Source organism: Bradyrhizobium sp. UNPF46 (genome assembly GCF_006658625.1).
Classification (GTDB): Bacteria; Pseudomonadota; Alphaproteobacteria; order Rhizobiales; family Xanthobacteraceae; genus Bradyrhizobium; species Bradyrhizobium nitroreducens.
The window spans coordinates 1-110,866 of the sequence record NZ_LFJB01000040.1 but is presented as its reverse complement, the minus strand read 5'-3'; the positions used below and the strand labels follow the sequence as shown (position 1 = coordinate 110,866).

109 protein-coding genes, 1 tRNA gene and 1 pseudogene (1 of these 111 cut by a window edge) are annotated in these 110,866 nt (G+C 65.0%); 60 read left to right on the top strand and 51 right to left on the bottom strand.

Features of this window, described 5'->3' with window-relative positions; genetic code table 11:
• The 4 genes from UNPF46_RS16810 to xth form a co-directional block, all read left to right on the top strand.
• On the top strand, positions 1 to 96 hold the 3' portion of the coding sequence (locus UNPF46_RS16810) for an aminotransferase class I/II-fold pyridoxal phosphate-dependent enzyme (protein WP_181769968.1). The gene continues 1,119 nt to the left of window position 1, outside the view; only the last 96 of its 1,215 coding nucleotides appear in the window; the start codon falls outside the window, past its left edge; its stop codon occupies positions 94 to 96.
• 9 nt (positions 97 to 105) lie between these two features.
• Positions 106 to 2,583, top strand: a complete 2,478-nt coding sequence (locus tag UNPF46_RS16805) for a DNA translocase FtsK (RefSeq protein ID WP_142250735.1) — start codon at positions 106 to 108, stop codon at positions 2,581 to 2,583.
• A gap of 151 nt (positions 2,584 to 2,734) precedes the next feature.
• Positions 2,735 to 3,493, top strand: coding sequence for an outer membrane lipoprotein carrier protein LolA (locus UNPF46_RS16800; protein ID WP_100175284.1), 759 nt, complete (start codon positions 2,735 to 2,737; stop codon positions 3,491 to 3,493).
• A gap of 253 nt (positions 3,494 to 3,746) precedes the next feature.
• Entirely contained in the window at positions 3,747 to 4,562 is an 816-nt protein-coding gene (gene xth, locus UNPF46_RS16795) for an exodeoxyribonuclease III (RefSeq protein WP_142250734.1), read from the top strand.
• A 54-nt stretch (positions 4,563 to 4,616) separates the two neighbouring features.
• Here the strand turns inward: xth and UNPF46_RS16790 are convergent, their stop codons facing one another.
• Complete coding sequence (locus UNPF46_RS16790; RefSeq protein ID WP_100175282.1) at positions 4,617 to 5,060, bottom strand: cyclic nucleotide-binding domain-containing protein; 444 nt, start codon at positions 5,058 to 5,060, stop codon at positions 4,617 to 4,619.
• Positions 5,061 to 5,118: 58 nt separating this feature from the next.
• Entirely contained in the window at positions 5,119 to 5,805 is a 687-nt protein-coding gene (locus tag UNPF46_RS16785; RefSeq protein WP_007598630.1) for a response regulator transcription factor, read from the bottom strand.
• A gap of 202 nt (positions 5,806 to 6,007) precedes the next feature.
• Here UNPF46_RS16785 and UNPF46_RS16780 point away from each other — a divergent pair, with 202 nt between their 5' ends.
• Positions 6,008 to 6,577, top strand: a complete 570-nt coding sequence (locus UNPF46_RS16780) for a L,D-transpeptidase family protein (protein WP_181769977.1) — start codon at positions 6,008 to 6,010, stop codon at positions 6,575 to 6,577.
• A 6-nt stretch (positions 6,578 to 6,583) separates the two neighbouring features.
• A complete protein-coding gene (locus UNPF46_RS16775) occupies positions 6,584 to 7,369 on the top strand; it encodes a 2-keto-4-pentenoate hydratase (RefSeq protein WP_142250732.1) in 786 nt (261 codons plus the stop codon).
• 221 nt (positions 7,370 to 7,590) lie between these two features.
• Here UNPF46_RS16775 and UNPF46_RS16770 read toward each other — a convergent pair whose 3' ends face one another.
• The gene (locus tag UNPF46_RS16770; protein WP_100175279.1) at positions 7,591 to 8,280 is read right to left on the bottom strand and encodes a YggS family pyridoxal phosphate-dependent enzyme; all 690 of its coding nucleotides are present in this window, start codon (positions 8,278 to 8,280) and stop codon (positions 7,591 to 7,593) included.
• Positions 8,281 to 8,388: 108 nt separating this feature from the next.
• Here UNPF46_RS16770 and UNPF46_RS16765 point away from each other — a divergent pair, with 108 nt between their 5' ends.
• Complete coding sequence (locus UNPF46_RS16765) at positions 8,389 to 10,092, top strand: diguanylate cyclase domain-containing protein (RefSeq protein WP_100175278.1); 1,704 nt, start codon at positions 8,389 to 8,391, stop codon at positions 10,090 to 10,092.
• Positions 10,093 to 10,121: 29 nt separating this feature from the next.
• On the opposite strand, the gene UNPF46_RS16760 is transcribed toward UNPF46_RS16765, so the two are convergent.
• Complete coding sequence (locus UNPF46_RS16760; RefSeq protein WP_181769976.1) at positions 10,122 to 11,171, bottom strand: GGDEF domain-containing protein; 1,050 nt, start codon at positions 11,169 to 11,171, stop codon at positions 10,122 to 10,124.
• 192 nt (positions 11,172 to 11,363) lie between these two features.
• Here UNPF46_RS16760 and leuS point away from each other — a divergent pair, with 192 nt between their 5' ends.
• The 3 genes from leuS to holA all read left to right on the top strand — a co-directional run bounded on the left by leuS (position 11,364) and on the right by holA (position 15,698).
• Positions 11,364 to 14,000, top strand: a complete 2,637-nt coding sequence (leuS, locus tag UNPF46_RS16755) for a leucine--tRNA ligase (RefSeq protein WP_142250731.1) — start codon at positions 11,364 to 11,366, stop codon at positions 13,998 to 14,000.
• The gene (gene lptE / locus UNPF46_RS16750) at positions 13,987 to 14,538 is read left to right on the top strand and encodes an LPS assembly lipoprotein LptE (protein ID WP_142250730.1); all 552 of its coding nucleotides are present in this window, start codon (positions 13,987 to 13,989) and stop codon (positions 14,536 to 14,538) included. The genes leuS and lptE overlap by 14 nt, the downstream gene beginning before the upstream one ends.
• 131 nt (positions 14,539 to 14,669) lie before the next feature.
• On the top strand, positions 14,670 to 15,698 hold the full coding sequence (gene holA, locus UNPF46_RS16745; protein ID WP_142250805.1) for a DNA polymerase III subunit delta: 1,029 nt from the start codon (positions 14,670 to 14,672) through the stop codon (positions 15,696 to 15,698).
• Between the two features lie 218 nt (positions 15,699 to 15,916).
• Here the strand turns inward: holA and UNPF46_RS16740 are convergent, their stop codons facing one another.
• The 7 genes from UNPF46_RS16740 to hemJ all read right to left on the bottom strand — a co-directional run bounded on the left by UNPF46_RS16740 (position 15,917) and on the right by hemJ (position 24,558).
• The gene (locus tag UNPF46_RS16740) at positions 15,917 to 16,804 is read right to left on the bottom strand and encodes a ParB/RepB/Spo0J family partition protein (protein ID WP_181769967.1); all 888 of its coding nucleotides are present in this window, start codon (positions 16,802 to 16,804) and stop codon (positions 15,917 to 15,919) included.
• A gap of 153 nt (positions 16,805 to 16,957) precedes the next feature.
• Positions 16,958 to 17,812 (bottom strand): ParA family protein, encoded by an 855-nt coding sequence (locus UNPF46_RS16735; RefSeq protein ID WP_100175273.1) that lies wholly within the window; start codon positions 17,810 to 17,812, stop codon positions 16,958 to 16,960.
• A 29-nt stretch (positions 17,813 to 17,841) separates the two neighbouring features.
• On the bottom strand, positions 17,842 to 18,528 hold the full coding sequence (rsmG, locus tag UNPF46_RS16730; RefSeq protein WP_502705491.1) for a 16S rRNA (guanine(527)-N(7))-methyltransferase RsmG: 687 nt from the start codon (positions 18,526 to 18,528) through the stop codon (positions 17,842 to 17,844).
• A 109-nt stretch (positions 18,529 to 18,637) separates the two neighbouring features.
• Positions 18,638 to 20,518 carry a tRNA uridine-5-carboxymethylaminomethyl(34) synthesis enzyme MnmG gene (gene mnmG / locus UNPF46_RS16725; RefSeq protein ID WP_142250727.1) on the bottom strand — a complete coding sequence of 627 codons (1,881 nt, stop codon included), beginning with the start codon at positions 20,516 to 20,518 and terminating at the stop codon, positions 18,638 to 18,640.
• 437 nt (positions 20,519 to 20,955) lie between these two features.
• Positions 20,956 to 22,293, bottom strand: a complete 1,338-nt coding sequence (gene mnmE / locus UNPF46_RS16720; protein ID WP_142250726.1) for a tRNA uridine-5-carboxymethylaminomethyl(34) synthesis GTPase MnmE — start codon at positions 22,291 to 22,293, stop codon at positions 20,956 to 20,958.
• 314 nt (positions 22,294 to 22,607) lie between these two features.
• Entirely contained in the window at positions 22,608 to 23,873 is a 1,266-nt protein-coding gene (gene rho, locus UNPF46_RS16715; RefSeq protein WP_008133567.1) for a transcription termination factor Rho, read from the bottom strand.
• 250 nt (positions 23,874 to 24,123) lie between these two features.
• Positions 24,124 to 24,558, bottom strand: coding sequence for a protoporphyrinogen oxidase HemJ (gene hemJ, locus UNPF46_RS16710; protein WP_100175269.1), 435 nt, complete (start codon positions 24,556 to 24,558; stop codon positions 24,124 to 24,126).
• A gap of 457 nt (positions 24,559 to 25,015) precedes the next feature.
• On the opposite strand from hemJ, the gene UNPF46_RS16700 reads away from it, so the two are divergent.
• The 4 genes from UNPF46_RS16700 to dnaQ are packed head-to-tail and all read left to right on the top strand — an operon-like array spanning position 25,016 to position 27,842.
• Positions 25,016 to 25,855: a pyruvate, water dikinase regulatory protein gene (locus UNPF46_RS16700; protein WP_100175267.1), complete on the top strand. Its 840-nt coding sequence runs from the start codon at positions 25,016 to 25,018 to the stop codon at positions 25,853 to 25,855.
• A gap of 8 nt (positions 25,856 to 25,863) precedes the next feature.
• Positions 25,864 to 26,472, top strand: a complete 609-nt coding sequence (locus UNPF46_RS16695) for a Maf family nucleotide pyrophosphatase (RefSeq protein ID WP_100175266.1) — start codon at positions 25,864 to 25,866, stop codon at positions 26,470 to 26,472.
• A gap of 23 nt (positions 26,473 to 26,495) precedes the next feature.
• Entirely contained in the window at positions 26,496 to 27,095 is a 600-nt protein-coding gene (gene coaE, locus UNPF46_RS16690; protein WP_142250725.1) for a dephospho-CoA kinase, read from the top strand.
• Positions 27,096 to 27,125: 30 nt separating this feature from the next.
• Positions 27,126 to 27,842: a DNA polymerase III subunit epsilon gene (gene dnaQ, locus UNPF46_RS16685; RefSeq protein WP_142250724.1), complete on the top strand. Its 717-nt coding sequence runs from the start codon at positions 27,126 to 27,128 to the stop codon at positions 27,840 to 27,842.
• On the opposite strand, the gene secB is transcribed toward dnaQ, so the two are convergent.
• On the bottom strand, positions 27,839 to 28,327 hold the full coding sequence (gene secB, locus UNPF46_RS16680) for a protein-export chaperone SecB (protein WP_097660485.1): 489 nt from the start codon (positions 28,325 to 28,327) through the stop codon (positions 27,839 to 27,841). The two genes, dnaQ and secB, sit on opposite strands and share 4 nt — an antisense overlap.
• A gap of 416 nt (positions 28,328 to 28,743) precedes the next feature.
• Between secB and UNPF46_RS16675 the strand changes: the two genes are divergently transcribed.
• The 3 genes from UNPF46_RS16675 to UNPF46_RS16665 are packed head-to-tail and all read left to right on the top strand — an operon-like array spanning position 28,744 to position 31,545.
• Positions 28,744 to 29,451 carry a Tim44/TimA family putative adaptor protein gene (locus tag UNPF46_RS16675; RefSeq protein ID WP_142250723.1) on the top strand — a complete coding sequence of 236 codons (708 nt, stop codon included), beginning with the start codon at positions 28,744 to 28,746 and terminating at the stop codon, positions 29,449 to 29,451.
• Positions 29,429 to 30,958, top strand: coding sequence for a murein transglycosylase A (mltA, locus tag UNPF46_RS16670; RefSeq protein ID WP_181769966.1), 1,530 nt, complete (start codon positions 29,429 to 29,431; stop codon positions 30,956 to 30,958). Before UNPF46_RS16675 ends, mltA begins: the two co-directional genes overlap by 23 nt.
• The gene (locus UNPF46_RS16665; RefSeq protein WP_142250721.1) at positions 30,955 to 31,545 is read left to right on the top strand and encodes a Smr/MutS family protein; all 591 of its coding nucleotides are present in this window, start codon (positions 30,955 to 30,957) and stop codon (positions 31,543 to 31,545) included. Before mltA ends, UNPF46_RS16665 begins: the two co-directional genes overlap by 4 nt.
• On the opposite strand, the gene UNPF46_RS16660 is transcribed toward UNPF46_RS16665, so the two are convergent.
• From UNPF46_RS16660 to hslV, 4 genes are all read right to left on the bottom strand, one after another.
• Positions 31,542 to 32,666 carry a hypothetical protein gene (locus UNPF46_RS16660; protein WP_142250720.1) on the bottom strand — a complete coding sequence of 375 codons (1,125 nt, stop codon included), beginning with the start codon at positions 32,664 to 32,666 and terminating at the stop codon, positions 31,542 to 31,544. The genes UNPF46_RS16665 and UNPF46_RS16660 overlap by 4 nt on opposite strands.
• A 28-nt stretch (positions 32,667 to 32,694) precedes the next feature.
• Positions 32,695 to 33,999, bottom strand: a complete 1,305-nt coding sequence (hslU, locus tag UNPF46_RS16655) for an ATP-dependent protease ATPase subunit HslU (RefSeq protein ID WP_142250719.1) — start codon at positions 33,997 to 33,999, stop codon at positions 32,695 to 32,697.
• Between the two features lie 49 nt (positions 34,000 to 34,048).
• Positions 34,049 to 34,636, bottom strand: coding sequence for a DUF2585 domain-containing protein (locus tag UNPF46_RS16650; protein WP_142250804.1), 588 nt, complete (start codon positions 34,634 to 34,636; stop codon positions 34,049 to 34,051).
• A 255-nt stretch (positions 34,637 to 34,891) separates the two neighbouring features.
• Positions 34,892 to 35,452 (bottom strand): ATP-dependent protease subunit HslV, encoded by a 561-nt coding sequence (gene hslV, locus UNPF46_RS16640; RefSeq protein WP_100175257.1) that lies wholly within the window; start codon positions 35,450 to 35,452, stop codon positions 34,892 to 34,894.
• Positions 35,453 to 35,641: 189 nt separating this feature from the next.
• On the opposite strand from hslV, the gene hisB reads away from it, so the two are divergent.
• From hisB to UNPF46_RS16600, 8 genes are all read left to right on the top strand, one after another.
• Complete coding sequence (hisB, locus tag UNPF46_RS16635) at positions 35,642 to 36,235, top strand: imidazoleglycerol-phosphate dehydratase HisB (RefSeq protein WP_100175256.1); 594 nt, start codon at positions 35,642 to 35,644, stop codon at positions 36,233 to 36,235.
• Positions 36,236 to 36,302: 67 nt separating this feature from the next.
• Positions 36,303 to 36,833, top strand: a complete 531-nt coding sequence (locus UNPF46_RS16630) for a DUF2628 domain-containing protein (protein ID WP_100175255.1) — start codon at positions 36,303 to 36,305, stop codon at positions 36,831 to 36,833.
• On the top strand, positions 36,830 to 37,480 hold the full coding sequence (gene hisH, locus UNPF46_RS16625) for an imidazole glycerol phosphate synthase subunit HisH (RefSeq protein WP_142250718.1): 651 nt from the start codon (positions 36,830 to 36,832) through the stop codon (positions 37,478 to 37,480). The genes UNPF46_RS16630 and hisH overlap by 4 nt, the downstream gene beginning before the upstream one ends.
• On the top strand, positions 37,477 to 38,214 hold the full coding sequence (gene hisA, locus UNPF46_RS16620; protein ID WP_100180961.1) for a 1-(5-phosphoribosyl)-5-[(5-phosphoribosylamino)methylideneamino]imidazole-4-carboxamide isomerase: 738 nt from the start codon (positions 37,477 to 37,479) through the stop codon (positions 38,212 to 38,214). The genes hisH and hisA overlap by 4 nt, the downstream gene beginning before the upstream one ends.
• 10 nt (positions 38,215 to 38,224) lie before the next feature.
• Entirely contained in the window at positions 38,225 to 38,998 is a 774-nt protein-coding gene (gene hisF / locus UNPF46_RS16615; protein ID WP_100175253.1) for an imidazole glycerol phosphate synthase subunit HisF, read from the top strand.
• Positions 38,999 to 39,076: 78 nt separating this feature from the next.
• Positions 39,077 to 39,403 carry a phosphoribosyl-ATP diphosphatase gene (locus UNPF46_RS16610; RefSeq protein WP_100175252.1) on the top strand — a complete coding sequence of 109 codons (327 nt, stop codon included), beginning with the start codon at positions 39,077 to 39,079 and terminating at the stop codon, positions 39,401 to 39,403.
• Positions 39,404 to 39,430: 27 nt separating this feature from the next.
• Positions 39,431 to 40,387 (top strand): type I pantothenate kinase, encoded by a 957-nt coding sequence (gene coaA / locus UNPF46_RS16605; RefSeq protein ID WP_100175251.1) that lies wholly within the window; start codon positions 39,431 to 39,433, stop codon positions 40,385 to 40,387.
• 211 nt (positions 40,388 to 40,598) lie between these two features.
• Positions 40,599 to 40,838 carry a hypothetical protein gene (locus UNPF46_RS16600; RefSeq protein WP_142250717.1) on the top strand — a complete coding sequence of 80 codons (240 nt, stop codon included), beginning with the start codon at positions 40,599 to 40,601 and terminating at the stop codon, positions 40,836 to 40,838.
• Positions 40,839 to 40,842: 4 nt separating this feature from the next.
• Here UNPF46_RS16600 and UNPF46_RS16595 read toward each other — a convergent pair whose 3' ends face one another.
• The 5 genes from UNPF46_RS16595 to UNPF46_RS16575 form a co-directional block, all read right to left on the bottom strand.
• Positions 40,843 to 41,901: an AI-2E family transporter gene (locus UNPF46_RS16595; protein WP_210248339.1), complete on the bottom strand. Its 1,059-nt coding sequence runs from the start codon at positions 41,899 to 41,901 to the stop codon at positions 40,843 to 40,845.
• Positions 41,902 to 42,015: 114 nt separating this feature from the next.
• On the bottom strand, positions 42,016 to 42,645 hold the full coding sequence (locus UNPF46_RS16590) for a histidine phosphatase family protein (RefSeq protein ID WP_181769965.1): 630 nt from the start codon (positions 42,643 to 42,645) through the stop codon (positions 42,016 to 42,018).
• A gap of 104 nt (positions 42,646 to 42,749) precedes the next feature.
• Positions 42,750 to 44,975, bottom strand: a complete 2,226-nt coding sequence (locus UNPF46_RS16585) for a PAS domain-containing hybrid sensor histidine kinase/response regulator (RefSeq protein ID WP_181769964.1) — start codon at positions 44,973 to 44,975, stop codon at positions 42,750 to 42,752.
• Positions 44,976 to 45,096: 121 nt separating this feature from the next.
• Positions 45,097 to 45,564 carry a hypothetical protein gene (locus UNPF46_RS16580; protein ID WP_142250713.1) on the bottom strand — a complete coding sequence of 156 codons (468 nt, stop codon included), beginning with the start codon at positions 45,562 to 45,564 and terminating at the stop codon, positions 45,097 to 45,099.
• A 108-nt stretch (positions 45,565 to 45,672) separates the two neighbouring features.
• On the bottom strand, positions 45,673 to 47,211 hold the full coding sequence (locus UNPF46_RS16575) for a YifB family Mg chelatase-like AAA ATPase (RefSeq protein ID WP_100175246.1): 1,539 nt from the start codon (positions 47,209 to 47,211) through the stop codon (positions 45,673 to 45,675).
• Between the two features lie 228 nt (positions 47,212 to 47,439).
• On the opposite strand from UNPF46_RS16575, the gene UNPF46_RS16570 reads away from it, so the two are divergent.
• Together UNPF46_RS16570 and UNPF46_RS16565 are read left to right on the top strand one after the other, a co-directional pair.
• On the top strand, positions 47,440 to 47,685 hold the full coding sequence (locus UNPF46_RS16570) for a PilZ domain-containing protein (protein WP_018644993.1): 246 nt from the start codon (positions 47,440 to 47,442) through the stop codon (positions 47,683 to 47,685).
• 79 nt (positions 47,686 to 47,764) lie between these two features.
• Entirely contained in the window at positions 47,765 to 48,562 is a 798-nt protein-coding gene (locus UNPF46_RS16565; protein ID WP_142250712.1) for a tetratricopeptide repeat protein, read from the top strand.
• Positions 48,563 to 48,583: 21 nt separating this feature from the next.
• Here the strand turns inward: UNPF46_RS16565 and UNPF46_RS16560 are convergent, their stop codons facing one another.
• The 7 genes from UNPF46_RS16560 to rsmI all read right to left on the bottom strand — a co-directional run bounded on the left by UNPF46_RS16560 (position 48,584) and on the right by rsmI (position 55,770).
• Complete coding sequence (locus UNPF46_RS16560) at positions 48,584 to 49,873, bottom strand: CpaE/TadZ family protein (RefSeq protein ID WP_100175244.1); 1,290 nt, start codon at positions 49,871 to 49,873, stop codon at positions 48,584 to 48,586.
• A complete protein-coding gene (locus UNPF46_RS16555) occupies positions 49,870 to 50,604 on the bottom strand; it encodes a CpaD family pilus assembly protein (protein ID WP_142250711.1) in 735 nt (244 codons plus the stop codon). Before UNPF46_RS16555 ends, UNPF46_RS16560 begins: the two co-directional genes overlap by 4 nt.
• A 52-nt stretch (positions 50,605 to 50,656) precedes the next feature.
• The gene (locus UNPF46_RS16550; RefSeq protein ID WP_100175242.1) at positions 50,657 to 52,174 is read right to left on the bottom strand and encodes a type II and III secretion system protein family protein; all 1,518 of its coding nucleotides are present in this window, start codon (positions 52,172 to 52,174) and stop codon (positions 50,657 to 50,659) included.
• Between the two features lie 10 nt (positions 52,175 to 52,184).
• Complete coding sequence (cpaB, locus tag UNPF46_RS16545; RefSeq protein ID WP_100175241.1) at positions 52,185 to 52,997, bottom strand: Flp pilus assembly protein CpaB; 813 nt, start codon at positions 52,995 to 52,997, stop codon at positions 52,185 to 52,187.
• Positions 52,998 to 53,476: 479 nt separating this feature from the next.
• Positions 53,477 to 54,421, bottom strand: coding sequence for a glutathione synthase (gshB, locus tag UNPF46_RS16535; RefSeq protein WP_142250710.1), 945 nt, complete (start codon positions 54,419 to 54,421; stop codon positions 53,477 to 53,479).
• Between the two features lie 10 nt (positions 54,422 to 54,431).
• Positions 54,432 to 54,833 (bottom strand): YraN family protein, encoded by a 402-nt coding sequence (locus UNPF46_RS16530; protein WP_100175239.1) that lies wholly within the window; start codon positions 54,831 to 54,833, stop codon positions 54,432 to 54,434.
• The gene (gene rsmI, locus UNPF46_RS16525; RefSeq protein ID WP_142250709.1) at positions 54,820 to 55,770 is read right to left on the bottom strand and encodes a 16S rRNA (cytidine(1402)-2'-O)-methyltransferase; all 951 of its coding nucleotides are present in this window, start codon (positions 55,768 to 55,770) and stop codon (positions 54,820 to 54,822) included. Before rsmI ends, UNPF46_RS16530 begins: the two co-directional genes overlap by 14 nt.
• Positions 55,771 to 56,110: 340 nt before the next feature.
• Here rsmI and UNPF46_RS16520 point away from each other — a divergent pair, with 340 nt between their 5' ends.
• Positions 56,111 to 57,343 carry a penicillin-binding protein activator gene (locus tag UNPF46_RS16520; RefSeq protein WP_174718746.1) on the top strand — a complete coding sequence of 411 codons (1,233 nt, stop codon included), beginning with the start codon at positions 56,111 to 56,113 and terminating at the stop codon, positions 57,341 to 57,343.
• A gap of 25 nt (positions 57,344 to 57,368) precedes the next feature.
• Here UNPF46_RS16520 and hemW read toward each other — a convergent pair whose 3' ends face one another.
• From hemW to rph, 3 genes are read right to left on the bottom strand one after another with little or no spacing between them, the layout of a single operon-like run.
• Positions 57,369 to 58,523: a radical SAM family heme chaperone HemW gene (gene hemW, locus UNPF46_RS16515; RefSeq protein WP_142250708.1), complete on the bottom strand. Its 1,155-nt coding sequence runs from the start codon at positions 58,521 to 58,523 to the stop codon at positions 57,369 to 57,371.
• Complete coding sequence (gene rdgB, locus UNPF46_RS16510; RefSeq protein ID WP_100175235.1) at positions 58,510 to 59,145, bottom strand: RdgB/HAM1 family non-canonical purine NTP pyrophosphatase; 636 nt, start codon at positions 59,143 to 59,145, stop codon at positions 58,510 to 58,512. The genes hemW and rdgB overlap by 14 nt, the downstream gene beginning before the upstream one ends.
• A gap of 10 nt (positions 59,146 to 59,155) precedes the next feature.
• Positions 59,156 to 59,869, bottom strand: coding sequence for a ribonuclease PH (gene rph / locus UNPF46_RS16505; protein WP_142250707.1), 714 nt, complete (start codon positions 59,867 to 59,869; stop codon positions 59,156 to 59,158).
• Between the two features lie 166 nt (positions 59,870 to 60,035).
• Between rph and hrcA the strand changes: the two genes are divergently transcribed.
• Together hrcA and grpE are read left to right on the top strand one after the other, a co-directional pair.
• The gene (hrcA, locus tag UNPF46_RS16500) at positions 60,036 to 61,124 is read left to right on the top strand and encodes a heat-inducible transcriptional repressor HrcA (RefSeq protein WP_100175233.1); all 1,089 of its coding nucleotides are present in this window, start codon (positions 60,036 to 60,038) and stop codon (positions 61,122 to 61,124) included.
• A 96-nt stretch (positions 61,125 to 61,220) separates the two neighbouring features.
• Complete coding sequence (gene grpE, locus UNPF46_RS16495; protein ID WP_142250706.1) at positions 61,221 to 61,838, top strand: nucleotide exchange factor GrpE; 618 nt, start codon at positions 61,221 to 61,223, stop codon at positions 61,836 to 61,838.
• Positions 61,839 to 61,898: 60 nt separating this feature from the next.
• Here grpE and pncA read toward each other — a convergent pair whose 3' ends face one another.
• Entirely contained in the window at positions 61,899 to 62,621 is a 723-nt protein-coding gene (gene pncA, locus UNPF46_RS16490; protein ID WP_142250705.1) for a bifunctional nicotinamidase/pyrazinamidase, read from the bottom strand.
• Between the two features lie 285 nt (positions 62,622 to 62,906).
• Complete coding sequence (locus tag UNPF46_RS16485; protein ID WP_174718745.1) at positions 62,907 to 63,848, bottom strand: hypothetical protein; 942 nt, start codon at positions 63,846 to 63,848, stop codon at positions 62,907 to 62,909.
• 395 nt (positions 63,849 to 64,243) lie between these two features.
• On the opposite strand from UNPF46_RS16485, the gene dnaK reads away from it, so the two are divergent.
• From dnaK to UNPF46_RS16440, 8 genes are all read left to right on the top strand, one after another.
• Positions 64,244 to 66,145 (top strand): molecular chaperone DnaK, encoded by a 1,902-nt coding sequence (dnaK, locus tag UNPF46_RS16480; protein ID WP_100175229.1) that lies wholly within the window; start codon positions 64,244 to 64,246, stop codon positions 66,143 to 66,145.
• A gap of 244 nt (positions 66,146 to 66,389) precedes the next feature.
• On the top strand, positions 66,390 to 67,517 hold the full coding sequence (gene dnaJ, locus UNPF46_RS16470; RefSeq protein WP_142250704.1) for a molecular chaperone DnaJ: 1,128 nt from the start codon (positions 66,390 to 66,392) through the stop codon (positions 67,515 to 67,517).
• An 88-nt stretch (positions 67,518 to 67,605) separates the two neighbouring features.
• A complete protein-coding gene (locus UNPF46_RS16465) occupies positions 67,606 to 68,205 on the top strand; it encodes a class I SAM-dependent methyltransferase (protein WP_027534962.1) in 600 nt (199 codons plus the stop codon).
• 57 nt (positions 68,206 to 68,262) lie between these two features.
• Positions 68,263 to 68,841: an NADPH-dependent FMN reductase gene (locus tag UNPF46_RS16460; RefSeq protein WP_100180959.1), complete on the top strand. Its 579-nt coding sequence runs from the start codon at positions 68,263 to 68,265 to the stop codon at positions 68,839 to 68,841.
• A 6-nt stretch (positions 68,842 to 68,847) separates the two neighbouring features.
• Entirely contained in the window at positions 68,848 to 69,558 is a 711-nt protein-coding gene (gene pyrF, locus UNPF46_RS16455) for an orotidine-5'-phosphate decarboxylase (protein WP_142250703.1), read from the top strand.
• 25 nt (positions 69,559 to 69,583) lie between these two features.
• Positions 69,584 to 69,895, top strand: a complete 312-nt coding sequence (locus tag UNPF46_RS16450) for a DUF1330 domain-containing protein (protein WP_100175225.1) — start codon at positions 69,584 to 69,586, stop codon at positions 69,893 to 69,895.
• Between the two features lie 92 nt (positions 69,896 to 69,987).
• On the top strand, positions 69,988 to 70,803 hold the full coding sequence (dapB, locus tag UNPF46_RS16445; protein WP_100175224.1) for a 4-hydroxy-tetrahydrodipicolinate reductase: 816 nt from the start codon (positions 69,988 to 69,990) through the stop codon (positions 70,801 to 70,803).
• A 19-nt stretch (positions 70,804 to 70,822) separates the two neighbouring features.
• Positions 70,823 to 71,446 carry a 2,3-bisphosphoglycerate-dependent phosphoglycerate mutase gene (locus UNPF46_RS16440; protein WP_142250702.1) on the top strand — a complete coding sequence of 208 codons (624 nt, stop codon included), beginning with the start codon at positions 70,823 to 70,825 and terminating at the stop codon, positions 71,444 to 71,446.
• A 40-nt stretch (positions 71,447 to 71,486) separates the two neighbouring features.
• Here UNPF46_RS16440 and UNPF46_RS16435 read toward each other — a convergent pair whose 3' ends face one another.
• Together UNPF46_RS16435 and UNPF46_RS16430 are read right to left on the bottom strand one after the other, a co-directional pair.
• Positions 71,487 to 72,383 carry a methylated-DNA--[protein]-cysteine S-methyltransferase gene (locus tag UNPF46_RS16435; protein WP_142250701.1) on the bottom strand — a complete coding sequence of 299 codons (897 nt, stop codon included), beginning with the start codon at positions 72,381 to 72,383 and terminating at the stop codon, positions 71,487 to 71,489.
• Positions 72,384 to 72,437: 54 nt separating this feature from the next.
• Positions 72,438 to 72,971 carry a DUF2244 domain-containing protein gene (locus tag UNPF46_RS16430; protein ID WP_142250700.1) on the bottom strand — a complete coding sequence of 178 codons (534 nt, stop codon included), beginning with the start codon at positions 72,969 to 72,971 and terminating at the stop codon, positions 72,438 to 72,440.
• Between the two features lie 22 nt (positions 72,972 to 72,993).
• Between UNPF46_RS16430 and nth the strand changes: the two genes are divergently transcribed.
• From nth to UNPF46_RS16415, 3 genes are all read left to right on the top strand, one after another.
• The gene (gene nth / locus UNPF46_RS16425) at positions 72,994 to 73,776 is read left to right on the top strand and encodes an endonuclease III (RefSeq protein WP_142250699.1); all 783 of its coding nucleotides are present in this window, start codon (positions 72,994 to 72,996) and stop codon (positions 73,774 to 73,776) included.
• A gap of 76 nt (positions 73,777 to 73,852) precedes the next feature.
• Positions 73,853 to 74,989 carry an HlyD family secretion protein gene (locus tag UNPF46_RS16420; protein ID WP_142250698.1) on the top strand — a complete coding sequence of 379 codons (1,137 nt, stop codon included), beginning with the start codon at positions 73,853 to 73,855 and terminating at the stop codon, positions 74,987 to 74,989.
• The gene (locus tag UNPF46_RS16415; RefSeq protein WP_142250697.1) at positions 74,976 to 76,604 is read left to right on the top strand and encodes an MFS transporter; all 1,629 of its coding nucleotides are present in this window, start codon (positions 74,976 to 74,978) and stop codon (positions 76,602 to 76,604) included. Before UNPF46_RS16420 ends, UNPF46_RS16415 begins: the two co-directional genes overlap by 14 nt.
• A 6-nt stretch (positions 76,605 to 76,610) precedes the next feature.
• Here the strand turns inward: UNPF46_RS16415 and UNPF46_RS16410 are convergent, their stop codons facing one another.
• The 3 genes from UNPF46_RS16410 to UNPF46_RS16400 all read right to left on the bottom strand — a co-directional run bounded on the left by UNPF46_RS16410 (position 76,611) and on the right by UNPF46_RS16400 (position 80,615).
• Positions 76,611 to 77,351 (bottom strand): sulfate transporter family protein, encoded by a 741-nt coding sequence (locus UNPF46_RS16410; protein ID WP_142250696.1) that lies wholly within the window; start codon positions 77,349 to 77,351, stop codon positions 76,611 to 76,613.
• Positions 77,352 to 77,650: 299 nt separating this feature from the next.
• The gene (gene nikR / locus UNPF46_RS16405) at positions 77,651 to 78,097 is read right to left on the bottom strand and encodes a nickel-responsive transcriptional regulator NikR (protein ID WP_142250695.1); all 447 of its coding nucleotides are present in this window, start codon (positions 78,095 to 78,097) and stop codon (positions 77,651 to 77,653) included.
• A 55-nt stretch (positions 78,098 to 78,152) separates the two neighbouring features.
• Positions 78,153 to 80,615: a heavy metal translocating P-type ATPase gene (locus UNPF46_RS16400; protein WP_142250694.1), complete on the bottom strand. Its 2,463-nt coding sequence runs from the start codon at positions 80,613 to 80,615 to the stop codon at positions 78,153 to 78,155.
• A 63-nt stretch (positions 80,616 to 80,678) separates the two neighbouring features.
• Between UNPF46_RS16400 and UNPF46_RS16395 the strand changes: the two genes are divergently transcribed.
• The gene (locus UNPF46_RS16395; RefSeq protein ID WP_100177831.1) at positions 80,679 to 80,954 is read left to right on the top strand and encodes a metal-sensitive transcriptional regulator; all 276 of its coding nucleotides are present in this window, start codon (positions 80,679 to 80,681) and stop codon (positions 80,952 to 80,954) included.
• 197 nt (positions 80,955 to 81,151) lie between these two features.
• On the opposite strand, the gene UNPF46_RS16390 is transcribed toward UNPF46_RS16395, so the two are convergent.
• Positions 81,152 to 82,126, bottom strand: a complete 975-nt coding sequence (locus UNPF46_RS16390) for a YiiX/YebB-like N1pC/P60 family cysteine hydrolase (RefSeq protein WP_142250693.1) — start codon at positions 82,124 to 82,126, stop codon at positions 81,152 to 81,154.
• Positions 82,127 to 82,318: 192 nt separating this feature from the next.
• Here UNPF46_RS16390 and UNPF46_RS16385 point away from each other — a divergent pair, with 192 nt between their 5' ends.
• Positions 82,319 to 83,704 carry a flavin monoamine oxidase family protein gene (locus UNPF46_RS16385; protein WP_142250692.1) on the top strand — a complete coding sequence of 462 codons (1,386 nt, stop codon included), beginning with the start codon at positions 82,319 to 82,321 and terminating at the stop codon, positions 83,702 to 83,704.
• 62 nt (positions 83,705 to 83,766) lie between these two features.
• Here the strand turns inward: UNPF46_RS16385 and UNPF46_RS16380 are convergent, their stop codons facing one another.
• From UNPF46_RS16380 to pheS, 3 genes are read right to left on the bottom strand one after another with little or no spacing between them, the layout of a single operon-like run.
• The gene (locus tag UNPF46_RS16380; protein ID WP_100177828.1) at positions 83,767 to 84,537 is read right to left on the bottom strand and encodes a sulfite exporter TauE/SafE family protein; all 771 of its coding nucleotides are present in this window, start codon (positions 84,535 to 84,537) and stop codon (positions 83,767 to 83,769) included.
• Positions 84,534 to 86,942, bottom strand: a complete 2,409-nt coding sequence (pheT, locus tag UNPF46_RS16375) for a phenylalanine--tRNA ligase subunit beta (RefSeq protein WP_142250691.1) — start codon at positions 86,940 to 86,942, stop codon at positions 84,534 to 84,536. The genes UNPF46_RS16380 and pheT overlap by 4 nt, the downstream gene beginning before the upstream one ends.
• The gene (gene pheS, locus UNPF46_RS16370) at positions 86,939 to 88,021 is read right to left on the bottom strand and encodes a phenylalanine--tRNA ligase subunit alpha (protein ID WP_100177826.1); all 1,083 of its coding nucleotides are present in this window, start codon (positions 88,019 to 88,021) and stop codon (positions 86,939 to 86,941) included. The genes pheT and pheS overlap by 4 nt, the downstream gene beginning before the upstream one ends.
• 150 nt (positions 88,022 to 88,171) lie before the next feature.
• On the opposite strand from pheS, the gene UNPF46_RS16365 reads away from it, so the two are divergent.
• A complete protein-coding gene (locus tag UNPF46_RS16365) occupies positions 88,172 to 88,597 on the top strand; it encodes a hypothetical protein (RefSeq protein ID WP_142250690.1) in 426 nt (141 codons plus the stop codon).
• A 38-nt stretch (positions 88,598 to 88,635) separates the two neighbouring features.
• On the opposite strand, the gene rplT is transcribed toward UNPF46_RS16365, so the two are convergent.
• Together rplT and rpmI are read right to left on the bottom strand one after the other, a co-directional pair.
• Positions 88,636 to 88,995: a 50S ribosomal protein L20 gene (rplT, locus tag UNPF46_RS16360; protein WP_097663298.1), complete on the bottom strand. Its 360-nt coding sequence runs from the start codon at positions 88,993 to 88,995 to the stop codon at positions 88,636 to 88,638.
• 90 nt (positions 88,996 to 89,085) lie between these two features.
• Positions 89,086 to 89,286, bottom strand: a complete 201-nt coding sequence (gene rpmI / locus UNPF46_RS16355; RefSeq protein WP_008143958.1) for a 50S ribosomal protein L35 — start codon at positions 89,284 to 89,286, stop codon at positions 89,086 to 89,088.
• 272 nt (positions 89,287 to 89,558) lie between these two features.
• On the opposite strand from rpmI, the gene UNPF46_RS16350 reads away from it, so the two are divergent.
• Complete coding sequence (locus UNPF46_RS16350; protein WP_142250689.1) at positions 89,559 to 89,963, top strand: hypothetical protein; 405 nt, start codon at positions 89,559 to 89,561, stop codon at positions 89,961 to 89,963.
• Between the two features lie 135 nt (positions 89,964 to 90,098).
• Here the strand turns inward: UNPF46_RS16350 and infC are convergent, their stop codons facing one another.
• Entirely contained in the window at positions 90,099 to 90,638 is a 540-nt protein-coding gene (gene infC / locus UNPF46_RS16345) for a translation initiation factor IF-3 (RefSeq protein ID WP_082884999.1), read from the bottom strand.
• Between the two features lie 251 nt (positions 90,639 to 90,889).
• On the opposite strand from infC, the gene UNPF46_RS16340 reads away from it, so the two are divergent.
• Both UNPF46_RS16340 and UNPF46_RS16335 read left to right on the top strand, forming a co-directional pair.
• Positions 90,890 to 91,684, top strand: coding sequence for an alpha/beta hydrolase (locus UNPF46_RS16340; protein WP_142250688.1), 795 nt, complete (start codon positions 90,890 to 90,892; stop codon positions 91,682 to 91,684).
• A 169-nt stretch (positions 91,685 to 91,853) separates the two neighbouring features.
• Complete coding sequence (locus UNPF46_RS16335; protein WP_181769963.1) at positions 91,854 to 92,321, top strand: nuclear transport factor 2 family protein; 468 nt, start codon at positions 91,854 to 91,856, stop codon at positions 92,319 to 92,321.
• 131 nt (positions 92,322 to 92,452) lie between these two features.
• Here the strand turns inward: UNPF46_RS16335 and UNPF46_RS16330 are convergent, their stop codons facing one another.
• Genes UNPF46_RS16330 through UNPF46_RS16320 form a run of 3 tightly spaced genes read right to left on the bottom strand, consistent with a single transcriptional unit; the run spans position 92,453 to position 95,106 of the window.
• Entirely contained in the window at positions 92,453 to 93,241 is a 789-nt protein-coding gene (locus UNPF46_RS16330) for an acyl-CoA thioesterase domain-containing protein (protein WP_174718984.1), read from the bottom strand.
• A gap of 48 nt (positions 93,242 to 93,289) precedes the next feature.
• Positions 93,290 to 94,465: a tRNA epoxyqueuosine(34) reductase QueG gene (gene queG, locus UNPF46_RS16325; RefSeq protein ID WP_142250686.1), complete on the bottom strand. Its 1,176-nt coding sequence runs from the start codon at positions 94,463 to 94,465 to the stop codon at positions 93,290 to 93,292.
• Positions 94,414 to 95,106 carry a glutathione S-transferase family protein gene (locus tag UNPF46_RS16320; protein WP_097663303.1) on the bottom strand — a complete coding sequence of 231 codons (693 nt, stop codon included), beginning with the start codon at positions 95,104 to 95,106 and terminating at the stop codon, positions 94,414 to 94,416. Before UNPF46_RS16320 ends, queG begins: the two co-directional genes overlap by 52 nt.
• A gap of 169 nt (positions 95,107 to 95,275) precedes the next feature.
• On the opposite strand from UNPF46_RS16320, the gene UNPF46_RS16315 reads away from it, so the two are divergent.
• From UNPF46_RS16315 to UNPF46_RS16305, 3 genes are all read left to right on the top strand, one after another.
• Positions 95,276 to 96,082, top strand: coding sequence for an undecaprenyl-diphosphate phosphatase (locus UNPF46_RS16315; RefSeq protein ID WP_142250685.1), 807 nt, complete (start codon positions 95,276 to 95,278; stop codon positions 96,080 to 96,082).
• A 190-nt stretch (positions 96,083 to 96,272) separates the two neighbouring features.
• Positions 96,273 to 97,598: an FAD-binding oxidoreductase gene (locus UNPF46_RS16310; RefSeq protein ID WP_142250684.1), complete on the top strand. Its 1,326-nt coding sequence runs from the start codon at positions 96,273 to 96,275 to the stop codon at positions 97,596 to 97,598.
• 3 nt (positions 97,599 to 97,601) lie between these two features.
• Positions 97,602 to 98,342: an SDR family oxidoreductase gene (locus UNPF46_RS16305; RefSeq protein WP_142250683.1), complete on the top strand. Its 741-nt coding sequence runs from the start codon at positions 97,602 to 97,604 to the stop codon at positions 98,340 to 98,342.
• A gap of 150 nt (positions 98,343 to 98,492) precedes the next feature.
• Here UNPF46_RS16305 and UNPF46_RS16295 read toward each other — a convergent pair whose 3' ends face one another.
• On the bottom strand, positions 98,493 to 99,458 hold the full coding sequence (locus UNPF46_RS16295) for a complex I NDUFA9 subunit family protein (protein WP_100181226.1): 966 nt from the start codon (positions 99,456 to 99,458) through the stop codon (positions 98,493 to 98,495).
• A gap of 152 nt (positions 99,459 to 99,610) precedes the next feature.
• Between UNPF46_RS16295 and UNPF46_RS16290 the strand changes: the two genes are divergently transcribed.
• A tRNA-Leu gene (locus tag UNPF46_RS16290) sits at positions 99,611 to 99,697 on the top strand.
• Positions 99,698 to 99,761: 64 nt separating this feature from the next.
• Here UNPF46_RS16290 and UNPF46_RS16285 read toward each other — a convergent pair.
• On the bottom strand, positions 99,762 to 100,952 hold the full coding sequence (locus UNPF46_RS16285; protein WP_142250682.1) for a GAF domain-containing sensor histidine kinase: 1,191 nt from the start codon (positions 100,950 to 100,952) through the stop codon (positions 99,762 to 99,764).
• Between the two features lie 130 nt (positions 100,953 to 101,082).
• Between UNPF46_RS16285 and UNPF46_RS16280 the strand changes: the two genes are divergently transcribed.
• Positions 101,083 to 101,439 (top strand): response regulator, encoded by a 357-nt coding sequence (locus UNPF46_RS16280; RefSeq protein ID WP_246668677.1) that lies wholly within the window; start codon positions 101,083 to 101,085, stop codon positions 101,437 to 101,439.
• A gap of 40 nt (positions 101,440 to 101,479) precedes the next feature.
• Here the strand turns inward: UNPF46_RS16280 and UNPF46_RS16275 are convergent, their stop codons facing one another.
• Complete coding sequence (locus tag UNPF46_RS16275; RefSeq protein WP_142250680.1) at positions 101,480 to 102,751, bottom strand: MFS transporter; 1,272 nt, start codon at positions 102,749 to 102,751, stop codon at positions 101,480 to 101,482.
• A 696-nt stretch (positions 102,752 to 103,447) separates the two neighbouring features.
• Here UNPF46_RS16275 and UNPF46_RS16270 point away from each other — a divergent pair.
• The 8 genes and pseudogenes from UNPF46_RS16270 to UNPF46_RS16235 all read left to right on the top strand — a co-directional run.
• Positions 103,448 to 104,707, top strand: a complete 1,260-nt coding sequence (locus UNPF46_RS16270; protein WP_246668676.1) for a hypothetical protein — start codon at positions 103,448 to 103,450, stop codon at positions 104,705 to 104,707.
• A 19-nt stretch (positions 104,708 to 104,726) separates the two neighbouring features.
• On the top strand, positions 104,727 to 105,278 hold the full coding sequence (locus tag UNPF46_RS16265; protein ID WP_245448361.1) for a hypothetical protein: 552 nt from the start codon (positions 104,727 to 104,729) through the stop codon (positions 105,276 to 105,278).
• A gap of 196 nt (positions 105,279 to 105,474) precedes the next feature.
• Positions 105,475 to 106,791: a UbiA family prenyltransferase gene (locus UNPF46_RS16260; protein ID WP_142250679.1), complete on the top strand. Its 1,317-nt coding sequence runs from the start codon at positions 105,475 to 105,477 to the stop codon at positions 106,789 to 106,791.
• A gap of 105 nt (positions 106,792 to 106,896) precedes the next feature.
• Entirely contained in the window at positions 106,897 to 107,511 is a 615-nt protein-coding gene (locus UNPF46_RS16255) for a ribonuclease D (RefSeq protein ID WP_100177813.1), read from the top strand.
• A 189-nt stretch (positions 107,512 to 107,700) separates the two neighbouring features.
• Positions 107,701 to 108,429, top strand: a complete 729-nt coding sequence (gene lptC / locus UNPF46_RS16250) for an LPS export ABC transporter periplasmic protein LptC (RefSeq protein WP_142250678.1) — start codon at positions 107,701 to 107,703, stop codon at positions 108,427 to 108,429.
• A gap of 5 nt (positions 108,430 to 108,434) precedes the next feature.
• A complete protein-coding gene (locus tag UNPF46_RS16245; RefSeq protein ID WP_174718983.1) occupies positions 108,435 to 109,145 on the top strand; it encodes an LptA/OstA family protein in 711 nt (236 codons plus the stop codon).
• Positions 109,146 to 109,367: 222 nt separating this feature from the next.
• Entirely contained in the window at positions 109,368 to 110,387 is a 1,020-nt protein-coding gene (gene lptB / locus UNPF46_RS16240) for an LPS export ABC transporter ATP-binding protein (RefSeq protein ID WP_142250677.1), read from the top strand.
• A 91-nt stretch (positions 110,388 to 110,478) separates the two neighbouring features.
• Positions 110,479 to 110,866, top strand: a pseudogene (locus UNPF46_RS16235) (RNA polymerase factor sigma-54); the annotation flags it as partial.

Here is a 110,866-nt window from a genome sequence, read left to right as displayed (position 1 = left end):
TTCAATCCCGGCGCGGGCTACATTCGCCTCGCGCTGGTGCAGGATGGCGAGACCACGGCGCAGGCGCTGCATCGTCTGGTCGAGACTCTGGGTTAGGCGGGGCCCGTGAGCATGTCGGCAATCGAACGTGTCATTCCACTGGTCGGCCATCTGCCGCCGTCGATCCGCGAGGGTCTGGCGCGACGCATGCGCGAGCTCAGCGGCCTCGGCCTGATCGCGCTGGCAGGCATCGCCTCGACCGCGCTGATGACCTGGTCGGTGCAGGATCCCAGCCTCAGCCATGCGACCTCGCGGCCGATCCGCAACATCCTCGGTTATGCCGGCGCGATCGGCGCCGATCTTGCGATGCAGATCCTCGGACTCGGCGCGATCATGCTGGTCCTGACCGTCGCGGTCTGGGGCTGGCGCATGATGACGCATCGCGCGTTCGATCGCGAAGCCCTGCGGCTCGGCTCCTGGATTCTCTGCACGGTGATCGCGGCGGGCTTCGTCAGTTGCTGGCCGCATGGCGGTGCATGGCCGCTGCCGACCGGCCTCGGCGGCGTGGTCGGCGATGCCCTGGTGCGCGCGCCCGCGGTGATTTTCGGGCCGCCCGGCACGATCTATCGCATCGTGCTGGGCACGATCCTGTTCGCCGCGATGACGGCGACCTTCCTGATCGCCTGCGGCCTCGGCGCGCGCGAGCATGACGAACTCCCCGATATCGAGGAGGACGACAAGCCGCTCGAGGAGGACGAGGACAGCGATCGCGGCTCGGTGTCGCTGGGCTGGCTGTTCCATGCGCTGATGAGCACAAAGGCGCGGCTGATCTGGCTCTGTGGCGCCGCCTACCGCTCGCTGGTCTCGAGCGGACCGAAGACCAAGGCCGCCAGCTTCAGCCGCCAGGAGCCGAATCTCGGCGGCGGCCGCGCCGCGCCGTCGATCTCGCCGCGGTCCGACGAGGAGGATTACGAGGATCAGCACGAGGAAGCGGAGGAAGAAGAGGAGGAAGAGGAAGAGCCGGCCGCGCGCGCCCCACGCAAGAAGGCTGCCCCGAAAGCTCCTGCCAAGAAATCCTCCGACAAGTTCGATCTGCCGTCCGTCTCCATGCTGGCCGCGCCGAAGGCGGGCGACCGGCAGCCGCTCAGCAAGGCCGAGCTCGAAACCAATTCGCGTTCGCTCGAAGGCGTGCTCCAGGATTTCGGCGTGCGCGGCGAAATCGTCAAAGCCAATCCGGGCCCCGTCGTCACGCTGTACGAGCTGGAGCCCGCACCCGGCATCAAGTCCTCGCGCGTGATCGGGCTTTCCGACGACATCGCGCGATCGATGAGCGCGCTGTCGGCGCGCGTCGCGGTCGTGCCCGGCCGCAACGCGATCGGCATCGAATTGCCGAACGCGCATCGCGAGAAGGTTTACCTGCGCGAGCTGCTGGTGGCGAAGGAGGCGACCGACACGGTGGCGAAGCTGCCGCTCTGCCTCGGCAAGACCATCGGTGGCGACCCCGTCATCATCGACCTCGCCCGCACGCCGCACATGCTGATCGCCGGCACCACCGGCTCCGGCAAATCGGTCGCCATCAACACCATGATCCTCAGCCTGGTCTACCGGCTGCGTCCCGATCAGTGCCGCTTGATCATGGTCGATCCGAAGATGCTCGAACTGTCCGTCTATGACGGCATCCCCCATCTGCTGACGCCCGTCGTGACCGACCCGAAGAAGGCGGTGGTCGCGCTGAAATGGGCGGTGCGCGAGATGGAAGAGCGCTACAAGAACATGGCCAAGCTCGGTGTCCGCAACATCGACGGCTACAACACGCGCCTGCTCGAGCTGAAAGCCAAGGGCGAGGAGCCGACGCGCACGGTGCACACAGGCTTCGACAAGGAAACCGGCAAGGCGATCTACGAGGAAGAGAAGCTCTCCCTCGATCCGCTGCCCTACATCGTCATCATCGTCGACGAGATGGCCGACCTGATGATGGTCGCCGGCAAGGACATCGAAGGCGCGGTGCAGCGCCTGGCGCAGATGGCGCGCGCCGCCGGCCTGCACGTGATCCTGGCGACGCAGCGTCCGTCGGTCGACGTCATCACCGGCACCATCAAGGCGAACTTCCCGACCCGCATCGCCTTCCAGGTGACGTCCAAGATCGACAGCCGCACCATTCTCGGCGAAATGGGCGCCGAGCAGCTGCTGGGCCAGGGCGACATGCTCTACATGGCGGGCGGCGGCCGCATCAGCCGCGTGCACGGACCCTTTGCCTCCGACGAGGAAGTCGAGAAGGTGGTGCGCCACCTCAAGACGCAGGGCCAGCCGGAATATCTCGAGGCGGTCACGGCCGAAGAGCCCTCCGAAGACGAGGACGGCGGCGCCGTGTTCGACGCCAGCGGCATGGGTGCGGACGGCGGCGGGGATCTGTTCACGCAGGCGGTTGCGATCGTCAAACGCGACCGCAAGGCCTCGACCAGCTACATCCAGCGCCGCCTGCAGATCGGCTACAACCGCGCCGCATCGCTGATGGAGCGGATGGAACTGGAAGGCATCGTCGGACCCGCCAACCACGCCGGCAAGCGCGAGATTCTGGTCGAGGAAGAAGACAGCCATATGTGAGGCGAGGAGCCTCGACACATCATTTCACGCAAAATCGATATCTGCTTTTGCCCGAAATCACGCTAAAAGGCGCCTAGCCATACAGGACGACGCGTTGATCAGACATCCGGACATTCGATTCGCTGCCACCATCGCTGCGCGAAGCGCGCGCGTGGCCGGCGTGCTGCTCGTCACCGCGGCGATGGTGACCGCTTCGTCCCTCGCCCAGACCGTTCCCGTGCCGAAGCCCGCGCCGAAGGGCCGCGATGGTGCTCAATCCGGAGGCGGTGGGCCCGCCGTCACCGGCGCGACGCAACCGCCGCCGAACCCGGTGATCCCGGATCCGCGCCGCAACGTGCCGAGCAGCATCTTCCAGACCTTCGACGCCAACCAGAAGGCACAGGCCGCCAAGGTCAGCGCCTATCTGTCATCGCTGTCGACGCTGGTCGGGAATTTCGTCCAGGTCGGCCCCGACGGCAGCAAGACGCAGGGCGATTTCTACATCCAGAAGCCGGGCAAGGTCCGCTTCGAATATGACGCGCCGAGCCCGATCGACATCGTCGCCGATGGTTCGTCCCTGGTGGTGCGTGACCGCAAGCTCGCGACACAGGACGTCTATCCACTGTCGCAGACGCCGCTGCGCTTCCTGTTGTCCGACCGCATCGACCTGATGAAGGACACCAATGTCGTCGGCGTCTCGGCCGACGACGTCTTCGTCAGCGTCACCATCGAGGAGAAGCAGGCCCTGGTCGGCACCAGCCGCCTTCTGCTGATGTTCGGCGCCAAGGACGGCCAGCTCAAGCAATGGACCGTCACCGATCCGCAGGGCTACGACACCACGATCGCGGTCTACAACCTGGATTCGAGCAAGAAGCTCGATCCCAGCATGTTCAAGATCGATTTCACCAATTACGGCCCGGCGCCGGGCTGAGCTCTCGTGTCCCGGACGCGCTGCAACGTTCTTGGCGTTGCTGCGCAGAGCCGGACCCAGTGCGCGGCTCAAATGAGCCCCGGCTCAGCAGCGCGTCACTTCGTGCCGCGCAGCGTCCGGGGCACGAGAGTGTGCCCACCGCTCGCCTCGCCAAGCTCGAAAAGACGTGGGCACGCTTCGCTTTGCCCACCTACGAGAGCTCGCTGTGGACAAGCATTTTCCCCGCACCAATCCGTGCTAAGACGCATTTCCCATGCGTTTTTCCCTGACAACCTGGAACATCAATTCGGTGCGGCTGCGCATCGACCTGGTCGCGAAATTCCTCAAGAGCGCGCGGCCGGACGTGCTGTGCCTCCAGGAGACCAAGTGCATCGACGATGCCTTTCCGCTGAAGCGCTTCAAGCGGCTCGGCTATGAGCACGTCGCGCTGAACGGGCAGAAAGGCTATCACGGCGTTGCCATCGTCTCGAAGATTCCGTTCGAGTCGACCGACATCCGCACCTTCTGCGATAAGGTGGATTCGCGGCACATTTCCGTGTCCTTCGGTGACAAAGCCAACATCGCGAAGCCGCTGGTGCTGCATAATTTCTACGTGCCCGCCGGCGGCGACATTCCAGATCCCGCGTTGAACGAGAAGTTCGACCACAAGCTTCGCTTCCTCGACGAGATGAAAGCGTGCGAGCCGCTGCACCCGCGCGGCGAGGATCGTCACATCCTGGTCGGCGATCTCAACGTCGCCCCGCACGAGAACGACGTGTGGTCGCACAAGCAGCTTCTGAAGGTTGTCTCGCATACGCCTGTCGAGACGGAGAAGCTTAAGGCGGCGCTCGAAGCCGGCGAATGGGTCGACGTCGCACGCGACCGCATTCCGATGTCGGAGAAGGTCTATACGTGGTGGAGCTACCGCTCCGCCGACTGGACCGTCGGCGACCGCGGCCGCCGACTCGACCACATCTGGGTCTCGCGCGCGCTGAAGGATGCGGTCAGCGATTTCAAGATTTTGCGCGACGCGCGGAGCTGGGAGCGTCCATCGGACCATGTGCCTGTGACGGTGACGCTGGAGGTCTAGGCCTCCGTCGTCATTCCGGGTTCGCGCTGCGCGCGCCCCGGAATGACGAGAGAGCTACGACGTCAGCTTAGCGCCCGCCATCAGGATGTCGCTGGCGATCTGACTTGAGCGCACCGCGAATTCGTCACGCAGACGTACCGCCGCCGCCGGATCGCTTTCGAGCACGCGCTGGAACAGGCTGCGGGCGACGCGGATGACGGAGGAGTGCTCCAGCGCGATCGCGCTCGACGGCCGCTTCATCGGCACCACCAGCGCAAGCTCGCCGATCAACGCGCCGGGACCGGCGATCATTTCGGCGCCTGCGCCGTCCTCGACCCGGAAGGCGCCGCGCTGGACCACGAAGCCGGCATCGGCGGCGTCGCCGAGGTTGAACAGGGTATCGCCGCGAACGAAGTCGCGCTGCTCGGAGCCGATCGCCAGCATGCGCAACGAGGCGTCGCCCAACAGGCGCAGTGTCGGGACTCGCTCGAGAAGCGCTACGTCGTCGTCGATTGACATTCAGATCCGAGGCTCAAGGGCATGCGATCTAAAACGATTCGCACGCCCCTCAAGCGTATCACGGCACCAGCTTGTAGCCACCGGCTTCGGTGACCAGGATTTCCGGGTTGGCGGCATCCTTCTCGATCTTCTGGCGCAGACGGTAGATGTGGGTTTCCAGCGTGTGGGTGGTGACGCCGGAATTATAGCCCCAGACCTCCTGAAGCAGGGTCTCGCGCGACACCGGCATCTGGCCGGCGCGGTAGAGGAAGCGGAGGATGGCAGTTTCCTTCTCCGTGAGCCGCACCTTGCGCGCATTGGCGGCGGTGAGCATCTTGGAGCCGGGCCGGAAGGAGTAGGGGCCGACCGAGAACACCGCGTCCTCGCTGGCCTCGTGCTGGCGGAGCTGGGCGCGGATGCGGGCCAGCAGGACCGCGAAGCGGAAGGGCTTCGCCACATAGTCGTTGGCGCCGGATTCCAGCCCCAAAATCGTGTCGGAATCGGTGTCGTGCCCGGTCAGCATGATGATCGGGGCCTTGAAACCGCCCTTGCGCAGGGAGCGGACTACCTCGCGGCCGTCGGTGTCGGGCAGGCCGACATCCATCAGAACAAGGTCGGGGGCATTGGCCTTGGCGGCGCTCGCGCCCTTGGCGCCGGTATCGACGGCGGAGGCTTCGAATTCTTCGTGCAGCGATAATTGCTCCACCAACGTGTCACGCAGATCGGTATCGTCATCCACGATCAGGATCTTGCGGGCATTGGCCATAGGGGGTCATCCTTTTGGGGTCCGACTCGGCGCGCAAGCATGCTGCACCCAGCCGTGAGGGAAGTTTAGGGGTCGCTGTTGTTATTGTTGTTCGTGTTGAAGTAGTGGGCTGTTACCGATTCACAAGCCGGAAGCACTCTAACCCAGAATAGCAGGGCGTTTTGATGAATGTCCTGTAATGAATTCGACATTACACGTTCACATGAAAAATAAAGCAGCTTCAGCTAGTTACACCACAAATCAAGGTGCCGGACCGCTGTCCGCGATCCGCGTTAAGCCTGCGGCCGGGAATCCGCGCCGGGGCTGGCTGTTGGCCGGAGCTCTGACCATACCGGTCGCACTGGGGAGGGGCGGCATCCTCGCCAACAAGCGCGAGGGTGACGGCGGCACCCCGAGGGGCAGCTTCCATCCCAGGCGCCTGTGGTGGCGGAGCGACCGGCATAGCCGTCCGCAGAGCTTCTTGCCGGCCCGGATCATCACCGGCGAGGACGCCTGGTGCGAGGATCCCAGGGACCGCCATTACAACCAGGGCATCCGGCTTCCCGAGGGGCAGGGCGGTGACCGGCTCAAGCGCGCCGACCATCTCTACGACTTCATCATCGAAATCGACCACAACACCCGGCCGCGCATCGCCGGCCGCGGCAGCGCGGTGTTCCTGCACCTTGCCCGCGACAATTTCGGCCCGACGGCGGGCTGCGTCTCGATGACCAAGGCGGCGATGCTACAATTGCTGCGACGGCTGGGACCAAGAACAAGAATCATCATCGGGTGAGGGGACATGCTCGGGAAGGATCAGATCGCGGCCGCATCGCGCGTGCTCGACCGGCATTGGCGTGACGGCACCAAGCTCGATGCGCTGGAAGAACAGTTGCGGCCACAGAGCCGCGCTGACGGCTACGCCATCCAGGCCGCACTCGAAACGCAATCGCCTGGAAAATTGTTCGGCTGGAAGATCGCAGCAACGAGCGAGTCCGGACAGAGGCACATCAATGTCGCGGGGCCGCTGGCCGGTCGCATCATGAGCGACACCGTGATTGCCGATGGCGGCACCGCATCGATGAAGGGCAACGCGATGCGCGTCGGCGAGCCGGAATTTTGTTTTCGCATGGGACGCGATCTGCCGCCCCGCGCAACGCCGTACACCGTCGACGAAGTGCTCGCCGCCGTCGACACCTTGCATCCCGCGATCGAAATTCCGGATTCGCGCTTCGTCGATTTCGCCGGCGCCGGCGAAGCGCAGCTCATCGCCGACAATGCCTGCGCGCATCTGTTCGTGCTGGGCGCGGCGACATCCGCGAATTGGCGCGCAATGGATCTCGTCGAGGAACGGCCGCAGATCACGTTGCGCGGCCGGCATTATATCGGCCACGGCAAGAACGTGCTCGGCGATCCCCGCGCTGCACTCGCCTGGCTTGCCAACGAGCTCTCCGGGCTCGGCATCACCTTGCGGGCAGGGCAGGTGGTGACCACGGGCACGTGCCATTCGCCGCTGCCGATCGAGGCCGGCGATCATTTCGCGGTGGATTTTGGCGTCCTGGGGAAAGCGTCGGTGGGATTCGTGTAAACGTCGCCGTCATTGTGAGCATCGCACTTCGCGCACGTGCCCCGGACGCAGCGCAGCGCCCTTAGCGGTGCGCTGCAGAGGCGGGGCCCATTTCGCCGCATTGTACCTTGTTGCTCTGGGTCCCGGCTCTGCACTGCAACGCTTCGGCGTTGCAGCTTGTCCGGGACACGAGAGCGAGCCTCATCGATCCACCTTAGTGGGGCAGCCGTCGCCAGCAGCTCTCACCGATGCCCGAAGATCGCGCTACCCACGCGCACATGGGTGGCGCCGAGCATGATGGCGGTGGCAAAATCCGCGCTCATGCCCATCGACAGATTCTTCAATCCATTGCGCGCGGCGATCTTGGCGGTCAGCGCGAAATGCGCCGCCGGCGGCTCGTCGACCGGGGGGATGCACATCAGCCCGGAGATCGTCAGCCCATAGGTGTCGCGGCAGCTGGCGAGGAAGGCATCGGCCTCGCCGGGCGCGACGCCGGCCTTCTGCGGCTCCTCGCCGGTATTGATCTGGACGAAGAGCTGCGGGTGCTTGTTCTGGGATTCGATTTCCTTGGCTAACGCTTGGCAAATGCTCGGACGGTCGACCGAGTGGATGGCATCGAACAGCGCGACCGCCTCTTTCGCCTTGTTCGATTGCAGCGGTCCGATCAGATGCAGCGCGATGCCGGGGTAAGCAGACATTAACGCGGGCCACTTGCTCTTGGCCTCCTGCACCCGATTCTCGCCGAATACGCGCTGTCCGGCCTCGATGATCGGGGAAATGGCATCCGCGGCGAAAGTCTTGGACACCGCGATCAGCGTCACGGTGGCGCGATCGCGTCGCGCATCCCTGCAGGCGCGGGCGATTTCGGCTTCGACCGCGGCGAGCGCGTTTGGTGAATGGCCGGTTACCGGCGCGGCGTTGGCTTCTGTCATGAGGTCGATTGATTAAGGTCGTAACCTGGGTAAGTCCAATTTTACCGAGTTCAAGAAAGAGTTTTTGAACCCTTCGCTTTACCCTGCTCGACGGGGTGGGTAGCGAAGATGGCAAGCGTCAGTTTCAACCGCAAACGAGCGAAACTCAAGCAGGTTCTCGGAATCCGGGCACGTCTTGCGTTGCTCGCCGTGATTCTGGTGGCGCCCTTGATGCTGGAGCGCATCCGTTCGCTCGAAGACACCCGCACCCGGCAGATCGCGCAGGCCACGGTTGAGTTCACCACCGTCGCTAGGCACTCCGCCGATGCGCAGCGTGAGGTGATCTCGTCGGTCGAGACCATCCTGAAATCGGAAGCTTTCATCCGCGCCTCCGCCGGCGGCGTCAGCAAGAGCTGCGACGTGCTGCGCGCGAGCCTGCCGTCGAACCTGCCCTGGATCCGCACGCTGTTGATCGCCGGCCAGGACGGACGCATCCAATGCGCCACCAACAACATGTATGTCGGCCTCGACCTCAGCGACCGGCCTTACTTTCAGCAGGCGCAGGAAACCGGCCGTTTCGTGCTGAGCGATTTCATCCTGTCGCGACCGGTACTGTCGCCGACCGTGATGGCAGTCTATCCGGTGTCCGCCTTCAGCGGCACATCCGACGCCGTCGTGCTCGCCACCGTCAATCTCGACTGGATGTCGAAGGTGATGAACAATCTCGGCGGCCGCGCCGGCATCACCGCCGTGCTGGTCGACAGCGCCGGCACCGTGCTCGCCGCGCCGGCCGACCAGCACAGCGCAGTCGGCCGCCCGCTCGACAACATGCCGCTGATGTCCGCGATCGCCGACAAGGCGCTGCGGTCGGACCAGGACGAAGGCTCGCTGTCTTTCCTTGCCGCCGACGGCTCGCGCCGCGCGGTCAGCTACATCCGCATCGCCGGCACCAATGCCCGCCTGATCGCCAGCATCGACGAGGACAAGGTGTCCGCGGCGGTGAGCCGCGACATCCGCACCGCCTATCTCCAGCTCGCTTTCGTCGTCGTGTTCGTCCTGCTCGGCGCGCTGATCGCCGCCGAAAAGCTCGTCATCAAGCCGATCGAGATGCTCGCAGACATGGCCAAGCGTCTCGGCGAGGGCGATCTGTCGGCCCGCGCGGCGCGCAATCGCCTGCCTGCCGAATTCGTGCCGCTGGCCCGCGCCTTCAACGCGATGGCTGCGCAACTGAGCCAGCGCGAGCGCGAGCTGATCGCGAGCAACGACCGGCTGACGGTGATGGCCTCGATCGACATGCTGTCAGGCCTCGCCAATCGACGTGGCTTCCAGAGCCGGCTCGACTTCGAATGGATGCGGGCGCAGCAATATGGCAGCGATCTCGCGCTGCTGATGATCGACGTCGATCATTTCAAGCTGTTCAATGACACCTATGGCCATCTCGAAGGTGATTCCTGCCTGACCCGGCTCGGCGAGTCGCTCTCCGGCATCGCCGCCGACACGATGGGCTTTGCGGCGCGCTACGGCGGCGAGGAATTCTGCCTGCTGCTGCCGAACACCGATGTGAACCGCGCCGTGGAAATCGGCGAGCTGGTGCGTGCGGCCGTGCTGAAGCTGTGCCTGCCCCACATCACCTCTGCCCACATGATCGTCACGGTCTCGATCGGCGTGGCCGCGGCGAAGCCCAATGAGGCCTTGCGTCCCGGCGATCTCATCGAAGCCGCCGACGCCGCGCTCTACGCCGCCAAGCACCGCGGCCGCAACAAGGTCGTCGAGCACGGGGTGCAGGCGATCGAGACCAGCGCGGCAGATATGATGATGGCGGCCAGCGCGTAGCGCGCGGTCGCTTCACCTCACCCCGCTTGCTATCCCGCAGCCCCGTCGCGATCGAGCTCGATCTCCGTCACCACGCGATTGCGGCCGCCGCCCTTGGCAAGGTAGAGCGCGCGGTCGCAGCGCTCGATGAGATCGGCGATGGCTTCACTGGCCCGATACTGCGCCACGCCGATCGACACGCTGATATGGGGCAAGGTCTCGCCGGTCGAGCGACGGGTGATCCTGCATTCGGCGATCGCGCGCCTGACATGCTCGGCGATCTCGACGCAAGCGGCAAGATCGGCGCCCGGCAGCACCGCGATCAGCTCCTCGCCGCCATAGCGCGCCGGCAGATCCTGCGCGCGCACCTTTTCGCGCAGCACCTTTGCGATCAGGCGCAGCACCTGGTCGCCGACGCCATGGCCGAACTCGTCGTTGAAGGTCTTGAAGTGGTCGATGTCGAGCAGGAGCACGCCGAGCGGCTCGCCCCAGTCCGCGGTGACTTGCGCCTTGCGCAGGAATTCATCGAGCGCCCGCCGGTTGGCGAGGCCCGTCAGCGTGTCGGTCCGCGCGCGCTCCTCGGATTTGGACAGCGAGTCGCGGATCACGTCGAGCTCGCGGGCCTTTTCGACAAAGCCCGCTTCCAGGCGCGTCGCCCTCGTGGCCGCACGGGCCAGCTCGTTCATGAGCTGGGCAACCAGCGCCTTCGGATCGACGCCGGACTTGCCCTGGTCGGCGACCTCGCTGATGACCTGCATCTGCGAATGGTTGTCAGCGATTGCGGTCGCCAGAAATTCCCTGGCCGCCCCCATGAGGGCCTGCAGCCGCTCGGACGTGTCGACCACAGCGGCGGCACTCACCTGGGGCGCGACATAGGTCCTGAACAGGTCCTGATTGGTCCTGCTGTCGAAGGGACGATTATGGTCGATCAGGAGATCGATGGCGTTGCGCAGATCGTCATGGCCGCCCGCGAAATACAGGAACCAGACGGCAAAACTGGCCGGGGTCGGCGCAATCCGCTGTTCGGCCATGCTCCGCATAGCCCGTCCGGCGACGGACGCGGCGTAGTCGTAATCGAGTTCGTCGAAGCTGGGATCCATCGTGGTCATGCGGTCTCGTCAGGCCGCAAATTGGCATTGAGCCCTTAATCCCACCCCAACGTGGGCCCTCGTAGTTATGCGGAGACGCCGGGCAAGGTTCCAAATCGCGGCAACCCATTGACCCCTTGAGGACTTCTATGGCCTAGTCCGCCGTCTTGAGACGGCCGAACCCAAAAAAACCCCAACGATTCCATGACCTCCGAACGCTATAACGCCCGCGACGCCGAACCGCGCTGGCAACGCCTCTGGGACGAACAGGCGATCTTCGTCTCCAAGAACGATGATTCTCGGCCGAAATATTATGTGCTCGAGATGTTTCCCTACCCGTCCGGGCGCATCCATATCGGCCATGTCCGGAATTACACGCTCGGCGACGTGCTGGCCCGCTTCATGCGCGCCAAGGGGTTCAACGTGCTGCACCCGATGGGCTGGGACGCCTTCGGCCTGCCGGCCGAGAATGCCGCGATCGAGCGCAAGGTCGCGCCCAAGGCCTGGACCTACGACAACATCGCCGCGATGAAGAAGCAGCTCCGCTCGATCGGGCTGTCGCTGGACTGGAGCCGCGAATTCGCGACCTGCGACCCCAGCTACTACAAGCATCAGCAGAAGATGTTCCTGGACATGCTCGCCGCCGGCCTCGCCGAGCGCGAGAAGCGCAAGCTCAACTGGGATCCGGTCGACATGACCGTGCTCGCCAACGAGCAGGTGATCGACGGCCGCGGCTGGCGCTCCGGTGCCGTCGTCGAACAGCGCGAGATGAGCCAGTGGGTCTTCAAGATCACGAAGTACTCGCAGGAGCTGCTGTCCGCGCTGGATGGGCTCGACCGCTGGCCCGACAAGGTCAGGCTGATGCAGCGCAACTGGATCGGCCGCTCCGAGGGTCTCTTGATCCGTTTCGCGCTGGATGCAGCGACGACGCCCGCCGGTGAGAACGAGCTGAAGATTTTCACGACGCGCCCTGACACCCTGTTCGGCGCGAAGTTCATGGCGATCTCGGCGGATCATCCGCTGGCGCAGGCCGCCGCCGCGAAAAATCCGAGGCTTGCGGAGTTCATTGCCGACATCAAGAAGATCGGCACCGCGCAATCGATCATCGACACCGCGGAGAAGCAGGGTTTCGACACCGGCATCCGCGCGGTGCATCCGTTCGATCCGAGCTGGAAGCTGCCGGTCTATGTCGCCAATTTCGTGCTGATGGAATACGGCACCGGCGCGATCTTCGGCTGCCCGGCGCACGACCAGCGCGACCTCGACTTCGTCAACAAGTACAATCTCGGCAACACGCCCGTCGTGTGCCCCGAGGGCCAGGATCCCAAGACCTTCGTCATCACCGACACCGCCTATGACGGTGACGGCCGCATGATTAATTCGCGCTTCCTCGACGGCATGACCATCGATCAGGCCAAGGACGAAGTTGCAAAGCGCCTGGAAAGCGAGCTGCGCGGCAACGCGCCGGTTGGCGAGCGGCAGGTCAATTTCCGCCTGCGCGACTGGGGCATCTCACGCCAGCGCTATTGGGGCTGCCCGATCCCCGTGATCCATTGCCCGAAGTGCGACGTCGTGCCGGTGCCGGATGCCGACCTGCCCGTGGTGCTGCCGGAGGATGTGAGCTTCGACAAGCCGGGCAACGCGCTGGACCATCACCCGACCTGGAAGCACGTCACCTGCCCGAAATGCGGCGGCAAGGCTAACCGCGAAACCGACACCATGGACACCTTCGTGGATTCGTCCTGGTATTTTGCGCGCTTCACCGACCCCTGGAACGAGACCGCGCCGACGACGCCTGCGGTCGCCAACCGGATGCTGCCGGTCGACCAGTATATCGGGGGTGTCGAGCATGCGATCCTGCATCTGCTCTACAGCCGCTTCTTCACCCGCGCGATGAAGGCGACCGGGCACATCGCGCTGGACGAGCCGTTCGCCGGAATGTTCACGCAAGGTATGGTGGTGCACGAGACCTACCAGAAGGCCGACGGTACCTATGTGCAGCCGGCCGAAGTGAAGATCGAAGTTGGCGGCAACGGACGCCGCGCCACGCTGCTGACTTCGGGCGAAGACGTCCAGATCGGCCCGATCGAGAAGATGTCGAAGTCGAAGAAGAACACGGTCGACCCCGACGACATCATCGAGACCTACGGCGCCGACGTCGCCCGCTGGTTCATGCTGTCGGATTCGCCGCCCGACCGCGACGTGATCTGGAGCGACGAGCGCGTCCAGGGCGCCTCGCGCTTCGTGCAGCGGCTATGGCGGCTGGTGAACGATTCCGTCGAACTCGGCAACGCCGCGCCGTCGGCCCGGCCGGCCAGCTTCGGTCCGGACGCCACCGCCCTGCGCAAGGCCGCCCACGGCGCGCTCGACAAGGTCACCACCGGGATCGAGCGGCTGCACTTCAACGTCTGCCTGGCCCATATCCGCGAATTCGCCAACGCCTTCTCGGAGATCCTGCAGCGTCCCGGCCAGCCAGCGGCCGATCTCGCGCCAGATTTGGCTTGGGCGATCCGGGAAGCCAGCCAGATCCTGGTCCAGCTATTCTCCCCGATGATGCCGCACCTCGCCGAGGAGTGCTGGCAGGCTCTGGGCCAGAGCGGGCTGGTTTCCGAGGCCAATTGGCCCCAAATCGAACGCGATTTGCTGGTTGAGGACAGCGTGACCCTGGTGGTCCAGGTCAACGGCAAGAAGCGGGGTGAGGTCACAGTTGCAACAGCGGCCCAGAATCCGGAAATCGAGGCTGCCGTTTTGGCCCTCGATGCGGTAAAGCTGGCCCTGGACGGCAAGCCCGTCCGCAAGGTGATCATCGTCCCCAAGAGGATCGTAAATGTTGTCGGCTAGGATCCGCATCGCAGCCCGCTTGCTGGCGGTCGCCGCCTTGGCCGCGCTGACGGCCGGCTGTTTCCAGCCGATGTATGCCGAGCGGAACGACGGGACCCCCGGCCTGCGCGAGAAGCTGATGGGGGTCGAGCTGCCCCCGATCAGCAAGCCCAACGCCTCCCGCGAGGCCCGCGTCGGCGTCGAAATCCGCAACGCGCTGGCCTTCAAGCTTTACGGCTCTGCGACGGGCATGCCGCCGACCCACCGGCTGGACATCCGCTTCACCACCAGCCGTTCCTCGCTGATCGTCAGCGCCACGACGGGATTGCCGACCAGCGAAAATCTCGGCATCGACGCCCAGTACAATCTGATCGACGTCGCGACCGGCAAGTCGGTCATGACCGGCTCGACCTTCTCACGCGTGTCCTACGACATGCCGGGCTCCTATCAGCGCTTCTCCCGCAACCGCGCCGTGCGCGATGCCGAGGATCGCGCCGCCAACGAGATCGCCGAGAACATCACGACCCGGCTGGCCTCGTTCTTCACCGCGGGCACTTAAGTCATACCCGCCATTCCGGGGCACGTGTAGCGTGAACTCAGTTGCACAATTGCGCAGCTGAGAATCTCGATCAAACAATCGCTGGATTCCGGGTTCTCGCTTTGCGAGCCCCGGAATGACAATTGGGTCCGATGGTCGCGCTGCGCGGAAAAGAGATCGACGCCTTCCTCGCCCGCCCCGATGCGGGCCGTCCGATCATCCTGCTTTACGGCCCCGACGCCGGCCTCGTGCGCGAGCGCGCCGATGCACTGATCGCTTCCGGCGTCGATGATCCCAACGATCCGTTCTCCCTGGTCAAGCTCGACGGCGACGAGCTCTCCGCCGAGCCCTCGCGCCTCGTCGACGAGGCCATGACGGTGCCGCTGTTCGGCGGCCGCCGCGCCATCCGCATCCGCGCCGGCTCGCGCAGCTTCGCCAGCGGCATCGACACGCTGGCCGAGATGAATGTGAAGGATTGCCGCATCGTGATCGAGGCCGGCGAGCTCCGCCCGGAATCGCCGCTGCGCAAGGCCTGCGAGAAAGCCAAGACCGCGGTGGCGATCGGCTGCTATCCCGACACCGAGCGCGACCTCGCCAAGCTCATGGATGACGAATTGCGCATCGCGAATTTGCGCATCGCGCAGGATGCTCGCGCGGCGCTGATGTCGTTCCTCGGCGGTGACCGCCAGGCCTCGCGCAACGAGCTGCGCAAGCTGACGCTCTACGCCCATGGCAAAGGCGAGGTCACGCTGGACGACGTGATGGCCGTGGTGGCGGATGCCTCCGAGCTCAAGCTCGACCCGATCGTCGACGGCGCCTTTGCCGGCCGGCCCGACATCGTCGAGACCGAATTCGCCAAGGCCATGATCGCTGGCACCTATCCCGGTGTGATCATCTCCGCGGCACAGCGCCAGGCGGCGTGGCTGCACAAATCCGCGCTCGCGATCGCCGACGGCCAGCCGGCCTCAGCCGTGCTCGACGGCGGCTATCCGCGGCTGCATTTTTCACGAAAGCCCGCGGTCGAGACGGCGCTGCGCAATTTCAGCCCGGCCCGGCTCGCCGCGGTAATCGAGCAGCTCGCGACCGCCGCGCTCGACACCCGCAAGCAATCGACTCTCGCCGCCGCCATCGCCCAGCGCACGCTGATGGCGATTGCGGTGAACGCGAGGCGGCGGGGGTAAGCCCCCGCTCCCTCCTTGTCATTGCGAGGAGCTCTGGCGACGAAGCGATGCAGCATGGCCAAATCCGTCATCCTGAGGTGCGAGCGGCGCGACGCAACGCGGCGCACAGCGAGCCTCGAAGGATGAACGGCCGAGATGCAGCCGGGCCGTCGCTCTTCGAGGGCCGCTGAAGAAGCGGCCACCTCAGAGTGACGGTGATGGAGATTCAATGCGTCTAGTTAGATCGCGCCCTTGGCGAGCCGCTTCATCACCTCGTCGAGCTGATCGAGATTGCGGTAGTTGATCTGCACCGAGCCGCCGGGGTCACGGTGATTGACGGTGACCTTGAGGCCGAGCGCGTCGCTGACGCGCTTTTCGAGATCGATCGTGTCGGGGTCCTTTTCCTTAGCCCCCGCGCTGCGCGCCTTCTGCGGCTTGCGCTCCGGCACGCCCTCTTCATGCGCGAGCGCCTCTGCCTGACGGACGTTGAGGCCCTCTTCGACGATGCGCTTGGCGGCCGCGAGCGGATCCGGCACGCCGATCAGCGCACGAGCGTGGCCGGCCGTGAGCTCGCCGGTCGCGATGAAAGCCTGCACCTCGGCCGGCAGCTTGGTCAGCCGCATCATGTTGGCGACATGGCTGCGGCTCTTGCCGACGACCCTCGCGATGTCCTCCTGGCTGCGTTTGAACTCGTTGGCGAGCGCGTGATAGCCCTGCGCCTCTTCCATCGGATTGAGATCCTCGCGCTGCACGTTCTCGACGATCGCGAACTCCAGCGCGTCGCTGTCGCTGATGTCGACCGGCACGATCGGCACTTCGTGCAGGCCCGCCATCTGCGAGGCGCGCCAGCGCCGCTCGCCGGCGATGATCTCGAAGCGGTCCTGCGCGCCCTTCACCGGACGCACCACGATCGGCTGGATCACGCCGTGCTGCTTGATGGACTCGGAGAGCTCCTTCAGCTCGGCGTCCAGAAAGGTGCGACGTGGATTGCGCGGATTGGCCTTGATGAACTCGATCGGCACCTTGCGCTGCGCGCGCGGTCGATCGACATGCTGGGCCTCGCCGCCGACGTCACCGATCAGACTTGCAAGACCCCGGCCCAGTCGCGAACGCGCTTCGTCGGCCATCGTCAGCTCCCTTGGATTCACGCTGCAGCACTCCAGAACTGAATTTCGAAACTTGTAGGATGGGTAGAGCGAAGCGAAACCCATCGCTGTTTGCGTTTGGGGTGATGGGTTTCGCTATGCTCTACCCATCCCACGAATCAACATCGTCCGGCTTCAATGCGTGACGCGCAGCTCGCGCTCGCGCTGGATCACTTCGGTGGCGAGCCGCAAGTAAGCTTCGCTGCCGACGCATTTGAGATCGTAGACCAGCACCGGCTTGCCGTAGGACGGCGCCTCCGAGATGCGCACGTTGCGCGGGATCATGGTCTTGTAGACCTTCTCACCCATGAACTGGCGGACGTCGGCGACGACCTGGTTCGAGAGGTTGTTGCGCGAGTCGAACATGGTCAGCACGATGCCGTGGATCGACAGGTTCGGATTGAGCGTCGAGCGCACCTGCTCCACCGTCTGGAGCAATTGTGACAGACCCTCGAGCGCGAAGAACTCGCACTGCAACGGCACCAGGATCGCATCCGACGCTGCCATCGCATTCACCGTGAGCAGGTTGAGCGAGGGCGGGCAGTCGATCAGCACGTAAGTGTAATCAGACTCCGGCGAGACGTTGTTGTTGAGCGCGCCGATGGCATCGCGCAGCTTGAAAGCGCGGCCGGGCGTGGTGCCGAGCTCGAGCTCGAGACCGGAGAGATCCATGGTCGAGGGCGCAATGTGCAGCCGCGGCACCGCGGTCGAGACCACCGCTTCGCGCAAGCTCGATTCGCCGATCAGCACGTCATAGGTCGAGCAGGAGCGGTTGCGGCGATCGATGCCGAGGCCGGTCGAGGCATTGCCCTGCGGATCGAGATCGACGATCAGGACGCGTTCGCCAATCGCCGCGAGCGCGGTGCCGAGGTTGATCGCTGTGGTTGTTTTTCCCACACCGCCCTTCTGATTGGCGAGTGCCAGGATGCGCGGATGGCCATGCGGGACCTCTGCGGTCTTTTCTTGCTGCGGCTCGTCAATCACGGTCATCGAAATTCCCCACTCAACCCCTGAACGCCTCACCCGTGCCGTTCAACTGAAGTCAGCTCGACGATCCAGCCGTCGCCTGTCCGGCTTCGGTGGAGCTGCGGCTGAATATTCCAATATTTAGCGGCTTCGGTCAATTCAGCCTCTACATCTTGACCCTTGAGAAACAACGCCTTTGCGCCCTGGCGCATCAGCGGCTCCGCAAAGCCGATGAGTTGATGTAGCGGAGCCAGCGCGCGGGCGGTGACGCAATCGACGGGGCCAGTGATTCTATCCACATTATCCCCGATCTCAGCGAGATGTACGACTCCCGGAGATGTAGTGACGCGGATCGCTTCGCGCAAAAACGCAGCCTTCTTGGCGATTCGTTCGACGAGATGCACGCTCGCGCCAGGCGTTCCGGCCATCGCGCAGGACAGCACGACGCCGGGAAAGCCGCCGCCGCTGCCAAGGTCGGCCCAGCGCTTTGCGTCGGGCGCAAGATCGAGGAGCTGGAGCGAGTCGGCGATATGCCTGGTCCAGAGATGGGGCAGCGTCGAGGGCGCGACCAGATTGGTCTTGGCCTGCCACTCCCGCAGCAGCGCGATGTAGCGATCGAGCCGCTCTTCGGTTTCACGTGAAACGGGCGCGAGCTTGAGCGCCTCGCGCTTGTCGGCAGCGATAATGGAGTCGAGCGCCTGATCCTTGGCGTTGGATGGGTCGATCTTTGGTTTGGCCAAGCTCGGACCGGATCTATGACCCGTGCCCTCACCTGCTCCGGATCGTCGCGATAGCGGTCTGTCCCCGCCGGGTCCGCGCTGTTTCACGTGAAACGCCTATGCGATTGGCTTATGCGATTGCTTTTGAGGTCTTCCGTGCCTCGCGCCGGAGATAGGCCGCGAGGATGCCGAGCGCCGCCGGCGTCATGCCGTCGATCCGGCCGGCCTGACCGACTGTGAACGGCCGCGCCTTTTCCAGCTTGGCCCTCACCTCATTGGAAAGACCCGGCACCTGCCGGTAATCGACCTCCGACAGCACCATCCCCTCGTCACGCCGGAAGGCTTCGACGTCGGCACTCTGGCGCTCCAGATAGACATCGTATTTGGCGTCGATCTCGAGATGGGTGGCAATGACGGGATCGATGGCGGACAGCTCCGGCCAGATCATCCTGACCTGGCTCCAGCCGATCTCCGGATAGGCCATCAGCTCGAAGGCCGACCGGCGCTGGCCATCCCGGTTCAGAGACAGACCATGCTTGATCGCCTCGTTCGGGGTGATGGTCAGTGACTTTGAGAGCGTCCGGGCCGCGTTCAGGGCGTCCATCTTGGCCCGGTGATGCCTGATACGGGTATTGCCGACGCAACCAAGGGCGATCCCCTTCTCGGTCAGACGCTGATCGGCGTTATCCGCCCTAAGCGTCAGCCGGTACTCGGCGCGCGAGGTGAACATCCGATAGGGCTCGCTGATGCCGCGGGTGACGAGGTCATCGATCATCACCCCGAGATAGCCATCCGCACGGTCGAACACCGTCAGTGCAGCACCGCTGGCGGCAAGCGCAGCATTCAGGCCGGCCACGATTCCCTGTCCGGCAGCTTCTTCATATCCTGTGGTGCCGTTGATCTGCCCGGCCAAGAACAGGCCGCGAAGACGCTTGGTCTGCAGGGTCGGATCGAGTTCGCGCGGGTCAATGTGGTCGTATTCGATGGCATAGCCCGGGCGGATCATCTTGACGCGCTCCAAACCAGGGATGCTGGCGAGGATCGCGAGCTGGACCTCCTCCGGCAGCGAGGTCGAGATGCCGTTGGGATAAACGGTCGTATCGTCGAGGCCTTCCGGCTCCAGGAAGATCTGGTGGCCGTCGCGATCGCCAAAGCGAACGATCTTGTCCTCGATCGAGGGGCAATAGCGCGGCCCAGAGCTCTTGATCTGGCCGGAATACATCGGAGAGCGATGGACGTTCGCGCGGATCACCTCATGGGTGGCCGCGGTGGTTCGGGTGATCCCGCACTGAATTTGAGGCGTCGTGATCCGTTCGGTCATCACCGAGAACGGCTCCGGCGGCTCGTCTCCGGGCTGCATCTCGACGGCGGACCAGTCGATCGTCGTGCCATCAAGACGGGGCGGAGTGCCCGTCTTGAGCCGCCCAAGGGTGAAGCCGGCACGCTCAAACGAGCTGGAAAGACCCATCGCGGGGGCCTCACCGACCCGTCCGGCAGGCCAATTCCTCTCGCCGAGATGGATCAGGCCACGCAGGAAGGTCCCGGTGGTGACGACGACGGCCCCTGCCCGGAGCTCGCGGCCGTCGGCCAGCCGCAGTCCCGTGACGCGGCTGTCGACAACGATCAGCTCATCGGCCTCGCCTTCGATGACAGAAAGACCGTCGGTCTCCTGGATCGCGGCCTGCATCGCCGCGGCATAGAGCTTCCGGTCAGCCTGAGCCCGAGGACCGCGCACAGCCGGGCCTTTGCGGCGATTGAGCACGCGAAACTGGATGCCGCCGGCATCGGCAACGCGCCCCATCAGACCATCGAGTGCATCGACTTCGCGGACCAGATGCCCCTTGCCGAGACCACCGATGGCGGGATTGCAGGACATTGCTCCGACGGTAGAGAAGCGGTGCGTCACCAGAGCAGTCGTCGCCCCCATCCGGGCAGACGCAGCCGCGGCTTCACAGCCGGCATGGCCGCCGCCAATCACGATGACGTCGAAGCTCTCTCGCTCTGTTCGCATGATCGGACTTCTAGCTCAGAGGCAGGAAAGCCGGAAGCGGAAACTGGAGAGGTGAATGTTTCACGTGAAACGCGGGCCGGTGGGCTTCGGAGCATTTTTGCGAAAACAACCCCATGCACAGTAGCGAGGGCTTTGAAAGGACTGCTGTTTCACCGGGCCATTCTCCGCGATGAAAATAGAGCGGAAGCCGACGCTCCGCGCGCACTGTCCTTGCGAGGGAAACAATCCAGAATCCCGCTGGGAAGACGATCGGGGATTGCTTCGTCGCAAGGGCTCGCAATGACGGGCGCGGGGCCCGACGTTTCACGTGAAACAGAGGTAGACGCGGAACTCGGATGGAACGGAAGGCAATACGGGCTACGAGGTGGTTCCCGCGCCTGTTTCACGTGAAACATAAGAAATGGAACAAGCGCTAGTTCTACAATGAAGAACTAGCGCTACTTTCCGATGCAGAATTTCTGGAAGATGGCCCCCAGGACGTCCTCGACGTCCACCCGTCCCAACAGCCGACCCAAGGCATAAGCGGCAGCGCGCAGCTCTTCGGCTGCCAGCTCCTCGCCCTCTTCTACAAGCTCCAGACTCCGGCGCAAGCTGTCTGACGCCTGGCGCAATAGATCGCGTTGGCGAGCCCGGGTCACCAAGGCACCCTCGGTTGTCCCGAAAAAGTCCGCCGCGAATTTCACGAGAGCTTCGACCAGCTCCGGGATGCCGTCACCCCTGCTTGCCGAGATCGCGAACCCGCCGGCCGGTGCGGCGGCGCCGCCCTCGTTGAGGTCGATCTTGTTGCGCACGATCCAGACCGGGCCGCCGGACGTCAACAGCGGCGGCCTTGCAACCGGATCGACGGCGCGCCCGCCCTCCACCAGCCACAGCACGAGGTCGGCATCCTCGGCCCGCGCGCGTGCACGGCGCACGCCTTCCTGCTCGACGGGATCGTCGGTCTCTCGAATCCCGGCGGTGTCGATGACGGTGACCGGATAGCCGTCGAGATCGAGTTGCACCTCGATCACGTCGCGCGTCGTGCCGGCGTAGGGCGAGACGATCGCAACTTCGCGACGCGAGAGCTGATTGATCAACGTCGACTTGCCAACGTTCGGCTCGCCGGCGATCGCAACCACGAGGCCGTCGCGCAGGCGTTCAGAATGTCCCTGTCCCGCAAGGACTTTTGCAACTTCTTCGTGAAGACTCTTGATTGCCTTCATCGCCGGCGCCATCAGCTCCACCGGCACATCGCCCTCATCGGAAAAATCGATGCCGGCCTCGATCAGCGCCGAGGCCTCGATGATACGCTCGCGCCAATCGCGTGCGCGATCGCCGAGTAGGCCTTGCAGCTGCCGCAGCGCCTGGCGGCGCTGGCGGTCGGTGTCGGCATGGATGAGATCGTCGAGGCCCTCGGCCTCGGTGAGATCGAGCTTGCCGTTCTCGAACGCGCGCCGCGTGAATTCGCCGGGCTCGGCCCCACGTGTATTCGGAATTATCGAAATATTGGCGAGGAGTGCGGCCAGCACGGCGCGGCCGCCATGGACGTGAAATTCGGCGATGTCCTCGCCGGTCGCGCTGCCCGGCCCGGGAAACCAGAGCACGACGGCGTCGTCGATCGGCTGTCCTGCGCTGTCCCGAAGCAGCCGGCGGCTGGCCTGCCGCGGCGCCGGCAGCTTGCCCGCGAGCGTCGTCAGCACCAGGCCGGCTTGGGGGCCCGAGACGCGGACCACCGCGATGGCGCTGGGTGCGCGGCCGGACGACAACGCAAAGATGGTCTGGTCTCGTGGATGCATGGCCTATTTGTGCGGCTCGTTGGGAAAAGGCAAACATCCGTTTCCGGCCCGGCCAACGGCCGCATCTTGCTGCAGCAAATCCCGCAGCAATTCACATACTGCACCGCAATATAGAAGGACTGCTTTGCTGCGCCCGGCCTCCTGCGGCAGCAGTTCGGCCGAGCCGAATTCAAGTATTATTTATATATATCAACATCTTAATCAAACCTAAGATCGGTCGCGCAGCATTCCTTCATGCTGCACCTACGCTGCAGCAAAGCCGCAAAACAAAAAGGGCGCCCGAAGGCGCCCTTTGATCCTCTGCTGCACTACACTCAGGTATTCATGGAGTCGAAGAACTCCGAATTGCTCTTGGTCGAGCGCAGCTTGTCGAGCAGGAAGTCGATCGCGTCCATTGTCCCCATCGGATTGAGGATGCGGCGGAGCACGTACATCTTCTTGAGCACCTGCGGATCGGTGATGAGCTCCTCCTTGCGGGTGCCGGAGCGTGAGATGTCGATCGCCGGGAAGGTACGCTTGTCCGAGACCTTGCGGTCCAGGATCAGTTCCGAGTTGCCGGTGCCCTTGAACTCTTCGAAAATGACTTCGTCCATGCGGCTGCCAGTATCGACCAGCGCGGTCGCGATGATGGTCAGCGAGCCGCCCTCCTCGATATTGCGGGCGGCACCGAAGAAGCGCTTCGGGCGCTGCAGCGCGTTGGCGTCGACACCGCCGGTCAGCACCTTGCCGGATGACGGCACCACGGTGTTGTAGGCGCGACCCAAACGCGTGATCGAATCGAGCAGGATCACGACGTCGCGGCCATGCTCGACCAGACGCTTGGCCTTCTCGATCACCATCTCGGCGACCTGGACGTGGCGGACCGCCGGCTCGTCGAAGGTCGACGACACGACCTCACCCTTCACCGAGCGCTGCATGTCCGTGACTTCTTCGGGACGCTCGTCGATCAGCAGCACGATCAGATAGCATTCGGGATGATTGTGCGTGATCGAATGCGCGATGTTCTGCATCAGCACGGTTTTACCCGTGCGCGGCGGCGCCACGATCAACGCACGCTGGCCTTTACCGATTGGGGCGACGATGTCGATCACCCTTGCAGAAAGGTCTTTTCGCGTCGGATCGTCGATTTCCATGCGGAAACGCTGGTTCGGAAACAGCGGCGTGAGGTTGTCGAAATTGACCTTGTGCTTGGCCTTTTCCGGGTCCTCGAAATTGAGCGTATTGACCTTCAGCAGTGCGAAATAGCGCTCGCCCTCTTTGGGGCTGCGGATGTGGCCTTCGATGGTGTCGCCGGTGCGCAGGCCGAAACGGCGGATCTGCGAAGGCGAAACGTAGATGTCATCCGGGCCCGGCAGATAATTCGCATCGGGCGAGCGGAGAAAGCCGAAGCCATCGGAGAGAACCTCGACGACGCCCTGGCCGACGATATCGGTCTCGGCGAGCGCGAGCTGCTTGAGGATGGCGAACAACAGCTCCTGCTTGCGCATGGTGCTGGCATTCTCGACCCCATTCTCCTCCGCGAACGAGACGAGCTCGGCCGGCGTTTTGGACTTGAGGTCTTCGAGTTTAATTTCCCGCATTGGGGTGGTCCTGTGGGGTAGCCTTGGGAGGGGGGTGCGAGGAGGCTCTGAAATGCGGACGTGAGAAGGCAAGGTCCGCAGGTCTGGCAAGGTTAAGTGCCGATGAGGCTTCAAACCTGATGCGGTGTCCGGCCTCTGGAAAGCTCAGACACAACCACATCCGCCTGCGTTGGGTGGGATGTCGGCAATATAGAAAATCGCTTCCCACTCCGCAAGCCGAAGCGCTAGGCGGATTGATCGCAAGTCCCGCCTAGAACGGCTTCACGATCACCATGATGACGATGAGAATCATCAGAACGGTCGGCACCTCATTGATAATCCGATAGAATTTCTGGGTCCGCGGGCGCCGGTCGGCGGCGAAATCCTTCAGCCAGCGGGAAAAAAAGCCGTGGACCGCGGACATCGCCAGGACCAGTGCCAGTTTTACGTGCAGCCAGCCGAAGGAGAACCAGTGGCCGGACCAAGCCAGATAGAGCCCGGCGAGCCAGGTCACGATCATGGCGGGATTGATGATGGCCTTGAGCAGACGGCGTTCCATCACCTTGAACGTTTCCGACTGCTTCGAGCCGATCTCGGCCTCGGAATGATAGACGAACAGCCGCGGCAGATAGAGCATGCCCGCCATCCAGGCGATGACGGCGATCACATGCAGCGCCTTGATCCAGAGATAGACGTCTTCGAACATTTCATGCGCCCGGGTTCATGCCCCGAATGGAACTGGGGATAGTAAGAACTCGTTAAGGTCTCACCCTGCACACATATCCGTCCGTAGCGCCTTCCTCAAATCTAGAATCTTAGATTCTTAAAGGTTTGAGTCTTAGTGACAGTGGATTGGACTCATGCAATTCCATGCACGGGTTCGCACGCGCTTGTTCACATCCTTCCACATATCCAGGACTGGGTGCGACGATTTCCGATAAGTCAGCCGGGCTCAAAGGCTTGCGCGCATTGATCGGCAGCTTATCAAACGGGTTGTCCGCGCAATCCCGTTTCCGTGTCGGCAGGCTGCAGGACTTGTCCTGACGGGCAGCGGTGTGAAGAAAATTGGCACTTGTCCCGCCCCCGGTGTCGCGCAACCCTTTCCGAGGGGTTAAGCTCCACAGAAATCCACAAACCACACCGGCTCCATACAAAGAGATTTTGTGCCCACCTCGAACAATTATTTCCATCTGCACCTGGTCTCCGACTCCACCGGCGAGACGCTGATCACCGTGGCCCGCGCGGTTGCCGCGCAATATGCGAACGTGACCCCCGTGGAGCACGTCTATCCGCTGGTGCGCAGCCAGAAGCAGCTCGATCGCGTGCTCGACGAGATCGAGGAAGCGCCGGGGATCGTGCTGTTCACGCTGCTGGAGAAGGATCTGGTCTCCAGGCTCGAGGACAAGTGCAAGGGGATCAACGTTCCGAGCCTGTCGATCATCGGTCCGGTGATGCAGTTGTTCGAAGCCTATCTCGGGGCTGCGACCACAGGCCGCGTCGGCGCTCAGCACGTCCTCAACGCGGAATATTTCAAGCGCATCGACGCACTGAACTACACGATGATCCATGACGATGGTCAGCATGTCGAAGGCCTCGACGACGCCGACGTGGTGCTGGTGGGCGTATCCCGCACCTCCAAGACCCCGACGTCGATCTATCTGGCCAATCGGGGCATCCGCACCGCCAATGTACCGCTGGTGCCGGGCATTCCCGTGCCCGAACAGTTGGAGAAACTGACGCGGCCGCTGGTCGTCAGCCTGCATGCGACGCCGGAACGGCTGATCCAGATTCGTCAGAATCGCCTGCTTTCCATGGGAGCCGAATCCGGTAGCGACACCTATACCGACAAGCAGTCGGTGACCGAGGAGGTCGCGTTCGCGCGCAAGCTCAGCGCCAAGCATGATTGGCCGCTGCTCGACGTCACGCGTCGCTCGATCGAGGAAACCGCCGCGGCGATCATGAAGCTCTACAGCGATCGCCAGCGTAACCGGCCCACGGAATAGTTTTCGCAATGGGTCTGTGGCGCGGCAAATCTCCGTTGATCCTGGCCTCGCAGAGCAGCGCGCGCAAGATGCTGCTGGCCAATGCCGGGCTGGAATTCAAGGCTGTTGCCGCCGATATCGATGAACGCGGTATTCAGGCTGCGTCGAAGCTATCGAGCCCGCGCGAGATTGCTCTGCTGCTGGCCCGCGAAAAAGCCAAAGCCGTCTGCGCGGATCATCCCGGCAGCTACGTGATCGGCGCCGATCAGACCCTGGCCCTTGGCAACCGTCTCTTCAACAAGCCCGCAGGCCGGCCGCAGGCCTTGGCGCAATTGCGCGATCTCGCCGGCAACAGCCACGAGCTGAATTCCGCGGTGGCCCTGGCACGTGACGGCAAGGTCGTTTTTGAGGACGTCTCGGTGGCCCGCATGACGATGCGGGAGATGACCGAGGCGGAGCTGTCGGCCTATCTCGATGCCGCCGGCGATGCCGTCACCACCAGCGTCGGGGCCTATCAGCTCGAAGGCCTCGGCATCCATCTGTTCGAACATATCGAGGGCGACCATTTCACCATTCTCGGCCTGCCGTTGCTGGCGCTGCTTGCGTTCCTGCGGCGCGAACGGCTAGTTGCCGTGTGAATGACGGAGATGGTTATAGGCTGATGCGGATCCTGGGACTGACCGGCTCGATCGGGATGGGAAAATCCACCACCGCGAAATTGTTCGCGGAGGCCGGCGTGCCCGTCTACGATGCCGATGCCGCCGTGCATGAGCTCTACGAGGGCGAAGCGGCGCCGGCGATCGAGGCCGCCTTCCCGGGCACCACCGTGAACGGCAAGGTCGATCGTCCCAAGCTGTCGGCGCGCGTCGTGCATGATCCCGCTGCCATCAAGCAGCTCGAGCAGATCGTCCATCCGATGCTCGGCGAATCCAGGAGAAAATTCTTCGCCGATGCTGAAGCTGCCGGCGCGCCGGTCGTGGTTCTGGACATCCCTTTGCTGTTCGAGACCGGCGGCGAGAAGCGAATGGATGCCGTGGTCGTGGTCTCGACCTCGCCGGAACTGCAGCGCGAACGGGTGCTGGCGCGCGGCACGATGGATGAAGCCAAGCTCGACGCCATCATCGCCAAGCAGATGCCCGACGCGGAAAAGCGCCAGCGCGCCGATTTCGTGGTGGATACGTCACACGGACTTGAGCCGGTACGTGCCCAGATCGCGCATATCCTGGCCGAGGTCGTTAAGATGCCGCAGCGGCGAGCTTGATTCGCTGCCCTCACACGGCGTCCCAAAATCATGCGCGAAATCGTTCTCGATACCGAAACCACCGGCCTCGATCCGCTCCGCGGCGATCGGCTGGTCGAAATCGGCTGCGTGGAGATCTTCAACCGCATGCCGACGGGACAGACCTATCACGTCTACATCAACCCGGAACGGGACATGCCGGCGGAGGCCTTTGCGGTGCACGGGCTCTCGGCCGAGTTCCTCTCGACCAAGCCGTTGTTCCACGAGATCGTCGACGAGTTTCTCGCGTTCATCGGCGATGCGCCGCTGGTGATCCACAACGCCTCGTTCGATATCGGCTTCATCAATGCCGAGCTCGACCGGATCAAGCGCGCGGCGATCCCGCGCGAGCGGCTGGTCGATACGCTGCTGCTGGCGCGGCGCAAGCATCCCGGCGTGTCCAACCGGCTCGACGATCTCTGCTCGCGCTATTCGATCGACAATTCACACCGCACCAAGCACGGCGCATTGCTGGACGCCGAACTGCTGGCCGAGGTCTATGTCGATCTGGTGGGAGCGCGGCAATCGCAGCTGCTCCTGGCGTCGGACACTCAGGAGATTCGCGTCAATGCGGCCGGCGATGCGCCGCGGCGGCAGCGCCTTGTGCCGCTCGCGCCGCGGGTTTCAGAGGCCGAGCGAGAGGCCCATCGGGCCTTCATCGCAACGATGGGCGAAAAGGCGATCTGGAACGAGTATCTCGCCGCCCCAGTCGCCCCACCGGCTGGTTAAGCCTGACCGGCTTGACCGCCCTGGGCGGCCATTTGCCGCTCCATGTTCTGGCGATAGAGGCCGACGAAGTCGACCGGATCCAGCATCAGGGGCGGGAACCCGCCGTCGCGCACTGCGGTGGCGATGATCTCGCGTGCGAACGGGAACAAGAGGCGCGGGCACTCGATCATGACCAGCGGGTGCAGATTTTCCTTCGGCACGTTGGCGATGCGGAACACGCCGGCATAAGCGAGCTCGAACGAGAACATGATCTTGCCCGCGGTCTCGGCCTTGCCCTCGACCGACAGCGTCACCTCGAACTCCTGTTCGCTGAGGTTGTTGGCGCTGACATTGATCTGGATGTTGATCTGGGGCGGCTGGCTCTGCTGCTGGAGCGAGCTGGGCGCGTTCGGATTTTCGAACGACAGGTCCTTGGTATATTGCGCCAGCACGTTGAGCTGGGGCGCCTGGGCCGCCTCGGGAGGGGTGCCGTTACCGTTGGTCATGAGAGTCTCTCCTTACCCGATTTGGGCTGAATTTCGCGGCGGTTGGCTAACATAGGGCCGCCTCGTTCCACAAGGACGAACGGTCCCGCAGGGGGATACGCCCCACGCTCGCAACTATGACGCTCATCCTGCCGTTTCCGCGAAATAGCGCCTTAAACGATTGAAGATGCGCGATTTCCGGGCAGGATCGGGTTTCCCCTTAAGCATAAAACGCGCTACACTTGGTGCTGTGCCAAAAGGCGCCATTGGCCGGGCAAGATTTCGTGCCTACATCCCGAAGGACCTGACGCGGACCTAAAATGGTGATGTAGACTTGCCGTTCCCGTATGGAACGGTCTACTGGCCGGATTGATTTTCCCGGCAACGAGCCCCTTCTAGTCGGCCACTTCTCGAGAAGACCAGAAAGCGAATACGACGTGGACATCTACACCATTATCTTCCTGGCGCTGGCGGTCTTCATCTTTCTGCGGCTGCGCAGCGTGCTCGGTCAGCGGACCGGCAACGAACGGCCGCCGTTCGACCGGACGGCCGCCCGCAATGTGTTGGGGGGAGCCCAGGACAACAATGTCGTGGCCATGCCGGGCAAGGTGATCGATCAGGCCCCGTTGGCGCCGACCGCCGAGCCGACCCCGCCCTCCGACCGCTGGAAGGGGCTGGCTGAACCCGGTACCCCGCTGGCGCAGGGCCTGGATGCCATCGTCGACAAGGATTCCACGTTCGATCCGCGCCATTTCATCTCGGGCGCCCGCGGCGCCTACGAGATGATCGTGCTGGCCTTTGCCAATGGCGACCGCCGCGCGCTGCGCGACCTGCTGTCGTCGGAGGTCTATGACAGCTTCGACGCCGCGATCAAGGAGCGCGAGAAGAACGATCAGAAGACCGAGACCCGCTTCGTCTCGATCGACAAGGCCGAGCTCGTCGGTGCCGAGCTGCGCGACCGTACCGCCCAGCTCACGATCCGTTTCGTCTCGCAGATGATCTCGGCCACCCGAGACAAGGCCGGCAACATCGTCGACGGCAGTGCCGATACGGTCGCCGACATCACCGACATCTGGACTTTCGCCCGCGACATCACCTCTCGCGATCCGAACTGGAAGCTGGTTGGCACCGGAAGCGCGAACTAAAGTCTTTCTGAAGAACAGCGCGACGGCGCTTTGCGCAGGCGTCGTCGTGCTGTCGTCGTTTTCGCTCGGCGCCGAGGCGGCGCGGCGCCACTATCGCAGCCATCACCATCATGCTCCGGCGCTGCCTGCCGCTCCGCCGCGGGCCTTGCCCTATCCGCAGCTGCCGCTGCCGTTCGAAATATCCGGCGCGCAATATCTGCCGCTGGCCTGGGCGGACGTGAAAGGCTGGGGCGATGACGATCATCTCGCGGCGTTCAAGACGTTTCGCGCGAGCTGCAAGACGATCAACGCTCAAACCGGCGTGGCCGAACCCAAGGCGCTGGCAGGCTCGCTCAGCGAGCCCTGCCGGGCGGCAAAATCGCTCGAGCTGACCGACGACGCCAAAGCCAAAACCTTCTTCGAGGAGAATTTCGCGCCGCTGCGCATCTCGCGTCTCGGCGAACCCGACGGTTTCGTCACCGGCTATTACGAGCCGGTGCTGGAGGGATCGCGCACGCAGACCGACGTCTACAATGTTCCGGTCTACCGCCGTCCCTCGAACCTGTTCGTGCGCGGCTACAAGCAGGATTCGGTGAGCCTGCCCAACAAGGGGCCGGTCTATCGCAAGATCGGCCGCCGCAAGCTGGTGCCCTATTACGACCGCGGCGAGATCGAGGACGGCAAGATCGCCGGCCGTGGGCTGGAGATCGCCTGGCTGAAGGATCCGACCGATCTGTTGTTCGCGCAGATCCAGGGTTCGGCGCGGATCAAGTTCGACGACGGCACGTCGGTCCGGCTCAACTACGACGCCTATAACGGCTATCCCTACACCGCCGTCGGGCGCATCCTGATCGAGCGCGGCATCATCCCGAAGGAGGAGATGTCGATGCAGAAGATCAGGGAATGGATGGCGCAGAACCCCGATGGCGCCAAGGAGCTGCGTCGTCAGAATCGCGCTTACATCTTCTTCCGCGAGGTCAACCTCTCCGACAAGGACGAGGCGGTGGGCGCGCAGGGCATCCCGCTGACGGCGGGACGCTCGATCGCGGTCGACAAGTCGCTGCATGTCTACGGCACGCCGTTCTTCATCGAGGGCGAGCTGCCGATCGAGTCCGAACGCGCCAAGACCGCGTTCCACCGGCTGATGATCGCGCAGGACACCGGCTCGGCCATCATCGGCCCCGCGCGCGCCGATCTGTTTTTCGGCGCAGGCCAGGAAGCCGGCCGCATCTCGGGGCGGCTGCGCCATCCCATGCATTTCGTCATGCTGGTGCCGAAGGGCCTCGATCCCAGCGCGCGCGCTGCGCGGCTGCCGGTGCCGGACCCGCGGCCGTCCGAGAAGATCGCAAAGCTGTTTCCGCAGACCCCCCCGGCAAAGCCGGGCACAACTGCCGCCGCCGCGGCGCAAGACAAGAACGAAACGGTTGCCATCGCCGGCCCCGTTCCGCTACCGGTGCCGCGCCCCGCGATCGACCCTGCCCCTGAACCGCGTCGGCCAGCGAAGAATCGTCCCCATCGGCAGCAATGAAGCGATCGTCCCGTCCGCCCGTGCTGGAGCCTCGCCCCTCGCCGCGTCGCCGCGCGCTGAGCGAGGAGGAGCGCGCGCTGTGGGACAGCGTCGCCAAACAGGTCAAGCCGCTCAGGAAGCTTCGCACGGCCAAGGCGCACGCCGCGCCGCCTGCCGCACCTTCACTGGCGGCTCCGGCGACCCGGCCTTCGTCGCCGGCAAGACCGGTTGCCACTGCGCCGGCGCCGCGGGTCGCGAAACCGTCGGTCCCGCCCTTGGCGCCGCTCGGCAAGCGCGAGCGCGCGAAATTGTCGCGCGGCCGCAGCGAGATCGAGGCGCGGCTCGATCTGCACGGCATGACCCAGACGCGCGCCCATCGCGCACTGACCGGCTTCCTGCACCGCGCCCATCATGATGGACTGACCTTCGTGCTCGTCATCACCGGCAAGGGAAGAACCGGCGGCGAAAGCGGCGTGCTGCGCCGCCAGGTGCCGGAATGGCTGAGCCTGCCGGAATTCCGCGCTTTCGTCGTCGGCTTCGAGACCGCGCATATCGGCCACGGCGGCGAGGGCGCGCTGTATGTGCGGATCAGGCGGGCGAGGTCTTAGAACGGCCGGATGATTCCGACGCGCGGGATCAACGTGATGATCAGGCCGAAGATGTTCGTGCGGCGATCCTCCGCCGGAATCAGCGCAGTGTCCCGCGCGGACGGCAGCATCTTCACCGCATGCAGGATCAGGAACATGCAGACCGCCCAGTTCGAGATCCAGCGCGAATAGTCGAACACCATCGCGAACATCACGAGATAGGCGAGGCTGACGCCGAACAGCGCTGCGATGACGAGCCGCCTGTGCAGATCGCTCGCGAGCGCGCCGATCAGGTCGGCAAAGAAACGCCACAGCGGCGTGTGCAGCCAGATCAGAGCTGCGAACACGGGCACGCCGAGGCTGTTGTGCGGCAGCCGGCCCCAGGTGTCCGAAATCTCCTTCGCCAGCGGCTGGTACCAGATGTAGGCGAATTGCAGCAGGTCCGTGCGGGAAGGATCGGCCATCCGCGTCTTCAGATATGCGACGAAATCCGCCTCCGGGATCGGCATCGTTCCCCAGAATTGCGCGGCGAAGAACAGCGCGGAGACGAGGCCGAGGGCGCCGATGCCGAAGGCGACGTTGCTGCGGTTGCAGCCATAGGCGAGGTAGTGCCTGATCACGACGATGGTGACGATCGTCGGCACATACATCAGCAGATGAATGTGGTGGATCAGCACGAGAACGACCGAGAACAGCGCGGCCGTGGCAACAAACAGCAGCGAACCCGCCGGCATCAGCAGCAGGACGATCGCCAGCGCGCAGCCATAGATGTCGAAATGGCCGAGCGTGTGCATGAAGTTCTTCAGGAAGAACGGCGAGCCCGCGATGAAGACGAACAGCGGCAGCGTCTTCGCGGTGAAGCCGAACGTTCTCTGAAAGAGCCTCAGGAAAAGCGCCAGCGTCACCAGCCACGTCACCCCGCCGATCGCGAATACCAGCCACACAGGCACCTTGTCGGTGAACAATGCGATGACCGCGCCGATCAGCGCGCGCTTGATGAAGCCGAAATGGTAGTCGACCAGGAGATGGATGTAGGGAACGTAAGGCGGCAGCTGGATCTTGTGAATGAACACGCCGACGATCACCGCCGCGTTGATCGCGAGCAGCAGACGCCAGGGGTTTTGCAGGATGCGTACGGTCACGCCGCATCAATAGCGTGACCGCTCCAAATTACAAAATGAACCGGCTCAGGTCGGCGTTCTTGGCGAGGTCGCCGACGTGCTTCTGCACGAAATCGGCATCGACCCTGACGGTCTCGCCATTGCGGTCGGGCGCGGTGAAGGAGATTTCGTCCAGCACCCGCTCCATCACCGTCTGCAGCCGCCGCGCACCGATGTTCTCGACGGTGGAATTGACGGCGACAGCGACGTCGGCGAGCGCGTCGATGGCGCTGTCGGTGATGTCGAGCGTCACGCCCTCGGTCTGCATCAAGGCGACATATTGCTTGATCAGCGAGGCCTCGGGCTCGGTCAGGATGCGGCGCATGTCGTCGCGGGTCAGCGCCTGCAATTCGACGCGGATCGGAAGCCGGCCCTGCAATTCCGGCAACAGATCCGACGGCTTTGCGACGTGGAAGGCGCCGGAGGCGATGAACAGGATGTGGTCGGTCTTCACCGCGCCGTGCTTGGTCGAGACCGTGGTGCCCTCGATCAAGGGCAAGAGATCACGCTGCACGCCCTCGCGCGAGACGTCGCCGCCGACGCGGCCGTCACGGGCGCAGATCTTGTCGATCTCGTCGAGGAACACGATACCGTTGTTCTCGACCGCGCTGATCGCCTCCAGCGTCAGCTGATCGGTGTCCAGCAGCTTGTCGGATTCCTCGTTGACGAGGATCTCGTGCGAGCTCTCGACCGTCAGCCGCCGCGTCTTGCTGCGGCCGCCCAGCTTGCCGAAGATGTCGCCGATCGAGATCGCGCCCATCTGCGCGCCCGGCATGCCCGGGATCTCGAACATCGGCATGCCGCTGCCGCCGCCTTGCGTCTCGATCTCGATTTCCTTGTCGTTCAATTCGCCGGCGCGCAGCTTCTTGCGAAAAGATTCACGCGTCGTGGAAGAGGCATTGGCGCCGACCAGTGCGTCGAGCACGCGCTCCTCGGCGGCGAGCTGGGCGCGGGCCTGCACGTCCTTGCGCTTCTTCTCGCGCACCTGGGCGATCGCGACCTCGACGAGATCGCGCACGATCTGCTCGACGTCGCGGCCGACATAGCCGACCTCGGTGAATTTCGTCGCCTCCACCTTGAGGAACGGCGCATTCGCCAGCTTGGCGAGCCGTCGCGCGATCTCGGTCTTGCCGACTCCGGTCGGGCCGATCATCAGGATGTTCTTCGGCAGCACCTCTTCGCGCAAGGAGCCGGTGAGCTGCTGCCGCCGCCAGCGGTTGCGCAGCGCGATCGAGACGGCGCGCTTGGCATCGGCCTGGCCGACGATGAAACGGTCGAGTTCGGAAACGATTTCGCGGGGAGAGAAGTCTGTCATGTCTGTCTAGCTAGGGCGGGAGGCGGCCAAGGACAAGTCGCTTTTTCGGTCAGATGATGGGCGGACCCGACTGCCATTGCTTCACGGCCTCGATCGGATGGATCAGCATCAGGATGTTGAGCGTCAGATTGTCGCGAATGTGGAGCGCCAGCATGAGCTCGAAGGCGAGGCCGATCAGGATCGTCGCCGATACGGGCAGAACGCGCGCGACGAGGAACCCGAGCATCATGGCCAGATTGTCGGAGACCGAATTGACGATGCTGTCGCCGAAATAATCCAGCGAGATCGTGCCGGCGCGGTAGCGCTCGATGATGAACGGCGAGTTCTCGACGATCTCCCAGGCACCTTCGATCAGCATGGCGATGATCAACCGCGTCGGCCACGACAAGGACAGGAACGGCATGCGCACGAACAGCAGCCAGGTCAGGCCGTAGAACAGGAAGCCGTGCAGGATGTGCGAGAAGGTGTACCAGTCGGCGATGTGCTGGGAGTTCTCCGAGCTGTTCACCACGCCGTGCCACAGCTTGACATAGCCGCAGGTGCAGATCGGCACCCGCCCCATCGCGAACAGGATCGCGGCCTGCAGCGCCAGCAGCAACAGCGCGATGCCGACCCAGTAGATTGTGGGGATCGACATGCCGGTGTGTTGCTTCGCGTTGTCGGCAAGGATCATGGTGCGCGCATCATCGCAGTGACAAGCCGTCGTGCGCAACCACAGCGGCGCTGCGCTCCCTCTCCCGCTTGCGGGAGAGGGTTGGGGAGAGGGTGTCTCCACTCGCGAGAGCCCCCAAGAGGCGAGAGCCCTCACCCGCGCCTTCGGCGCGACCTCTCCCGCAGGCGGGAGAGGTTAGACCGAGCCCGCAACGACGCTGTTCATCCACAGATGAATCCTCTACCCGGTCGCCAGGCTCTCGATGGTCAAATTCCGGTTGGTGTAGACGCAGATGTCGGCGGCGATGTCCATGGAGCGGCGGACGATGGCCTCGGCGTCCTTGTCGGTGTCGAGCAGGGCTCGGGCCGCCGCCAGCGCGTAATTGCCGCCGGAGCCGATCGCCATCACGCCGGCCTCGGGCTCGAGTACGTCGCCGGTGCCTGTCAGCACCAGGGAGACGTCCTTGTCGGCCACGATCATCATGGCCTCCAGCCGCCGCAGATAGCGGTCGGTACGCCAATCCTTGGCGAGCTCGACCGCGGCCCGGGTCAGCTGCCCCGGATATTGCTCGAGCTTGGCTTCCAGCCGCTCGAACAGGGTGAAGGCGTCGGCGGTGGCACCGGCAAAGCCGCCGATCACGTCGCCCTTGCCGAGTTTCCGGACCTTCTTGGCGTTGGACTTGATGACGGTCTGGCCGATCGAGACCTGGCCGTCGCCGCCAACCACCACCTTGCCGCCCTTGCGGACGGTCAAGATCGTGGTGCCGTGCCAGCCCGGTGAGCTGTTCTTGGAATCCTGCATGAAGTACCTCACTGTCCGGCCTGATTTAGGCGGTCGGAGCTGAGGGCACAACGGGCCGCTCCGGCCCCAATTTCGGTCACCATAGGTGGAAGTGCCGCCCAGCCAAGGCGATCCCGCGGTAGCGAAGGCGTCATTTGGCTGTTAAAAGACCGGCGTTTTCGGCCCCGAGCCAGGATGAGAGCAGTTTCAATGCGCACCGCGACGATCAAGCGCAAGACCAAGGAAACCGACATCGAGGTCTCCGTGAACCTCGATGGCACCGGCGTGGCCAATATCGCGACCGGCATCGGCTTTTTCGACCATATGCTCGATCTTCTCGCCCGCCATTCCCGCATCGACCTCACGGTCAAGGCGGTTGGCGATCTGCACATTGATTATCACCATACCACCGAAGACACTGGCATCGCGCTCGGCCAGGCGGTCAAGCAGGCGCTCGGCAACATGGCGGGCATCACCCGCTATGCCGGCATCCACATGCCCATGGACGAGACGCTGTCGCGCGTGGTCATCGACATCTCGGGCCGCCCGTTCCTGGTGTTCAAGGCCGACTTTCCCCGCGACAAGATCGGCGAATTCGACACGGAGCTGGTGCGCGAGTGGTTCCAGGCCTTCGCCATGAACGCCGGCGTGACTCTCCACGTCGAGACCCTATATGGCGATAACAGCCACCATATCGCCGAGTCCTGCTTCAAAGGTCTGGCGCGGGCGCTGCGCACCGCCGTCGCGATCGACCCGAAGGCGGCGGGCGAGATCCCGTCGACCAAGGGCTCGCTCGGCGGCTGACGTTTCCGGCCGGCGGCGGCATTCGCCGCTTGCGGTATCACTGAATCCCTAGGAACGGGGCATCACCATGCCTGTCTATACAGTTCATGCTCCCTCCCCCGCCGGAGCCGATCTGCGCGCGACCGACAAGTTCGTGTTCGTGCGCGACGGGTTTCATTTCTGGGCGATGGTCTTCGGACCGTTCTGGCTGCTGTGGAACCGGCTCTGGCTGGCGCTGATCGGCTATCTGATCTTCGTCGCCGCGTTCAATGCGGGCTTGTCCAGCCTCGGTATCGGTCGCTCTTCGATCTTCTTCGCCGATCTCATCGTTGCCCTGCTGACGGGCCTCGAGGCCTCGAGCCTGCGCCGCTGGACGCTGTCGCGCGGCAAATGGCGGCAGCTCGACGTGGTGGTTGCCGACGACGAGGACACCGCCGAGCGCCGCTTCTTCGAGCGCTGGAGCCAGAAGCAGCACGGCATCGTCAACGATCAATGGGCCGTCGATCGCGGCGGCCCGCCGCCGACCCGCCATACGCCGGGTCAGCAATTCTCGAACCCGCCGCCGATTCCGGCCGGCGGCATCATCGGGTTGTTTCCAGAACCGGGAGGGTCAAGATGAGCGTCGCCATCATCGATTACGGTTCCGGCAATCTGCATTCCGCAGCGAAGGCGTTCGAGCGCGCCGCGCGCAGTCTCGAAAATCCGCAAAAGGTTTTCGTCACCAGCGATCCCGATCAGGCTTACGAGGCCGACCGCCTGGTGCTGCCGGGCGTCGGCGCGTTTGCCGATTGCCGGCGCGGCCTCGACGCCGTCAACGGCATGGTCGAGGCGATCACCGAAGCGGTGCGGGTCAAGGCGCGGCCGTTCTTCGGCATCTGCGTCGGCATGCAGCTGATGGCGAGCCGCGGCAAGGAGCATGTCATCACCGAAGGCCTGAACTGGATCGGCGGCGACGTCGAGAAGATCACGCCGCGCGACGAGAGCCTGAAGATCCCGCACATGGGCTGGAACACGCTCGACCTGCTGCAGGAGCATCCGGTGCTGAACAAGCTGACGCTCGGCCCCAAGGGCCAGCACGCTTATTTCGTGCACTCCTATCACCTCAACGCCGCCAACGAGGCGGACGTGCTCGCGCGCGCCGAATACGGCGGTCCCGTCACCGCGATCGTCGCCAAGGACACCGCCATCGGCACCCAATTCCACCCCGAGAAGAGCCAGCGTTTTGGATTGGCCCTGATCTCGAACTTTTTGCGATGGAAACCGTGATTCTCTTTCCCGCTGTTGACCTCAAGAACGGCCAGTGCGTGCGCCTGGAGCAAGGCGACATGGCGCGCGCGACCGTGTTCAACCTCAACCCGGCCGCGCAGGCGCAGAGCTTCGTCGAGCAGGGCTTTGAGTATCTCCACGTCGTCGACCTCGACGGCGCCTTTGCCGGCAAGCCGGTGAATGCGCAAGCCGTCGAGGCGATGCTGAAGGCGATCAGGATCCCGGTGCAGCTCGGCGGCGGCATTCGCGATCTCAAGACCGTCGAAGCCTGGCTCGACAAGGGCATCACCCGCGTCATCATCGGCACCGCCGCGGTACGCGACCCTGAACTGGTGAAGGCGGCGGCGAAGAAGTTTCCCGGCCGCGTCGCGGTCGGGCTGGATGCGCGTGACGGCAAGGTCGCGGTCGAAGGCTGGGCCGAGACCTCGCAGGTCACGGTGCTGGAAATCGCGCAGCGTTTCGAGGATGCCGGCGTCGCCGCCATCATCTTCACCGACATCGCGCGCGACGGCCTGCTCAAGGGCCTGAACCTGGACGCGACCATCGCGCTGGCCGACGCCATCTCCATTCCCGTGATCGCCTCCGGCGGTCTCGCCTCGATCGACGACGTCAAGGCGATGCTGACGCCGCGCGCATCGAGACTTGCCGGCGCGATCGCCGGCCGCGCGCTCTATGACGGTCGGCTCGATCCCGCCGCCGCCCTCACCTTGATCCGCAACGCGCGCGCCGCCTAGGAGACATCCGATGTTCAAGGTGCGCGTGATCCCCTGCCTCGACGTCAAGGACGGCCGCGTCGTCAAGGGCGTCAACTTCGTCGATCTCCGGGATGCCGGCGACCCCGTCGAAGCCGCGATCGCCTATGACGCCGCCGGCGCCGACGAGCTCACCTTCCTCGACATCACCGCCACCCACGAGAACCGCGGCATCATGCTGGATGTCGTCCGCCGCACCGCGGAGGCCTGTTTCATGCCTGTCACCGTCGGCGGCGGCGTGCGTGAGGTCAACGACATCAAGACGCTGCTGCGCGCCGGCGCCGACAAGGTCTCGATCAACAGCGCGGCCGTGTCGCGACGCGAGTTCGTCAAGGAAGCGGCCGAGAAATTCGGCGAGCAGTGCGTCGTGGTCGCGATCGACGCCAAGCGGGTCAAGCGCCCCGGCGGCGACCGCTGGGAGATCTTCACCCATGGCGGCCGCAACTCGACCGGCATCGACGCCATCGAATATGCCCAGGAAGTGGTCGCGCTCGGCGCCGGCGAAATCCTGCTCACTTCGATGGATCGCGACGGCACCAGGCAGGGCTTCGACATCCCGCTGACCCGGGCCATTGCCGACAGCGTTCCCGTTCCGGTGATCGCCTCGGGCGGCGTCGGCAATCTCGATCACCTCGTCGACGGCATCCGCGACGGACACGCCACGGCCGTGCTGGCGGCCTCGATCTTCCATTTCGGGGAATTCACCATCCGCGAAGCCAAGGAGCATATGGCCCGGCGTGGACTGGCGATGCGCCTCGATGCCTGACGACTCCCGATCGCAAAAATGCTACATAGGCCGGCGGGGAATGGCCTCCGTGGCCTCAAGTGTGTCCGAGTAAGTCCGATGCCGCGTTTTACGATCCACGATCTGGCCGAGACCATCGACGCCCGCGCCGCCGCCGGCGGCGAGGCCTCCTATACCCGCAAGCTTCTGGACAAAGGTGCCGAGCATTGCGCCAAGAAGTTCGGCGAGGAAGCAGTCGAAACCGTAATCGCAGCAGTCGAAAACGATCGCGCGCATCTGATCGCCGAAAGCGCGGACCTGCTCTATCATTTCCTTGTCCTGCTCAAGGCCCGCGGCGTAAAGCTGGAAGAGGTCGAGGCGACGCTGGACAAGCGGACGAATATGTCAGGGTTGGAAGAGAAAGCGTCTCGCAAGAGCGGCAGCTAGTCGAGCTCTTAACGGAAAGGTCGCGTCATGGATATCCGCGCACCCGAGCAGCAGTATAATCCGTACCGCGTTTACACCCGCGAAGAGTGGGCGCGGCTGCGTGACGATACGCCGATGACGCTGGAGCCGGGCGAGTTCGACCGGTTGCGCTCGCTGCACGACCGCCTCGATCTCAAGGAAGTCGAGGACATTTATCTCCCGTTGTCGCGCCTGCTCTCGATCTATGTCGATGCGATGCAGCGCCTGTATTACGCGGAGCGCCAGTTTCTCAACATCCGCGACCGCAAGGTGCCCTATATCATCGGGGTCGCCGGTTCGGTCGCCGTCGGGAAATCCACCACGGCCCGCGTGCTCCAGGCCTTGCTGGCGCGCTGGTCGCCGCGTCCGAAGGTCGAGCTGATCACCACCGACGGGTTTCTTTACCCGAAGGCCCTGCTCGAACAGCAGGGCATCCTGCAGAAGAAGGGCTTTCCGGAGAGCTACGACCTGCCGCTGCTGCTGAGCTTCCTCTCCGATATCAAGTCCGGCCGCCGCCATGTGCGTTCGCCGGTCTATTCGCATCTGACCTACGACATCGTGCCGAACGAGTGGGCCGAGATCGACCAGCCCGACATCCTGATCGTCGAGGGCGTCAATGTGCTGCAGACCGGCAAGCTGCCGCGCGACGGCAAGGCGGTGCCCGTGGTCTCCGACTTCTTCGACTTCTCGGTCTATATCGATGCCGACGAGGCGGCGCTGCGGCAATGGTACATCAAGCGCTTCCTGGCGCTCCGAGACACCGCGTTCACCAATCCGAAGTCCTATTTCAACCGCTATGCGCTGCTCTCGGACGAGGAGGCTACCGCCACCGCCACGGCGATCTGGGAGCGCACCAACCTCGCCAATCTCGAGGACAACATCCTGCCGACCCGTCCGCGTGCGACACTGATCCTGAAGAAGGGCGCGGATCACGCGGTGGAGAGCGTCGCGCTCAGACGTCTGTGATCGCGGCGGCCTGGAGCGTTTTCGAGCGAAGTGGACGCCGGTTCGCGTGAAGAAAACGCGTTAAAACAAGAATCTAGAGCTTCGGTTCTGATTCAATCAGAACCGAAAATGCTCGAGAAGGCGCGGGTCGGTTCGGACAAAGGTGCCTTTTGTTGCAGACCGCCAAAAGGTATTCGGCTATGACCTTCGAAAACGCGGGGGCGGGGGGTCCATGGTTGATCGTCTCAGAAGGGCTGCGGAGCAGCTTGAAGCGCCGACCTGCCCGGACTGCCACATCGAGATGAGGTGGTTTCGCTCGGAGCTGCTCGCAGACGAGCCGGTTCCGATCATCGCGCATCTGTTCGTCTGCCCGCATTGCAAGCGGACCGCGCAGACAGACACCCTCTTCCAGGGAACCCAGCGGTCGCCTGACAAGCTATCCGCGCCGCGCTTCATGGCTTACGCCGCCTGACACGTCACTTGCTAGCCTCCTGACGCTCCTTGGAGCCGACGAAGATCTGCCACGCGGTCAGGAACATTGCGGCGACGAGCGGGCCGATGACGAAGCCGTTCGCTCCGAAGGTCGCAAGGCCACCCAGGGTCGCGAGCAGCACGACATAGCTCGGCATCCGGATCGACTGTCCGACCAGAATTGGGCGCAGAAAATTATCGGCAAGGCCGATCACGAAGGTCCCGAAAGCGAGCAGGATGATTCCCTTCGTGACGGCGCCCGAGACGAGCAAATAGAGGCCGGCCGGAACCCAGACCATGGCGGAGCCGACCACCGGCAGAAGCGAAAGCAGCGCCATGACGGCACCGGCCAGCAGCGGCGCAGTCAGGCCGAGCAGCCAGAAGATCAGGCCGCCGAGTGCGCCCTGGATCATGGCAACCAGGATAATCCCCTTGATCGTGCCGCGAACCGCAAGCGTGAACGCATCGAGGATCTTGGCGGAGTGGCTCGCTCGCAGCGGCAGCGCGTCGCGGATACGCGAGTTCAGCTCGTCACCGTCGCGCAGGAAGAAGAACAGCAAGTACAGCATCACAAGCAGGCTCGCGACGAACTCCAGCGTCAGCTGACCGATATTGATCGCGTGCCCGGCCAGCTGCTGGCCGGCCGGGACGACCAGGCTCGACAAGCGTTCTTTCAGGGCCGTCAGATCGATGCCGGCCAGGCGGTCCGACAAGGACGCGGCCCAGTCCGGCAGTGCCGCCTTCAGTTGCTGCAGGGGATGAGCCAGATTGATCTCGCCAGTCTGAACGCGCTGATAGAGCTCGCCTCCCTGGTCGACGAGCGAAGCAATCACGACCCCGACGGGGATCAGGACCATGACGACCACGACGATCACGGTGGAAAGTGCGGCAGCGTTGCGCCATTCCGGAAACGGTTCCAGGCAGCGTCGATAGAAAGGCGCGAAGATGATCGCCAGCAGGGTGGCCCACAACAGGGCGCCAGAGAACGGCCAAAGCAGCCAGCCGAAGGCGAGGGTAATCACGCCAAGCCAGACGAGAAATGAGCGGTCTTCCGATGTTCTCACGTGCCGCCGGTCCTCCAGTCGCACCTTACGGGACGTTGGTAGCACAGGACCGTGCCGGAGCGGCAAGCCACGCCCTGCCTCCGTCGCGCCGGCGATAAAATCGCATGTGGTCGATCACTTGCCGGTCTTGGCAGTCCAATCGGCGATCTTGATGCGCCCCGCAAAGGTGGCGGGACCGGAACCGCTGGCCTTGTAGACGAAGGCCTCGCCCTCCTGGACGTCGCCGGCATCCTTGCCGAAGGCATCGGCGATGTTCGTCTTGTGGGTGACAAGGAACGTGTTGAAGCCGGCCCTCGGCGGCGCGTCGACGAGCTGACGCACGGCCTGGCCAGCCTTCGCATTGGCGCCGGCCGGGTTTGCCATTCCCGACGCGCTGGCGTTGCTGCTGTCCGTCAAGGCATCGATCGGCTTGACCTCACGGCCGGAGATCAGCTTGCCGGCCTCGATCGCGCGGTTCAGCCGGCTGGTGTAGACATCGCCGATCGGGATCGCGAGCTCCTTGATCGCCGCCCCGATCCGGCGCGCCATGTCCCTGCCCTTCTCGCTGAGCTGGCGCTGGGCGCTCATGTCGTCGAACTTGAAGGGGTAGATGTCCTTTTGGCTGTCGTCGGTCGCGGTGTGCCGAAAGATCAGCACGTAGCCGCCTTGCTTGAGCGAGGCGATCAGCTCCGGTGTATCGGCCGCGGCGGGTCGAGAGAAGCCGACGAGAAGGACAATGAATGCGAGGCGGCACAGCACAGTCATGTGCGAAATCCTCCGGCAAATGCCCCCGGAGGATGGTGACGCGCAACGCGGCCGAATTCAATTGTCGATTGCCGGATGGGATCGCGGTTCCGCGAGAAGCCCGATCAGACGGCCAGCCGCCGCGACGCTGCCAGCCCTGCCAGCGCTTCGTCCAGCTTGTCGCGATCGAGCGGCTTGATCAGGAATCCGTTCATGCCCGCTTCGAAGCAGGCATAGCGATCTTCCACCAGCGTATTGGCGGTGAGCGCGAGGATCGGCGTGTGGTGGCCGCCCGTGGCGGCCTCATGCGCGCGGATGCGCTTGGTCGCCTCGATGCCGTCGAGCTGCGGCATCTGGATATCCATCAGCACGAGATCGTAGGGCGTGCCGGCCGATGACGCCGCGAGCCAGGATTCCAGCGCGGCCTCGCCGTGGATGGCGATGACGACGCGATGGCCGAGCTTCGTCAGCAGCGAGCGCATCAGCAGCGCGTTGATCTCGTTGTCCTCGGCGACGAGGATGGACAGGCCCTTTGCGGCTGTCGTGCCGGCAGCTTCAGCGGTCGATTCCGGCGCGAGATCGGGCGAGGCGACCTCTGGCGTCAGCGCGAGGCGGGCGGCAAGGGAGGCCGCTCGCAGCGGCTTCACCAGGAAGCCGGTGAAGGCCGGCGACAGTTTCTCATGCCGCGAGCTCGACGTCAGCAGCACGAGGCGCTGCAGCGCATGTGCGCGGGCCATTTCGCCGAGCTGGTCGGCGATGCCAGGGCCGATCGCACGATCGACCAGCAGCGCGTGCCAGGAGCGTTCCGGCAGCAGCGCTTCGGCGACCGCCGCGTCCGCAACCAGGCAGGTCTGGCCGCCCCAGCGTTCCAGGCGGCGCGCGATCAGCGAGGCCTCGATGCCGTCGGCGACGAGGAGGATCGACTTGCCGGTGAGATCGGGGCTTGGAAAGGCGGTCTGCCCCGCGCTCGCCTGCGACGGCGGAAGCGGCACTGCGATCTCGAAGGTCGAGCCCTTCCCCGGCTCGCTCGTGAGCGTGATCCGGCCGCCCATGCGCTTGACGATGCGCTCGCTGATGGCAAGGCCGAGCCCGGTGCCGCCATAGGTGCGGGCGACGCGCTTGTCGGCCTGCTCGAATTCGCGGAAGATGCGTTGCTGGGCTTCGGCTGCGATGCCGATGCCGGTGTCGCGGACCAGGAAGCTGATCTCGTTCGGCCAGATGCCGGGCTCGACGATCAGCGCCGCGCCGCCCTTGCCAGTGAACTTGATGGCGTTGCCGGCGAGATTGAGCAGCACCTGGCGCAGTCGCGCGGAATCGCCGATCACCTCCAGCGGCAGACGCTCGTCGACATAGGCAGCGATCTCGAGCTCCTTCGCCTGCGCGCGGGGCGCGAGCAGCTCGGTGATCTCTTCGACCAGGGTCGCGAGTGCGAAGGGGCGCTGCTCGAGGTCGAGCTTGCCGGCCTCGATCTTGGAATAGTCGAGCAACTCCTCGATCAGCGCCATCAAGGCTTCGCCCGAGGTCTTCACCGCCTTGGCATAGGTCGCCTGCTCCGGCGTCAGATTGGTGTCGAGCAAGAGGCCGCCCATGCCGATGATTCCGTTGAGCGGCGTGCGGATCTCGTGCGAGGCCATGGCGAGGAAGCGCGATTTGGCGCGGTTGGCCGCGTCGGCCTGGTCGCGCGCGTCGGACAGAGCGCGCTCGGTCTCGGTGCGGTCGGTGACGTCGCGTCCCACGCTCTGCAATTCGGCGGGTTGCCCGGCATCGAGGCGGACATAGCCCTCGCGCCATGCGATCCAGCGCGCGCCGAGCGGGGTTGCGATCTTCTGGTCGTGGACGCGCGTGCCGTTGCTCTCGCGCGCGCTGTCGCCCTGCTCCAGCACGTCGAAGTCGAAACGCGTGCCGACCAGCGCGTTGCGCGCCTGTCCTGCCAGCGCGCAATAGGCCTCATTGGCGAAGGTGATGCGGCCATCGGTGTCGCGCAGAACGATGAGGTCGCCCTGCTGCTCGAACAGACTGCGGGCGCGTTCTTCGGCTTCCTTCAGCTCCCAATTGCGGTCGATCAGTGCCTCGTTGTGGGCGGCGAGCGTACGCATCCGCTTGTTGACGAAACGCAGACGCATGCTCAGCGTCGCAAGGCCGAGACAGGCGAGCGCAAACAGGAAGCTCGCGCCGATCGCAAAGGCGTGGGGATCGTAGCCGGAGGTCTCGGACCGGCTGCCCGAGACGAAGCCATAGGCGCCACCGAACGTCGCCGAGAAGATCACGAAGGAGCGGATCGCAAAGGCGATGCGGGGGTGCTTTCGCCTGAAACGGCGCATGCGCACCTTGATCCGGAACGTCCGACCCATCGTCACCCCGACTATTGTCCGAAACCCCACCACTGCCGCGTGCGACGATGGCCCGTCGACCTTGCAAACAGTTTGAGGCTTCGGTGCCGCCTCCTAACAGGGTTGACGAGATATTAACGGCCTACAGCGAGGCGGCCTGGAGATGTCGATGGCCGCCATGGGCGCCGACGATCAGCGCCGCCGCCTCGCGCTGCGAGAACGACTTCGAGCGCACATAGATGCGGTAATCCGCCGGCCCGTCGGTGGAGAGATAGATCACCTGGCCGCCGTCGACGGGCTGAGCGGCAATCGAGACGAGGCGCGTCGAGGGGCTGGCCTGACAGGAGTCCGGCTCGGAACCGAGGCCGTCGTCGACCACGGCGAAGTCCGCAGCGTCCGCATCGTCGGTGATCTGAACCCGCACCGTGGCGCGCGCCGGATCTTCAGTGAAGGCGACATGCACGCCGGCGGTCCAGAACAGCGACGTGAGTTCGACCGAGGTGTCGCCCAGGGCGATGCAGGGATGCGAGACCGATCCGATTTCCGCGCGGGCGAAGACCGCAGCTGCCAACAGGGGAACCACCGAGGCCAGGATCTTGAGACGCAACATGACACTCTACTCGCCAGGCCCCGGGAACTCGCAACTGAGATGAGCGGGCCTTATGGTTTGCAGAGCGTAAAGGAAACTCGTTACCGCCGGGTTGATGCGCTTAAATGATCAAGCCAGCTGCCGCACATCCTCCGCGAGTGCGCGGTAGGACAGCGCCTCAGCCAGATGCAGCCGGCCGATCTTGTCGGCGGAATCGAGGTCGGCCAGCGTGCGCGCCACCCGCAGCACGCGGTGATAGCCGCGCGCCGACAGCCGCATCGTCTCGGCGGCCTCGCGCAGCAGTTTTTGTCCCTGCGGGTCCGGCTTTGCGATCTCCTCCAGCACGGAAGCGGGCGCCTCGGCATTGGTGCGGACTTTTGGCAGGCCGGCATCGGCGTAACGCGCGAGCTGAATGTCGCGCGCCGCCGCCACGCGCGCGGCAACCTCGGCCGATCCTTCCGTCGGCGGCGGCAGGATCAGATCGGCCGCGGTCACCGCCGGCACCTCGATGCGCAGATCGATGCGGTCCATCAGCGGACCGGAGATGCGCGCCTGGTAGTCGCCGGTGCAGCGGTCGATGCGGCCGCGCTTGCAGGCATAGCCGGGCTCGAACGCGTTGCCGCAGCGGCACGGATTCATCGCCGCGACCAGCATGAAGCGGGCAGGGTAGGTGACGCGGTGATTGGCGCGCGACACCGCGACCTCGCCGTTCTCCAGCGGCTGCCGCAGTGAATCAAGCACGCGTGGATCAAACTCCGGCAGCTCGTCGAGGAACAGCACGCCCTGATGCGCCAGCGAGATCTCGCCCGGCTTGGCGCGCATGCCGCCTCCGGTGAGGGCGGCCATGCTTGCGGAATGATGCGGCGAGCGGAACGGCCGCCGCGCCGTCAGCGCGCCGCCTTCGATCTCGCCGGCGACGGAGGCGATCATCGAGACCTCGAGCAGCTCGCCCGGCGAGAGCGGCGGCAGGATCGAGGGCAGCCGCGCCGCCAGCATCGACTTGCCGGCGCCGGGCGCGCCGATCATGAGCAGGTGGTGCCCGCCGGCAGCCGCGATCTCCAGTGCCCGCTTGGCGCTTTCCTGGCCCTTGATGTCGCGCAGGTCGAGCGTGGAGCTTGCTGCTTCATGCACCTTCGGCGAAGGACGCGACAGCACCTGCGTGCCCTTGAAATGGTTGGCGATCTGGATCAGCGATTGTGCGGCGATGATCTGGATGTCCGGGCTGGCCCAAGCGGCCTCGGAGCCGCAGGCGGCCGGGCAGATCAGTCCTTCCTCGCGCATGTTGGCGCCGATGGCGGCAGGAAGAACGCCGGCCACGGGCGCGATGGATCCGTCGAGGCCGAGCTCGCCGAGAACGGTAAAGCCGGTCAGCGCGTCCGGCGGAATCGCCCCGATCGCCGCCATCAGGCCGAGCGCGATCGGCAGGTCGTAATGGCTGCCCTCCTTGGGCAGGTCGGCCGGCGCCAGGTTGACGATGATCCGGCGCGCCGGCAGCGCCAGCCCCGAGGCGATCAGCGCCGCGCGCACCCGCTCGCGCGCCTCCGACACCGCCTTGTCCGGGAGACCGACGATGGCAAATGCCGGCAGGCCGGGGGCGACCTGCACCTGCACGTCGACCGCGCGGGCCTCGATCCCCTCAAAGGCGACGGTGGAAACCCGCTGAACCATGCTCAAACCAGCCTGCCCCTCTCGCACAATTAGGGGTAGCAGAGCCGGGCGCAGTCCGCAAGAACAATACGGGAACGCTCTGGGAGAAGCTGCAAGTCCTAACCAGTCGTAAACACGGCCGAGACACTACGCCTCGAATGCTACCCTCCGTCCTCAGCACATTCCAACGAATGTCCGCTACTCCTAGGCCTGCGGGATGGGCCGTGGTCTAACGGGTGAACAGTTCAAATGCTTGCAAATCGCCGGAGAAGCGAACGTCGGGTGTGCAGCCGGCTCGCCAAGATCCATTTTGGCGCGGGCTCGCTGCCGCGGGACTGCACCATCACCGATATCTCGGATGGCGGCGTGAAGGTCGTGGCGGAATTTCTGGAAGTGCCGCCGCAATTCACCATCATCTTCGCGCCGGACTATTCCCGCCAATGCCGCCTGCGCTGGCGCATCGGCTGCGAATTCGGTGCCGAATTCGTCGATTGAGACGCGGGGACTTCCGTCCTTAACGGGACTTTAGCGTTAATCGGCAAGCATCTCTGATCAGTCGCCGAGTGATCAGAGTATGTTCAAGCGTTTGTCCCTCGCCTTTCCGCCGGCGGGATATCTGTGTTCCGCCGTCCTGATCCTTGCCCTTGGCGGCTGCCAGACCACCGGTATCGAGGACGTCACCGGCGCGCTCGGCGGCAAGCAGGAATCCGCCGCCAAGACCAATGACAAGGCCAATGACAAGGCCCGCGGCAGGCCGGACATGGACGCCTTGCGCGAGCGTTACCGGGCCAAGCCCAGCGATCCCGCGATTGCCATCGAATACGGCAAGGCGCTGCGCGACGGCGGCCAGCGCGCTCAGGCGGTCGCGGTGCTCGAGCAGGCCGTGCTCGCCCATCCCGGCAACAAGGCGCTGCTCGCCGGCTACGGCCGCGCCCTCGCCGACAACGGCAATTTCCAGCAGGCCTTCGACGTCCTCGGCCGCGCGCATTCGCCTGAGGATCCCGATTGGCGCATCCTGTCGGCGCAGGGCGCCGCGCTCGATCAGCTCGGCCGCAACGAGGAAGCGCAGCAATATTACGCCGCGGCGTTGAAGATCGTGCCGGACGAGCCGACCGTGCTGTCCAATCTCGGCCTGTCCTATATGCTGCAGAACAATCTGCCGAGGGCCGAACAGGTGCTTGGCCGCGCTTATCAGCGCAATCAGAACGATGTGCGGGTCCGCGCCAATCTGGCGCTCGTGCTGGGATTGCAGGGCCGTGAGGCCGAGGCGGAAATCCTCGTGAAGGCAGATTTGCCGCCGGACCAGGCCGCGGCCAAGGTCACGGCGCTGCGGCAGCTGCTGGCAAAGAAGCAGCAGCGGGCGGACAAGTAGTCCGCCGCTTTTGGCGTACGCCTATGACGCCTTGCGATGCGGCGCGGAGCTGCGGCCTGATCTGCCCTTCAGCTTCTTCAAGAGCGGCTCGAGCAGCGAGCGTTTCGGCTTTTTCACCTCGCCGCGGCCGGCGAGGCGGTTCGCCATGTTCTGAAACAGCTCGGTGGTGCGGTGGTTCTTGGAGACCTCGGCGATCATCTGGCCGTTATTGGCCGCGGTCGAGAACAGCTTCGAATCGAACGGGATCACCGCGATCGGCTGGCTCTCCATGGTCTTGGCGAAAGCCTTGACCTCGATCTCGGCGCGCTTGTGCATGCCGACCTGGTTGAGGCAGTACAGCGGCGGCCGGTCGTTCGGCCGCGCCGCCTTCAGCACGCTCAGCATGTTCTTGGTGTTTCGCAGGTTCGCGAGATCGGGCTCGGCGACGATCACGATGTCGTCGGCGTTCACCAGCGCGCGCCGCGTCCAGCCGGACCATTGGTGGGGCACGTCGAGCACGATGCAGGGCGTGGTCATGCGCAGCGTATCGAACACGGCGTCGAAGGCTTCGGCGCCGAAGTCGTAGACGCGGTCGAGCGTGGCAGGCGCCGCGAGCAGGCTGAGGCGCTCGGTGCATTTGGCGAGCAGGCGTTCCATCAGCGCCGTGTCCGGGCGGTCCTGCGACAGCACCGCGTTGGCGATGCCCTGCACCGGGTCCTGGTTGTAGTCGAGGCTCGCGGTGCCGAAGGCGAGGTCGAGATCGATCACGACCGAATCGAGCGAAAGGTCGCGGGCGATGGTCCAGGCCACATTGTGCGCGACCGTGGACGCGCCGACGCCGCCCTTGGCGCCGACCACCGCGATGACGCGGCCGGTGATGATGGCCTCGGAGGCGGAGAACAGGCTGCAGATCGAGCGGACGACGTCGAGCGTTTCGACCGGGCCGACGACGTAGTCGTTGACGCCGCGGCGCACCAGCTCGCGATAGGGCGCGGTGTCGTTGGGATTGCCGATCACGACCACGCGGGTGCCGGGATCGCAGACGCCGGCGAGGTCGTCGAGCCCTTCGAGGATGTCGCGCGTGCCGTCGGATTCGATCACGATCACGTTCGGCGTCGGCATCGATTCATAGACCTCGATCGCCGCGGCAAGGCCGCCGTCCTTGGCGGTGAGGTGCGCCTTGGCAAGCCGGCGGTCCTGCCCCGCCGCGGTCACCGCGGCGAGCGTCTTCTCGGTCTCGCAAAAGGCCTGCACCGAGATGCGGGGGACCGGCGCAATGTGTTCCTCGGGGTGCCGCGGATCGTCCGCGTCGTCTTCGTGAAGCGCTGTCATTTGCCGATATCGCTGAGTTTGGCCTTGTCGGTCTCGGGTGAGGGAGTCGAGATCGCCGTACCCTTGCGGTAACGCTCGAAGGCGATGTCGCGTCGGGCGGTATAAGCGGGCGCCTCGGATCGCGGCTGCTCGAGGTCGGCGGGGTTGTCGATCATCGCCGCGAGATTGCGCTGACTGGCACAGCCCAGATTGAAATAGGGCCGGTTCTCGTTGTAGCCGGGATCGAGGATGTTGGGCCCGATATCTTCCGGCCACAGCCCGCAAGGGCCGGCCACCGCGGCGATCCTGGAATAGCTCAAGCGGATGGTGGGCAGCAGTCCGGGATCCTCAGGGCGATAGGGATGCTGCACGATGGCGCGGGACGGCACGCCGCCGGATGCGAGCAAGGAACGGATCTCCCGATAGGTCGCGGCCGCCGCGCGCGAATTCGCGGTGTCGACGGGGACGTCGACGACGACGGAGCCGGTGCCTTCGCGCACCCAGTCCCGCGCGATCCCCGCGACGTCCGAGTGCTGCGCGGCCGAAAGGCCGCCGCGCGCCTTGCCGACGAAGATGACGATCGACTTCTTGCCTTCCTGCACGGCGATCGGGTGGCGCTGGCGATAGTCGGTCGGCACCGTCTGGGTGACGATCTCGCCGGTGGTGTTGCAGGCGCCCAGCATGACGGAGAGGCCCGTCAGTGCCAGCGCGATTCTCAAGCTGCGACGTCGATCGGCAGATGTTGTCGTCATCGCCTGGTCCCCTCTTGCCCCGTGCCTTGCTCGGTCCCCAAACCGTCCGTCATCAGTCAATGATGAAGCCGAAATCACCCGGCGCTCCGTTGATCGGATCGACGCGGCGCGCGACGCCATAGAGACGGTTCATGCGGCCGAGCAGAGCGGTCTGCGCGTCCGAGGCCGGCGCGAAGCCGTCGTCGGGCCGCGACAATTCCTTCTGGGCGACCGCGCGCACCACATAGGGCGTCACGATCACCATCAACTCGGTCTCGTTGTTGACGAAGTCCTGGCTGCGGAACAGCGCACCGATGATCGGCACCTGGTCGACACCGGGCAGGCCGTTGATCGCCTGCTTGGTCTGCTGCTGGATCAGGCCGGCCATCGCCATCGAGCCGCCCGAGGGAATTTCGAGCGTGGTCTCGGCGCGGCGGGTCTGGATCGAGGGGATGGTGATCGAGCTGGTCTGGCCCGCGGACACCGCCTGCGTCACGGAGATGGCGTTCTGGTTCGACAGCTCCGAGACCTCGGTCATCACGCGCAGGCTGATACGTCCCTCGCTGAGCACGACCGGCGTGAAGTTGAGGGAGATGCCGAACTTCTTGTAGGTGATCTGGGTGGTACAGACGTGGGTGACCGGATCGCAGGAATAGCCCGCAGGGATCGGGAACTCGCCGCCCGCGATGAAAGTCGCGGACTCGCCGGAGATCGCCGTCAGGCTCGGCTCGGCCAGCGTCCGCATCACGCCGGCGCTTTCCATCGCCCGCATCGTGGCGTTGACGGTGGCCACGCCTTTTGCAAGTCCGGTAACACCGAGCCCGTTGCTGCTGACGAGCGGGCCGCCGGAGACTGAGAACGGGTTGGAGTTGTTGAAATTCACCACCGCGGTGCCGGCGTTCAGGCTGGCGCTGAGGTCGACACCGAGCTGCTTGACGATGTCGCGGCGCACTTCGCCGACGACGACCTTGAGCATCACCTGGTCGCGGCCGCGCACGACGATGTTGTTGACGACCTTCTCGGAGCCGCCGACCAGCTTGGCTGCGACGTCGCCGGCCTGCTGGGCCTCCACCGGGCTCGACACCGAGCCGGTCAGCATCACGCTGTCGCCCACGCCTTCGATCTGCACGCCCGGCAGCGATTGGCGCAGGGCCGTACGCATGCCGTTGAGGTCGCGCTTCACCGCGATGTCATAGGCGGCGACCTGCTGGCCGTCGGCGGTGAAGAACACGACGTTGGTCTGGCCGACCTGGCCGCCGATGATATAGGCACGCTGGGCCGAGCGGATCACCGCATTGGCGATCTTGGGATCGGCCACCAGCACGTCCTTGACCTCGCGCGGCAGGTCGATGACGACGGATTTGCCGACGCCGAGCGAAAGAGAACGCGTCCTCGCCGGCGCGATCGTCGCGACCGGCGACACACCGAGATCCGGCGCCTGCATCGGCGCCTGATCGCCGACCGGCGCGTCCGCAGCGCCGACGCAGTTCGGGGCCGCGAGCAGCCCCAGCATCAGCAGCGTCCCCACGAAGAACGAGCCTGCGCGCTTCCCCCGAATGCGCAGCCCCGTCCGATCATCCCCAAAGTTCATGATGTCCCCATCACTTCTGTGACGTTAGTTGCCGCGCCGGTACGCCGAAGCGGATGACGTTGACGCCATCGGTGACCTTGGCCGCCTTGTCCGCGATTGTGCCTTCCACCGCGTTGGCATCGACGATGCTGCGCAGCGCGAGCTGGAGCGTGCCGCCCTGGCGCGCGGCCGACAGCGTCGCGACCTGGTCGGGCTTGAGCTCGAGCGTTACGGTCTTGCCGACGACGGCGGTCTGGCCGTCCTTTTCCTTCGGCGCCTGGTCGATCGCGAGCACGCGGATGTTGGTCAGGATCACCTCGGACAGAATGAGGTCGTTGCCGGCCAGCGCGCCATTGGCGTCGGGATTCTTCAGGCGGCGGGTCAGGACGATGTCGACGCGATCGTTCGGCAGGATGAAGCCGCCCGCGCCGGTCTCGGCTGAAATCTCGGTGGAAACGGCGCGCATGCCCGACGGCAGGATCGCAGCCATGAAGCCGGAGCCTTCGGCCCTGACCAGCTTCTGCTCGCGGATCGGCTCGCCCTGCATCAGGGGCACGCGTGCGATCGAGCCGGCGATCTGGGTCTGGGCTTCGGGCCTGCTGTCACGGCGGATGAAGGCGCTGCTCGCGGTTGCCGCAGGCCAGGCTTGCCATTGCAGATCGTCGGGCTTGAGCGCCTGGCCGAGCTGGATGTCGTTCTTGGCGATGAGGACTTCGACCGTCGGCAGCTTCTCGGCGACGGGCGCAGCGGGCGCGGGGGCATTCTGATAGCCGCTCGCCAGATACGCAGCGACGCCGCCGGCGGCCAGCGCGATGACGAGGACGACAATGCGTGCGGTGTTCATACGCTTTTACTCATACGCGGGGCACTCGAACCGCACCTGGCGGGTTCCCCCGTGTCGATGAGTAGGGAGTAAAAGTATAAGGGGTGTTGCGAGGCCGAACGCGATCGTCGGCGGCGCTGATGGTTCTCGGCAGATGGTGAACGCGGCGTTATTAGGTCGGCCAGCGGCCCCGTAGATTCACGTAAGCGCGCTCGTGCGTTTGCACGATGGGCGCGGCGTCATGGTGAACGGGGGGTTAGTGATGCGGACGTTTGCGGTCACGGCACGATCGCAGCGAGCTGCGCCGACACTGGTGATCCGTCATCCTGAGGTGCGAGGCTTGCGATGCATTGCATCGCAAGGTGAGCCTCGAAGGATGCGCGGCCGGGATGCAGCCGGGCCGTCGCCCTTCGAGGGCCGCTGAAGGAGCGGCCACCTCAGGGTGACGGTGATGGAGTCGCGTAGCCCGGATGGAGCGCAGCGCAATCCGGGCTACGTAGCTACTTCGCCCGCTTCTGTTCGACCACGTCCCAGATCTTCGCCGCGACGTCGGGGCCGCCGAGCCGCGCGATGGCGCGGATGCCGGTCGGGGAGGTCACGTTGATCTCGGTGAGATTGCCGTTGATGACGTCGATGCCAACGAACAACAGGCCGCGCTCGCGCAGCGCCGGGCCGACGGTGGCGCAGATCTCGCGCTCGCGCGGGGTGAGCTCGGTCTCCTGCGCCGCGCCGCCGCGGACCATGTTGGAGCGGAGATCGTCGGCGGCCGGCACGCGGTTCACCGCGCCGGCGAACTCGCCGTTGACCAGGATGATGCGCTTGTCGCCGTGCCTCACCTCGGGGATGAACTGCTGGATCACCCAGGCTTCCTTGAACGTCACCGAGAACATGTCGAACAGCGAGCCGAAATTCATGTCCTGCGGCATCACGCGGAACACTGCCGCGCCGCCATGGCCGTGCAGTGGCTTCATGACGACGGCGCCATGCTTGTCGCGGAACGCGTTGATCTCGTCGAGATCGCGTGAGATCAGCGTCGGTGGCATCAGCTGCGGAAAATTCATCACGAACAGCTTTTCCGGCGCGTTGCGCACCGAGGCCGGATCGTTGACCACCAGCGTCTTCGGATGGATGCGCTCCAGGAAGTGCGTCGAGGTGATGTAGGCGAGGTCGAACGGCGGGTCCTGGCGCAGCAGCACCACGTCAAAGCCGTTCAGCGCCTCGCGCTTCGGCTCGCCGAGCGTGAAATGATTGCCCGGCTCGTCGCGCACCGTCAGCAGCTGGACCGGGGCGACGATCTCCTCGCCAACCATCGAGAGCTTGTCGGGCGTGTAATAGGACAGGCCATGGCCGCGTTTCTGCGCCTCCAGGAGCAGCGCGAAGGTGGAATCGCCCTTGATGTTGATCCGGGCGATGGGGTCCATCTGGACGGCGACGTTGAGTTTCATGGTCTGCCTTTCAGGTCGAGGCGTCGAATGCCGCCAACACATGGCGCGGAAGTGAGCGCGGCGCAATCAGCATGGCGTCGAATCGCAATTCGAATTCGGCATGCTCGGGATGCGCTACGAGCCAGCCTTGCGCGGCGTCGATGATGCGCTGCTGCTGGCGCGGGGTCACCGCATAGGCGGCGTCATCGAGGCTGGCGCGGGCCTTGACCTCGACGAAGGCGATCAGGTTGCGTCGTCGCGCCACGAGGTCGATCTCGCCATGCGGCGTGCGGAAACGCTTGGCGAGGATGCGATAGCCCTTGGCCATGAGATAGGCGGCGGCGCGGCTTTCGGCCGAGATGCCGGTACGGAACGCGGCGACGCGCTCGGGCGAGGCGATCTTGGGTTCCTTCGGAACCTCAGCCTTCGCCATCGCCGCCTCGCAGATCCTTTGCGAGCTCGAGTGCGCGGGCATAGACCTCGCGGCGCGGCCGGCCCGAGAGCGCGACGGCATGCGCGACGGCATCCTTGACACTGTGCGCGGCGAGTTGCTCGCGCAGGAGGTTGTCGAGCGCATCCGATGCGAGCACATTGGCGTCGGCCGCTGGCGGAGCGATCACCAGAACGAATTCACCGCGCGTCTCCGGCGCGTCGGCTTGTCGCGCGAGCTCGGCGAGCGGTGCGCGCCTGACCTCCTCGTGCAATTTCGTGAGCTCGCGGCAGACCGCGGCCTCTCGCTCCCCCATGATCTCGGCCAGATCGGTCAAGGTGGCCTGCATCCGGTTGCCGGATTCGAACATCACCAATGTCGCGTCGATCCGCGCAAGCTCGGCCAGCCGCGCGCGGCGCGCCGCAGATTTCGCCGGCAGGAAACCTTCGAAAAAGAAGCGGTCGGTCGGCAGTGCCGCCACCGACAAGGCCGCCAGGACCGAGGATGGGCCGGGCAGCGCATGTACTGCATGGCCGGCGGCGCAGACCTCGCGCACCAGCTTGAAGCCGGGATCGGAGATCAGCGGCGTGCCGGCGTCCGAGACCAGCGCGACCGAGCCGCCTGCCGCAAGTACCTCCAGGATCTTTGGCCGGGCGGCCTCGGCGTTGTGCTCGTGATATTGCTTGAGCTGGCTCGCAATGGCGTAGCGCTCGGTCAGGCGCCGCGTGATGCGGGTGTCTTCGCAGAAGATGACATCGACGCCGGCGAGCGTTTGAAGCGCGCGCAGCGTGATATCACCGAGATTGCCGATCGGGGTCGCGACCAGATGGAGGCCCGGTGCCGCCTTGGGCGCCGGAAGCCGATGGGCATCGATGGAGAAACCGCGCGAGGCGGTGTCTTGGGCTTCAGGCGTATTTATCGGAGCCGGCTTTGCGCGCATAATGAAGTCAACTTAGGCACGATCCCGAGGGCTGGGAACCGGCTCTTCGAAAAAGATCGTGCCGAGGCAAGGGGCGAGGAAAGACTGGAATGTGATCCGACAAGCGTCACATTCCCGAGGGAATGAAGCACCAGCGTCATATTCACGGCGGAAAGGCCGCCTTGATGCTGGGTAGGGACGGCGGACAGCTAGCCAGGACTTTAAGGTGCGGCCGCGTTAAGCGGTTATTATCCTTTTGTTTTAGTTAACTATTTGCCGACAATATGCCTGAATCCGCGGCTTGTGTCGCGGGACGAGTGTTGTGACCGGCTGGCGATCGCTGGTCAGAAGAGAAGCTGCCATGCTGGGCCCGCGCGATTTGAAGTCTCCCGTTCAGGGGCCCCGGATGCCAGGGGCGACCCGGCGGAGTGCACTCGGCCTGCTGCTTGGCACACCCCTGCTATCGGCCTGCGCCGGGGTGCAGCAGAGTCTCAGCCAGTTCTCCAACCCGTTCTCGAGCTCACCGCCTCCGGCCCAGCCGGCGGGTCCCCCGCAACAGGGGACGACCGCGGGCACCGGCGGGGTCAAGGTCGCCGTCATCCTGCCGCTCTCGGCTGCGGGCAATGCCGGCCTTGCCGCGCAATCCATGCGCAATGCCGCCGAGATGGCGCTGGCCGAGTTCCAGAATCCGAACATCCAGCTCCTGATCAAGGACGACAATGGCAGCCCGCAAGGCGCACAGGCCGGTGCGCAGCAGGCCGTTGACGAGGGCGCCGAGATCATTCTGGGACCGTTGTTCGCGCAGTCGGTGCCGGCGGTGGCCCAGGTCGCACGCACGCGCGGCATTTCCGTCATCGCGTTCTCGACCGATTCCAGCATCGCCGGCCGCGGCGTCTATCTGCTGTCCTTCCTGCCGGAGTCCGACGTCAATCGCATCGTCGAATATTCCGCCAGCATCGGAAAGCGCTCGGTTGCCGTGCTGGTGCCCGACAACGCCTATGGCAATGTCGTCGAAGCCGCGGTGAAGGCGGCGGTGCCGCGCCGTGGCGGGCGCATCGTCGCCTTCGAGAAATACGGCGCCGATCGCGCCACGCCGGCGCGCACCGTGGCGCAGCAGCTGGGCGGTGCCGATGCGCTGTTCATTGCCGACGACGGCGATGCCGTTGTCACCGTTGCGGATGCGATGACGGCCGCGGGCGCGAATTTGCGCAACATCCAGCTGCTCGGCACCGGCCTGTGGGATAATCCCCGCGTCTATGCCAGCCCGGCGCTTCAGGGCGGGCTTTACGCCGCGCCGGATCCCGCCGGCTTCCGCGCTTTCTCCGGCCGCTATCGCACCAAATACGGCGCCGAGCCGATCCGCACCGCGACGCTGGCCTATGATGCGGTCGCGCTCGTCGCCGCGCTCGCGCGCACGCAAGGCACCACGCGCTTCTCGCCCGACGTGCTGACCAACCCTTCCGGCTTCGCCGGCATCGACGGCCTGTTCCGTTTCCGCGCCGACGGCACCAACGAGCGCGGCCTTGCGGTGATGAAGGTGACGCAGGGTGGCGGCGTTGCGGTCGCCGGCTCGCCAAAGAGTTTTGGGGCGTAGCTCAGGACAACGGCTGTAGGTTGCGTTAGGCCGCGAGATCCGCGACCACCGCATCCAGCACGGGAAAACCGCTGCTCGTTACGCGCAGTCGTCCCGTCGCATCGACGGTGATCGCACCTTCCTCGCGCAACAGTGCGATGCGCTTGGGATCGAGCGGGCGGCCCGAGAGTGCCTTGTAGCGCTCGGGGTCGATGCCTTCGGCGAGGCGCAATCCCATCAGCAAAAATTCGTCGGCGCGTTCTTCGCTATTGAGGAGATCGTCGGTGACCACGCCGTGGCCGTTGGTCTCGACCCGCATCAGCCAGGCCTCGGGACGCTTCTCGGTGGCGGTGGCGTGTCTGATGCCGTCGATGTCGAGCCGCCCGTGCGCGCCGGGGCCGATGCCGGCATATTCCTCGCCGCGCCAGTAGACCAGATTGTGCCGGCATTCGGCGCCGCGCCGCGCGTGATTGGAGATCTCGTAGGCGGGCAGGCCGAGCTTGTCGCAGGTCTCCTGCGTGACGTCGTAGAGCGCGCGCGCGAGCGCTTCATCCGGCGTCTTCAACTTGCCGGCCTGGTGCAGGCCGAAGAACGGCGTGCCTTCCTCGATCGTCAATTGATAGAGCGACAGGTGCTCGGCGGCCTCGCTCACCGCGAGCCGAAGTTCATCGGCCCACATCGCCGGCGTCTGGTCGGGCCGGGCGTAGATCAGGTCGAACGAATAGCGGTCGAACGAGCGGCGCGCGATGGCGACGGCATCGAGCGCTTCGCGCGCGCTGTGCATGCGGCCCAGCGCTTTGAGCGAGGCATCATCGAGCGCCTGCACGCCGAGCGAGACGCGGTTGACGCCGGCTGCGCGATAGCCGGCAAAGCGCGTGGCCTCGACGCTGGTCGGGTTCGCTTCCAGCGTGACTTCGGCGTCCTTCGCAACGGTCCAGTGCTTGCTGATGGCGTCAAGCACCGCGCCGACGGTTGCGGGCTGCATCAGCGACGGTGTGCCGCCGCCGAGGAAGATCGAGGTGACCTCGCGGCCGGGCGCGCGTTCGGCGGTCGTCGCGATCTCGCGCGCGAAGGCGGACGCAAACCGCGCCTCGTCGATCGCGGCGTGGCGGACATGGCTGTTGAAGTCGCAATAAGGACACTTCGACAGGCAGAACGGCCAGTGCACGTAAACGCCGAAAGCTTGGTTAGCGTGGCTCAAGGCAGATCTCCGCCAGTTTCACGAAGGCGCGGGCCCGGTGCGACAGGCCGAGGCCGAGCGGCGGCAGGCCGTGCTTCTCGATGCTTTCCATCTCGCCGAAGGTGCGATCGTGACCGTTGGGCAGGAACATCGGATCGTAACCAAAGCCGGCGGTGCCGCGTGGCGGCCACACCAGCGTGCCGTCGACGCGGGCCTCGACCTCTTCGAGATGATCGTCGGGCCAGGCGACGCAGAGCGCGGAGACGAAATGCGCGGTGCGCTTTGCGGGCGTGGTGGCACCACGCTCCTGCAGCAGGCGCTCGATCTGCGCCATCGCCGCGTTGAAATCCTTGGACGGACCGGCCCAGCGCGCGCTGTAGATTCCGGGCGCGCCGTCGAGCGCATCGACCACGATGCCGGAATCGTCGGCGAAGGACGGAAGCCCGGTCGCCTGCGCCGCCGCGATTGCCTTGATCGCGGCGTTGCTGCGGAAATCGTCGCCGGTCTCGTCCGGTTCGGCGAGGCCGAGCTCGCCGGCCGACACCGCCTCGACGCCGTGAGGCGCCAAAAGCTCCCGCATCTCGGCCAGCTTGCCGGGATTATGGGTTGCGATGACGAGCTTTCCGGTGATTCGGCGGTGCATGGCTTATTGACTACGCCACGGCCAGCTTCTGCAAGTCCACCAGCCGCGCAATGCCCTTCTGCGCCAGCGCCATCAGCGCCAGGAACTCGTCCTGGGTGAACGGCTCGCGCTCCGCGGTGCCCTGCACCTCGACGATGCGGCCGTCGCCGGTCATGACGAAATTGGCGTCGGTCTGCGCTTCCGAATCCTCGGCATAGTCGAGATCGAGCACCGGCGTGCCGTTGTAGATGCCGCAGGAGATCGCGGCGACGTTGTCGCGCATCACGTTGGCCTTGATCATGTTGCGCGCCTTCATCCAGTTGATGCAGTCGGCGAGCGCGACCCAGGCGCCGGTGATCGAGGCCGTGCGGGTGCCGCCGTCGGCCTGGAGCACGTCGCAATCGACCGTGATCTGGCGCTCGCCGAGCGCTTCGAGGTCGACGATGGTGCGAAGCGCGCGGCCGATCAGGCGCTGGATCTCGACGGTGCGGCCGCTCTGCTTGCCGGCGGCGGCCTCGCGGCGGGTGCGTTCGGAGGTCGCGCGCGGCAGCATGCCGTATTCGGCGGTGACCCAGCCGCGGCCCTGGCCCTTCAGCCATGGCGGCAGGCGGTCTTCCAGCGTGGCGGTGACCAGCACATGGGTGTCGCCGAATTTCACCAGGCACGAGCCTTCCGCATATTTGACCACGCCGCGCTCCAGGGTGACGGGGCGCAGTTCGTCGGGCGCACGGCCGCTTGGCCGCATGGGAAATCCTCCAAAACTCACGGGAAAGGCTGTTGGCGGTGCTTGTAGGTGGGGTGGGGGTGCGCGGCAAGGTCTTTTCACCCCTGTTTTCGGGTCCGCGAACGCGGCGCTTGTCAGAACCCTCGGGGATATACAAATTACAAGTATCTGAGAGGAGTTACCGTCTGTGGCCCATCACGATCCGATCCATCTGATCGCGCCGCGCGCAGGCCTTGCCCAGCTCAACGAGCGTTCCCGCGACATCTTTCGTCAAATTGTCGAAAGTTATCTCGCGACCGGTGAGCCGGTGGGCTCCCGCAACATTTCCCGCCTGATCGCCATGCCGCTATCGCCGGCCTCGGTCCGCAACGTCATGGCCGATCTGGAACAGCTCGGCCTGATCTATGCGCCGCACACCTCCGCCGGCCGGTTGCCGACGGAACTCGGCCTGCGCTTCTTCGTCGATGCCTTGATGCAGGTCGGCGACCTCAACGAGGCCGAACGGCAGTCGATCCAGAGCCAGCTCACGTCCGTCGGTCAGGCGCACTCGGTCGAGGCCGCGCTGGACCAGGCGCTGACGCGGCTGTCCGGACTGACGCGAGCGGCGGCGGTGGTGTTGACGCCCAAATCCAATGCGCGGCTGAAGCACATCGAATTCGTCCGCCTGGAACCTGAAAAGGCCCTGGTGATCCTGGTCGGCGAGGACGGCCAGGTCGAGAACCGCGTGCTGACGCTGCCCCCTGGGGTTCCCTCGTCGGCGATCACCGAAGCCGGCAATTTCCTCAATGCGCGGATTCGCGGCCGGACGCTGGCCGAGGCGCGGCTCGAGCTCGAGACAGCGCTTGGCGAGGCCCGCGCCGAGCTCGATCAGCTGACGCAGAAGGTGATTTCGGCCGGCATCGCCAGCTGGTCCGGCGGCGAGAACGAGGACCGCCAGCTCATCGTCCGCGGCCACGCCAATCTGCTGGAAGATCTGCACGCGTTGGAGGATCTGGAGCGGGTGCGCCTGTTGTTCGACGACCTCGAGACCAAGCGGGGCGTGATCGACCTGCTCGGCCGTGCCGAGACCGCCGAGGGCGTGCGCATCTTTATCGGTTCGGAGAACAAACTGTTTTCCCTGTCGGGCTCCTCCACCATCATCTCGCCCTATCGGGATGCCGCCGGCCACATCGTCGGCGTTCTCGGCGTGATCGGCCCGACGCGGCTGAATTATGCCCGCGTGATCCCGACCGTGGATTATGCCGCCCGCATCGTCAGTCGCCTGCTGGGGGGCTGACCGGCGTTTGATCCGATCACGGGCGCTTGATTTTCGCTGCTCAAAGCACGATATCCGGGCCAACAATCCCTGGAAACGAGTTCGAGATTACAGCCGATGACCGATCGAGACCGGCAACCCGAAGACGCGGCCGCGCCGACTGGCGAGCCCGTGGTGTCGAAGCCCTACATCATGCCCGACGATCCCGAGCCCGGCTCGGTCGAAACCCTGCAGAAGGAAGTCGCCGAGGCGCGCGACCGTGTGCTGCGGACGCTGGCCGAGATGGAGAATCTGCGCAAGCGCACCACGAAGGAAGTCGCCGACGCCCGCCTCTACGGCATCACCGGCTTTGCCCGTGACGTGCTCGACATCGCCGACAATCTCCAGCGTGCGCTCGATGCCGTTCCGGCCGAGGCGCGTGCCGCCGCCGATCCCGGACTGACCTCGCTGATCGAGGGCGTCGAGCTTACCGAGCGCGCGCTGCTCAGCGCGCTGGAGAAGCACGGCGTGAAGAAGCTCGATCCGCAGGGCCAGAAGTTCGACCCGAACTTTCACCAGGCAATGTACGAAGTGCCCGATGCGTCGGTGCCGTCGGGCACGGTCGTGCAGATCATGCAGGCCGGCTACACCATCGGCGATCGCGTGCTGCGCCCGGCTCTCGTCGGTGTCGCCAAGGGCGGCGCAAAACCCGCGCCGGCCGCGAACAACAACGAGTCGAGCGGCGCGCCGAATTGAGTTTTGGCGTCATTCCGGGTTCGGCTCCTCCAGCCGCCCCGGAATGGCAGCTCGGAAATCCTACGCGTTCACCGCGATATCACCCGATTGAATCCGCTTCACGCCGGCCTTGGCCATGTCGGCCCAGGCCTTTGCCAGCGAGCCCTGGGTATCGATGCCGCGGCAGGCGTCTTCCACCACATAGACCTCGAAGCCCGCCTTGCGCGCGTCCAGCGCGGTCCAGGCGACGCAGAAGTCTGTCGCGAGCCCGGCGACGAAGACACGCTTGATCTTGCGGCCCTTCAAATATCCCGCAAGGCCCGTCGAGGTCTTGCCGTCGGCTTCGAGGAAGGCCGAATAGCTGTCGACGTCCTTGTGAAAGCCCTTGCGGATGATGAGTTCGGCGTGGGGGATGGACAGGTCCTTCGACAGTGAGGCGCCGTCGGTGCCCTGCACGCAATGGTCAGGCCACAGCACCTGCTTGCCGTAGGGAAGGTCCACGGTCTCGAACGGCTTCTTGCCGGAATGTACCGACGCAAACGAGACGTGGCCCGGCGTGTGCCAGTCCTGCGTCATCACCACGTTCGCAAACGCCTTCGAGATCTTGTTGATGACCGGCACCACCTGCTCGCCTTCCTTTACGGCGAGGCTGCCGCCCGGCAGGAAGCAGTTTTGCACGTCGATCACGAGCAGCGCGGAGCTTTCGTCCGGCTTGATCGATGTCGCTGCAAAGAGTGCGGTCGGCGCGAGGGTCGCCAGCGCCGTCGTGCCCAGCGCCGCGAGGATTTGTCGTCGATCGAGCATCGTTCGCCTCCCCTTAGGATGATCCAACGGAAGCGAAGCCTAGTTCCGTTCGTATACGAACAGAAGCCTGAAAATGCGGCCGGCTTTGGTGATGGGTTGGGCTGACAAGCCAACAGCATCGTCATCCCGGGGCGCGCAAAGCGCGAGCCCGGGATCCATAACCACAGGGAGGAGTTTGGCGAATACCTCTTGTAACCGCGAGATCACGCGGTATGGATCCCCGCCCCCCGTGCGCAATTGCGCAACTAGGCGGGGACGACACCGAGTGTGTAGGGCCGCCTCAACCTAGCCCTTCGGCTGAATCCCGTCGCGCACGGCGCGGAAGCGGGTGAAGGCGGCCTGCCACTGCTCGCGCGGGGCGCTGGCGATGATGCGGAGCGAGGCGCCGCCGCTCGAGAAGCGGATCCACTGCACCACGGTGACCGGGGTCTTGTCCTTGCCGCTGATGCCGTCGATCCGGGTCTCGAAGCCCTGCTGGCCGTTGATGCGGATCGGCTCGGACATGGTGACGCGGGATTCGCGCACGCCCGGGATCTGCAGCGCCGCCTCCTGGGCGAAGCGGGCGCGGTCGTCGGCGGCCTGCGGCGTGGCGCCGATCAGGCCGAGGATCATAAACGGCTTCGATTCATAACCGGTGCTCTCGTCGCCGTCGGCGAGGATGATGCTGGAGCCCGGCGCCAGCGTGCGGATGTCCTTGAAGTCGGCGAGATCGGTGATCTTGAACGGCATCAGCGCGATCTGCTCCTCGGCCGAGACCTGCTTGCGGGTCGCGGCGCTGGCAAACATCTGCCGCACCGCCTCGTCCGTGTAGATCTTGGTCGCGTTCTCCGGGATCTGCACCGCGACATAGCCGGAGAAGCCGGCGCCCGGCACGATCATCGAATAGCGCTTCACCGGGGTCTCCCCGGCCTTGCCGCTCTCGGTGGTGAAATAGGCGAGGCCCGCGGGCGTCTCGATCTTGTCCTGCTTGACGCCATTGGCGCCGGTCGGATTGGAGTTGAAGGCGCTCACGACCTCGCCATAGGCCGCCGGCGGCAGCTCGGTGATCAGCACCTTGACGCTGCCGTCCTCGCTTTCGAAGCCCGGAAAGGTCTTGGCCGTGTTGAGGCCGACCAACGGCACCATGCCGAGGCGCAAGCCGGGCGGAAACACGGCGTCGGCGGCGAGGGCCGGAAACGCGGAGCTAACGAGAAGGGCGAGCGCGGCGAGGGGACGGATCAGCTTCATGGGCACCCTGATTGGTTCACATTGAGGCCGTTCGATGGTGGTCCACCGGGCCGCTTTGTCGCGCGCAGCAGCTCTGGTGGCTGCCCCGGCCGGTCCGCCTTTTACCGGGTTTGGGCTTGCGGCAACAGGGCGGGCCGGCTTGCGGTAGCGGGGGCTTGCTGATGCCCGGACCTGTTAATAATTCCTCACCCGCAAGGGCGGTGAAGCCCGGATATGGCCTTTCAAAACCCGATGTTTTCGCGGCAGAAACCTAGCTGCGGTCCTTGCGGGCCCCTCCCCCCCTCCTATATGAGCGTCAACCATCGCAATATCGCGAATGTTTGATCTTAGGGGGTTTCGGTTCGGGTGCCTTCTGGGCCCAGCCAACCTGCCGCAAAAAGAAGGATATCAGGACCATGGGAAAGGTCATTGGGATCGACCTCGGCACCACGAATTCGTGCGTCGCCGTGATGGATGGCAAGAACGCCAAAGTCATCGAGAATTCCGAAGGCATGCGGACGACGCCTTCGATCGTCGCCGTCACGGACGACGGTGAGCGCCTCGTCGGCCAGCCGGCCAAGCGCCAGGCCGTCACCAATCCCGAGCGCACCTTCTTCGCAGTGAAGCGCCTGATCGGCCGCCGCTACGACGACCCGATGGTCGAGAAGGACAAGAAGCTCGTCCCCTACAAGATCGTCAAGGCTTCCAACGGCGACGCCTGGGTCGAGGCCGACGGCCAGACCTACTCGCCCTCGCAGGTCTCGGCCTTCATCCTTCAGAAGATGAAGGAGACCGCGGAAGCCCATCTCGGCCAGAAGGTCGACCAGGCCGTCATCACCGTTCCCGCCTACTTCAACGACGCCCAGCGCCAGGCGACCAAGGACGCCGGCAAGATCGCGGGCCTCGAAGTGCTGCGCATCATCAACGAGCCGACCGCGGCTGCGCTGGCCTATGGCCTCGACAAGACCAAGGCCGGCACGATCGCCGTGTACGACCTCGGCGGCGGCACCTTCGATATCTCCATTCTCGAAATCGGTGACGGCGTGTTCGAGGTGAAGTCGACCAACGGCGACACCTTCCTCGGCGGCGAAGATTTCGACATGCGCCTCGTCGGCTACCTCGCCGATGAATTCCAGAAGGAGCAGGGCATCAACCTGCGCAACGACAAGCTGGCGTTGCAGCGCCTGAAGGAAGCCGCTGAAAAGGCCAAGATCGAGCTGTCGTCGACGACGCAGACCGAGATCAACCTGCCCTTCATCACCGCGGACCAGACCGGCCCGAAGCATCTGACGATGAAGCTCACCCGCGCCAAGTTCGAGGCGCTGGTCGACGACCTCGTGCAGAAGACCGTCGAGCCTTGCCGCAAGGCGCTGAAGGATGCCGGCGTCACCGCCGGTGAGATCGGCGAAGTCGTCCTGGTCGGCGGCATGTCGCGCATGCCGAAGGTCCAGGAAGTCGTGAAGCAGCTGTTCGGCAAGGAGCCGCACAAGGGCGTCAACCCGGACGAGGTCGTGGCGATCGGTGCCGCGATCCAGGCCGGCGTGCTCCAGGGCGACGTCAAGGACGTGCTGCTGCTCGACGTGACCCCGCTGTCGCTGGGCATCGAGACGCTGGGCGGCGTGTTCACCCGCATCATCGACCGCAACACCACGATCCCGACCAAGAAGAGCCAGGTGTTCTCGACCGCCGAGGACAACCAGAACGCGGTCACCATCCGCGTCTTCCAGGGCGAGCGTGAAATGGCGGCCGACAACAAGATGCTCGGTCAGTTCGACCTGATGGGCATTCCGCCGGCTCCGCGCGGCATGCCGCAGATCGAGGTGACCTTCGACATCGACGCCAACGGCATCGTCAACGTGTCGGCCAAGGACAAGGCCACGGGCAAGGAGCAGCAGATCCGCATCCAGGCCTCCGGCGGTCTGTCGGAAGCCGACATCGAGAAGATGGTCAAGGACGCCGAGGCCAATGCCGAGGCGGACAAGAAGCGCCGCGAGGCCGTCACCGCCAAGAACGAGGCGGATGGTCTGGTGCATTCGACCGAGAAGGCTTTGGCCGAGCACGGTTCGAAGGTTGCCGAAACCGAGCGCCGCGCCATCGAGGATGCCGTCAGCGACCTCAAGGAAGCGCTGAAGGGCGACGATGCCGAGGCGATCAAGGCCAAGACCCAGACGCTGGCGCAGGCTTCGATGAAGCTCGGCGAGGCCATGTACAAGCAGCAGGCCGAGGCCGACGCCAAGAAGGATGCGGCCAAGGACGACGTCGTCGACGCGGAGTTCACCGAGGTCGACGACGACAAGAACAACAAGAAGTCCGCCTGAGCCCCGAGAGGGTGACATGCGGACGGCTTGGACCCCACACGCGCTACCGGCCTCCTCCCCTTCGGGGGAGGCCGACGTGTCGGGACGAACGGGACGAGTGCCCGTTACGATCGATCAATTTCCAGCCGTTATGCTGAACGCCGCCATGCCGTCTTCCGCCGCGAGGCGGAAGGCTGCCCGTATCGTCGCGGGGCGACGTCGTTTCGCTCCGACTTGAATCGCGATTGGATAGACCGAGCTCAACATGTCCACGTCCACCAAGCGCTGCTACTACGAGACCCTCGAAGTCGAACGCGATGCCGACGAAAGCAAGCTGAAATCGTCGTTCCGCAAGCTTGCGATGAAGTTTCACCCCGACCGCAATCCCGGGGACGACACCAGCGAAGTCAAGTTCAAGGAAATCAACGAGGCCTACGAGGTCCTCAAGGACAAGGACAAGCGCGCCGCCTATGACCGCTACGGTCATGCCGCTTTCGAGCAGGGCGGCGGCGGTGCCGGCTTCGGCGCGGGCTTCGCCTCCTCCTTCTCCGACATTTTCGAGGATCTGTTCGGCATGGCCGGGCAGCGTGGCCGTGGCGGCCGCGAGCGCGGCGCCGACCTGCGCTACAACATGGAAATCACGCTCGAGGAAGCTTTTGGCGGCAAGACCGCGCAGATCGAGATCCCCGTCTCGGTCACCTGCGAGGCCTGCTCGGGCATCGGCGCCAAGGCCGGCACCAAGCCGAAGACCTGTTCGACCTGTGGCGGCGCTGGCCGCGTGCGGCAGTCGCAGGGCTTCTTTACGCTGGAGCGGACCTGTCCGGGTTGCCAGGGCCGCGGCCAGATGATCGAGGATGCCTGCCCGTCCTGCTCGGGACAGGGCCGCGTCATCCGCGAGCGCACGCTGTCGGTCAACATCCCGCAGGGCGTCGAGGACGGCACAAGGATCAGGCTCGCCGGCGAAGGCGAGGCCGGGGTCCGCGGCGGCCCGCCCGGCGACCTCTACATCTTCCTGTCACTGGCTCAGCACCAGTTCTTCCAGCGCGACGGTGCCGATCTGCATTGTCGTGTGCCGATCTCGATGGTGACGGCCGCCCTCGGCGGTGAATTCGAGGTGCCGACCATCGAGAAGAGCAAGGCCAAGGTGAAGGTCCCAGCCGGAACCCAGTCCAACCGCCGATTCCGCATCGCATCAAAGGGTATGCCGGTGCTGCGGTCGCGCCAGATGGGCGACATGTATGTTCAGGTGGTGGTCGAGACCCCACAGAACCTCACCAAGAAGCAGCAGGAATTGCTGGCCGAGTTCGAAAAACTGTCCTCCGGCAATACCCAGCCGGAGTCCGAGGGCTTCTTCGCCAAGGTCAAGGATTTCTTCGGTAATCGGGCGAGTTGACTCGGCTTGACCGTATCGACTTCGGCCTATACGTCTTTATGACCATTTTCTGACACGCCGCGGTCCCGCGGTCCCGTCCGGTCCAGACATGCCATTGCCATCGTCCGCGCGTGCGTTGAAGAAGCCTCGTCTCGACGACGAGGTGCGCTTTCTCAGGTCGTGGATCGAAAAGCCGCTCCACATGGGCGCGGTTATGCCGTCGGGCAAGCTGCTGGCCCGGACCATGGCTCATTACGTCGATGTCGATTCGGACGCGCCCGTGGTCGAGCTCGGGCCCGGCACCGGCGCCATCACCTCCGCGCTGGTCGAGCGCGGCGTCGATCAGAAGCGTCTCGTCCTCGTTGAGTACAATCCCGGCTTCTGCGCGCTGCTGCGCGACCGCTATCCGCAGGCCAAGGTGGTGCAGGGCGATGCCTATCGTCTGCGTGACACGCTCTGGAACGTGCTGAGCGCGCCGGCGAGCGCGGTCGTCTCCGGCCTGCCGCTCGTGACGAAACCGATGTTGACCCGGCTGCGGCTGATCCGCGACGCCTTCACGGCGCTCGCGCCCGGCGCGCCCTTCGTCCAGTTCACCTATGCGGTGGTGCCGCCGATCCCGAAATCGCTGCCCGGCGTGTCCACAGAGGCCTCGGAACGGATCTGGATGAACCTTCCGCCGGCCCGCGTCTGGGTGTATCGCAAGGACTAATTCCGCCGGCTTCCTCCTGTGCACGGCGGGCTCGTTTCGCCGAACGCATGGACGTGGATGCCCGCACCCAAAATCCTGGTCATTCCCGGCTCGCTGCGCACCGGTTCGCACAATGCGAAGCTGGCGGCAGCGGTCGCCTATGAATTCGCCCAGGCCGGCGTCGACGTCACCCGCATTTCGCTCGCCGATTTTCCGCTGCCGATCTACGACGGCGATCTCCAGGCCAAGTCCGGCGTGCCCAAGCACGCCATCAATCTCAAGCGCATGATCGGCGCCCATCACGGCGTTCTGTTCGTCTCGCCCGAATACAATGCCTCGGTGCCGCCGCTGTTGAAGAACGCAATCGACTGGGTCAGCCGTGTGCAGGATCCGCACGAGGCGCGCGGCGAGGTGTTCCGCAACCGTGCCTTCGCGCTCGCCGGCGCCTCGCAGAGCCGGTTAGGTGCGGCCCGTGCGCTGCAGGCGCTCAGGCTGATCCTGACCTCCTGCCACGCCAATGTGATTGCGCGCCAGCTCACGCTCGCCTTTGCCGACGAGGCCTATGACGATATGGACAAGCTCAAGAACGAGGGCGATATCGCCGCGTTGAAGGAGCTGGTCGCGCAATTGATCGACATTTCCCAACGCATGATGTGAGGTGACATGACGCCAGCCGAGATCGCCCCGAAGGACCGCCTGATCGTTGCGCTCGATCTGCCGAGCGTGGATGCTGCGGAGGCGATGATCGCGCGGCTCGGCGACAGCGTCACCTTCTACAAGATCGGCTATCAGCTCGCTTATGCCGGCGGCCTGCCGCTGATCGGCAAGCTCGCCGACAGGGGCAAGAAGGTTTTCGCCGATCTCAAGATGCACGACATCGGCAACACGGTCGCGCGTGGCGTGGAGAGCGTTGCGAAGCTCGGTGCAACCTTCGTCACCGTGCACGCCTATCCGCAGACCATGAAGGGTGCCGTCGAAGGCCGCGGCAGCGCCAGCCTGAAGATCCTCGCGGTCACGGTGCTGACCTCCTACAACGACGACGATCTGCATGCGGCCGGCTATCGGCTCAGCGTCTCCGAGCTGGTCGAAGCGCGCGCGCAGCAGGCGCAGGTGCTCGGCGTCGACGGCCTCGTGTCCTCGCCCGAGGAGGTCGGGGCCTTGCGCAGGATCGTCGGCCATCAGATGAGCCTCGTCACGCCAGGCATCCGGCCGGCGGGTGCCGCCAGTGGCGACCAGAAGCGCATCATGACGCCCGGCCGCGCGATCACCGCGGGCGCCGATTATCTCGTGGTCGGGCGGCCGGTGGTGGAAGCCGCCGACCCCAAGGCCGTCGCAGAGGCGATTCATTCCGAGATCGCGCAGGCGCTCGGCTAACCATCAAGAACAAGGGAGAAGAACAATGGCAAAGGGTTACTGGATCGGGCGCGTCGACGTGAACAATGACGAGGGCTACAAGCCCTACGCCGTCGCCAACGGTCCGATCTTCAAGAAATGGGGCGGCCGCTTCGTCGTCCGCGGCGGCAAGTTCACCACCGTCGAGGGCGCCAGTCGCACCCGTAACGTCGTGATCGAATTCCCGGACTACGAGACCGCGATCGCCTGCTACAACTCGCCGGAATACCAGGCCAACATCAAGGTGCGCCAGCCGCACTCGATCGCCGACCTCATCATCATCGAGGGCTATGACGGCCCGCAGCCGGCGGACGGCTGAAGCGGGATCTGCGCGCGCCTCCGTTTGCCTCGCCCCCTCGGTTGCCGGAACTGTCGCCCCCCGCTAAAACGGCCCCGAAGAGGATCACAACCATGTCCGACATGCGCTTGATTGTTGCAGGAGCCGGCGGCCGGATGGGCCGCGCGCTGGTGCGGGCGATCGCGGAGAGCAAAGGTGCGGTGCTGGCAGGCGCACTGGAGGCGCCGGGCTCGGAGCTGCTCGGCAAGGACTCCGGCGTGCTTGCAGGGCTGCCGGCCAACGGCATCAAGCTCTCGGCCGATCTCTGGGCGATGTCGAGGGAGGCCGACGGCATCCTCGATTTCACCGTCCCGGCGGCGACCATCGCCAACGTCGCGATCGCCGCCGAGCGGGGCATCGTCCATGTCGTCGGCACCACCGGATTGTCGGGCTCCGACAATGCCGTGATCAAGAGCGTCACCAATCGCGCCGTCGTGGTGCAATCGGGCAATATGAGCCTCGGCGTCAATCTGCTCGCCGCCGTGGTCAAGCGCGTTGCCAAGGCGCTCGACGAGAGTTTTGACATCGAGATCGTCGAGACCCATCATCGCATGAAGGTCGATGCGCCCTCCGGCACCGCGCTGATGCTGGGGCAGGCTGCCGCGAGCGGCCGCGGCGTCACGCTCGATGATCATTCGGAGCGTGGTCGCGACGGCATCACCGGCGCGCGCAGGCCCGGCAATATCGGTTTCGCCTCCTTGCGCGGCGGCACGGTGGCCGGCGATCACAGTGTCACTTTCCTCGGCCCGTTCGAGCGGCTGACGCTGTCGCATCAGGCCGAGGACCGCATGCTGTTCGCCCATGGGGCGCTGAAGGCGGCGCTGTGGGCGCATGGCAAGAAGCCGGGGCATTACTCCATGGCCGACGTGCTCGGCCTGTCTGACATCTGAACGAAACGGAAAGCAGTCAATGAGCGAACGTCTTCTCGTGCTCGTGCGCCACGGCCAGAGCGAATGGAATCTGAAGAACCTGTTCACGGGGTGGAAGGATCCTGATCTCACCGAGCTCGGCGTCAAGGAAGCGACCGAAGCCGGCCGCAAGCTGAAGGCACAGGGGCTTCAATTCGACGTCGCCTTCACCTCCGTGCTGACGCGCGCGCAACACACGCTGGATATCATCCTCGGCGAGCTCGGCCAGACCGGTCTGCCGACCTCGAAGAACCTCGCGCTGAACGAGCGCGATTACGGCGATCTCTCGGGCCTCAACAAGGACGACGCCCGCAAGAAATGGGGCGAGGACCAGGTGCTGATCTGGCGCCGCTCCTACGACGTGCCGCCGCCCGGCGGCGAAAGCCTGAAGGACACGCTCGCGCGCGCGCTGCCGTACTACGTGCAGGAGATTCTGCCCGGCGTGCTCAACGGCAAGCGCACGCTCGTCGCCGCCCACGGCAACTCGCTGCGCGCGCTGATCATGGTGCTGGAAAAGCTCACGCCCGAAGGCATCTTGAAGCGCGAGCTCGCGACCGGCGTGCCGATCATCTATCGGCTCAACGCGGATTCGACCGTGGCCTCGAAGCTGGACCTGGCGGGCTAACCTCTTCGCCTCCCCCCGCAAGCGGGGCGAGGGAGAAGACCTACTGCATCCCCAGCTGCCCGGCTTCCCAGCCCAGCATCGCCTGCTTGCGGGTGATGCCCCAATGGTAGCCGGTGAGCGTGCCGCTCTTGCCGAGCGCGCGATGGCACGGCACGACGAACGAGACCGGGTTCTTGCCGACCGCCGCGCCGACGGCGCGTGAGGCCTTCGGGCTATTGATGTTGCAGGCGATGTCCGAATACGACACCGCGCGGCCCATCGGGATCTTCAAGAGCGTCTCCCACACCCGCACCTCGAAATCGGTGCCGATCATCACCACACGCAGCGGCTGGTCCGGCCGCCAGAGTCTCGTGTCGAAGATGCGTGCGGCGAGCGGCGCGGTGCCTTCGTGATCCCAGACATAGGTGGCGTTCGGCCAGCGCCGCGTCATGTCGGCGAGCGCGACCTTTTCCTCGCCCTGATCGGCGAAGGCGAGGCCGGACAGGCCGCGATCGGTGGCGATCACGATCGCCGTGCCGAACGGCGAGGGGTGGAAGCCGTAGCGCAGGGTGAGGCCGGCGCCGCCGTTCTTCCATTCGCCCGGCGACATCGCTTCATGCGTGACGAAGAGATCGTGCAGCCGGCCCGGGCCCGAGAGACCTGAGTCGAGCGCGGCGTCGAGGATGCTCGCGGAGTCCCTGAGCAGGCCCTTGGCATGGTCGAGTGTGAGCGCCTGCATGAACGCCTTCGGCGTGATCGAGGCCCAGCGGCGGAACAGATGGTGCAGCTCATCCGGCGTGACGCCGGCCGCGTCCGCCATCGCCTCGATGGTCGGCTGCGCGCGCCAGTTCTCCGAGATGAAGGCGATTGCCCGGCGCACCGAATCATAGTCGCGCAACGCGGCGTTCTGGGGACCCGGCTTGGTCAGGCGCTGGTCATGTATGGCGAGTGTCATCATGATCGGAAATGTAGGAGAGGGACGGGTGGGAAACCACCCGATTTCCGACGTGAATCAGTGGATCGGGTTGTAGGTCGGGCCGCGCTTGGCGGCGTTGAGAGCCTCGACCAAGCCTTTGTAAAAACTTGCCTTTTCCTCCGGCCCCAGGAATCGCGCGATCCGGATCTGATGGCCGCGCGAGATCAGATAGAGATGCTCGATGCCGAAGTCCTCGTCGACCTCCATGTCGAGCCGGACCCAGAGCGGGTTGAACGTCCATTCCGCGACCTGGCCGCGGTGGCTGACGCGCCGCACCCGCAATTCGCTCGTCGTGACGGTGATCTCCTCGCGCGCCCGCGCGGTGCGGAAATTGGCCCTGAAGGCCCACCAGACCACGAGCACGTCGAGGCCGAAGAAGCCGAGCACCGGCCAGGCGCCCTTCATCAGGAAGACGAGGCCGGTGGCGAAGCTGACGATGCTCAGGAACAGCATCACGGCCAGGAAGCCGGTGCGATCGAGCGAGCGGTGCGGCGTCAGCAGCGCGGAGAAGATCTGCTGCTCGCGCAGATCTTCAAAATGCTTGTGCTCAATTTCGTTGCCTGGCCTCATCGTCCCTCAGTATATCCCGATCATGGCGAAAATCACCCGCAAGTCGGCCCCGCGCAAAGCGCCCGTGCCGAAGAACAAGACAAAGTCGGCTGCTGCGAAGCTCAAATCCGCTCCAAGAGCGGCGCCGGCGAAAAAATCGCTCAAGGCGGCAAAACCCGGTTTCTCAAAGCCCTGGACGCCGGCCGAGGTTCACGAGGTCTTCAGCCGTTTTCGTAAGGCCAACCCGGAGCCGAAGGGCGAGCTCGAGCACGTCAATCCATTCACGCTGCTGGTCGCCGTGGTGCTGTCGGCGCAGGCCACCGATGCCGGCGTCAACAAGGCCACGCGTGCCTTGTTCGAGGTCGCCGACACGCCGCGGAAGATGCTCGACCTCGGCGAGGAGCGTCTGCGCGACTTCATCAAGACCATCGGCCTCTACCGCACCAAGGCGAAGAACGTGATCGCGCTCTCGGCAAAGATCCTCAGCGAATTCGGCGGCGAGGTGCCGCGCACGCGCGCCGAGATCGAGTCCTTGCCCGGTGCAGGACGCAAGACCGCCAATGTCGTGCTCAACATGGCTTTCGGCGAGCACACCATGGCGGTCGACACGCATGTGTTCCGCGTCGGCAACCGGACCGGACTTGCGCCCGGCAAGACGCCGCTGGAGGTCGAGCTCGGCCTCGAAAAGGTGATCCCGGCCGAGTTCATGCTGCATGCCCACCATTGGCTGATCCTGCACGGCCGCTATACCTGTCTCGCGCGCAAGCCGCGCTGCGAGGTATGCCTGATCAACGATCTCTGCCGGTGGCCGGAGAAGACGGTCTGAGCTACGACCGGTCGTTGCGGGCTCTTGGTCGTCCCGCACCAACCGCGCTGAGCGCGCAGCAGTCTGGGGTGATCTCGTGAGCCAGCAGGAACAAGTTCCGTCGTCGCCGCCTGCCGCCACCCCGGCTCCGTCGCCCAGGCCGACACAGCGGCCGGCCGCTTCGCTGTGGAGCCGGTTCGCGATCCCGCTATTCGCCGTGATCGTCGCGCTCGGCTTCGTCGCGCTGGCGACGCTGCGCTTCGACGAATGGGTCGGCAACGCGCCGGTCCAGACCACCAATGACGCCTATGTGCGGGCCGAGCTGACGCGGCTGTCGAGCCGCGTCTCGGGCGAGGTGCTGACCGTCGCCGTGACCGACTTCGAGCGCGTCAAGACCGGCGATCTCCTGATCCAGATCGATCCCGCCGATTACGAGGCGCAAGTCGCGCAGGCCGAAGCCAACGTCGCCGCCGCGCAGGCCGCACTCGACAATCTTGCCAACCAGATCGAGCTGCAGTATGCGACGATCGCGCAGGCGCAGGCCGCGCGGCTCTCGGCCGAAGCGCTGGAGGTCGAGGCGCGGCAGGAGCAGGAGCGCCAGCAATCGCTGTCGCAGACCGAATCCGGCACGCGGCAGCGATTCGAGCAGGCCGTCGCCGCTTACGCCAAGGCGCAGGCCGACGTGCGCGCCAGCCGCGCGGTGATCGCAGCCCAGCAGCACCAGCTCGAGGTCCTGCAAGGCACCAGGAAGCAGCGCGCCGCCGACGTTGCGGCGGCCAAGGCAACGCAGGCGGGCGCCAAGCTCAAGCTGGGCTACACGAAGATCACGGCACCGTTCGACGGCGTTGTCGGCGAGCGCCAGGTGCAGCCCGGCGATTACGTCAATATCGGCACCAATCTCATCAACGTGGTGCCGCTGCCAAAAGTCTATGTGATCGCGAACTACAAGGAGACCCAGCTCACGCACGTGGCGCCGGGCCAGACGGTCGAGATCACCGTCGACAGTTTCCCGCGCGAGACGCTGCGCGGCAAGGTCGAGCGCATTGCGCCGGCGACGGGCTCGCAGGTTGCGCTGCTGCCGCCCGACAACGCCACCGGCAATTTCACCAAGGTGGTGCAACGCATTCCCGTCCGGATCCAGCTCGACGAAGGCCAACCGCTGTTGGCGCGTCTCGTGCCGGGCATGTCGGTCGTCACCCGCATCGACACCAGGGGCGGCAATGGCGGAAAATGACGACGGCGATCGCGGGCCGCTCTCGCGCGGTGGCGTCGCGTCGCAGCCGCTGTTCGCCGTGGCGGCGGTGCTGCTCGGCTCGTTCCTCGCGAATTTCGACAGCCGGCTGACCACCGTCGGCCTGCCCGATCTGCGCGGCGCGTTCTCGCTCTCGTTCGACGAAGGTGCCTGGCTCTCCACCGCCGGCATCGGCTCGCAGATCTTCATCGCGCCCGCGGTGGCCTGGCTCGCGACGGTGTTCGGGCTGCGGCGCGTGCTCGGCATTCCGAGCCTCGTCTACGCGCTGATCTCGATGATCATTCCGTTCGTGCACGATTATCCGACCTTGCTGGTCTTCAGCGTCGTGCACGGCCTTTTGCTCGGCACCTTCGTGCCGGCGACACTGATGATCGTGTTCCGCAACCTGCCGATCCGCTGGTGGCTGCCGGCGATCTCGATCTACGCGATCCGCGTCGGTTTCGCCTTGGATACTTCGACCTCGCTGGTCGGTTTCTATGTCGAGCATCTCGGCTGGCAATGGCTCTATTGGCAGGGTGTGGTGATCGCGCCCTTGATGGGCCTGATGGTCTATCTCGGCACGCCGAACGAGCCCGTGAACCGCGCGCTGCTGCGCGAGGCCGACTGGGGCGGCATGCTGCTGCTCGGCGCGGCCGTCTCGATGATCTATGCCGGTCTCGACCAGGGCAACCGGCTAGACTGGCTCGGCTCCGGCACCGTGATGGCGCTGCTCGTCGCCGGCGCGGCGCTGTTCGCAGCATTCCTCCTCAACGAGTCGCTCGTCCGGCAGCCCTGGGCACATGTCAACGTGCTGTTCTCGCGCAATATCGGCCTGGGTCTGGTCCTGATCCTGCTCTATACGCTGACCAGCCTGTCCAATGCGTCGCTGGTGCCGAACTTCCTCGCCGCCATCGCGCTGCTCAGGCCGGAGCAGAGCGGTCTCCTGCTGCTCGTCTATGGCGCGCTGCCGATGTTCGTGCTGGTGCCGCTCTCGATCTGGCTGCTCAGGCACTTCGATACACGCACCGTGGTGGTTGTGGGTTTTGCCTGCTTTGCCGCCGCCAATCTCTGGGGCACGCAGCTCACCCATGAGTGGGCGCGCGAGGATTTCTCCGGCATCGTCCTGCTGCAGGCGATCGGGCAGTCGCTGACTTTGCTGCCGCTCATCATCACGCTGCTGTCGAACTCCGACCCGAGCCGCGCGACGTCGTTCGCCGCCTACATCCAGATCATGCGGCTTGGCGGTGCCGAGATCGGCGTGGCGCTGATGGGCACGTGGCTGCGCGTCCGCGAGCAAGTCCATTCCTTCTATCTCGGCCAGAACCTCGGCGTTGGCGATGTCGATGTGATGCAGAGATTGAAGCAACTCGCCGACCATTTCGCGGCCCATGGGACTGGATCGGCGCCGGCGCGCGCGGTCGGCACGTTGGCAGGCATCGTGCAGCGCGAGGCCAATGTGCTCGCCTATATCGACGGCTTCTGGCTGTGCTTCTGGCTCGCGGTGGCCGCCCTCGGCGTCGTCGCACTGATCACCCGCGCGCCGCCCGGTCCGTTCACGCCGGCGCCGTTCGGCTTCGCCAAGACGGTGCTGCGGAAGTGCGGCGTGCAGGTGACGTAGGGTGCGTCACCGCATCTGCCGCGCCGGCTCGATCAGTTCGGGTCGCGGGCCTGACAGCCGCTTGTGCATGTGAACCATGAAGGCCATGGCGAAGATCGGCGTCGCCAGATTGACGATCGGGATCGAGACGAAGGCCGCGATGAAGAGGCCGGCGGTGAAGATGGTCGCGGCATTGTCGCGCCGCATCGCCTTGGCTTCCTCCGGCGAGCGGAAGCGCATCGCCGCGAGCTCGAAATATTCACGGCCCAGCAGCCAGGCGGTGGCGAGGAAGAAGATCAGGAAACCAGCGCCGGCGAACAGCACCAGCGGCAACGCGGCGAGGTACACCAAAATCGTCAGCAGCGCGGTCTTGACGCCTTCGAGGATCGCCTGGCTGAACGGCAGCGCAAGGCCCGGCTGCTCGGCGGGATAATGCTCGCGCTCGACGATGTCGGCGACGTCGTCGACGAACAGGCTCGCCACCAGCGAGGTGATCGCCGGCATCAGGAAGATGCCGCCGAACACGACGCCGAGGCCCGCCGCGATCGAGACGATCCAGGACAAGACCTCGAGCGAGGCGTGCCAGCCCGGCCCGAGCAGGCCCTCCAGCCATACCTCGCCGGAGGTCGCAAACCAGCTGAGCAGCCGCTGCAGGCCGATCGCCAGCACGGTGATCAGCACCAGCGCCAGCCCGATCGATCGCCACAGGATCGAGCGCATCGGCGGCGAGATCATTTGCGACAGCGCCTTGATGGCGGCATCCAGCATGGGGACCCTCAGAGGTAAATGACCAGCGAGAGGTAGACACCGATTGCGGCTTCGGCAAGGGGAGGGTGGCCGCGCTGCGGACGGCTGCGAACACGGCGCGAGCCCTTGCTTACCCTCCCCTGGAGGGGGAGGGTCGGCACGTGATCGAGCGAAGCGAGATCGCGTGCCGGGGTGGGGTGATCTTTCCCCACGGGCACCGCCTCGGTGGAGAGACTGTCACCCCACCCCGCTCGCGCTACGCGCGATCGACCCTCCCCCTCCAGGGGAGGGTAAGATCCGCTACGCGCGCCTAGAGTAGCCTACCCGTGCCGGTGCCCGTGCTTCCGCCCCTTCGTCGGCTTGCCGTCCCCCGTCGGGATCATCACCACGCGCCCGTAGCGCACGCCGCGCTCTGCGATGATGTGGTCGGCGAAATGCTTGACCTCGTCGGCCGAGCCGCGCAGCGCCGTCATCTCCATGCAATTGTCGTCGTCGAGATGGACGTGCAGGGTCGCCAGCGCGAGATCGTGGTGGCCGTGGAATTCCTGCACCAGTCGTTTCGACAGATCGCGCGCGGCGTGGTCGTAGACATAGACGAGGCCGGCGACGCATTGCCCGGTCTGCGCGGTGTCCTCGGTGGACTGCTGAAGCCCGGCACGGGCGAGGTCGCGGATGATCTCGGAGCGGTTCTGGTAGCCGCGTGCTTCCGCCGCCGCGTCGATCTCCGCCAGGAGATCGTCCTCGATCGTGATCGTAATTCGCTGCATCGGGTCCTCTCCGCCCATATCGCCGAATGGCTGTTTTACACGGATTTGGTCACTCTCACAGCTGCGTCGCACGCAGGCGCAAGGCATTCCCGACCACGCTCACCGAGGACAGCGCCATCGCCGCCGCCGCGATGATCGGCGAGAGCAGCACGCCGAATGTGGGATAGAGGATGCCGGCCGCGATCGGAATGCCGGCGGCGTTGTAGATGAAGGCGAAGAACAGGTTCTGGCGGATGTTGCTCATGGTCGCCTGCGACAGCTTTCGCGCGCGGACGATGCCGATGAGATCGCCCTTGAGCAGGGTCACGCCAGCGCTCTCCATTGCGACGTCGGTGCCGGTGCCCATGGCGATGCCGACTTCGGCTGCGGCCAGCGCCGGCGCATCGTTGACGCCGTCGCCGGCCATCGCGACGATGCGGCCGGCCTTTTGCAGCTTGGTCACCACCGCGCTCTTCTGATCCGGCAGCACCTCGGCCTCGACATCGGCGATGCCGAGCCGGCGCGCCACGGCCTCAGCCGTGGTGCGGTTATCGCCGGTCAGCATGATCACCTTGATGCCTTCGGCAGCTAACGCCTTCAGCGCCTCCGGGGTCGAGGCCTTGACCGGATCGGCGATCGCGAACAGGCCGGCGAGGAGGCCGTCGACGGCCATGTTGATCACAGTGGCGCCGTCGCCACGCAGCCGTTCGGCTTCAGCGTCGAGCGCCGTGGTGTCGATGCCGATCGAGGTCAGATATTTGGCATTGCCGAGCACGATCGTCTTGCCCTCGGCCTTGCCGGTCGCGCCCTTGCCGGTCGGCGAGTCGAAATGCTCGACCTGGCCGAGAGCGAGCTGCTTCTCCTTGGCGGCCCGCACGATGGCGTCGGCCAGGGGATGCTCGCTGGCGCGTTCGACACTGGCCGCAAGCCGGAGGATGTCGTCTTCCGCAAAACCGGACGCGGGCACGATCGCGACCACCTTGGGCTTGCCTTCGGTCAACGTGCCCGTCTTGTCGACCACCAGCGTGTCGATCTTTTCCATCCGCTCCAGCGCCTCGGCGTTCTTGATCAGCACGCCACCTTGCGCGCCGCGGCCGACGCCGACCATGATCGACATCGGGGTCGCCAGGCCCAGCGCGCACGGGCAGGCGATGATCAGCACGCTGACGGCGGCGACGAGACCGAAGGCCAGCCGCGGCTCCGGGCCGAACCAGGCCCAGGCAGCGAAGGCGGCGAGGGCAACGACGATGACGGTCGGCACGAACCAGCCCGCGACCTGATCGGCCAGACGCTGGATCGGTGCGCGCGAGCGCTGCGCGTCGGCGACCATTTGCACGATCTGCGACAGCAACGTCTCGCGTCCGACCTTGTCGGCGCGCATGATGAAGCTGCCCGACTGGTTCAGCGTACCTGCGATGACCTTTGCGCCGGCTTCCTTGGTGACAGGCATGGATTCGCCCGTGACGAGGGATTCGTCGAGCGAGGAACGCCCCTCCAGGATGAGGCCGTCGACCGGCACCTTCTCGCCGGGGCGAACGCGCAAACGATCGCCGGCATGAAGCGTGTCGATCTCGACCTCATGCTCGCTGCCGGTGTCGTCAACGCGGCGCGCGGTCTTCGGGGCCAGCTGCAGCAGCGCCTTGATCGCGCCAGAGGTCGCGTCGCGGGCCCGCAGCTCCAGCACCTGGCCGAGCAGGACCAACACGGTGATGACGGCCGCCGCCTCGAAATAGACCGCGACCGCGCCTTCATGGCCGCGGAACGCATCAGGGAAGGCCCGCGGCACGAGAGTGCCGGCGAGGCTGTAGACATAGGCAACCCCGGTGCCCATCGCGATCAGCGTGAACATGTTGAGATTGCGCGTCAGCAGCGACTGCCAGCCGCGAACGAAGAACGGCCAGCCGGCCCACAGCACCACGGGCGTCGCGAAGACGAGCTGGATCCAGTTCGACAGCGTCGGGTCGATCCAGTTGTGCGGGCCGGCGAGGTGGCCGCCCATCTCCAGCACCACCGCCGGCAGCGCCAGCGCGCCGCCGATCCAGAATCGCCGCGTCATGTCGGCGAGCTCCGGATTGGGCCCGGTCTCCAGGCTCGCCACCTCGGGCTCCAGCGCCATGCCGCAGATCGGGCAGCTGCCGGGTCCGACCTGGCGGATCTCCGGATGCATCGGACAGGTGTAGATCGTGCCCGCCGGCATCTCGGGCTCAGGTGCCGTCTCCTTGGCGAGATATTTGGCGGGATCGGCGGCGAACTTGGTGCGGCAGCCGGCCGAGCAGAAATGGAAAGTCTCGCCCTGATGTTCAAAGCGATGCTTCGAGGTCGCGGGATCGACCGTCATCCCGCAGACCGGGTCCTTGACCTTGGTCAAGGCGTCACCGTGGTCATGGGTGTGATGATGGCCATGGCCGGAATGATCGCCGTGGCCGCCGCAGCACGAGGAGCCGGCAGGCTTCGCCGCCGGCGGTGCAGCTTTCGAGGAACAGCCGCATCCGGACTGCGTTTCCGCGTCGTGGCGATGCTCGTGCTCGTTGTTGTTCATTTCCCTGCTCCGGCCCCTGTCCGTGGTCTTGCTACCCGTACCCGGTAAGGGTATATAGACCTCATGCGCAAGGACATCAAGGCATCTGTCGGAAAACGGCTCGGCCGGATCGAAGGTCAGGTTCGTGGCCTCTCCAAAATGGTAGAGGAAGACCGCTACTGCATCGACATCGTGACGCAGATCTCGGCGGTGCGTGCCGCGCTGCGTCGGGTCGAGGAGGAAATCCTGAAGGACCACGTCGCCCATTGCGTCGAGCACGCGATCGCGAGCGGCGACAAGGCCGATCAGCGCGCGAAGATCGCGGAGCTGATGGCGGTGATCGGACGGGCGGAGCGGTAGGGCAATATTCCGCAGCCATTGCGAGAAGGTCGCGACAAGATTGCGTAGCAATTTTGCGCTGATGCGACGAAGCAATCCAGACGGCCTCCGCGGAGGGATTCTGGATTGCTTCGTTGCGCTCGCAAGACGGCTGTGGAGGCGAGATCTCGCCATGCTCACTGCCGTCGTCCCTGCTTTCGCAAGCGACGATAGCGGGGCTACGCCGCCCTTTCGCGGGCGAGGCCGCGCCGCCTCGGGCGGTACATTGCGAGCTTCTTCAGCAGCGGGACGTGTGCGGGGACGCATCCGCCCACCGGAGGCTGCGCACTCACTTGCTCAGCCGGAATCTCATCCGGCGCTTCTTGGTCAACCGCTTCAGGAACGAGCGGCGGCGCCATGAACGTTTCTGGAAACACACCGAACGAGCCCGCTACCTCCTCGAGCGGCTTCTGCTTGTCGGCCCAGTGCAAGGCTGTGTAGTCGAACCCGTGCACGATGGTGGGTTTGACGACTTCGAAATAGGGCGAGATGTCGAAGTCGCGGGGCATGTAGAGCGAGGAATCGCGGATGTGCAGGATCTCGCGGCGGGCGGCGCGGCTGCCGGCCTTGGTGATCTTCGGCAGGATCGGATAGCGCACCGCATCGAAGGCCTGCGCGATCAGCGCCGAGCAGATGATCTTGGTCGGGTCGCCCGAGCCGATTGCGATCATGCGGCGCCGCCAACGCTGCGGTATCGGCAGTGGGAACAGGTAACGCATGAGGTCGACGATGTTCTTGGTATCGTAGCCGAAGCCGATGCGGTTGATCGCATAGCGGCAGACCGTGGTGCGATCCTCATAGGACAGCCCGACCGGGCGGCAGAGGCGGGTGTGGTACGGGAAATATTTCGACAGCGGCGCCGAGGTGACGCCCTCGCCGATATTGGCCTCGATCAGCACATGCGGCTCGCCGTCGGGCTCCTCGGCGCCCTCGACCGGCCCGACATAGAGCGCGGCATGCGACCAGGTTGACTGCGTCAGATATTTGATGATGCCGGAGATGCGGTTGTTGCCCTCGACCAGCAGCACGTCGCCGGGTTCGATGACGCCGCGCAGATGTTCCGGGTCGCTCGGCGTGAACGGCTCGTAGCCCGGCACCTCCTTGGAGAGGTACGCGGCAATCAGCTTGCCGACTGAATCTAGGACCGTCCCCATTTCAAGCTCCCCCCACGGCCTTTTCCGGCCGTCTTTTTCCCTTCTCTATCATGGTCGAAACGTCTTGCGATTCGGTTCATCAGTCCGTGAGGTCAAGCACGATTGATTCACCATGATGGTTGCCGTGCAACATCAGATACGGCAAGGTTCGCCGAGTGTTCCCGTCAGCCGCAAGTCCTCGGAAACCATGACATGACAATCACGCGCCGCGGTTTCCTTGTCGCGTCGGCGGCTGTTGCCGCGCTGCCGGTCCTGCGCGCAGGCGCCGCGCCCCTGCCGCGCGAGGCTGACATCGTCGTGATCGGTGCGGGGGCTGCCGGTATCGCCGCAGCGCGGCGCATCATGGCAACGGGCCGCAAGGTCATCGTGGTGGAAGCGGGAGCCCAGATCGGCGGCCGCTGTATCACCGACAGCACCACCTTCGAGGTGCCGTTCGAGCGTGGCGCGCGCTGGATGCACAATCCCGACACCAATCCGATGATCAGGCTTGCGCGCAGTGTCGGGCTGGATGTGTTGCCGGCCCCCACAGGCCAGAAGATGCGTATCGGGCGTCGCAACGCGCGCGCGGGCGAGACCGAGCAGTTTTTGGCGGCGCTGGTGCGCGCCAATCGCGCCATCGACGAGGCCTCGCGGGCCAAGCTGGATACCTCCTGCGCCTCCGTGCTGCCCAAGGATCTCGGCGACTGGGCGGGCGCCGCCGAGTTCATGCTCGGCGCGGGCTTTGCCGGCAAGGACTTGAAGGATCTCTCCGCGATCGACAAGGGGCGCGCGCAGGACCGCAACGCGGCCATTGCCTGCCGTCAGGGCCTGGGCACGCTGATCACGAAGCTCGGCGAGCAGGCGCCGGTGGCGCTGTCGACGGCGGCGAGCCGGGTCGCCTGGAGCAACCGCGACGTCAGCGTCGAGACGCAAGCCGGCAAGATCGCCGCGCGCGCCGTCATCGTCACGGTCTCCACCAACGTGCTGACATCGGGCATGATCAAGTTCACGCCCGATATTCCCAAGCGCACGTTGGACGCGGCATCAAAGCTCGGCCTCGGCAGCTACGATCGCATCGCGCTGCAATTGCCGGGCAATCCGCTCGGCCTGTCGCGCGACGATATCCTCATCGAGCAGAGCAATTCGACCCGCACGGCGCTGATGTTCGCCAATATCGGCGGCTCCTCGCTCTGCTCGATCGACGTCGGCGGCGCGTTCGGCCGCGATCTTTCCGAGCAGGGCGAGAAGGCGATGGCGGCCTTCGCGCAGGAATGGATCACAAAGCTGTTCGGCAGCGAAGCCGCGTCCGCCGTGCAGAAGACCAGCGCGACGCGCTGGAATGCGTCACCTTACGTGATGGGCGCGATGTCGGCGGCTTCTCCCGGCGGCCAGCTTTCACGAAAGATCCTGACCGAACCGATCGGCAATCTGTTCCTCGCCGGCGAAGCAACCCATGAGACGCTGTGGGGCACGGTCGACGGCGCCTGGGAAAGCGGCGAGCGCGCCGCGGACGCGGCCTTGCGCAAGATCGGCGCGCTGAAAGACGAGCCCGACGTGCCGACGCAGTCGATGAAGAAGCGGCGCGTGCCGCGGCAGTAGGCCCAACTAAGCTCGCCACCAACTGTCGTCCCTGCGAACGCAGGGACGACCCGTAGAGAGAGTCACCGCAAAATTCCGTCCAGCACCGGCAGCCCGGCGATCACCGCTATCGCAATCAGCGCATAGCAGATGCCGCGAAACACCTTTTCGCTGGTACGTCCGAACAGCGAGGCGCCGAAGGCGACGCCGATCGCATAGACCGGCCCGACGATCAGCGAGAGCAAGAGTGACTCGCGCGAGATCAGTCCCGTGGACGCGTAACTGATCATCGAGAACAGATCCGACGCGCCGAAGAACAGCAATATATTGGCGCGCGCCACGATCGGCGCGATCGGGCGTCCCAGCCAGTAGCCGACGATCGGCGGGCCGCCGGTCTGCGCAAGGCCGCTGCAGAAGCCGGAGAGGCCGCCGATGCCGACCGAGAGCCAGGCGTGGTCCTTGCCGCGATAGCGCCAGCCTGACAGCAGCAGAAGCAGCAGCGCGGCGACGAAGCCGGAGATGATCCAGCGCGTGGTGACGGGCTCCAGCACGCTGAGGAAATAGGTGCCGACGGGAACGCCGACCAGCGCGCCCAGCACGATCACGGCGGTGGCCTTGCGGTCAGCCTTCCGCCACGCGTCCGGCAGCAGCGGCGCCGCCGCGACGAAATCGATGACGAGAAGGAGCGCCGCGACCAGCCGTGGCGCGGCAATGCTGCTCGCGAGCGGCATGAAGATCAGCGCCGAGCCGAAGCCGGAGAAGCCGCGGGCGGTGCCCGAAACGAAAGCGACGGCGCAGAGCGCCATCGCAATGGTGAGGCTGACGTCCTTCGGAAGGAAATCCGCGAAGGTCATCCGCGCAGGACGCCGCCGGTCTTCTTCGTGACCTCGGCGACGATCTTCGCCGCGACACCGTCGATTTCCTGATCGGTCAGCGTCTTCTCGCGCGGCTGGAGCGTGACCGCGACCGCGATCGACTTCTTGCCGTCGTCGATGCCCTTGCCCTCGTAGACGTCGAAGACGTTCACGCCGGCAATCAGCTTCTTGTCGACACCCTGGGCGGCGCGGACGATGTCGGCGGCCTTTACGCCACGGTCGACGATGAAGGCGAAGTCGCGCGACACGGGCTGGAATGCCGACAGCTCGATCACGGGTTTTGCGCGGGTCGGCTTCTTCTTGGCCTCTGGGATACGGTCGAGGATCACCTCGAACACGACAAGCGGACCGTCGGCACCGAGAGCCTCCAGCGCGCGCGGATGCACTTCGCCGAAAGTGCCGAGCACGTTTTGCGGCCCGATCTGGATCGTGCCGGAGCGGCCGGGATGCAGCCATTTCGGGCCGCCAGCGACGATCTGCAGGGCCTGCATCGGCGCGCCGCTTGCTGCCAGCACCGCCAGCGCATCGGCCTTGGCGTCGAACACATCGGCCTGCGCCGAGCCGGTCCAGTGCCGTCCGAGACCTTCCGACGACGCAAAGCCGCGGCGAACACCGCTCGCCGCCAGGAACTGGTCCTGCGGACGGTCTCCCTTGAAGATCTGACCGACCTCGAACAGCGCGACATCGTTCACGCCGCGATTGGCGTTGGCTTGAGCTGCCGCGATCAGGCCCGCGAGCAACGTCGGACGCATGTCGGAGAGGTCAGATGCGATCGGGTTGGCCACTTCCAGCTCACGCTGGCCGCCTCCGAACAATTCGGCCGCAGCTTTCGTGATGAACGACCAGGTCACGGCCTCGATGATGCCGCGGCTTGCCAGCGCGCGCCGGGCGCGGCGCGTGCGCAGCTGCAGCGGCGTCAGCACCGGCTTGCGCGCATCCTCGCCGCGCTCGAACGGTGTCATCGGCACCTTGTCGACGCCGAAGATGCGGACGATCTCCTCGACGATGTCGGCCTTGCCGTGCACGTCGGAGCGCCACGAGGGCACCGCGACCTTCACGACCGGGCCCGGGCCCGCCATCATGAAGCCGAGATGCGTCAGGATGCGCTTCATCTCCGGCTGCGGCACCTCGATGCCGGAGAGGCGCCTGACCTCGGTGATCGGGAATTCGATCACGCGGTCGTCGCCGAAGGATTTGCCGACCACGACATTCTCGGACGGCGTGCCGCCGCACATCTCCATCACGAGTTTCGTCGCCAGTTCCAGACCGGGCACCATGAAGGCTGGATCGACGCCGCGCTCGAAGCGGTAGCGCGCGTCCGAATTGATGCCGAGCTTGCGGCCGGTCTGGGCGATGTTGATCTCGTTCCACAGCGCCGATTCGATCAGCACGTCGGTGGTGTTCTCGTCGCAGCCCGACGCTTCGCCGCCCATGATGCCGGCGAGCGATTCGACGCCGTGCTCGTCCGCGATCACGCAAGTCGCGGGATCGAGATTGTAGGTGCGGCCGTCGAGCGCAAGCAGCGTCTCGCCGTCGCGGGCGCGGCGCACCACGAGATTGCCCTTCACCTTCCTGGCGTCGAACACGTGCAGCGGCCGCGCGCGGTCGTAGGTCATGAAGTTGGTGATGTCGACCAGCGCGTTGATTGGGCGCAGGCCGATCGCGGTCAGCCGCTTCTGGAGCCATTCCGGCGACGGCCCGTTCTTCACACCGCGCACGAGCCGAAGCGCGAAGCCTGGACACAAATTGGCGTCCTCGACCGTGACCTTCACGGGGCAGGGGAATTCGCCCTTGATCGGCTTGATGACGGGGTCCTTGAACTTGCCCATGTCGGCGGCGGCGAGGTCGCGCGCGATGCCGTGCACGCCGGTGCAATCCTGCCGGTTCGGCGTCAGATTGATCTCGACCACGGGATCGCCGAGCCCGGCCCATTCGGCGTAAGCAGCGCCGATCGGCGCATCCGTGGGCAATTCCATGATGCCGTCATGGTCGTTGGAGATCTGCAGCTCGGCCGCCGAACACAGCATGCCGCGGCTCTCGACGCCGCGGATGGTGCCCACACCAAGCGTGATGTCCTTGCCGGGAATGTAGGTGCCGGGCGGCGAGAACACGCTCACGAGACCCGCACGCGCATTCGGTGCGCCGCACACGACCTGCACCGGCGCACCGCCGTTGCCGGTATCGACCATGCAGACGCGCAGGCGATCCGCATTCGGATGCTGCTCGGCCGAGATCACCTTCGCGATGGTGAACGGCTTCAGCGCCTTCGCCTTGTCCTCGATGGTCTCGACCTCGAGCCCGATCATGGTGAGCTTCTCGGCAAGCCTGTCGAGCGGCTCGTCGGTCTCGAGATGGTCCTTCAGCCAGGAGAGGGTGAATTTCACGAGCTCAGCCCTCCGGCAAGCGTTGGCACTTCGAGCGGCTTGAAGCCGTAGTGGCTCAGCCAGCGGACGTCGCTGTCGAACAGCTGGCGCAGATCGGCGATGCCGTATTTCAGCATGGCGATGCGGTCGATGCCCATGCCCCAGGCAAAGCCCTGGTACTCGTCGGGATCGATGCCGCAGGCGCGCAGCACGTTCGGATGCACCATGCCGCAGCCGAGAATCTCCAGCCAGTCCTCACCCTCGCCGAAGCGGATCTCGCCCTTGTCGCGGCGGCACTGGATGTCGACTTCCAGCGACGGCTCGGTGAACGGGAAGAACGACGGGCGGAAGCGCATGTTGATGTGGTCAACCTCGAAGAACGCCTTGCAGAACTCGTGCAGGATCCATTTGAGGTGGCCGAGATGCGAGGTCTTGTCGATGACGAGGCCCTCGACCTGGTGGAATTGCGGCGTGTGGGTCGCGTCCGAATCGATGCGGTAGGTGCGGCCCGGGCAGATCACGCGGATCGGCGGCTTCTGGCTCAGCATGGTGCGCACCTGCACCGGCGAGGTGTGGGTTCGCAGCAGCATGCGCGAGCCGTCTTCCTTCGGATGGAAGAAGAACGTGTCGTGCATCTCGCGCGCCGGATGGCCTTCCGGAAAATTCAGCTTGGTGAAGTTGTAATCGTCGGTCTCGATATCCGGGCCTTCGGCGACCGAGAATCCCATGTCGGCGAAGATCGTGGTCAGCTCGTCCCAGACCTGGCTCAGCGGATGGATGCGGCCGGCTTCGGTCGGCGCCTCGCGCAGCGGCAGCGTGACGTCGACGGTCTCGGATGCAAGCCGGGCATCGAGCGCGGCCGATTTCAGCACGTCGCGCCTTGCGGCGAGCGCCTCGGTGACCTTGTCCTTGGCCTGGTTGATCGCCGCACCCTGCGTCTTGCGCTCGTCGGGCGACATCTTGCCGAGCGTGGCGAGCAGCGCCGAGATCGAGCCCTTCTTGCCGAGCGCTGCGACACGCACGGCTTCGAGCGCGGCTTCGTCGCCGGCGGCGGCGATCTGGTCGAGGATGGATGTTTCGAGCGTTGCGAGGTCGGACACTGTCAAATCCTTGGCTCCAAATTCGGCTGGGTTGTCGCCGCCGGAAGGCGGTAACGTCAAGCGAAAAGCCGGTCATTTTCGGCCTGGAACGGCTGGGTTGAACCTCACGCGGGGGCCCGGGACCAACGACGGTACGAGGAGACTTTCGCGATGCTTTCCAGATCCTGTGCTGCCGTTGTTCTTGCCGCCCTGACCGGCGTCCTCTCGGTCGCAGGCACCCCTGCGCGCGCCATGGTCTGCATGGAGACATCCATGACGCTGGATGAGGTCGTCGACACCATCACCAAGCAGAAGAGCTGCGAAAGCGCGATGAAGGTGTTTCAGGATTGCCAATTGACGGCGAGCGGGGACGTCCAGCTCGGCGCCGCCGTCGAAAAGAAGTGCGAGGCGGACTTCCTGCCGGGTCTCAACACGGCGCAGCAGCAGGCATACAAACGCGAGATGCGCGCCTGCGATCAGAAGTACCGGAACAAGTCCGGCACCATGTATCTCTCGTTTGCAGCTTTTTGCCGGGCGGAGGTCGCCCAGCGCACCTCGCAACGCGCACTGAAGGCTGCGGGCCAGAGGGCCCGCTAGCGCGAGCCTCGGGCCGCAACTGGGCGGCCTTGGCCGCCTTACGCCGCGAGAGCGGCCTTGGCCTTCTCGGCGATCGCCTGGAACGCCGCAGGCTCGCTGATCGCGAGATCCGACAGCACCTTGCGGTCCACGGTGATCCCCGACTTGGCCATACCGTCGATGAACTTGCTGTAGGTCAGGCCGAACGGACGGACGGCAGCGTTGATGCGCTGGATCCAGAGCGCGCGGAACGTCCGCTTCTTACGCTTGCGATCGCGGAAGGCGTATTGCTGGGCCTTCTCCACGGCCGGCTTGGCGGCGCGGATGGTGTTCTTGCGGCGGCCGTAGAAGCCCTTGGCGGCCTTGTAGACTTTCTTGTGCTTGGCGTGGGCGGTCACACCGCGTTTGACGCGTGCCATGACGAATATCCTTCAGAGATGACTTGTTTTCGGATCGCCGCGACAGACGCGGCGGAGCTGGCAATGATCTTGGACGATCGCTGGACGCGATCAGGCGTTCGGCAAGAAGTACTTCTTGACGTTGTCGCCGTCGGTCTTGAACAGCACGGCGGTGCCGCGCAGCTGACGGATCTGCTTCTTCGTCCGCTTGATCATGCCGTGACGCTTGCCGCGATGGGCGAACATCACTTTGCCGGTGGCAGTCACCTTGAAGCGCTTTTTGGCGCCCGATTTGGTCTTCAGCTTGGGCATTTGGCTCTCCTAATGGCCACAGAACTCCGCCCGCGAAGGCGGCTGGCCGTCAAAAATGCTCGTTAGAGCGTTGATTGTGCTCAGGTTTTTGCGAACAAGCGCAAAGCCCGCACGAAACACCGCCACGGCAGCCCTTAATCAGCCGGGCGATGAAGGCCGGGCTTATGACAGGAAACGGGCGAATTGGCAACGATGAACCGGCGGAACCTGGCCGCCGACTATTCGGAATTGCTACCTTCATGTCCAAGTTTGTCGCCTGGAGCAGGACCAAAATGGCTCATTTCCCCCAATCGCTTTCGTCTCTGACCGATTTTGCTCGCCCGCGCCGTCTGGCGCTGCTCGCCGTGCTCGCCACGGCCGTGCTGCCATCGACGGCCGACGCCCGCGGCGCCGGCTATGACGGCATCTGGAACGTCACCTTCGCCACCACACGGGGCAATTGCAGCTCCGGCTACAGCGTCCCCTTCACCGTCACCGGCAACCGGGTCTCCTCCGCCGGCGGCGGCCGGGTCTCCGGCAGGGTCAATCGCGGCGGCGCCGTCGCCGTCCAGGTCTCGGTCGGCGCCTCCCATGCCAGCGGCGGCGGCCGGCTCGCCGGCGCCAATGGTACCGGCTCCTGGAAGGGCGTCATTTCCGGCGACCAGTGCAGCGGTACCTGGCAGGCGACGCGGACGTAGTCGCCGGGAAGGTGGTGCGCCCCGTCCCCCGCGTGGGAGGGTGCAGCGCCCGCGGTTTGCGCCTCGCCCAAAAAACAAAACGGCCCGCCGGAGATCCGGACGGGCCGTTGAATTCCAAGTCTCAAACGGCTGCCGTCAGCGCGGCGCCAGGACCATGACGACCTGACGGCCCTCGAAGCGCGCGTCCTGCTCGACCTTGGCGAGCTCGGCCACGTCGGTCTTGATCTTGTCCAGCAGCTTGGTGCCGATCTCCTGGTGCGCCATTTCGCGGCCGCGGTATCGCAGCGTGATCTTGACCTTGTCGCCTTCTTCGAAAAACCGCTGCATTGCGCGCATCTTCACGTCGTAATCGTGGTCGTCGATCATCGGGCGGAGCTTGATCTCCTTGATCTCGACGATCTTCTGCCGCTTGCGGGCTTCGGCAGCTTTTTTCTGGGCGGAATACTTATACTTCCCGTAGTCCATGATCTTGCAGACGGGAGGGCTGGTATTCGGCGAAATCTCGACCAGATCCATGCCAGCTTCCTGGGCCATGCGGATGGCGACGACGGTCTCGACCGTGCCTTTGTTGTCACCGGTCTGATCGATCAGCTGGATCTGCGCATTGCGAATATCATCATTGATGCGCGGCCCGTCTTTGCTGGCAACGGGCGGGGCTTTATTGGGACGGCGAATGGGTGGTTCTCCAAGGTTGTGAAAGAAGCGGCTATCTTGAAGGAAGATGCGGTTGCCGGCAAGCAAGTCGCTCGTGCGGCAAGTGAAAAACCCTCAAATGCGAGGCATTTTGGTCACGCCTGGGCACGCTGATCGACATAGACACCTTGCTTCTGTTCCGCAAGCGTCCCAAAGGGCCAATGACACACGTCCGGTCGCCTCGCTGGAGGCGCCCCTGACAGCTCAAACTGCAAAGCCAGAGTAAACGTTCCATGACCGATGCAATTGCCGATGCCGTGCTCGACTTCATCGAATTGGGCGAGGGACCGTCCGCACGCAGGATCGCGGTGCGCCACCGTGCCGGAAAGGGTCCGGGGCCCGGCCTGGTCTGGTTGGGCGGATTCAAGTCGGACATGCAGGGCGGCAAGGCCGTGGCGCTGGATGGCTGGGCCCGGGATCATGGCCGCGCCATGGTCCGGTTCGACTATTCCGGCCACGGCGAATCCGGCGGTGATTTCGCCGACGGCACCATCGGCAGCTGGCTCGAGGATAGCGTCGCGGTATTCGAACGCTTCTGCGACGGTCCGCAGGTCCTGATCGGTTCATCCATGGGCGGCTGGATGGCGCTGCTGCTCGCGCGCGAGATCAAGAAGCGATCCAGCAAGGGGTCGCTGGCTGGCCTCGTGCTGATCGCGCCGGCGCCCGACTTCACCGAAGAGCTGATGTGGAAGAAGTTTCCGCCCGCGGTGAAGAAGGAGATCGAGAGCAAGGGCTTCTGGCTGCGGCCGTCGGACTACGGCGACGGTTCGCCCTATCCGATCACGCGGAACCTGATCGAGGAGGGGCGCAATCACCTCGTGCTCGGCAGCGCCATCGATCTCGGTTGCCCGGTCCGCATCCTGCAGGGCGCGCAGGATCCCGACGTGCCCTGGCAGCACGCCTTCGCGCTGACGCATCGCCTTCCCGCCGACGACGTCGTGCTGACCATGATCCAGGATGGCGACCACCGCCTCTCCCGCCCGCAGGACATCGCGCGCATTCTTGCCGCGGTGGCGGAGATCGGGTGACTTCTTCCTTCCCCCCTTGTGGAGGAAGGTGGCGCGCAGCGCCGGATGAGGGGTTCTTTCCACGAGCTCGATTCGCGGAAGCGACCCCTCACCCAAGTGAATGCGCGTCGACCAGCGGAGCTGCCCTCTCCCACAAGGGGAGAGGGCACAACAATTGGGAGCAACGCCAATGACCACGACCGCCATGCTGCGCGCGTTCTGCGATGCCGTCGAGCAGCGCAATGGCCGTGCGTTTGCCGAGCTGTTCACCGAAGACGGCGTCTATCACGACGTCTTCTACGGCGCCTTCGCAGGCCGCGCGAAGATCGCCGAAATGATTGACGACTGGTTCTATCGCACGGCGACCGACTTCCGCTGGGACATGCATGATCCCGTGTCTGACGGCACCACGCTCTACGCGCGCTACACGTTCAGCTACAAATCAACCCTGCCGGAAGCGAGCGGGGCGCGGGCGATGTTCGAGGGTGTCGCGATCATGACGCTGAAGGAAGGCAAGATCGCGAGCTATCACGAGGTCGCCAACACCGCGCCGGCATTCGTCGACCTGAAGTTCGCGCCGGAACGGATCGCCAAGATCGTCGCCAAGCAGGGCGCCGCGCTGAAGGTGCGACCGGAGATGCAGCGGCATCTGGCGTAGGTCTCTCCTCTCGTCATTCCGGGGCGCGCCACTTGGCGCGAACCCGGAATCCATTCATCAGCAAACTCTGCCGCCCGATGGATTCCTGGCTCGCGACTTCGTCGCGCCCCGGAATGACGAGGGGAGCGCTCCTATCGCTTCGACGGATTGGCCATCGGCTTGCGCTGCGCCAGCGCGGCAACCGTCGCGGTGCCGATCGGGCCCGCTTCGTCGTAGAGCCAGCACTCACCAATCGCGACGCCCTCGGTCGCCTGATGGTTTACCACGTCGAAGCCGATCCACTTCGTCACCGGCAGGCGGTGCAGATAGATCGTCACGTCGCTGTTGATGTAGCCGAGGCCCTTGTCGCCGGCGTTCGCAAACGGGCTGGCGAAATCGGCGCCCACGGCGACATGGACGAACGGTGTCATCGCAACGCCCGCAACGAGCTCGCGGACCTCGCTCATCCAGAGGCGTCGCGGTCCGAGCGAGCCCATATGGCCGACGATTGGCCGCGTCGTCCATTTGCCGTTCATGCCGAGCCTGGGATCGGTCGGCTTTGCAATATCGGCCGGCTTCGGCACCTCCCAGTTCGGCGGCGACCAGACATTGCCATCGGGATTCTGCGTCTTGCGCAGCAATTGGCACGAGGCGCGCGCCATGCTGACGCCGCCGGAGACGAACTCCGCTTCCACCACGCGAATGCGCAGACCGTCGCGCACCAGGCGCGTCGTCACCTCGATCGGCTTGTCGATGGTCGGCAGCCGAAACATGTCGACGGTGAGCCGCGCCGGCACGAATTCGGGGCCGGAATGGCGCTCCTCGATGGCAAAGCCGAGCAGGCCGACGATGACGCGTCCGTGCAGCGATTTCGGGTCCCACGGACCGTTCGCCACTTCCGTCGGATGGAATGTATCGCCCTCGCGGGTGAAGAAAGGCATGTCTGTTGTCATGCGTGCGAGATTGAAGAAACGCGCGGGGAAATCAAGTCAGGAAGCGGCCTGCCACTCCTCGCGCACGTGGTCGTCGTGCTCGCTGCTCGCCGCGGCAGACTTCATCGCCGCAAACTCTTCGCGGGACATCAACTGCCCCAGCGCCCACACTGCGGCGCCGCGCACCAGCGGGCTCGCATCATCCAGCCGTCGCCTTGCCTCGGCCGCCAGCGCGATCTCACCCGAGTTGCCGATCGCAATCAGCACGTTGCGCAGGAAGCGGTCGCGGCCGATGCGCTTGACCGGGGACTTCGTGAACAGCGCACGAAACGCGCCGTCGTCGAGCCTTGCGAGTGCCGCAAGCTCAGGCGCGCGCAATTCGTCACGCGCGGCAAGCTTCACCTCGCGTCCTTCTTGCGCGAATTTGTTCCAGGGGCAGGCGGCGAGGCAATCGTCGCAGCCATAGATGCGGTTGCCGATGGCCTTGCGAAACTCGTGCGGGATCGGTCCCTTGTTCTCGATGGTCAGATACGAGATGCAGCGCCGCGCATCGAGCTTGTAGGGCGCGGGAAACGCCGATGTCGGGCAGATGTCGAGGCAGGCCTGGCACGAGCCGCAATGGTCGATCTCCGCGCCGTCACGCGGCAGCTCGAGCGTGGTGTAGATCGCACCGAGGAACAGCCACGAGCCGAACTCGCGCGAGACGAGATTGGTGTGCTTGCCCTGCCAGCCGAGGCCCGCGGTCTGCGCCAGCGGCTTCTCCATCACCGCCGCGGTGTCGACGAATACTTTCACGTCCGACGGCGCGGTCGCGACCAGCCAGCGCGCCAGTGCCTTCAGCCGCTTCTTGATGAGGTCGTGATAGTCGTCGCCCTGCGCATAGACCGAGATCGCCGCGCGTGTGCGCTGCTGCAGGACCGCCAGCGGATCCTGGTCGGGACCGTAATTGACGCCGAGCATGATCACCGAGCGCACGTCGGCCCACAGCCCGCGCGGATCGACACGTCGCTCCGGCTGGTTCGCGAGCCAGTCCATGTCGCCATGGCCGCCGGAGGCAATGAACTCGAGGAAGTGCTTTCCGGCCGCCTCGATCGTGCCGGGTGCGGTGACGCCGATGCAGTCGAAGCCGAGCGCGCGCGCCTCGCGTTCGAGCTGCGCTTTCAGTTCAGCCGGATCGGAGCTCAGAAATCCAGGTCCACGTAAGTCCGCGACGCCGGCACGCCGGCCAGCCATTCGCTCAGCAGCGGACGGAACGACGGACGGGATTTCACCCGCGCGTACCACGCCTTTGCCGCGTCGTCCTCGCTCCATGGCACGTCGCCCAGATAGTCGATCGCCGAGAGATGCGCCGCGGCGGCGAGATCCGCGTAAGTGAGCCGGTCGCCGGCGAGGAAGTTACGCGTCTGCGCCAGCCAGCCGATATAGGCCAGATGATAGCGCACATTGGCCTTGGCCGCGCGCATCACGTCGGCCGAAGGCGGTCCGCCGCCATTCTCCTCGCTCATGAAGCGCTTGTAGATGCGCTCGGTGACGAGTGGGTGCGAGACCTCTTCGAAGAATTTCTCGTTGAACCAGGCCATCAGCCGGCGCACCTCGACGCGCTCGGCGACCGTCTCCGGCATCAGGCGCTTGGGTCCCATCTCGGCGCCATAGGCCTCGTCGACATATTCGGCGATGATCGCCGCGCCCGGGATCGGCGGCTGCTCGTCGTCCAGCAACACCGGCGTCGTGCCGGCTGCGTTGAGCAGCAGAAATGCCTCGCGCCGTTCCCAGCTGCGTTCTTCGACCAGCTTGAGGTCGAGCCCGTATTCGCCCGCGATCAGGCGGATGAATCGCGAATGCGGACAGAACGGATGATGAAACAGCGTAAACATGAAGCCTTTGACTATTTGATGGTGCTTAAGAATCCATCAATGTTTGTGCGGCGCCACACTAGTCCTTCAAAACCGCGAAGCAAGTGCGTGATTTCGCATTTTACGATTGCGGCATGGGGGCGAATAGGCGAGAAGAGCCCCGCTTTTCCAGCCGAAATGGACCGTAAATATGTCAGACGCAATACGGGCAGTGATCCTCGGCATCATCGAGGGTGTGACCGAGTTCCTTCCCGTATCCTCGACCGGCCATTTGCTGCTCGCGGAGCGCTTCTTCCACCTCGGCGAAGGCGCGTTCTGGGATTCGTTTACGGTTCTGATCCAGCTGGGTGCGATCCTTGCGATCGTCGGGCTGTATTTCAGGAAGCTCTGGGATGTCGTCATCGGCTTCTTTACGGGCGATGCCTATGCGCGCCGCTTCGTCATCGGCGTGCTGGTGGCATTCCTGCCGGCCGTCATCGTCGGCCTCGTCGCCGGCAAGTACATCAAGAGCGTGCTGTTCAATCCCTGGGTCGTCTGCTTCACGCTGATCGTCGGCGGCGCCATCCTGCTCTGGGTCGACAAGCTCGATCTCAAGCCGCGCGAGCACGACGCCACCAGGTTCCCGCTGCTGATGTATCTCTATATCGGCATCGCGCAATGCGTGGCGATGATCCCGGGCGTGTCGCGTTCAGGGGCCAGCATCGTCGCCGCGATGTTCCTCGGCGCCGACAAGCGCGCGGCGGCCGAGTTTTCCTTCTTCCTCGCCATCCCCACCATGATCGGCGCGTTCGCCTACGATTTCTACAAGAACCGCGCCGAGATGACGATGGATCACATGAACATCGTCGCCATCGGCTTCGTGGTGTCGTTCATCACGGCGATCATCGTGGTCAAGACGTTCCTGGAATACGTCACCCGGCACGGTTTCGTGGTGTTCGCGTGGTGGCGTGTCATCGTCGGCACGCTCGGCCTGATCGCGCTGGCGCTCGGGCATTGAGATTTAAGGTCTGTAGCCAGTAGCCCGGATGGAGCGCAGCGCAATCCGGGGCCGACATTGTTTGTGGCACGATTCCCGGATTACGCTGCGCTCCATCCGGGCTACGTTCCGCCGCGTCTTCAACCTAATATCAGCTTTTGATCGGTAGGCAGTGTCCGGAGCGGGGTGGCCCGCGGGCGGAGCCGAAACCATGACCCTCGTCAGCGGCTGGGGGCGTTTCCCGGTCGTCGATAGCGATGTGCTGCGCCCGCGCTCGTTCGCGGCGGTCGGCGAGGCTGTCTCGGCCGGCACCGTCGCGCGCGGCAGCGGCCGCGCCTATGGCGATGCCGCGATCGGCGCCGTCAGGACCGTCGCGATGACCGGCTTCGACCGGGTCCGGTCGTTCGATCCGGCCACCGGCCGCATCCGCCTCGAGGCCGGTGTTCTCCTGTCGGACCTGATCGACACCTTTGGGCCGCGCGGCTTCCTGCCTTTCGTCGTGCCCGGCACGCGGTTCGTCTCGGTCGGCGGCGCCATCGCGGCCGACGTCCACGGCAAGAACCATCATTGCGAAGGCGGCTTCGGCCGCTACGTCGACAGCCTCCTGCTGCGCACCGGGCAGGGCGATGTCATCGAGGCCTCGCGCGAGCAGAATTCCGACGCCTTCTTTGCGACCGTCGGCGGCATGGGCCTGACCGGCATCATCCTCGAGGCCACGATGCGGCTGCGGCGGGTCGAGACGGGGTGGATCCGCGAGCGGGTGATCTCCGCGTCCGATCTCGATGCCGCGATGCGCGCACTCGAGGCGAGCAACGACGCGACCTATTCGGTGGCCTGGATCGACTGCGTGGCACGAGGGCGCGATCTCGGTCGTTCGCTGATCTATCTGGGCGAGCACGCGGGCAGGGACGAGCTGGCGGAAGGCGTCGACGCATTTCCGGTCGGCAGGAGTTCCGGCCTCAGCGTGCCGGTCGACCTGCCCTCGATGGCGCTGAACCGCACCAGCGTCCGTGCCTTCAACGAGCTCTACTACCGCATGGGCGCGCGGCGCGCCGGCGGCAGCCACGTGGTCTCGCTCTATCCGTATTTCTTTCCGCTCGACAGCATCGGTGACTGGAATCGCATCTACGGCAAGCGCGGCTTCCTGCAGCATCAATGCGTGATTCCGGAAGCGAACGCCCGTGCCGTGCTCGGCGATATCCTCGATCGCGTGGCGCGGCGCGGCGATGCTTCTTTCCTCGCCGTGCTGAAGAAGCTCGGCCAGGGCGACGGCATCCTGTCGTTCCCGCTGCCCGGCTACACGCTGGCGCTGGATTTCCCCGTCAAGGGCGACATCCTGAATTTTCTCGACGAGATCGATCGTCTGGTCGTTGCCGCCGGTGGACGGCTGTATCTGGCGAAAGACGCACGCCAGTCGCGCGCGACCTTCGCGGCGGGCTATCCTGCCTTGCAGCGCTTCAACGCGATCCGCAAATCGCTCGATCCCGCCGGCAACATACGTTCGAAACTTTCACAGCGTCTGCTTGATGAGGTCTAGGCCGTGACGTCACGCAAATCCGTCCTGGTGCTCGGTGGCTCCTCCGATATCGGTCGCGCCGCCGCGCGCGCCTTTGCCAAGCGTGGATACGATGTCGGGCTCGCAGGCCGCGACGTCGCGGCGCTGCAGCTTGACGCCGCCGATCTTCGCGCGCGCTACGATGTCGAGGTCGGCCTCCATCAATTCGATGTGCTCGACACCGCCGCGTTCGATCGGTTCGTCGCCGGCCTTCCCGCGCTGCCCGATGTCGTCATCTCGATCGTCGGCCTGCTGGGCACACAGGAGAACGCCGAGAACGATCTCGCTCACGCCACCACGATCATGCGCTCCAACTACGAAGGTCCGTCATTGATCCTTGGTCTGTTTGCGGAGAAGTTCCTGGCCCGCGGCAGCGGCACGATCGTCGGCGTGTCCTCCGTCGCCGGCGATCGCGGCCGCGCCTCGAACTATGTCTACGGCTCGGCGAAAGCCGGCTTCTCCGCCTTCCTGTCGGGCCTGCGCGCCCGTGCCAGTCGCGGTGGCGTCCATGTCGTCACCGTGAAGCCCGGTTTCGTCCGCACCAAGATGACCGAAGGCATGAAGCTGATCGGCCCGCTCACCGTTGAAGCGCCGGTGGTTGGCGATGCCATCCTTGCCGCCGTCGAGAAGAAGACGGATGTCGTCTATGTCAGCGGCAAATGGCGCCTCGTGATGCTGATCATCAAGGCGCTGCCGGAAGCGGTGTTCAAGAAGCTGAAGTTCTGAGGCTGCCGCCGCGGCGGTCTGCTGTCTGGCCCGGCTCGTCCCAAACTCGTCATGCCCGGGCTTGACCCGGGCATCCACGTCCTGCTGAAAATGCGGATGTGCGTGGATGGCCGGGTCAAGCCCGGCCATGACGGTGGAGAGAGCGGTGCTTCACACGCCCATGCGCTGGAACTGGCCCGCCGCGCGAAAGCGCCAGAGATATTGCGGGGCGATAGCTTCCAGCGAATCGGCTGATATGCCGAGCCCTTCCAGCGTCAGCCCGGCCGCCTTGGCCGTATCAGATACGACATTGTCGCGCTCGAGCAGCGTGACCTGGTCCGGCGTCAGCTTGAACGCGCCCGGTGCGAATTGCAGGAAGGCGGCCTTGAAGCGGGCGAGGCCGAACGACAGCGGGATCAGCATGCGCTCGCGGTCGGTGATGGCGAGGATAGCCTCGATGATCTCGCGCATGGTCAGCACTTCCGGCCCGCCGAGCTCGTAAGCGGCGCCCGCCTTGGTCTTGCCGTCGACGGCATCCGCGATCGCGGTGGCGACGTCGCCGACATAGACCGGCTGCATCTTGGTCTCGCCGCCGATCAGCGGCAGCACCGGCGACATCCGGGCCAGCGCGGCAAAGCGGTTGGTGAACTGGTCCTCGGGGCCGAACACCACGGAGGGGCGGAAGATCGTGGCCGAGGGCACCGCGGCCAAGACCGCGGCCTCGCCGGCCGCCTTGGCTCTGGCATAGCGGGAGGGTGATTCGGCATCGGCGCCGATCGCCGAGACATGCACCAGGCGGCTACCTGCCGCGGCGGCGGCCTTGGCGACGGTCTCGGCCCCTCTGGCCTGGACGGCGTCGAAGGTCTGCTCGCCGCCCTCGGCGAGGATCCCGACCAGATTGATCACGACATGCGAATCACGCAGCGCCGCCTCGACCGAGGCCGGATAGCGCAGATTCGCCTGCACGGTGTGGACCTGGCCGACCCGGCCGGAGGGCTGGAGGTATCCGGCGAGTTCCGGCCGCCGCACCGCAACCCGGACCCGGTAATCGCGCTTGCACAGAGCCCGGACGACATTCCGGCCCAAAAACCCCGATCCGCCGAAAACCGTGACGAGAGTTTCCAGATTCGATGCCATGGGAGCCATATCCTGCGGAAAAGAGTGCGTCTTGTCAGGCTTGTATCGGGCCGGTTTGCGATGCGCAATCGGCATCCCGAACCGGGCTCGAAGCATGAATTGACAACGGCGTCACCGAACCGTAGTAACCGCCTCCGTGCCCCAAACGGCATGCCCAGGTGGTGGAATTGGTAGACGCGCTGGCTTCAGGTGCCAGTGGCTTAACGGCCGTGAAGGTTCGAGTCCTTTCCTGGGCACCATTTGTTTCTGGATACCAAGCAATTCCAGATAGATGAGCCCTATCAAATTGTTGCGGCGGCCCGCCTAGACCGGCATCTCGAAAGAGAATGTCGTTTCGTTCGGCGTCGACACTGCACTCAATTTGCCGCCATGGGCCTGGGCGATCTGCGATGCGATGTAGAGACCAAGGCCTAGTCCCTGCTGGCTCGGCCGGTCGCCGCGCGTGTATGGCTTGAAGAGATTCGCGAGCGCCTTTTCTGATATGGGCGGCCCTTCGTTGGACACCGTCAGATCGAACGTTCCGTCCAAGGTCTTGGCAGAAACCCGGATCGGCCTTCCCCGGTCACCATACGCGACCGCATTCCCGAGCAGGTTCGAGAACAGCTGCCCCATCTTGCCGCGATCGCAGTTGATGGGCTCGGCGATCCGGATCGTTGAATTGATGCTTACGCTTGGCCAGGCAGTCCTGAACTCGGCGATGATCTGCTCCAGCACCGGCGTCAACGGCTGCTTCGCGTCCCGCCTGATCGTCAGGCCTCCACCGAGGCGGCCTCGCGCGAAGTCCATGATGTTTTCGACGATGCCGGCCATGCGATGAACGGCGTTCTGAACGCCGAGCGCGATTTCGGGTGCGCGCCCGGTATCGAGATTCTTCAGCAGGATGCGCATGCCCGCATCGACGGCGGCCAGTGGGTTGCGCAGATCGTGTCCCAAGACGCCGATGAACTGTTCGCGAAGCTCGGCTGTCTTGCGTTCGTCGACAAGATCGGCCTGGCTGGCGTGAAGATCGGTCTGGCTTCGTTCCAGACGCTGATTGAGTTCGAGCTGTGCGGCGATCAGCTCGGCCAGCAGCTGAAACGTGGTGAGTATTTCAGGCTTGCGAAGTTGCCGGGGAGTAGGGTCGATGGCGCACAGCGTTCCCCACACAGACCCGTCGATCAGGATGATGGGAGCGGAGATATAACTGCGAAATCCATACATCGCCGGGGTCGGGTGATCGCGGAAGGCGCCGTCGGTCTGCACGTCGTTGATGACCACGGTGTTGCCGTGCTGCCGGATCTCGTTGCAGATGGTCGTCTCGACACGCAGCTCTCCGCCTGGCTCGAGGCCGAAGGCAATGCTGTCCCGCACGGCGCAGCAAACCCAGTGATCCGACGTGACGCGAGCGATGGCAACGAAGCCCATGCCAGTGACGCGTGCCGCCAGATCCAGGATCTTGGGAACTGCCCCAATCTGCTGGACGGCATCCACGTCCGCCTTGATGTCAATTGCCATGGTCAACCCTGAAGCCCCGTTCCGACCAACGCAATTCTTCGCAAGATGTTCGGCGGAACGAAGCGCCCATTCAAAACTTGTGCTCGGTTATGCTGGAGCATATGTGTCCAATCTCAGTAAGCATAGGGACGTGATCCTGATCGTCGAAGACGACCTCCTCATCCGCATGAACGCGATTGACATGGTGCGGCAGATGGGCATCGACGTGCTGGAGGCTGCGGACGCGGACGAGGCCGTCAAGCTCCTGGAGTCCGTGCCTGAAATCACCGTCGTCTTCACCGATATTCAGATGCCCGGATCGATGGATGGTCTTCGGCTTGCGGAGGTGATCAGACACCGGTGGCCACCCGTGCTGCTTCTGATTACGTCAGGACAGGTCAGCCCGGCCGCCGCCGACATCCCGCCCGGAGCGCAGTTCATCCCCAAGCCGTATTTCTCTGCCCAGCTTCACGAGCAGCTTGAAATGCTGGCCGGTGGGCGCGCGTAGCAGGCGGTGCTTCCGTCGCGCCGAACCGGACGCTCGCGCCTCACACCACGCTCTTCCCCGCCCGGTCCGCCACCTCCTTCTGCACGAAATACATCGCGATCAGCGTGACGAGCGTCGTGGTGACCACGACGTAGCCGATCTGCTCGAAATGGAGCAGCGAGCCGTCCGGTCCCTGCGCGACGATCGCAGCCGCCAGCACCGAGCCGAGCCCGCCGGAGAGCTGCTGCAGCGAGGCGCTGACCGCGCTGAACGAGCCGCGCTGACTGGGGTCGGGGATCGCCGATATCAGCGCCTGCGACGGGATCATGCGCGAGAAGATGCCGACGAACATCAGCACGTTGACGGTGATCGCGGTCGCGAGCGTGACGTGGCCGAGATGAGTGTAGATCAGCACCATGATCACGGTCATCACGCAGCCGAACACGAAGGTCGGGTATTTGCCGAAGGCATCGCTGGCCCGGCCGACCAGGGGCCCCGTGACGATGCTGAACAGGCCGGAGACGAGATAGATCGTCGGCAGATGCGCCATGTCGATGCCGAGATTGTTCACGGTGAAGGCGCTGGAGAACGGCATCAGCATGTATCCGCCCGTCGCCAGCAGCGTCGTGACGGCGAACGCCAGGGTGTAGCGCGGCTGTGCAACGGTCGCGATCAGATGGTGGAACGGGTTTCTGTCCTGCTTCAGCTTCAGATGCGCATCGACCGGCTCCATGGCGAAGGCGATGACGGCGATCGCGACGATCGACACGATGACGATCGCGATGAAGCAGATATGCCAGCTCCAGTGATTGGCGAGAAACAGTCCGGCGGGAATGCCGAGCACCTGGCTCGCCGCGAACGCGGTCTGGATGAATCCCATCACGCGGCCGCGCATGTTGAGCGGGAACAGATCGGTGACGATGGCGAGCACGACCGAGCCGATCACGCCGCCGAACAGGCCCGTCACGATCCGGCCCATCAGCAGCACATGGTAGTTCGGCGCGGCGGCGCACAGCATCGTGCCGAGCGTGAAGCCGACATAGAAGAACAGCAGGATCCGCTTGCGATCGAAGCGGTCAGCGAAGCCGGCGGCGAGGATGCCCGACAGACCTGCACTGAACGCGTAGGCCGACACCGCGACGCCGAATTGCGTCGCCGTGATGTTGAGCGCAGGCATCAGGATGGCGCCGAGCGGCGACATGATGATGAAATCGAGGATGATCGTGAATTGCGTGAACGCGAGCAGCGCGATGAGGAGCGCCTGGTAGCGCGAGAAGCCGCGCTGGCGTTCCGATGGGTCGTCGATCGGCGCGGCGAGCGTCTGTTCGGTCATGGGCACCTGATTCAGGGTGAGGGGAGGGAAACTGGCAGATAGGGTGGACCAGCATGAATTCCACGGGGCGCGCGCCGTTGGCTCGGCCGAATCGGGCAGTTCGGGCGCCGCTGTGGGTTCCATGCAACATCCGGGCCCTCCGCCGACGGTCCCCTCCTCGCGAAAAGGAGTGCGCTGACTGAGAAGCCGGCATCGGGCGGGCCCCCATGAATATGGGAGGACGCGATGCCGCGCAGGCCTTTGCGCATCATGCGTCTTCCCAAAACCCTGGGCCGCGTGCTTTGTCGCGAAGGCGTCAAATGCATTGGCGTGGTGACGGGCTGGGACTGGAAGTGACGGCGGTCTTCATTCTTCTTCTTGCCGGTTGCGGGTTTGGGAGACGGGGGAACCGACATGATGATTTCACCGCGGAAGCGAGTCACCGTTTGTCTTGCAACGGCGCTCATTGCCGTCGTCGCGGCCTGCGCCGGCGCGCCGCAAGCCCGGGCCCAGTTCATCTGCGTGGATGGGGCCGCGTCCGAGCAAGGCGCCAGTGCGGCCGGCTCAGCGGGCAATTTTGCCTGTGGGCCCTCCGCCTCCGCTCCGGGTGCGGGCAGCAACAACTCCGCGATCGGGAGCGGCGCTTACGCTGACGGAAATGCCAGCAGCAATATTGCCGTCGGTTCCGCCAACGCCAGCGGCCACAGCAGCTCCAATATGGCGACCGGAAACAATGCCAACGCCAGCGGCAACAACAGCTTCAACAGCGCGACCGGAGCGGGAGCCATCGCCAGCGGTGACACCAGCAAGAACATCGCGTCCGGTAACAACGCGCAAGCCAGCGGCGACAACAGCAACAATATCGCGACCGGCGCCGGAGCCAACGCCAGTGGCAACAACAGCGGCAATCTTGCGTCCGGGCTGACAGCCCTCGCCAACGGAGACAACAGCAGGAACGTTGCGACAGGGCGCAGTTCCAATGCCTCCGGCAACAACAGCAGAAATGTTGCGAACGGGTTTCTCGCCAGGGCTTACGGCGACAACAGCTTCAACACCGCGACGGGGACCAACGCCAACGCCTACGGCAACGGCAGCGCTAACATCGCGACCGGCCCAAACTCCAACGCGACGGGCGACAACAGCTTCAATATCGCGACCGGCGTGAATACCAACGCGAGCGGGTCCGGAAGCAATAACGTCGCCACCGGCAACGCCGCCAACGCATTTGGCGCCAACAGCTCCAACGCCGCGACCGGCTATCTGGCGAATGCCAACGGCGCCAATTCGAGCAATATCGCGAACGGCACGCAATCCAATGCCAGCGGGACCGGCAGCTTCAACATTGCGGTCGGAAACGGCGCCAATGCGAGCGGAAACGGTGTCGCGAACACCGCGGTGGGCAACGGCTCCAACGCCACCGGCGCGAATTCCTCGGCCTTTGGCAACGGTGCCTCGGCGACCTTCGCGAACGCGACCGCGATCGGCAATGGCGCCACCGCGACGCGCGCGAACCAGCAAGTGTTCGGCACCGCGAGCAACACCTACACGATGACGGGCCTCACCTCGGCCGCGAGCACGGCTGCGCAATCCGGACCGGTGCAGCTGGTCACGACGGATGCGGCCGGCAATCTCGCCGCGACCTCGCTCAGTGCGCTCGGGCTTGCTGGCTCCGGCGACATCGCAAACATCAACAGCCAGCTCGCCGGCATCAATGCCCGCCTCAACGAAATCGACGGCAGGACCGGCAAGGCCATCAACGGCGTCGCCATGGCCTTTGCGATGTCCGGCTCGCCCTGGCTGATGCCGTCCGAGAAGATCGCGATGAGCATGAACTGGGGTACCTTCCAGAACACCAATGCGCTCTCCATGAGCGCGGCGCTACGCGTCAGCGAGAACGTGCAGGCAAGCGGCGGCCTGACCTACGGCACCAATGGCGGCGGATTAGGGGGCCGCGTCGGAATGCGCGTCGGCTGGTGATGCGGGCTTTGGCAATCCCATGCAACTGATCGTGCGCGCCGCGTTGGCACTGGCGCTGCTGCTGAGCGGAAGCGACGGCACCTGGGCTCAACAGAAGACGCAAGCGCCGGCCGCGGCTCCCGCGCCGCCGTCGCTGCCCGTCTCGCTGGAGCAGGCGCTCTATTTGATCCGCTCGACACTGCTCACGCTCAACGATGCCAACCGCACCGGCAATTATACCGTGCTGCGCGACCTCGCCGCGCCCGATTTCCAGGCGCGCAACACCGCCGCCGATCTCGGGCTCAATTTTCTCGATTTGCGGCGTCGCAATTTCGACCTCTACGGCGTTGCATTGCTGGCACCGCAATTCACCGACGCGCCCGCGCTCGACCCGCAGGGCATGCTGCGGCTTGCGGGCTATTTTCCGACCCAGCCGCAGCAGATCAAATTCGATCTCACCTTTCAGATCGTCGCCGGGCAATGGCGCCTGTTCGCGATCGCCATCGCCACGCCCGACGCCGCATCGGCGCAACCGCAGCCCCAGGCGGCGCCCGCCAGGCCGGCCGCGCCGGCGCAGAAGAAGTCGCCGTGAGAGCAGGGTCGTACCTCTCTTATCACTCTGATAAGAATGGAGTTCTTGCTAAAATCCAGCGCGCCTGACCGCGCGGGCTTGCGCGGCCCCCCCCGATTAAGCCGCCCTTAGCGAATGCCCCCTAGGCTCGCGGCCATCCATGTCCCTGCTCCCCGGCCGGATGCCGGTCATTTGCGTCAGTTAAGAGCGTTTTCGGATGGAGCAGCCTGCCCGACAGTACGAGCCTAGCGCCCCCGCACCGACGGGGGTGGCGGCGCGGACGCTTCTCGTCGATCTCGAAGGCGGCCTGCTGCGGTCCGAATTGCTGATGGAGGCGCTGTTCTCCAGCCCCGGCCGGATGCTGGCGCGCTTTGGCGCGGGTGGACGAGCGGGCATGGCGGCGCTCACCGACATCCTGGCGAAGGCCGAGATCGACTACGCCCATCTGCCCTACGATTCCGAGGTGCTGAACCAGGCACTGGCGGCGCGGGCGCGGGGCGAGAAGATCTATCTGGTCGCCGATCGCTTCGCCCGTCATGCCGCAGGCATCGCCGCGCATCTCGGCTTCGACGGCGTGGTTGCGCCGGCCGATCTCGCCGCGGGCGACCTTCCCTTCGATCGCGCCTTCATCGCGCGCCTTAGTGCACGCAATAGCGGGCGTGCGAGCCTGAAGACCTGGGCCAAGGCGCTGCGCGTCTATCAATACGCCAAGAACACGCTGGTGTTCGTGCCCGTGATCACCGCGCACCAGCTCAACTTTGCCTCGCTCGGCTCCGCGCTGCTGGCGTTCCTGGCGTTCTCGGCCTGTGCGTCGGGCGCCTATCTGATGAACGATCTGCTCGATCTCGCCGCCGACCGGCAGCATCCGACCAAGCGCCATCGCGCGCTCGCGGCCGGCGACTTGCCGATCTCCTCGGCGCTGTCGGCGATCCCCGCGCTGTGGCTGTTCGCGGTCATCGCCGGCGTTTGCATCTCGCCGCTGTTCCTCGGCGTGCTCGGCGCCTATCTCGCCACCACGATCGCCTATTCGCTCGTGCTCAAGCGCAAGATGCTGGTCGACATCGTCACCCTCGCCGGCCTCTACACGCTCCGTATCGTCGCCGGTGCGGTCGGCGTCGGCGTGGTGCTGTCGGAATGGCTGCTGATCTTCTCGTTGTTCGTGTTCACCTCGCTGGCACTGATCAAGCGCTTCAGCGAGCTCAGCATGCGCGAGAGCGCAGGGCTCGCCGATCCCTCCAACCGCGACTACAGGATCACCGATCTGCAAATCATCGCCGCGATGGCGGCTGCGAGCGCGATGAACGCGGTGACCGTGTTCTCGCTCTACGTCTCCTCGACCGCGGTGATGCCGCTGTACAGCCGGCCCTGGATGCTGTGGCTGCTCACCCCGCTGCTGCTCTACTGGTTCGGCCGCGCCCTGATGATGGCGCATCGCCGCGAGATGCCCGACGATCCGATTCTCTACGCTTTCCGCGACGGCCCGAGTCGCATCACGGTCGCGGCGATGATCTGCATCATGCTGGCGGCGATCTGACCGAACCCCGTGCTTGCGCGGCCCGCCGGCAATGGCTACATCGCGGGCAATCCGAATTAGCTATCGTGCCGACGCAACCGATTCGACCCGAGGTTTTGAAGCGCCATGACCGTACGCCTGCACCGCGGCGACCTGCCCGACCTGTCCCGCTACACCGGAGCGGTGGCGATCGACACCGAGACCATGGGGCTGAACCCGCACCGCGACCGGCTCTGCGTGGTGCAGCTCTCGCCCGGCGACGGCAGCGCCGACGTGGTGCAGATCCCCAAGGGCCACACCGACGCGCCGAACCTGAAGGCGCTGCTGGCCAATCCCGCCATCACCAAGATCTTCCACTTCGCGCGGTTCGACGTCGCGGTGCTGTACCAGACCTTCGGCGTCATGACCGGGCCGATTTATTGCACCAAGATTGCCTCCCGCCTGACCCGCACCTACACCGACCGCCATGGTCTGAAAGACCTCGTGCGCGAGGTGCTCAATGTCGACCTGTCCAAGCAGCAGCAATCCAGCGACTGGGGTTCCGACAGCCTGACCGAGCCACAGCTCGCTTATGCCGCATCCGACGTACTGCATCTGCATGCCTTGCGCGAACGGTTGGATGCCATGCTGGTCCGGGAGGGCCGCACCCAGCTGGCAAAAGCCTGTTTCGACTTCCTGCCGACCCGGGCCCTGCTCGACCTCCAGGGCTGGGAGGAAGAGGACATTTTCGCGCATTCCTGAGCCCTGACCCGCCGGTTAGACTTTGGGCTGCGCCCCGTTTCGGACACTTTCGTGCGGCCTGTCCAGGCCCGGTATGCCCAAGGCTTATTTGTCCAAGGCTTGTTTGTCCGAGGCTGCAAATCGGGGGCATGACGGGTACAATGGATCGCCCCTCAACCCGGCCTGGCGAGCGACACCTCAGGAGCCCTGGTGAATTCGGCCCACAGTCCCACCTACGACGCCGCGCTTGCGGCGAAGTTTGCCAGCGCGGCGCGTCACAGCCGCCTGGTGCGGATTCTGCGGGTCTCGGTTCCGGCGACGGTGGTCGTGGCCATGGCCGTGATCATCTACATCGCGTTCTTCAACAAGTTCAGGATGCCGGAGCTGCCGCTCACCGTCGAAAACATGGTGGTGTCGGGCACCAAGATCACGATGGAATCGCCGCATCTGTCCGGCTTCACGCCGGATCAGCGGCCCTACGAGCTCTGGGCCAAGACCGCGACGCAGGACATCACTGATCCCGATCATGTCGATCTCAATGATTTGCGCGCCAAGGTGCTCATGGAGGATCAATCGACCCTGTTCCTCGATGCCCGCACCGGCCGCTTCGACAACAAGCAGCAGCAGCTCGATCTGCACAAGGACATCTTCCTGCGCACCTCCACCGGTTATGAGGCGCGGCTGAACTCCGCCTTCGTCGACATGAACAAGGGCACGGTGTCCTCGGACGAGCGTGTCGACGTCAAGCTGACCAACGGCACGCTGACCGCGGACCGCCTGCGCATCACCGAAGGCGGCAACGTCATCCGTTTCGAAGGCAATGTGGTGATGCATCTGGACAAGCTGGACGAGCCGGCCGCCGCGCAGCCTGCGCCGGTCGAGCCTGCGCCGCCCGTGAAGACGCGTACGCCTCAGAACAAGTCTGCCAATTCAAAGTGATTTTCATGATGAAGTCTTTTCCGCGGGACACTGTCGTCGGCAAGCTCGCGCTCGTCGCCGGCCTTGTGCTGCTTGCATCCGGCGCAGCGCGCGCACAGAGCTCGGCAAGCGTGCCAAACGCGATGCAGGGCTTCTCGCAGAACCGCGACCAGCCGATCCAGATCGAGGCCGCCGCGCTCGAGATGCACGACAAGAAGAAGGAGGCGACCTTCTCCGGCAATGTGAAGGTCATCCAGGGCGACACCACCATGACCTCGAAGACGCTGGTGGTGTTCTACGAATCGGGTGGCGGTGACAAGCCGGCCACGCCCCAGCCTGCGGCCAAGGGGACAAAGGAGGCGACCAAGGGCGCGCCGATGCAGTCGGCGCAGCCGGGCCCCGGCGGCAGCTCCTCGATCAAGCGGCTGGAGGCGCACGGCAACGTCGTGGTCACCCAGAAGGACCAGGTGGTGACCGGCGAGACCGCCGTGTTCGACACCAAGACCAATCTCATCACCATGCTCGGCGGCTCGGGCCCGGTGGTCCTGACGCAATGCAAGAACGTGATGCGGGGCGACCGGCTGAAGGTCGACATGACGACCGGTGTGTCGCGCGTGGAATCGGACAGCGGCCGGGTTCAGGTCCTGCTGCCGCAGGGTGCCGGCAATGATTGCGGTTCGGGCAAGCCTGGCGGCGCGCCGCCTCTGCAGCTGCCCGGCGCAAGTAAACCGAAGTAAAATCAAAAGCTTGGATAAAGAGCTCCCGAACCGAGGTTGAAGCTTGGCCGGCGAGACTGTATCTAGCGCGCAGGGCTTTCGAAGCGGGGACCGCCGCTTTTCGGGCGTGTTTCACTGGGCATGAGACATCCCTTCACTCATGCTGCGTCGGCTCATCGAAAGGCCGGTGCGGCAGACCGCGCGAATTCGCGCGGGATCGTCGCGAAAGGCTAGAAGGCGGGGATGGTCGATCTTTTCAGCATGTTCCGTCGGCGCCCCGCCAAGCGCGGCCGGCCAGGATTTGCGCGTCAGGACATCACTGCGCTCGGTGACAGCGTCGGTGGGCTGGTAGCCAGCCCGATCAGGGACGCGACGCCGATGGCGCGCGACCAGGCGATGCAGGCGTCCGGCCAGTTCCAGGGTGACTATCAAGGCGACTACCAGGCCGACTATCAGACCGAGCCGCGTCCGCAGGCCGTCCACCCCTTGAGGAACGCCGCCAGGTCGAATGGCGACGGCGGGCCTCAGCTCCTGAAGCGGCCGGGCTTCCTAGCTGTGCATAGCGTGGAAAAGGCCTATGGCAGCCGCCAGGTGGTGCGCGGTGTCAGCATCTATGTGCGCCGCGGCGAAGCGGTCGGCCTGCTCGGCCCGAACGGCGCCGGCAAGACCACCGTGTTCTACATGATCACCGGCCTGATCAAGGCCGACCGCGGCGCGATCGAGCTCGACGGCCACGACGTCACCAAGCTGCCGATGTACCAGCGCGCGCGACTCGGGATCGGCTATCTGCCGCAGGAGGCCTCGATCTTCCGCGGCCTCACCGTCGAGCAGAACATCCGCGCCGTGCTCGAAGTGGTGGAGCCCTCGCGCAAGAAGCGCGAGGAGCAGCTCGATTCCCTGCTCGACGAGTTCAACATCACCCGCCTGCGCAAATCGCCGTCGATCGCGCTGTCAGGCGGCGAGCGTCGCCGCGTCGAGATCGCACGTGCGCTGGCGACCCGGCCGAACTACATGCTGCTGGACGAGCCCTTCGCCGGCATCGACCCGATCGCGGTCGGCGACATCCAGGACCTCGTCCGCCATCTCACCAATCGCGGCATCGGCGTGCTCATCACCGACCACAATGTGCGCGAGACGCTCGGTCTCACCGATCGCGCCTATATCGTCTATGCCGGGGAGATCCTGACCGAGGGGAGTCCGGATGAGATCGTCGCCGATCCGGACGTGCGCCGCCTTTACCTTGGCGAGGAATTCCGCCTCTAGCCCGTTTTTGCGTTTCGTCAAGACGTGTACATCGGGCCCGGACTAGGATAAGCAAAAATCGGACCAAATTTTTGGGAACGGTTCTTGCTTCATGGCGCTTACGCAGAGATTAGAGTTCCGGCAATCGCAGTCGCTGGTCATGACGCCGCAGCTGATGCAGGCGATCAAGCTGCTGCAATTGTCCAATCTCGATCTCACGACCTTCGTGGAGGAGGAGCTCGAGCGGAACCCGCTGCTGGAGCGGGCCAACGACGAGGCCCCCGCGGGCGAGGCCCCGGCCGAGGCTGGCCAGTACAGCGATAGCGACGATTTCGGCGGCGGCCATAGCGACGAGCCGGGCGGCGGTCCGGGCGAGGCGTTCGAGCCGGGCCAGGAAGAATGGATGAGCAAGGATCTCGGCACCCGCGCCGAGATCGAGCAGACCCTGGATACGGGCCTGGACAACGTCTTCTCCGAGGAGCCCGCCGAGGCGGCGGCGC

What these genes read in the sequence shown, in the direction of transcription:
- UNPF46_RS16310 (WP_142250684.1), top strand. Translation starts at nt 96,273, where the DNA reads ATGACCCTCGTCAGCGGCTGGGGGCGTTTCCCGGTCGTCGATAGCGAT.
- UNPF46_RS16435 (WP_142250701.1), bottom strand. Translation starts at nt 72,383, where the DNA reads ATGATGACACTCGCCATACATGACCAGCGCCTGACCAAGCCGGGTCCC.
- UNPF46_RS16395 (WP_100177831.1), top strand. Translation starts at nt 80,679, where the DNA reads ATGCGCAAGGACATCAAGGCATCTGTCGGAAAACGGCTCGGCCGGATC.
- UNPF46_RS16285 (WP_142250682.1), bottom strand. Translation starts at nt 100,952, where the DNA reads ATGGCAATTGACATCAAGGCGGACGTGGATGCCGTCCAGCAGATTGGG.
- UNPF46_RS16780 (WP_181769977.1), top strand. Translation starts at nt 6,008, where the DNA reads ATGAAAAATAAAGCAGCTTCAGCTAGTTACACCACAAATCAAGGTGCC.
- holA (WP_142250805.1), top strand. Translation starts at nt 14,670, where the DNA reads ATGGTCGCGCTGCGCGGAAAAGAGATCGACGCCTTCCTCGCCCGCCCC.
- UNPF46_RS16340 (WP_142250688.1), top strand. Translation starts at nt 90,890, where the DNA reads ATGACCGATGCAATTGCCGATGCCGTGCTCGACTTCATCGAATTGGGC.
- UNPF46_RS16450 (WP_100175225.1), top strand. Translation starts at nt 69,584, where the DNA reads ATGGCAAAGGGTTACTGGATCGGGCGCGTCGACGTGAACAATGACGAG.
- hslV (WP_100175257.1), bottom strand. Translation starts at nt 35,452, where the DNA reads ATGCAGGATTCCAAGAACAGCTCACCGGGCTGGCACGGCACCACGATC.
- UNPF46_RS16760 (WP_181769976.1), bottom strand. Translation starts at nt 11,171, where the DNA reads ATGGATCCCAGCTTCGACGAACTCGATTACGACTACGCCGCGTCCGTC.
- queG (WP_142250686.1), bottom strand. Translation starts at nt 94,465, where the DNA reads ATGGCTGGCCGGCGTGCCGGCGTCGCGGACTTACGTGGACCTGGATTT.
- UNPF46_RS16380 (WP_100177828.1), bottom strand. Translation starts at nt 84,537, where the DNA reads ATGACCTTCGCGGATTTCCTTCCGAAGGACGTCAGCCTCACCATTGCG.
- nth (WP_142250699.1), top strand. Translation starts at nt 72,994, where the DNA reads ATGGCGAAAATCACCCGCAAGTCGGCCCCGCGCAAAGCGCCCGTGCCG.
- UNPF46_RS16550 (WP_100175242.1), bottom strand. Translation starts at nt 52,174, where the DNA reads ATGAACTTTGGGGATGATCGGACGGGGCTGCGCATTCGGGGGAAGCGC.
- UNPF46_RS16385 (WP_142250692.1), top strand. Translation starts at nt 82,319, where the DNA reads ATGACAATCACGCGCCGCGGTTTCCTTGTCGCGTCGGCGGCTGTTGCC.
- UNPF46_RS16665 (WP_142250721.1), top strand. Translation starts at nt 30,955, where the DNA reads ATGAAGCGATCGTCCCGTCCGCCCGTGCTGGAGCCTCGCCCCTCGCCG.
- dnaJ (WP_142250704.1), top strand. Translation starts at nt 66,390, where the DNA reads ATGTCCACGTCCACCAAGCGCTGCTACTACGAGACCCTCGAAGTCGAA.
- UNPF46_RS16765 (WP_100175278.1), top strand. Translation starts at nt 8,389, where the DNA reads ATGGCAAGCGTCAGTTTCAACCGCAAACGAGCGAAACTCAAGCAGGTT.
- rdgB (WP_100175235.1), bottom strand. Translation starts at nt 59,145, where the DNA reads ATGCACCGCCGAATCACCGGAAAGCTCGTCATCGCAACCCATAATCCC.
- lptE (WP_142250730.1), top strand. Translation starts at nt 13,987, where the DNA reads ATGTTGTCGGCTAGGATCCGCATCGCAGCCCGCTTGCTGGCGGTCGCC.
- UNPF46_RS16560 (WP_100175244.1), bottom strand. Translation starts at nt 49,873, where the DNA reads ATGACAGCGCTTCACGAAGACGACGCGGACGATCCGCGGCACCCCGAG.
- UNPF46_RS16520 (WP_174718746.1), top strand. Translation starts at nt 56,111, where the DNA reads ATGCTGGGCCCGCGCGATTTGAAGTCTCCCGTTCAGGGGCCCCGGATG.
- mnmE (WP_142250726.1), bottom strand. Translation starts at nt 22,293, where the DNA reads ATGCATCCACGAGACCAGACCATCTTTGCGTTGTCGTCCGGCCGCGCA.
- UNPF46_RS16695 (WP_100175266.1), top strand. Translation starts at nt 25,864, where the DNA reads ATGGGTCTGTGGCGCGGCAAATCTCCGTTGATCCTGGCCTCGCAGAGC.
- UNPF46_RS16785 (WP_007598630.1), bottom strand. Translation starts at nt 5,805, where the DNA reads ATGGCCAATGCCCGCAAGATCCTGATCGTGGATGACGATACCGATCTG.
- UNPF46_RS16390 (WP_142250693.1), bottom strand. Translation starts at nt 82,126, where the DNA reads ATGGGGACGGTCCTAGATTCAGTCGGCAAGCTGATTGCCGCGTACCTC.
- coaA (WP_100175251.1), top strand. Translation starts at nt 39,431, where the DNA reads ATGGATATCCGCGCACCCGAGCAGCAGTATAATCCGTACCGCGTTTAC.
- UNPF46_RS16585 (WP_181769964.1), bottom strand. Translation starts at nt 44,975, where the DNA reads ATGGGTCGGACGTTCCGGATCAAGGTGCGCATGCGCCGTTTCAGGCGA.
- hisB (WP_100175256.1), top strand. Translation starts at nt 35,642, where the DNA reads ATGCGCACCGCGACGATCAAGCGCAAGACCAAGGAAACCGACATCGAG.
- coaE (WP_142250725.1), top strand. Translation starts at nt 26,496, where the DNA reads ATGCGGATCCTGGGACTGACCGGCTCGATCGGGATGGGAAAATCCACC.
- dnaK (WP_100175229.1), top strand. Translation starts at nt 64,244, where the DNA reads ATGGGAAAGGTCATTGGGATCGACCTCGGCACCACGAATTCGTGCGTC.
- hslU (WP_142250719.1), bottom strand. Translation starts at nt 33,999, where the DNA reads ATGACAGACTTCTCTCCCCGCGAAATCGTTTCCGAACTCGACCGTTTC.
- UNPF46_RS16775 (WP_142250732.1), top strand. Translation starts at nt 6,584, where the DNA reads ATGCTCGGGAAGGATCAGATCGCGGCCGCATCGCGCGTGCTCGACCGG.
- UNPF46_RS16440 (WP_142250702.1), top strand. Translation starts at nt 70,823, where the DNA reads ATGAGCGAACGTCTTCTCGTGCTCGTGCGCCACGGCCAGAGCGAATGG.
- UNPF46_RS16260 (WP_142250679.1), top strand. Translation starts at nt 105,475, where the DNA reads ATGGAGCAGCCTGCCCGACAGTACGAGCCTAGCGCCCCCGCACCGACG.
- UNPF46_RS16650 (WP_142250804.1), bottom strand. Translation starts at nt 34,636, where the DNA reads ATGTCGATCCCCACAATCTACTGGGTCGGCATCGCGCTGTTGCTGCTG.
- dnaQ (WP_142250724.1), top strand. Translation starts at nt 27,126, where the DNA reads ATGCGCGAAATCGTTCTCGATACCGAAACCACCGGCCTCGATCCGCTC.
- UNPF46_RS16295 (WP_100181226.1), bottom strand. Translation starts at nt 99,458, where the DNA reads ATGGCATCGAATCTGGAAACTCTCGTCACGGTTTTCGGCGGATCGGGG.
- UNPF46_RS16530 (WP_100175239.1), bottom strand. Translation starts at nt 54,833, where the DNA reads ATGGCGAAGGCTGAGGTTCCGAAGGAACCCAAGATCGCCTCGCCCGAG.
- cpaB (WP_100175241.1), bottom strand. Translation starts at nt 52,997, where the DNA reads ATGAACACCGCACGCATTGTCGTCCTCGTCATCGCGCTGGCCGCCGGC.
- mnmG (WP_142250727.1), bottom strand. Translation starts at nt 20,518, where the DNA reads ATGCGAACAGAGCGAGAGAGCTTCGACGTCATCGTGATTGGCGGCGGC.
- grpE (WP_142250706.1), top strand. Translation starts at nt 61,221, where the DNA reads ATGACCGATCGAGACCGGCAACCCGAAGACGCGGCCGCGCCGACTGGC.
- UNPF46_RS16255 (WP_100177813.1), top strand. Translation starts at nt 106,897, where the DNA reads ATGACCGTACGCCTGCACCGCGGCGACCTGCCCGACCTGTCCCGCTAC.
- hisF (WP_100175253.1), top strand. Translation starts at nt 38,225, where the DNA reads ATGTTCAAGGTGCGCGTGATCCCCTGCCTCGACGTCAAGGACGGCCGC.
- dapB (WP_100175224.1), top strand. Translation starts at nt 69,988, where the DNA reads ATGTCCGACATGCGCTTGATTGTTGCAGGAGCCGGCGGCCGGATGGGC.
- UNPF46_RS16770 (WP_100175279.1), bottom strand. Translation starts at nt 8,280, where the DNA reads ATGACAGAAGCCAACGCCGCGCCGGTAACCGGCCATTCACCAAACGCG.
- UNPF46_RS16790 (WP_100175282.1), bottom strand. Translation starts at nt 5,060, where the DNA reads ATGTCAATCGACGACGACGTAGCGCTTCTCGAGCGAGTCCCGACACTG.
- UNPF46_RS16245 (WP_174718983.1), top strand. Translation starts at nt 108,435, where the DNA reads ATGATGAAGTCTTTTCCGCGGGACACTGTCGTCGGCAAGCTCGCGCTC.
- UNPF46_RS16265 (WP_245448361.1), top strand. Translation starts at nt 104,727, where the DNA reads ATGCAACTGATCGTGCGCGCCGCGTTGGCACTGGCGCTGCTGCTGAGC.
- rpmI (WP_008143958.1), bottom strand. Translation starts at nt 89,286, where the DNA reads ATGCCCAAGCTGAAGACCAAATCGGGCGCCAAAAAGCGCTTCAAGGTG.
- xth (WP_142250734.1), top strand. Translation starts at nt 3,747, where the DNA reads ATGCGTTTTTCCCTGACAACCTGGAACATCAATTCGGTGCGGCTGCGC.
- UNPF46_RS16410 (WP_142250696.1), bottom strand. Translation starts at nt 77,351, where the DNA reads ATGCTGGATGCCGCCATCAAGGCGCTGTCGCAAATGATCTCGCCGCCG.
- UNPF46_RS16330 (WP_174718984.1), bottom strand. Translation starts at nt 93,241, where the DNA reads ATGCCTTTCTTCACCCGCGAGGGCGATACATTCCATCCGACGGAAGTG.
- UNPF46_RS16575 (WP_100175246.1), bottom strand. Translation starts at nt 47,211, where the DNA reads ATGGTTCAGCGGGTTTCCACCGTCGCCTTTGAGGGGATCGAGGCCCGC.
- UNPF46_RS16415 (WP_142250697.1), top strand. Translation starts at nt 74,976, where the DNA reads ATGGCGGAAAATGACGACGGCGATCGCGGGCCGCTCTCGCGCGGTGGC.
- UNPF46_RS16350 (WP_142250689.1), top strand. Translation starts at nt 89,559, where the DNA reads ATGGCTCATTTCCCCCAATCGCTTTCGTCTCTGACCGATTTTGCTCGC.
- rsmI (WP_142250709.1), bottom strand. Translation starts at nt 55,770, where the DNA reads ATGCGCGCAAAGCCGGCTCCGATAAATACGCCTGAAGCCCAAGACACC.
- lptB (WP_142250677.1), top strand. Translation starts at nt 109,368, where the DNA reads ATGGTCGATCTTTTCAGCATGTTCCGTCGGCGCCCCGCCAAGCGCGGC.
- hisH (WP_142250718.1), top strand. Translation starts at nt 36,830, where the DNA reads ATGAGCGTCGCCATCATCGATTACGGTTCCGGCAATCTGCATTCCGCA.
- UNPF46_RS16320 (WP_097663303.1), bottom strand. Translation starts at nt 95,106, where the DNA reads ATGTTTACGCTGTTTCATCATCCGTTCTGTCCGCATTCGCGATTCATC.
- UNPF46_RS16430 (WP_142250700.1), bottom strand. Translation starts at nt 72,971, where the DNA reads ATGAGGCCAGGCAACGAAATTGAGCACAAGCATTTTGAAGATCTGCGC.
- UNPF46_RS16610 (WP_100175252.1), top strand. Translation starts at nt 39,077, where the DNA reads ATGCCGCGTTTTACGATCCACGATCTGGCCGAGACCATCGACGCCCGC.
- gshB (WP_142250710.1), bottom strand. Translation starts at nt 54,421, where the DNA reads ATGAAACTCAACGTCGCCGTCCAGATGGACCCCATCGCCCGGATCAAC.
- hemJ (WP_100175269.1), bottom strand. Translation starts at nt 24,558, where the DNA reads ATGTTCGAAGACGTCTATCTCTGGATCAAGGCGCTGCATGTGATCGCC.
- UNPF46_RS16465 (WP_027534962.1), top strand. Translation starts at nt 67,606, where the DNA reads ATGCCATTGCCATCGTCCGCGCGTGCGTTGAAGAAGCCTCGTCTCGAC.
- UNPF46_RS16590 (WP_181769965.1), bottom strand. Translation starts at nt 42,645, where the DNA reads ATGACTGTGCTGTGCCGCCTCGCATTCATTGTCCTTCTCGTCGGCTTC.
- UNPF46_RS16275 (WP_142250680.1), bottom strand. Translation starts at nt 102,751, where the DNA reads ATGACCGAACAGACGCTCGCCGCGCCGATCGACGACCCATCGGAACGC.
- pyrF (WP_142250703.1), top strand. Translation starts at nt 68,848, where the DNA reads ATGACGCCAGCCGAGATCGCCCCGAAGGACCGCCTGATCGTTGCGCTC.
- secB (WP_097660485.1), bottom strand. Translation starts at nt 28,327, where the DNA reads ATGACCAACGGTAACGGCACCCCTCCCGAGGCGGCCCAGGCGCCCCAG.
- UNPF46_RS16630 (WP_100175255.1), top strand. Translation starts at nt 36,303, where the DNA reads ATGCCTGTCTATACAGTTCATGCTCCCTCCCCCGCCGGAGCCGATCTG.
- rho (WP_008133567.1), bottom strand. Translation starts at nt 23,873, where the DNA reads ATGCGGGAAATTAAACTCGAAGACCTCAAGTCCAAAACGCCGGCCGAG.
- leuS (WP_142250731.1), top strand. Translation starts at nt 11,364, where the DNA reads ATGACCTCCGAACGCTATAACGCCCGCGACGCCGAACCGCGCTGGCAA.
- rplT (WP_097663298.1), bottom strand. Translation starts at nt 88,995, where the DNA reads ATGGCACGCGTCAAACGCGGTGTGACCGCCCACGCCAAGCACAAGAAA.
- UNPF46_RS16740 (WP_181769967.1), bottom strand. Translation starts at nt 16,804, where the DNA reads ATGGCCGACGAAGCGCGTTCGCGACTGGGCCGGGGTCTTGCAAGTCTG.
- UNPF46_RS16735 (WP_100175273.1), bottom strand. Translation starts at nt 17,812, where the DNA reads ATGACCGTGATTGACGAGCCGCAGCAAGAAAAGACCGCAGAGGTCCCG.
- UNPF46_RS16565 (WP_142250712.1), top strand. Translation starts at nt 47,765, where the DNA reads ATGTTCAAGCGTTTGTCCCTCGCCTTTCCGCCGGCGGGATATCTGTGT.
- nikR (WP_142250695.1), bottom strand. Translation starts at nt 78,097, where the DNA reads ATGCAGCGAATTACGATCACGATCGAGGACGATCTCCTGGCGGAGATC.
- UNPF46_RS16400 (WP_142250694.1), bottom strand. Translation starts at nt 80,615, where the DNA reads ATGAACAACAACGAGCACGAGCATCGCCACGACGCGGAAACGCAGTCC.
- UNPF46_RS16600 (WP_142250717.1), top strand. Translation starts at nt 40,599, where the DNA reads ATGGTTGATCGTCTCAGAAGGGCTGCGGAGCAGCTTGAAGCGCCGACC.
- rph (WP_142250707.1), bottom strand. Translation starts at nt 59,869, where the DNA reads ATGCGGCCAAGCGGCCGTGCGCCCGACGAACTGCGCCCCGTCACCCTG.
- UNPF46_RS16485 (WP_174718745.1), bottom strand. Translation starts at nt 63,848, where the DNA reads ATGAAGCTGATCCGTCCCCTCGCCGCGCTCGCCCTTCTCGTTAGCTCC.
- UNPF46_RS16460 (WP_100180959.1), top strand. Translation starts at nt 68,263, where the DNA reads ATGCCCGCACCCAAAATCCTGGTCATTCCCGGCTCGCTGCGCACCGGT.
- UNPF46_RS16555 (WP_142250711.1), bottom strand. Translation starts at nt 50,604, where the DNA reads ATGACGACAACATCTGCCGATCGACGTCGCAGCTTGAGAATCGCGCTG.
- UNPF46_RS16365 (WP_142250690.1), top strand. Translation starts at nt 88,172, where the DNA reads ATGCTTTCCAGATCCTGTGCTGCCGTTGTTCTTGCCGCCCTGACCGGC.
- UNPF46_RS16580 (WP_142250713.1), bottom strand. Translation starts at nt 45,564, where the DNA reads ATGTTGCGTCTCAAGATCCTGGCCTCGGTGGTTCCCCTGTTGGCAGCT.
- UNPF46_RS16315 (WP_142250685.1), top strand. Translation starts at nt 95,276, where the DNA reads ATGTCAGACGCAATACGGGCAGTGATCCTCGGCATCATCGAGGGTGTG.
- UNPF46_RS16570 (WP_018644993.1), top strand. Translation starts at nt 47,440, where the DNA reads ATGCTTGCAAATCGCCGGAGAAGCGAACGTCGGGTGTGCAGCCGGCTC.
- UNPF46_RS16270 (WP_246668676.1), top strand. Translation starts at nt 103,448, where the DNA reads ATGGCGACCGGAAACAATGCCAACGCCAGCGGCAACAACAGCTTCAAC.
- UNPF46_RS16335 (WP_181769963.1), top strand. Translation starts at nt 91,854, where the DNA reads ATGACCACGACCGCCATGCTGCGCGCGTTCTGCGATGCCGTCGAGCAG.
- pncA (WP_142250705.1), bottom strand. Translation starts at nt 62,621, where the DNA reads ATGCTCGATCGACGACAAATCCTCGCGGCGCTGGGCACGACGGCGCTG.